This is a genomic window from Pseudomonas sp. 02C 26 (genome assembly GCF_002843585.1).
Lineage (GTDB): Bacteria > Pseudomonadota > Gammaproteobacteria > Pseudomonadales > Pseudomonadaceae > Aquipseudomonas > Aquipseudomonas shirazensis.
Window position 1 is genome coordinate 3,997,501 of the sequence record NZ_CP025262.1, and the last position, 115,343, is coordinate 4,112,843.

100 protein-coding genes (2 of these 100 only partly in view) are annotated in these 115,343 nt (G+C 62.0%); 60 read left to right on the forward strand and 40 right to left on the reverse strand.

Annotated elements, in window-relative coordinates; genetic code table 11:
- Window positions 1–600: the 3' portion of a formate/nitrite transporter family protein gene (locus CXQ80_RS18235; RefSeq protein WP_101321787.1), read on the forward strand. The gene continues 294 nt to the left of window position 1, outside the view; 600 of the gene's 894 nt are visible here — the last part of the coding sequence; the start codon falls outside the window, past its left edge; its stop codon occupies window positions 598–600.
- Between the two features lie 3 nt (window positions 601–603).
- On the opposite strand, the gene CXQ80_RS18240 is transcribed toward CXQ80_RS18235, so the two are convergent.
- Entirely contained in the window at window positions 604–1,698 is a 1,095-nt protein-coding gene (locus tag CXQ80_RS18240; RefSeq protein ID WP_101321788.1) for an MBL fold metallo-hydrolase, read from the reverse strand.
- Between the two features lie 125 nt (window positions 1,699–1,823).
- On the opposite strand from CXQ80_RS18240, the gene CXQ80_RS18245 reads away from it, so the two are divergent.
- A complete protein-coding gene (locus CXQ80_RS18245) occupies window positions 1,824–2,900 on the forward strand; it encodes a diguanylate cyclase (protein WP_101321789.1) in 1,077 nt (358 codons plus the stop codon).
- Window positions 2,901–2,912: 12 nt separating this feature from the next.
- Here CXQ80_RS18245 and CXQ80_RS18250 read toward each other — a convergent pair whose 3' ends face one another.
- Entirely contained in the window at window positions 2,913–3,233 is a 321-nt protein-coding gene (locus CXQ80_RS18250) for a DUF2025 family protein (RefSeq protein ID WP_101321790.1), read from the reverse strand.
- Window positions 3,234–3,418: 185 nt separating this feature from the next.
- Between CXQ80_RS18250 and CXQ80_RS18255 the strand changes: the two genes are divergently transcribed.
- A complete protein-coding gene (locus CXQ80_RS18255) occupies window positions 3,419–4,636 on the forward strand; it encodes an ATP-binding protein (protein ID WP_101321791.1) in 1,218 nt (405 codons plus the stop codon).
- An 89-nt stretch (window positions 4,637–4,725) separates the two neighbouring features.
- Here CXQ80_RS18255 and ccoM read toward each other — a convergent pair whose 3' ends face one another.
- The 4 genes from ccoM to CXQ80_RS18265 form a co-directional block, all read right to left on the reverse strand.
- A complete protein-coding gene (ccoM, locus tag CXQ80_RS25145) occupies window positions 4,726–4,842 on the reverse strand; it encodes a cytochrome c oxidase subunit CcoM (RefSeq protein WP_275967712.1) in 117 nt (38 codons plus the stop codon).
- 136 nt (window positions 4,843–4,978) lie between these two features.
- Complete coding sequence (locus CXQ80_RS24870) at window positions 4,979–5,140, reverse strand: hypothetical protein (protein WP_178080789.1); 162 nt, start codon at window positions 5,138–5,140, stop codon at window positions 4,979–4,981.
- Window positions 5,141–5,200: 60 nt separating this feature from the next.
- Entirely contained in the window at window positions 5,201–5,527 is a 327-nt protein-coding gene (locus CXQ80_RS18260; protein WP_101321792.1) for an aspartate-semialdehyde dehydrogenase, read from the reverse strand.
- An 89-nt stretch (window positions 5,528–5,616) separates the two neighbouring features.
- A complete protein-coding gene (locus tag CXQ80_RS18265) occupies window positions 5,617–6,312 on the reverse strand; it encodes a M949_RS01915 family surface polysaccharide biosynthesis protein (protein ID WP_101321793.1) in 696 nt (231 codons plus the stop codon).
- 122 nt (window positions 6,313–6,434) lie between these two features.
- On the opposite strand from CXQ80_RS18265, the gene rapA reads away from it, so the two are divergent.
- Together rapA and CXQ80_RS18275 are read left to right on the forward strand one after the other, a co-directional pair.
- Window positions 6,435–9,281 (forward strand): RNA polymerase-associated protein RapA, encoded by a 2,847-nt coding sequence (gene rapA / locus CXQ80_RS18270; RefSeq protein WP_101321794.1) that lies wholly within the window; start codon window positions 6,435–6,437, stop codon window positions 9,279–9,281.
- A gap of 198 nt (window positions 9,282–9,479) precedes the next feature.
- Window positions 9,480–11,744 carry a bifunctional diguanylate cyclase/phosphodiesterase gene (locus tag CXQ80_RS18275; protein ID WP_101321795.1) on the forward strand — a complete coding sequence of 755 codons (2,265 nt, stop codon included), beginning with the start codon at window positions 9,480–9,482 and terminating at the stop codon, window positions 11,742–11,744.
- On the opposite strand, the gene CXQ80_RS18280 is transcribed toward CXQ80_RS18275, so the two are convergent.
- The gene (locus CXQ80_RS18280) at window positions 11,644–12,531 is read right to left on the reverse strand and encodes an NAD(P)-dependent oxidoreductase (RefSeq protein ID WP_101321796.1); all 888 of its coding nucleotides are present in this window, start codon (window positions 12,529–12,531) and stop codon (window positions 11,644–11,646) included. The genes CXQ80_RS18275 and CXQ80_RS18280 overlap by 101 nt on opposite strands.
- Before the next feature lie 222 nt (window positions 12,532–12,753).
- Complete coding sequence (locus CXQ80_RS18285) at window positions 12,754–13,065, reverse strand: DUF2288 domain-containing protein (RefSeq protein WP_101321797.1); 312 nt, start codon at window positions 13,063–13,065, stop codon at window positions 12,754–12,756.
- Between the two features lie 356 nt (window positions 13,066–13,421).
- Between CXQ80_RS18285 and CXQ80_RS18295 the strand changes: the two genes are divergently transcribed.
- From CXQ80_RS18295 to CXQ80_RS18325, 7 genes are all read left to right on the forward strand, one after another.
- Window positions 13,422–14,537 carry a branched-chain amino acid ABC transporter substrate-binding protein gene (locus CXQ80_RS18295; RefSeq protein ID WP_101321799.1) on the forward strand — a complete coding sequence of 372 codons (1,116 nt, stop codon included), beginning with the start codon at window positions 13,422–13,424 and terminating at the stop codon, window positions 14,535–14,537.
- 224 nt (window positions 14,538–14,761) lie between these two features.
- Window positions 14,762–15,685: a high-affinity branched-chain amino acid ABC transporter permease LivH gene (gene livH, locus CXQ80_RS18300; RefSeq protein WP_101321800.1), complete on the forward strand. Its 924-nt coding sequence runs from the start codon at window positions 14,762–14,764 to the stop codon at window positions 15,683–15,685.
- Window positions 15,682–16,938: a high-affinity branched-chain amino acid ABC transporter permease LivM gene (locus tag CXQ80_RS18305; RefSeq protein ID WP_101321801.1), complete on the forward strand. Its 1,257-nt coding sequence runs from the start codon at window positions 15,682–15,684 to the stop codon at window positions 16,936–16,938. Before livH ends, CXQ80_RS18305 begins: the two co-directional genes overlap by 4 nt.
- Entirely contained in the window at window positions 16,935–17,702 is a 768-nt protein-coding gene (livG, locus tag CXQ80_RS18310) for a high-affinity branched-chain amino acid ABC transporter ATP-binding protein LivG (protein ID WP_101321802.1), read from the forward strand. The genes CXQ80_RS18305 and livG overlap by 4 nt, the downstream gene beginning before the upstream one ends.
- Window positions 17,702–18,403, forward strand: a complete 702-nt coding sequence (locus CXQ80_RS18315; RefSeq protein ID WP_101321803.1) for an ABC transporter ATP-binding protein — start codon at window positions 17,702–17,704, stop codon at window positions 18,401–18,403. The genes livG and CXQ80_RS18315 overlap by 1 nt, the downstream gene beginning before the upstream one ends.
- A 120-nt stretch (window positions 18,404–18,523) precedes the next feature.
- Window positions 18,524–19,198: a COG3650 family protein gene (locus CXQ80_RS18320; protein ID WP_101321804.1), complete on the forward strand. Its 675-nt coding sequence runs from the start codon at window positions 18,524–18,526 to the stop codon at window positions 19,196–19,198.
- Between the two features lie 104 nt (window positions 19,199–19,302).
- Complete coding sequence (locus CXQ80_RS18325; RefSeq protein ID WP_101321805.1) at window positions 19,303–20,913, forward strand: NAD(P)/FAD-dependent oxidoreductase; 1,611 nt, start codon at window positions 19,303–19,305, stop codon at window positions 20,911–20,913.
- A gap of 69 nt (window positions 20,914–20,982) precedes the next feature.
- Here CXQ80_RS18325 and CXQ80_RS18330 read toward each other — a convergent pair whose 3' ends face one another.
- The 6 genes from CXQ80_RS18330 to dinG all read right to left on the reverse strand — a co-directional run bounded on the left by CXQ80_RS18330 (window position 20,983) and on the right by dinG (window position 29,869).
- Window positions 20,983–21,444, reverse strand: coding sequence for a glycine zipper 2TM domain-containing protein (locus tag CXQ80_RS18330; protein ID WP_101321806.1), 462 nt, complete (start codon window positions 21,442–21,444; stop codon window positions 20,983–20,985).
- A gap of 927 nt (window positions 21,445–22,371) precedes the next feature.
- Window positions 22,372–23,019: a pyridoxamine 5'-phosphate oxidase gene (gene pdxH / locus CXQ80_RS18345; protein WP_101321807.1), complete on the reverse strand. Its 648-nt coding sequence runs from the start codon at window positions 23,017–23,019 to the stop codon at window positions 22,372–22,374.
- 19 nt (window positions 23,020–23,038) lie between these two features.
- A complete protein-coding gene (locus CXQ80_RS18350; protein ID WP_101321808.1) occupies window positions 23,039–24,028 on the reverse strand; it encodes an OmpA family protein in 990 nt (329 codons plus the stop codon).
- A 98-nt stretch (window positions 24,029–24,126) separates the two neighbouring features.
- Window positions 24,127–25,272, reverse strand: a complete 1,146-nt coding sequence (locus CXQ80_RS18355; RefSeq protein ID WP_101321809.1) for a serine hydrolase domain-containing protein — start codon at window positions 25,270–25,272, stop codon at window positions 24,127–24,129.
- Between the two features lie 133 nt (window positions 25,273–25,405).
- On the reverse strand, window positions 25,406–27,643 hold the full coding sequence (locus tag CXQ80_RS18360; protein ID WP_101321810.1) for a beta-agarase: 2,238 nt from the start codon (window positions 27,641–27,643) through the stop codon (window positions 25,406–25,408).
- Window positions 27,644–27,724: 81 nt separating this feature from the next.
- Complete coding sequence (gene dinG, locus CXQ80_RS18365) at window positions 27,725–29,869, reverse strand: ATP-dependent DNA helicase DinG (RefSeq protein WP_101321811.1); 2,145 nt, start codon at window positions 29,867–29,869, stop codon at window positions 27,725–27,727.
- 97 nt (window positions 29,870–29,966) lie between these two features.
- Between dinG and CXQ80_RS18370 the strand changes: the two genes are divergently transcribed.
- Window positions 29,967–30,431 (forward strand): CopD family protein, encoded by a 465-nt coding sequence (locus CXQ80_RS18370; RefSeq protein WP_101321812.1) that lies wholly within the window; start codon window positions 29,967–29,969, stop codon window positions 30,429–30,431.
- Window positions 30,432–30,472: 41 nt separating this feature from the next.
- On the opposite strand, the gene CXQ80_RS18375 is transcribed toward CXQ80_RS18370, so the two are convergent.
- From CXQ80_RS18375 to CXQ80_RS18385, 3 genes are all read right to left on the reverse strand, one after another.
- Complete coding sequence (locus CXQ80_RS18375; protein ID WP_101321813.1) at window positions 30,473–31,231, reverse strand: hypothetical protein; 759 nt, start codon at window positions 31,229–31,231, stop codon at window positions 30,473–30,475.
- On the reverse strand, window positions 31,224–31,499 hold the full coding sequence (locus CXQ80_RS18380) for a DUF1145 domain-containing protein (RefSeq protein ID WP_101321814.1): 276 nt from the start codon (window positions 31,497–31,499) through the stop codon (window positions 31,224–31,226). Before CXQ80_RS18380 ends, CXQ80_RS18375 begins: the two co-directional genes overlap by 8 nt.
- Before the next feature lie 243 nt (window positions 31,500–31,742).
- Window positions 31,743–32,435, reverse strand: a complete 693-nt coding sequence (locus CXQ80_RS18385; RefSeq protein ID WP_101321815.1) for an OmpA family protein — start codon at window positions 32,433–32,435, stop codon at window positions 31,743–31,745.
- 158 nt (window positions 32,436–32,593) lie between these two features.
- Here CXQ80_RS18385 and CXQ80_RS18390 point away from each other — a divergent pair, with 158 nt between their 5' ends.
- The 10 genes from CXQ80_RS18390 (at window position 32,594) to pdeM (ending at window position 44,045) form a co-directional block, all read left to right on the forward strand.
- Entirely contained in the window at window positions 32,594–33,088 is a 495-nt protein-coding gene (locus CXQ80_RS18390; RefSeq protein ID WP_101321816.1) for a DUF6231 family protein, read from the forward strand.
- A gap of 4 nt (window positions 33,089–33,092) precedes the next feature.
- Window positions 33,093–33,569, forward strand: coding sequence for a YchJ family protein (locus CXQ80_RS18395; RefSeq protein ID WP_101321817.1), 477 nt, complete (start codon window positions 33,093–33,095; stop codon window positions 33,567–33,569).
- A gap of 2 nt (window positions 33,570–33,571) precedes the next feature.
- Window positions 33,572–34,045: an LEA type 2 family protein gene (locus CXQ80_RS18400; protein ID WP_101321818.1), complete on the forward strand. Its 474-nt coding sequence runs from the start codon at window positions 33,572–33,574 to the stop codon at window positions 34,043–34,045.
- 6 nt (window positions 34,046–34,051) lie between these two features.
- Window positions 34,052–34,255, forward strand: a complete 204-nt coding sequence (locus tag CXQ80_RS18405) for an SEC-C metal-binding domain-containing protein (RefSeq protein WP_101321819.1) — start codon at window positions 34,052–34,054, stop codon at window positions 34,253–34,255.
- Between the two features lie 118 nt (window positions 34,256–34,373).
- A complete protein-coding gene (locus CXQ80_RS18410) occupies window positions 34,374–36,812 on the forward strand; it encodes a penicillin acylase family protein (protein ID WP_101321820.1) in 2,439 nt (812 codons plus the stop codon).
- Between the two features lie 115 nt (window positions 36,813–36,927).
- Window positions 36,928–37,938: a ligase-associated DNA damage response exonuclease gene (locus CXQ80_RS18415; RefSeq protein ID WP_101321821.1), complete on the forward strand. Its 1,011-nt coding sequence runs from the start codon at window positions 36,928–36,930 to the stop codon at window positions 37,936–37,938.
- Window positions 37,935–39,593 (forward strand): ATP-dependent DNA ligase, encoded by a 1,659-nt coding sequence (locus tag CXQ80_RS18420; RefSeq protein ID WP_101321822.1) that lies wholly within the window; start codon window positions 37,935–37,937, stop codon window positions 39,591–39,593. The genes CXQ80_RS18415 and CXQ80_RS18420 overlap by 4 nt, the downstream gene beginning before the upstream one ends.
- Before the next feature lie 99 nt (window positions 39,594–39,692).
- Entirely contained in the window at window positions 39,693–40,808 is a 1,116-nt protein-coding gene (locus tag CXQ80_RS18425) for a succinylglutamate desuccinylase/aspartoacylase family protein (RefSeq protein ID WP_101321823.1), read from the forward strand.
- Window positions 40,809–40,869: 61 nt separating this feature from the next.
- Window positions 40,870–43,347 (forward strand): ligase-associated DNA damage response DEXH box helicase, encoded by a 2,478-nt coding sequence (locus CXQ80_RS18430; protein ID WP_101321824.1) that lies wholly within the window; start codon window positions 40,870–40,872, stop codon window positions 43,345–43,347.
- Between the two features lie 41 nt (window positions 43,348–43,388).
- Entirely contained in the window at window positions 43,389–44,045 is a 657-nt protein-coding gene (pdeM, locus tag CXQ80_RS18435; protein WP_150572235.1) for a ligase-associated DNA damage response endonuclease PdeM, read from the forward strand.
- On the opposite strand, the gene CXQ80_RS18440 is transcribed toward pdeM, so the two are convergent.
- A complete protein-coding gene (locus tag CXQ80_RS18440; RefSeq protein ID WP_101321826.1) occupies window positions 44,046–44,276 on the reverse strand; it encodes a hypothetical protein in 231 nt (76 codons plus the stop codon).
- A 97-nt stretch (window positions 44,277–44,373) separates the two neighbouring features.
- Window positions 44,374–44,940: a dCTP deaminase gene (gene dcd / locus CXQ80_RS18445; RefSeq protein WP_101321827.1), complete on the reverse strand. Its 567-nt coding sequence runs from the start codon at window positions 44,938–44,940 to the stop codon at window positions 44,374–44,376.
- Window positions 44,941–45,265: 325 nt separating this feature from the next.
- Between dcd and CXQ80_RS18450 the strand changes: the two genes are divergently transcribed.
- Window positions 45,266–45,475 carry a cold-shock protein gene (locus tag CXQ80_RS18450; RefSeq protein ID WP_101321828.1) on the forward strand — a complete coding sequence of 70 codons (210 nt, stop codon included), beginning with the start codon at window positions 45,266–45,268 and terminating at the stop codon, window positions 45,473–45,475.
- Window positions 45,476–45,583: 108 nt separating this feature from the next.
- Here the strand turns inward: CXQ80_RS18450 and apbC are convergent, their stop codons facing one another.
- On the reverse strand, window positions 45,584–46,678 hold the full coding sequence (gene apbC, locus CXQ80_RS18455; RefSeq protein ID WP_101321829.1) for an iron-sulfur cluster carrier protein ApbC: 1,095 nt from the start codon (window positions 46,676–46,678) through the stop codon (window positions 45,584–45,586).
- Window positions 46,679–46,836: 158 nt separating this feature from the next.
- Here apbC and metG point away from each other — a divergent pair, with 158 nt between their 5' ends.
- The 3 genes from metG to CXQ80_RS18470 all read left to right on the forward strand — a co-directional run bounded on the left by metG (window position 46,837) and on the right by CXQ80_RS18470 (window position 49,899).
- A complete protein-coding gene (metG, locus tag CXQ80_RS18460; RefSeq protein WP_101321830.1) occupies window positions 46,837–48,879 on the forward strand; it encodes a methionine--tRNA ligase in 2,043 nt (680 codons plus the stop codon).
- Between the two features lie 97 nt (window positions 48,880–48,976).
- Entirely contained in the window at window positions 48,977–49,615 is a 639-nt protein-coding gene (gene nth, locus CXQ80_RS18465) for an endonuclease III (protein ID WP_101321831.1), read from the forward strand.
- A gap of 104 nt (window positions 49,616–49,719) precedes the next feature.
- Window positions 49,720–49,899, forward strand: coding sequence for a PA3496 family putative envelope integrity protein (locus CXQ80_RS18470; RefSeq protein WP_101321832.1), 180 nt, complete (start codon window positions 49,720–49,722; stop codon window positions 49,897–49,899).
- 36 nt (window positions 49,900–49,935) lie between these two features.
- Here the strand turns inward: CXQ80_RS18470 and CXQ80_RS18475 are convergent, their stop codons facing one another.
- Entirely contained in the window at window positions 49,936–50,562 is a 627-nt protein-coding gene (locus CXQ80_RS18475) for a response regulator transcription factor (protein WP_101321833.1), read from the reverse strand.
- Window positions 50,563–50,933: 371 nt separating this feature from the next.
- Here CXQ80_RS18475 and CXQ80_RS18480 point away from each other — a divergent pair, with 371 nt between their 5' ends.
- On the forward strand, window positions 50,934–51,416 hold the full coding sequence (locus CXQ80_RS18480; RefSeq protein ID WP_101321834.1) for a hypothetical protein: 483 nt from the start codon (window positions 50,934–50,936) through the stop codon (window positions 51,414–51,416).
- 31 nt (window positions 51,417–51,447) lie between these two features.
- On the opposite strand, the gene CXQ80_RS18485 is transcribed toward CXQ80_RS18480, so the two are convergent.
- A complete protein-coding gene (locus CXQ80_RS18485; protein WP_101321835.1) occupies window positions 51,448–52,665 on the reverse strand; it encodes an argininosuccinate synthase in 1,218 nt (405 codons plus the stop codon).
- Window positions 52,666–52,802: 137 nt separating this feature from the next.
- Window positions 52,803–53,738: an OmpA family protein gene (locus CXQ80_RS18490; RefSeq protein ID WP_101321836.1), complete on the reverse strand. Its 936-nt coding sequence runs from the start codon at window positions 53,736–53,738 to the stop codon at window positions 52,803–52,805.
- 130 nt (window positions 53,739–53,868) lie between these two features.
- On the opposite strand from CXQ80_RS18490, the gene pyrC reads away from it, so the two are divergent.
- Both pyrC and rnt read left to right on the forward strand, forming a co-directional pair.
- Window positions 53,869–54,915, forward strand: coding sequence for a dihydroorotase (gene pyrC, locus CXQ80_RS18495; RefSeq protein WP_101321837.1), 1,047 nt, complete (start codon window positions 53,869–53,871; stop codon window positions 54,913–54,915).
- A gap of 56 nt (window positions 54,916–54,971) precedes the next feature.
- A complete protein-coding gene (gene rnt / locus CXQ80_RS18500; protein WP_189691781.1) occupies window positions 54,972–55,574 on the forward strand; it encodes a ribonuclease T in 603 nt (200 codons plus the stop codon).
- A gap of 86 nt (window positions 55,575–55,660) precedes the next feature.
- On the opposite strand, the gene CXQ80_RS18505 is transcribed toward rnt, so the two are convergent.
- Window positions 55,661–56,263, reverse strand: a complete 603-nt coding sequence (locus CXQ80_RS18505; RefSeq protein ID WP_101321839.1) for a peroxiredoxin — start codon at window positions 56,261–56,263, stop codon at window positions 55,661–55,663.
- 210 nt (window positions 56,264–56,473) lie between these two features.
- Here CXQ80_RS18505 and CXQ80_RS18510 point away from each other — a divergent pair, with 210 nt between their 5' ends.
- Both CXQ80_RS18510 and bfr read left to right on the forward strand, forming a co-directional pair.
- Complete coding sequence (locus tag CXQ80_RS18510; protein WP_101321840.1) at window positions 56,474–56,695, forward strand: bacterioferritin-associated ferredoxin; 222 nt, start codon at window positions 56,474–56,476, stop codon at window positions 56,693–56,695.
- 202 nt (window positions 56,696–56,897) lie between these two features.
- Entirely contained in the window at window positions 56,898–57,371 is a 474-nt protein-coding gene (gene bfr / locus CXQ80_RS18515) for a bacterioferritin (protein WP_101321841.1), read from the forward strand.
- Window positions 57,372–57,460: 89 nt separating this feature from the next.
- On the opposite strand, the gene grxD is transcribed toward bfr, so the two are convergent.
- Both grxD and CXQ80_RS18525 read right to left on the reverse strand, forming a co-directional pair.
- A complete protein-coding gene (grxD, locus tag CXQ80_RS18520; protein ID WP_101321842.1) occupies window positions 57,461–57,799 on the reverse strand; it encodes a Grx4 family monothiol glutaredoxin in 339 nt (112 codons plus the stop codon).
- Window positions 57,800–57,907: 108 nt separating this feature from the next.
- Entirely contained in the window at window positions 57,908–60,016 is a 2,109-nt protein-coding gene (locus CXQ80_RS18525; protein ID WP_101321843.1) for a molybdopterin-dependent oxidoreductase, read from the reverse strand.
- A gap of 361 nt (window positions 60,017–60,377) precedes the next feature.
- Here CXQ80_RS18525 and argF point away from each other — a divergent pair, with 361 nt between their 5' ends.
- Window positions 60,378–61,298, forward strand: a complete 921-nt coding sequence (gene argF, locus CXQ80_RS18530) for an ornithine carbamoyltransferase (RefSeq protein WP_101321844.1) — start codon at window positions 60,378–60,380, stop codon at window positions 61,296–61,298.
- Window positions 61,295–62,404 (forward strand): ABC transporter ATP-binding protein, encoded by a 1,110-nt coding sequence (locus tag CXQ80_RS18535; protein ID WP_101321845.1) that lies wholly within the window; start codon window positions 61,295–61,297, stop codon window positions 62,402–62,404. Before argF ends, CXQ80_RS18535 begins: the two co-directional genes overlap by 4 nt.
- A gap of 49 nt (window positions 62,405–62,453) precedes the next feature.
- On the opposite strand, the gene ybaK is transcribed toward CXQ80_RS18535, so the two are convergent.
- Window positions 62,454–62,924 carry a Cys-tRNA(Pro) deacylase gene (gene ybaK / locus CXQ80_RS18540; protein WP_101321846.1) on the reverse strand — a complete coding sequence of 157 codons (471 nt, stop codon included), beginning with the start codon at window positions 62,922–62,924 and terminating at the stop codon, window positions 62,454–62,456.
- 304 nt (window positions 62,925–63,228) lie between these two features.
- Between ybaK and CXQ80_RS18545 the strand changes: the two genes are divergently transcribed.
- The 4 genes from CXQ80_RS18545 to glpD all read left to right on the forward strand — a co-directional run bounded on the left by CXQ80_RS18545 (window position 63,229) and on the right by glpD (window position 68,265).
- Window positions 63,229–64,080, forward strand: a complete 852-nt coding sequence (locus tag CXQ80_RS18545; protein WP_101321847.1) for an MIP/aquaporin family protein — start codon at window positions 63,229–63,231, stop codon at window positions 64,078–64,080.
- A gap of 68 nt (window positions 64,081–64,148) precedes the next feature.
- The gene (gene glpK / locus CXQ80_RS18550) at window positions 64,149–65,648 is read left to right on the forward strand and encodes a glycerol kinase GlpK (RefSeq protein WP_101321848.1); all 1,500 of its coding nucleotides are present in this window, start codon (window positions 64,149–64,151) and stop codon (window positions 65,646–65,648) included.
- A 147-nt stretch (window positions 65,649–65,795) separates the two neighbouring features.
- Window positions 65,796–66,551 carry a DNA-binding transcriptional repressor GlpR gene (gene glpR / locus CXQ80_RS18555; RefSeq protein WP_101321849.1) on the forward strand — a complete coding sequence of 252 codons (756 nt, stop codon included), beginning with the start codon at window positions 65,796–65,798 and terminating at the stop codon, window positions 66,549–66,551.
- A 175-nt stretch (window positions 66,552–66,726) separates the two neighbouring features.
- A complete protein-coding gene (gene glpD / locus CXQ80_RS18560; protein ID WP_101321850.1) occupies window positions 66,727–68,265 on the forward strand; it encodes a glycerol-3-phosphate dehydrogenase in 1,539 nt (512 codons plus the stop codon).
- A gap of 27 nt (window positions 68,266–68,292) precedes the next feature.
- On the opposite strand, the gene CXQ80_RS18565 is transcribed toward glpD, so the two are convergent.
- Window positions 68,293–72,618 (reverse strand): NEL-type E3 ubiquitin ligase domain-containing protein, encoded by a 4,326-nt coding sequence (locus tag CXQ80_RS18565; protein WP_101321851.1) that lies wholly within the window; start codon window positions 72,616–72,618, stop codon window positions 68,293–68,295.
- A 325-nt stretch (window positions 72,619–72,943) separates the two neighbouring features.
- On the opposite strand from CXQ80_RS18565, the gene CXQ80_RS18570 reads away from it, so the two are divergent.
- The 7 genes from CXQ80_RS18570 to CXQ80_RS18600 all read left to right on the forward strand — a co-directional run bounded on the left by CXQ80_RS18570 (window position 72,944) and on the right by CXQ80_RS18600 (window position 79,779).
- Window positions 72,944–73,858: a glutamate/aspartate ABC transporter substrate-binding protein gene (locus CXQ80_RS18570; protein ID WP_101321852.1), complete on the forward strand. Its 915-nt coding sequence runs from the start codon at window positions 72,944–72,946 to the stop codon at window positions 73,856–73,858.
- 97 nt (window positions 73,859–73,955) lie between these two features.
- Window positions 73,956–74,702, forward strand: coding sequence for an amino acid ABC transporter permease (locus CXQ80_RS18575; RefSeq protein ID WP_101321853.1), 747 nt, complete (start codon window positions 73,956–73,958; stop codon window positions 74,700–74,702).
- Window positions 74,702–75,373, forward strand: a complete 672-nt coding sequence (locus CXQ80_RS18580; protein ID WP_101321854.1) for an amino acid ABC transporter permease — start codon at window positions 74,702–74,704, stop codon at window positions 75,371–75,373. The genes CXQ80_RS18575 and CXQ80_RS18580 overlap by 1 nt, the downstream gene beginning before the upstream one ends.
- Complete coding sequence (locus CXQ80_RS18585; RefSeq protein WP_101321855.1) at window positions 75,370–76,104, forward strand: amino acid ABC transporter ATP-binding protein; 735 nt, start codon at window positions 75,370–75,372, stop codon at window positions 76,102–76,104. The genes CXQ80_RS18580 and CXQ80_RS18585 overlap by 4 nt, the downstream gene beginning before the upstream one ends.
- Before the next feature lie 68 nt (window positions 76,105–76,172).
- A complete protein-coding gene (locus tag CXQ80_RS18590) occupies window positions 76,173–78,077 on the forward strand; it encodes an ATP-binding protein (RefSeq protein ID WP_101321856.1) in 1,905 nt (634 codons plus the stop codon).
- 13 nt (window positions 78,078–78,090) lie between these two features.
- On the forward strand, window positions 78,091–79,419 hold the full coding sequence (locus tag CXQ80_RS18595; RefSeq protein WP_101321857.1) for a sigma-54 dependent transcriptional regulator: 1,329 nt from the start codon (window positions 78,091–78,093) through the stop codon (window positions 79,417–79,419).
- Window positions 79,420–79,452: 33 nt separating this feature from the next.
- Window positions 79,453–79,779, forward strand: coding sequence for a GlpM family protein (locus CXQ80_RS18600; protein WP_178080841.1), 327 nt, complete (start codon window positions 79,453–79,455; stop codon window positions 79,777–79,779).
- A 13-nt stretch (window positions 79,780–79,792) separates the two neighbouring features.
- Here the strand turns inward: CXQ80_RS18600 and CXQ80_RS18605 are convergent, their stop codons facing one another.
- Window positions 79,793–80,791, reverse strand: coding sequence for an alpha/beta fold hydrolase (locus CXQ80_RS18605; RefSeq protein WP_101321859.1), 999 nt, complete (start codon window positions 80,789–80,791; stop codon window positions 79,793–79,795).
- A 207-nt stretch (window positions 80,792–80,998) separates the two neighbouring features.
- Between CXQ80_RS18605 and metR the strand changes: the two genes are divergently transcribed.
- Window positions 80,999–81,916: a transcriptional regulator MetR gene (metR, locus tag CXQ80_RS18610; RefSeq protein WP_101321860.1), complete on the forward strand. Its 918-nt coding sequence runs from the start codon at window positions 80,999–81,001 to the stop codon at window positions 81,914–81,916.
- Here metR and CXQ80_RS18615 read toward each other — a convergent pair.
- Entirely contained in the window at window positions 81,900–82,313 is a 414-nt protein-coding gene (locus tag CXQ80_RS18615) for an NUDIX domain-containing protein (RefSeq protein WP_101321861.1), read from the reverse strand. The two genes, metR and CXQ80_RS18615, sit on opposite strands and share 17 nt — an antisense overlap.
- Before the next feature lie 122 nt (window positions 82,314–82,435).
- Between CXQ80_RS18615 and CXQ80_RS18620 the strand changes: the two genes are divergently transcribed.
- From CXQ80_RS18620 to CXQ80_RS18640, 5 genes are all read left to right on the forward strand, one after another.
- Window positions 82,436–86,716 carry a DEAD/DEAH box helicase gene (locus tag CXQ80_RS18620; RefSeq protein ID WP_101321862.1) on the forward strand — a complete coding sequence of 1,427 codons (4,281 nt, stop codon included), beginning with the start codon at window positions 82,436–82,438 and terminating at the stop codon, window positions 86,714–86,716.
- An 87-nt stretch (window positions 86,717–86,803) separates the two neighbouring features.
- Window positions 86,804–88,423, forward strand: a complete 1,620-nt coding sequence (locus CXQ80_RS18625) for an FMN-binding glutamate synthase family protein (RefSeq protein ID WP_101321863.1) — start codon at window positions 86,804–86,806, stop codon at window positions 88,421–88,423.
- Window positions 88,424–88,553: 130 nt separating this feature from the next.
- Window positions 88,554–91,673 (forward strand): transglycosylase domain-containing protein, encoded by a 3,120-nt coding sequence (locus CXQ80_RS18630; protein WP_101321864.1) that lies wholly within the window; start codon window positions 88,554–88,556, stop codon window positions 91,671–91,673.
- Between the two features lie 136 nt (window positions 91,674–91,809).
- Window positions 91,810–92,340: a PadR family transcriptional regulator gene (locus CXQ80_RS18635; RefSeq protein ID WP_101321865.1), complete on the forward strand. Its 531-nt coding sequence runs from the start codon at window positions 91,810–91,812 to the stop codon at window positions 92,338–92,340.
- Window positions 92,340–93,101 carry a siderophore-interacting protein gene (locus CXQ80_RS18640; RefSeq protein ID WP_101321866.1) on the forward strand — a complete coding sequence of 254 codons (762 nt, stop codon included), beginning with the start codon at window positions 92,340–92,342 and terminating at the stop codon, window positions 93,099–93,101. The genes CXQ80_RS18635 and CXQ80_RS18640 overlap by 1 nt, the downstream gene beginning before the upstream one ends.
- A 175-nt stretch (window positions 93,102–93,276) precedes the next feature.
- On the opposite strand, the gene CXQ80_RS18645 is transcribed toward CXQ80_RS18640, so the two are convergent.
- Both CXQ80_RS18645 and CXQ80_RS18650 read right to left on the reverse strand, forming a co-directional pair.
- A complete protein-coding gene (locus CXQ80_RS18645; RefSeq protein WP_101321867.1) occupies window positions 93,277–93,921 on the reverse strand; it encodes a Pr6Pr family membrane protein in 645 nt (214 codons plus the stop codon).
- Complete coding sequence (locus tag CXQ80_RS18650) at window positions 93,922–94,143, reverse strand: VF530 family DNA-binding protein (protein ID WP_101321868.1); 222 nt, start codon at window positions 94,141–94,143, stop codon at window positions 93,922–93,924.
- A gap of 128 nt (window positions 94,144–94,271) precedes the next feature.
- On the opposite strand from CXQ80_RS18650, the gene CXQ80_RS18655 reads away from it, so the two are divergent.
- The 5 genes from CXQ80_RS18655 (at window position 94,272) to CXQ80_RS18675 (ending at window position 103,444) form a co-directional block, all read left to right on the forward strand.
- The gene (locus CXQ80_RS18655) at window positions 94,272–96,308 is read left to right on the forward strand and encodes a TonB-dependent receptor (protein ID WP_101321869.1); all 2,037 of its coding nucleotides are present in this window, start codon (window positions 94,272–94,274) and stop codon (window positions 96,306–96,308) included.
- A 254-nt stretch (window positions 96,309–96,562) separates the two neighbouring features.
- Window positions 96,563–97,909: a carbohydrate porin gene (locus CXQ80_RS18660; RefSeq protein ID WP_101321870.1), complete on the forward strand. Its 1,347-nt coding sequence runs from the start codon at window positions 96,563–96,565 to the stop codon at window positions 97,907–97,909.
- Window positions 97,910–97,934: 25 nt separating this feature from the next.
- Complete coding sequence (locus CXQ80_RS18665; RefSeq protein WP_101321871.1) at window positions 97,935–100,346, forward strand: glucose/quinate/shikimate family membrane-bound PQQ-dependent dehydrogenase; 2,412 nt, start codon at window positions 97,935–97,937, stop codon at window positions 100,344–100,346.
- A 163-nt stretch (window positions 100,347–100,509) separates the two neighbouring features.
- Window positions 100,510–102,930 (forward strand): endopeptidase La, encoded by a 2,421-nt coding sequence (lon, locus tag CXQ80_RS18670; RefSeq protein ID WP_101321872.1) that lies wholly within the window; start codon window positions 100,510–100,512, stop codon window positions 102,928–102,930.
- 121 nt (window positions 102,931–103,051) lie between these two features.
- Window positions 103,052–103,444, forward strand: a complete 393-nt coding sequence (locus CXQ80_RS18675; protein ID WP_101321873.1) for a protease inhibitor I42 family protein — start codon at window positions 103,052–103,054, stop codon at window positions 103,442–103,444.
- A gap of 6 nt (window positions 103,445–103,450) precedes the next feature.
- On the opposite strand, the gene CXQ80_RS18680 is transcribed toward CXQ80_RS18675, so the two are convergent.
- On the reverse strand, window positions 103,451–104,389 hold the full coding sequence (locus CXQ80_RS18680; RefSeq protein ID WP_101321874.1) for an alpha-xenorhabdolysin family binary toxin subunit B: 939 nt from the start codon (window positions 104,387–104,389) through the stop codon (window positions 103,451–103,453).
- Window positions 104,390–104,403: 14 nt separating this feature from the next.
- A complete protein-coding gene (locus CXQ80_RS18685; protein WP_101321875.1) occupies window positions 104,404–105,600 on the reverse strand; it encodes an alpha-xenorhabdolysin family binary toxin subunit A in 1,197 nt (398 codons plus the stop codon).
- A 258-nt stretch (window positions 105,601–105,858) separates the two neighbouring features.
- Between CXQ80_RS18685 and cmoA the strand changes: the two genes are divergently transcribed.
- From cmoA to CXQ80_RS18705, 4 genes are all read left to right on the forward strand, one after another.
- Entirely contained in the window at window positions 105,859–106,602 is a 744-nt protein-coding gene (gene cmoA, locus CXQ80_RS18690) for a carboxy-S-adenosyl-L-methionine synthase CmoA (protein WP_101321876.1), read from the forward strand.
- Window positions 106,599–107,555 (forward strand): tRNA 5-methoxyuridine(34)/uridine 5-oxyacetic acid(34) synthase CmoB, encoded by a 957-nt coding sequence (gene cmoB / locus CXQ80_RS18695; RefSeq protein WP_101321877.1) that lies wholly within the window; start codon window positions 106,599–106,601, stop codon window positions 107,553–107,555. Before cmoA ends, cmoB begins: the two co-directional genes overlap by 4 nt.
- A gap of 180 nt (window positions 107,556–107,735) precedes the next feature.
- The gene (locus CXQ80_RS18700; RefSeq protein WP_101321878.1) at window positions 107,736–108,410 is read left to right on the forward strand and encodes a heavy metal response regulator transcription factor; all 675 of its coding nucleotides are present in this window, start codon (window positions 107,736–107,738) and stop codon (window positions 108,408–108,410) included.
- Window positions 108,407–109,792, forward strand: a complete 1,386-nt coding sequence (locus tag CXQ80_RS18705) for a heavy metal sensor histidine kinase (protein ID WP_101321879.1) — start codon at window positions 108,407–108,409, stop codon at window positions 109,790–109,792. The genes CXQ80_RS18700 and CXQ80_RS18705 overlap by 4 nt, the downstream gene beginning before the upstream one ends.
- Window positions 109,793–109,798: 6 nt before the next feature.
- On the opposite strand, the gene pdxJ is transcribed toward CXQ80_RS18705, so the two are convergent.
- From pdxJ to lepA, 6 genes are all read right to left on the reverse strand, one after another.
- Complete coding sequence (gene pdxJ / locus CXQ80_RS18710; protein ID WP_219855757.1) at window positions 109,799–110,521, reverse strand: pyridoxine 5'-phosphate synthase; 723 nt, start codon at window positions 110,519–110,521, stop codon at window positions 109,799–109,801.
- A 61-nt stretch (window positions 110,522–110,582) separates the two neighbouring features.
- Entirely contained in the window at window positions 110,583–111,266 is a 684-nt protein-coding gene (recO, locus tag CXQ80_RS18715; RefSeq protein WP_101321881.1) for a DNA repair protein RecO, read from the reverse strand.
- Window positions 111,267–111,320: 54 nt separating this feature from the next.
- Window positions 111,321–112,223 carry a GTPase Era gene (gene era / locus CXQ80_RS18720; protein WP_101321882.1) on the reverse strand — a complete coding sequence of 301 codons (903 nt, stop codon included), beginning with the start codon at window positions 112,221–112,223 and terminating at the stop codon, window positions 111,321–111,323.
- Entirely contained in the window at window positions 112,216–112,905 is a 690-nt protein-coding gene (rnc, locus tag CXQ80_RS18725; protein ID WP_101321883.1) for a ribonuclease III, read from the reverse strand. Before rnc ends, era begins: the two co-directional genes overlap by 8 nt.
- Window positions 112,906–113,081: 176 nt before the next feature.
- The gene (lepB, locus tag CXQ80_RS18730) at window positions 113,082–113,936 is read right to left on the reverse strand and encodes a signal peptidase I (RefSeq protein ID WP_101321884.1); all 855 of its coding nucleotides are present in this window, start codon (window positions 113,934–113,936) and stop codon (window positions 113,082–113,084) included.
- 5 nt (window positions 113,937–113,941) lie between these two features.
- A protein-coding gene (gene lepA / locus CXQ80_RS18735) for a translation elongation factor 4 (protein ID WP_101321885.1) crosses the window boundary here: on the reverse strand, window positions 113,942–115,343 show its 3' portion. The gene runs 398 nt beyond the window's last position; the window shows 1,402 of its 1,800 coding nt (coding positions 399–1,800); its start codon lies beyond the right edge, outside the window; it ends in the stop codon at window positions 113,942–113,944.

Genomic DNA, 115,343 nt, shown 5'->3' on the forward strand with positions numbered 1-115,343 from the left:
GCGCGGCAGCAGTTGTTTACCGAAAACACGCTCACTGCCGTGCTGCCAGTGATGACTACCCCGACCCTGGGCAACCTCGGCCGCTTGTTGCGTTTATGGAGCGTGGTGCTGCTGGGCAATATGGCCGGCACGCTGCTGGTGTCCTGGGTCATGCTCGAGCTGCCGATTTTCGACAGCAAGGCAGACGTGGCATTCCTGGAGATAGGCCGCAAGGTCATGCAAAACGACATCAGCCAGATGTTTGCCAAAGGCATCATATCGGGCTGGATGATCGCAACCATGGTCTGGATGATCCCGGCAATGGAGAACGCCAAGATCTGGATCATCCTGCTGATCACCTACATGATGGCCCTCGGCGACTTCACCCATATCGTGGTGGGCTCGGTTGAGGTTTCCTATTTGGTCTGGGCTGGCGATGAAACCTGGCAGGCTTTTGTGTTCGAGTTTGCCCTGCCTACCTTGGCCGGCAACATCATCGGTGGCAGCTTCATCTTTGCCTTGATCAGCCACGCCCAGGTGCGCAGCGACAGCGGCAAGCCACCGTCCAAGCTATTAAAGGAAGCCAACCAAAATAACGATCGCCAAGAGCCGCGTCTTTAATAGCTAACGCGAGACAACTGAACTGGGTTGCGCCCTGCCCTGCTGACGCAGGGGGCGCGGTTGCCACCAGTTCTGCCCGGCGTGGGGTGAGTCGAGGCTGACACGCTCGCCCATCTGCGGCGTGCTCAGCTTGACGTGAGCAGCGCCGGCCAGCGCGAGAATACGTTCGAACGGCTCCTGCCAGGTATGGGTAGACAAATCAAAGGTGCCATTGTGGATAGGCAGCATCCAACGCCCACGCAGATCCAGGTGTGCTTGCAAGCTTTGCTCGGGCTGCATGTGCACGCTGGGCCAGGCCAGGTTGTAGGCGCCGGTTTCAATCAGCGTGAGGTCGAACGGACCGTAGCGCTCGCCTATCTGACGAAAACCATCGAAGTAACCGGTATCGCCACTGAAAAACAGCCGCAGCCCGTCATCGATAATCACCCAGGACGCCCACAACGTCTGATTGCTGTCGAACAGACCTCGCCCGGAGAAGTGCTGCGCAGGTGTGGCGGCAAAGCGCACGCCCGCCACCTCGGCCTCCTGCCACCAATCGAGTTGGCGCACCTTGCCAGCTGGCACTCCCCACCCGATCAGGCGGTCACCAACTCCTAGCGGCACCAGGAAAACATCCGTGCGCGGCGCCAACTGGCGAATGGCATGCTCGTCGAGGTGATCGAAGTGATCATGGGACAGGATCACGGCTGCCAACGGCGGAATCTCGTTGGTCGCCAACGGCGAAGGGTGAAAGCGCTGCGGCCCGGCCCACTGCACCGGCGAGGCGCGCTCGGCAAACACCGGGTCGGTGAGGAAAAAGCGCCCACGCAGCTTGAGCAGTATCGTCGAGTGCCCCAGCCGCCACAGACTGTGGTCTGGCGAATCAAGCAACTGCTGCCGGCTCATCGGCTGCAAGGTAATAGCCGTCGCTGGCCGCGTTTGCGGTGGTTTGCGCAAGAACAGGTATTTGAGACCAATGCGCAGTTTTTTCAGCATGCCGTCCTGTGGCAGGGCCGCCTGGTTGTGAAAGCGCCCATCCTGATAACGCGCCGGTTCACCGGCGGGGGAGTCCGTGGGCAGCATGAACAGGAGCACTCCGTAGAGAAACAAGGCCTTCATATTACCCCACAGCGTTGGATCAACCGTGAAATGGCTTGTAAGGTCATTTTTCGCTGAGGTGAGTCTGTTGAACAATATTCACCCGATTTATGCGATAAACGGCGCCCCACGGAAGAACTACGATCATGATCGACAACAGAAGCGGCAAGGGACTCTCATTCGTCAGGCGCATCTACCTGCCCAGGATTCTCGGCATGGGCATCGGCCTGTTCAGCGTGATGGCCGCCATGGCACCGCTGCATCCTCCCGGCTGGGTCTGGGCGTTGATGCTGGTTAATGGCTTGCTGTGGCCACACGTTGCTTATCTATGGGCCAAGCATTCCACTGCGCCCTACCGGGCCGAACAACGTAACCTGCTGCTGGACTCACTGATGGGCGGCTTCTGGGTGGCGGCCATGCACTTCAATCCTCTGCCCACCGTGACCATCCTGTCGATGATCACAATGAACAATGTTGCCGCCGGCGGCAAATCCCTGCTGGCGCGCGGGCTGCTCGGGCAATTGGCCGGGATGCTGCTCGCCAGCGCGATGCTGGGCAGCGGCCTGCAGTTACAGACCAGCGCCCTGCAGGTCTGGGCGTGCCTGCCAATGCTGGCCCTGTATCCCGTGGCACTTGGATGGGTGTGTTATCGCCTGGCGATCAACCTGGCCGACCATAAACGTCAGCTCAGCGCACTGAGCCGTACCGACAGCCTGACTGGTTTGCTCAATCACGGTTCATGGAAGGACCTGCTCCTGCTCAAGTTCCAGATCAGCCGCCAACAGCGCCTGCCGGCAATGATCGCCCTGATCGACATCGACCATTTCAAGGCCATCAATGACACTTATGGTCACGTCGTCGGCGACTGCGTGCTGCGCCACTTGAGCCAGGAACTGCAGCGCAGCCTTGGCCCGGATGATCAGGCCGGGCGCTACGGTGGCGACGAGTTCTGCGTGATATTCCCAGGGGCTGACCAAGCCCGGGCTGGGCTGGCGATGGAAGCGCTGCGTGAGCGGGTCAATGCCTACCGCAACCCGCAACTACCCATGTTACGGATCAGTTTGAGCATTGGTCTGGCAGCCTATGATGAGCTTTTGAAGTCGCCGGAGCACTGGCTGGAACACGCCGACAAAGCACTCTATGCCGCCAAACATCAGGGCCGCGACCAGGTCAGCTTCAATCATGGGCCTGCTGCCCCGCTCAGGCTGGCATACCCAGACTGAGCGGGGCCACATTCAACGCAGACGGCGCTCGGCAACGATCTCCGGCAGATCGCTGCGCTGCAGATAGATGCGCAACGGCTCGGCGATATTCAGGCGGTCGTCCACATGCTGGCCGAGCAGCAGGGCCAGGCGCTCACGGCACAACGCCATGCGCTGCCCGGACTCGGCCCGCCAGACGAATTCGCTACACGGTGTAATGCTGTCGTCCGCTACATCCATGCCAAACGCATCTTCGGAAAAGCGCACGATATGACTGCCGCGCTTGGCGTGATAACCGACAAAGCCATTGAGCTGGTCGGCGGCGCTGCAGATGTCTTGAGAAGTAATGGCCATGGCGTACCTCGCTAGTTAAGAGAGTGACGCACGCAAAGCCTGCGGCGGCCTCTGGCGGGCCACGCGCGGCTTTCAGCCTAGCGCAACTGGCCAGCGCTTCGCCAAGCTTTTTGATCTGCTCCTGGCAAGCCCGCTAGAATACCCGGCAAATAATTGATGTGGCCCAAGGGGCCGTGGAACCCTGCATGAACAACGCGGTAAGTTCCGACATCGCCACCATTGGTCGCATCAGTGCCGTGCCGGCGATTCTTCAGGTTATCTGCCAGAGCACCGGTATGCGCTTTGCTGCAGTGGCGCGGGTCACCGAGCACAGCTGGACCGCCTGTGCGGTGCTGGACGGCCTCGGGTTCGGCATGGATGTAGGCGGCGAGCTGGACATCGCCACTACCTTTTGCAATGTAATCCGCAGCTCACATCAGGCGATCGTGATCGACAAGGCCAGTGAAGACCAGCTCTACTGCCAGCACCCCACCCCCAAGCAATACAAGTTCGAGAGTTACATCTCTGTGCCGGTGTACCGGCAGGACGGCAGTTTCTTCGGCACCATCTGCGCGCTTGATCCCGAGCCGTTCGCGCTGAAAAACAGCGCAGTACAGCCAATGGTCGAGGGCTTTGCCCGCCTGCTGTCGGTGCAGATAGAACATGAAGAACAGGCGCAGCGTACCGAACACGCCCTGCAGCAGGAGCGAGCGATGGCAGAGGTGCGCGAGCAGTTCATTGCCGTGCTGGGCCACGACCTGCGCAACCCGCTGTTCGCCATCACCGCCGGCGCAGAGCTGCTGGTGCAGCGCCTGACCGAGCAAAAACACCAGGCACTGGCCAAGCACATCCTCACCTGCGGTCAACGGGCGAGCAATCTTGTGCGTGATGTGCTGGACTTCGCCCGCGGCCGCCTGGGCAGCGGTATCGCCCTTGCGCAGCAACCGTGCCATGACCTGGCCGAGGTACTGCGGCACGTTGCCTCGGAACTGCAACGCGTCCATCCACAGCGCCTATTGCAGCTGCAACTGGGCGAGATCGACGGTTTGTATTGTGACCCTGAGCGGATTGCCCAGTTGTTATCCAACCTGATCGCCAACGCCCTGGTGCATGGTGACCCGCAGGGTGTGGTGACGGTTGGTGCAAACATCCATGACGGCCACTTCCTGCTGAGCGTACATAACCTGGGCGAACCGATCCCCGCGCAGACCCTCGCTCAGCTGTTTCAGCCCTTTACCCGAACACGCGCCACAGCCCATCAACAAGGCCTGGGCCTCGGCCTGTATATTGCCAACCAGATCGCCCTTGCCCACGGCGGGCACATGCAAGTGGCATCAAGCCTTGCGGGCGGAACTGTGTTCAGCTTTCACCTGGCCGTTGATCGGCTTGAGACGGCTGTTCAAGCACTGTTGCCGGAACAGTAAGCCGCGCTGCGCCAGCAAGAAAATCCAGACAAAAAAATGGGCGACCGAAGTCGCCCTAAATGCCTTGCGTGCTCATGAATCGGGAAGGATCAGCGCTGTTTGCGCTTGTGCGAATCCTTCCAGATGAAAATGCCCAGACCGGCGAAGAAGACCAGCATCAATCCGACCGTCACAACACCTGCGATAACCACATTGTCGAAGAACATGTCGGCGCTCCCTGTTTATCTGCCGTCGTCCGATGGATGTAAGGTAGCGAATAGGAGCAGGGAGGAAATTGACCGGGGTCAATAGTGCCCGGGACCGGGCACTGGAGGCGGGCGCAGGGTTGACCTGCGTCAAGTTTCAGCGCTTTTTGGGTTTGTTCTTGGGCTTTTTCTTTTTGCCAGCGGTCAGCGGCATGGCTTGCTCGAAGGCCTGGCGCATTTCATCAAGGCGCTTGTCCTTGAGATCATGGATACGTTTGGCGCGCTCGGCACCGAAGTCGATCAGGTTGTCGTCACTCATGGGCGGGCCCGGCTGTCAGCAGATAAGTGCATGATGCCGCCAGGCGTCGATGTTGGCCAGTCAGACTTCGATATCGACCAGCAGACCCTGGCGCGGGCGTTCGCCCAGGGGCGCTACAGGCACGGTGTTGTCGGCATTGAGTTCCTCACCGGCGAGTGCCTCGTAACGCTCGTCATCCTCATCGTGGCGGCGCTGATGCTGGCGGCGCTGCTCTTCACGCAGGAGCAAGGCCTGCTCGTTGGGGTCGCGCTGCTGCTTGAGGTTGATCGAGCTGTCATCGGGAGCTGGCTGCGCAGGGACAACCGGGCGGATGTCCGGTGTCTGTTTGACCGGATCGTGCTGGGTGGTCACGGGCATGGCACTGAGTGGAATGATCGGCGGCAGCATTGAGGTTCTCCTGTCACTACTGTATCGGCCGGTGTGAACCGGCCTTGAGTGCCTCACTACGGGAAGCGAGCGCCGCCAGCCAGGCTTGCTTAATCGGGTAGGTCGTCATCTGCATCATCCGGCTCGGGGCTGACTTCGCTCCACGGCCGTTTGTAGACCTTCTGCCACACCGCATCCAGATGATCACGCAGGACCTGCGCGGCATTCTTCAGTGAAGCGCTATCAACCCGCTCACCGCCGATAGGTTGTTCTCCTGCCGGGCTGATCAAGGACTGACCGGTGATGCTGTAGACCGAAGCACCTTCACGCAGTTCGATTGCAATGTCGTGCGGGTCAATACCACCGCCGCAGAATGCGTGGCTAGCCACTGTCACTTCGGCGACACCGTCGCCATTCAGATCGCTGACGTCACTGACATCGGTATAGAAGTCGACATCCAGGTCCAGCCCCGGGCAGGTGGTCTCTTGCTCGATCTGCCAGCGCGGCTTGAACGCTTCGCTGCCGGCAGTGCGCCCGTACAGGGTGGCTTTGAGCACCACCTTGTCGACTTCCTGCTCGCTCTCGGGGTCACTGGCCTGGCCATCGGTACGGCTCAACACCAACAGCCCCTCGCCGTCGCGGTCGCGAAAATGCACGCTCTTGATCGGTGTACGCACACCAAGCACCTCGAGCTGCTCGGCGGCGATCGGCGCCAAGGACTGGAAATTGTTCTGCTCGCAACCGGCCATCAGCAGCAAGCTGCCCAGGCCCATGGAAGCGGTCAACCAACGGTACTTGGCAGGCATTGGGCTGGGTATCCTCGTCGCTGCGGGTGGGCGTCGATGAAACGGCTAGTCTGTTAACTCTTTGGTCTGCCCGGTCTATCCGTTAACATAGCCGGCTTTTCATCGGCGGGAGTTCAGGCAGTATGGCGCAGCAGTATCAACCGGGGCAACGCTGGATCAGCGACAGCGAAGCCGAGCTCGGCCTGGGTACCATCCTGGCACAGGATGGCCGCTTGCTGACCGTGCTGTACCCGGCCACTGGCGACACCCGTCAATATTCCCTGCGCAATGCGCCGCTGACCCGCGTGCGCTTCTCGCCGGGCGACCAGATCACTCATTTCGAAGGCTGGAAGCTGACCGTGCGCGAGGTCGATGACGTCGACGGCTTGATGGTCTACCACGGCCTCGACGCACAGAACCAGCCGCGCACCCTGCCGGAAACCCAGCTGTCCAACTTCATCCAGTTCCGCCTGGCCAGCGACCGCCTGTTCGCCGGGCAGATCGACCAGCTGGCGTGGTTCTCGCTGCGTTACAACACCCTGCAGCACAACAGCAAACAGATGCTGTCGAGCCTGTGGGGGTTGGGCGGCTGCCGCGCGCAACCGATCGCGCACCAGCTGCACATCGCCCGTGAGGTCGCTGACCGGATCGCCCCGCGCGTTCTGCTGGCCGATGAAGTAGGCCTGGGCAAGACCATCGAAGCAGGCCTGGTGATTCACCGCCAACTGCTCACCGGCCGCGCCAATCGGGTGCTGATCCTCGTTCCAGAAAATCTCCAGCACCAGTGGCTGGTAGAGATGCGCCGGCGCTTCAACCTGCAGGTAGCGCTGTTCGACGCCGAACGTTTCATTGAAAGCGATGCCAGCAACCCGTTCGAAGACGCCCAGCTGGCGTTGGTCGCGCTGGAGTGGCTGGTCGAAGACGAGAAGGCTCAGGACGCGCTGTTCGCCGCCGGCTGGGACCTGATGGTGGTCGATGAAGCGCATCACCTGGTCTGGCACGAAGAAAACGCCAGCGCGGAATATTCCCTGGTCGAGCAACTGGCCGAGGTCATCCCTGGCGTGCTGCTGCTGACCGCGACCCCCGAGCAACTTGGCCAGGACAGCCACTTCGCGCGCCTGCGTCTGCTCGACCCGCATCGTTTCCACGACCTGGCAGCCTTCCGCGCCGAGAGCGAGAACTACCGCCCGGTCGCCGAAGCAGTGCAGGAGCTGCTCGAACAAGGCCGCCTGTCGCCCAAGGCCCACGCCACTATCCACGGTTTCCTCGGTGCCGAAGGCGAAGCCTTGTTGACTGCCGTCAACGATGGCGACAGCGAAGCCAGCGCACGCTTGATCCGCGAGCTGCTCGATCGCCACGGTACCGGCCGCGTGCTGTTCCGTAACACCCGTGCTGCCGTGCAAGGCTTCCCCGAGCGTCATCTGCATCCCTACCCGCTGCCCAACCCTGAGCAGTACAGCGCACTGCCGGCCGGCGAGCGCGCCGAGCTGTATCCGGAAGTGGCCTTCCAGGCCCAGGGCCCAGGCGATGACGAGCAACGCTGGTGGCGCTTCGACCCACGGGTCGACTGGCTGATCGACACGCTGAAAATGCTCAAGCGCACCAAGGTCCTGGTGATCTGCGCCCACGCCGAGACCGCGATGGACCTGGAAGACGCCCTGCGCGTGCGCTCCGGCATCCCAACCACGGTATTCCATGAAGGGATGAGCATCCTCGAACGGGATCGCGCGGCAGCCTACTTCGCCGATGAAGAGTTCGGCGCTCAAGTACTGATCTGCTCGGAAATCGGCAGTGAGGGCCGCAACTTCCAGTTCGCTCATCACCTGGTGATGTTCGACCTGCCAGCCCACCCCGACCTGCTCGAGCAGCGCATTGGCCGTCTCGACCGGATCGGCCAGAAGCACACCATCGAGCTGCATATCCCGTACCTGCAGGACAGCCCGCAAGAGCGCCTGTTCCAGTGGTACCACCTGGCACTGAATGCGTTCCTCGCCACTTGCCCGACCGGCAACGCCCTGCAACATCGCCACGGTTCGCGCTTGCTTTCGCTGCTCGGCGATGGCGAAGCCAGCGCCTGGAACACCCTGGTGGACGAAGCCCGCGCTGACCGCGAGCGCCTCGAGTCCGAACTGCACAGCGGCCGCGACCGCTTGCTCGAGCTCAACTCCGGCGGTGCTGGCGAAGGTCAGGCACTGGTCGAGGCGATCTTGGAGCAGGACGACCAGTTCGCCCTGCCTATTTATATGGAAACCCTGTTCGATGCCTTTGGTATCGACAGCGAGGACCATTCGGAAAACGCCCTGATCCTCAAGCCGAGCGAAAAGATGCTCGACGCCAGCTTCCCGTTGGGTGACGACGAAGGCGTGACCATCACCTACGACCGGGCCCAGGCATTGTCGCGCGAAGACATGCAGTTCCTCACCTGGGAACACCCAATGGTACAGGGCGGCATGGACCTGGTGCTGTCCGGGTCGATGGGCAACACCGCCGTAGCGTTGATCAAGAACAAGGCGCTCAAGCCAGGCACCGTCCTGCTCGAACTGCTCTACGTAAGTGAAGTGGTCGCGCCTCGCAGCCTGCAACTTGGCCGTTACCTGCCGACCGCTGCCCTGCGCTGTTTGCTCGATGCCAACGGCAACGACCTGGCCGCACGGGTGGCCTTCGAGACGCTCAACGAGCAGCTCGAAAGCGTGCCGCGGGCCAGCGCCAACAAGTTCATCCAGGCGCAGCGCGATGTATTGGCCCAGCGTATCAGTGGTGCCGAAGCCAAGATCGAGCCGGTGCACGTCGAGCGCGTGGCCGAGGCGCAGCGTCGCCTGGCTGCCGAAGCGGATGAGGAGTTGGCACGCCTGACCGCACTCAAGGCCGTCAACCCGACGGTACGTGACAGCGAAATCGATGCGCTGCGTGCACAGCGTGAGCAGGGCTTGGCAATGCTCGACAAGGCGGCTTTGCGTCTGGAAGCGATTCGGGTGCTGGTCGCGGGCTGAGTAGTCCAAGTACGACTCTCAAGCAGTAAAAACCAGGGCGCCTTACGGCGCCCTTTTTATTTCCGCCCGCTATCAGCTTGATAACCAAATCGTAGCAACCAAATAGCCATTAATCAGGAAGGCTTAACTACCTTTTCCTATACTGCGTGTTCATGAGTCCCCGTTGGGGACGGATGCAGGGCACCACGGAGAGGCGCGATGGAGTGGCTGGGACTGCAATTGTTCGCCGAGCTACCGGCAACCGGACAGATCGTTATCGACTGCCGTCACGAGCCATTGCTGATCATTCTGGCCTATATCGTCGTCAGCGCTGCGGCGTTTGCCACGTTGGATATGGCTGAGCGCCAATGCCACAGCGAGAACGACAACGCTCGCCGGCAATGGCGGATCCTCGGCGCATGCTGCCTGGCAGGCGGTATCTGGGCCTTGCATTTCATCAGCATGCTGGCCTTTCACGCGCCGCTGGAAACCCACTATGACGCCGCGCTGACAGGGTTGTCGTTGCTGCTTGCCCTACTCGCCTCGTGGTTCGCCATGCACAGCCTTGAGCGCCATGTGATGAGCCCGCGTCATTACCTGCAAGCAGCCACATTCATCGGCCTCGGTGTGACCTTGATGCACTACGTCGGCATGGCGGCAATGAAGACCAGCGCCGTGCAGTACTACCAGACCAGCCTGCTGCTGGCCTCGTTGCTGATTGCCATTGTCGCCAGCCTGCTGGCGCTGGTCATGGCGCGTTACTTTCGCAACGGCAGCGGCACCCTGCATCTGGCCATGAAGTACGGCGCCAGCCTGCTGATGGCCGGCGGTATCGTGGCTACCCATTTTACCGGCATGGCGGCCATGACCCTGGTGATCCCGGCAGACGCTGCGCTGAGCCTGCCATCCACTGACAACAGCCTGCAGTTGGGCCTGACCGTTGCCTGCATCACCCTGCTGATCAGCGCCAGCAGCATCAGCGCGGCGCTGGCCGACAAAAAACTGCAAAGCAAGGAGCACGACCTGCGCCGGGTCAGTGTGCTGCTCAGCCAGCTTGACCAGGCCCGGGTGTCGCTGCAGCAGGCCGCGCACTACGATGCACTGACCAACCTGATCAACCGCCGCGGTTTCAACCAGGTATTTGCCGAACGTCTCGCCGAGCACGCCGCAAATGAAGGCATGCTGGCGGTGATGTTCCTCGACATCGACCACTTCAAGCGGATCAACGACAGCCTCGGCCACGCCGCCGGCGATGATCTGCTCAAGGTCATCGCCGACCACATCAAGGCCGCAACCCGCAGCCAGGATCTGGTGGCGCGGTTTGGCGGCGACGAATTCTGCATCGTCACCAGCCTGCACAGCCGCGACGAGGCCCGTCACCTGGCGCAGCGGATCATGCAGCGGATGAAAGAGCCGATCGACCTGGGCGGACGGCGTATGGTCATGACCACCAGCATCGGCATCAGCATCTATCCGGACGACGGCCGCAATGCCGAAGAATTGCTGAAAAACGCCGACCTGGCGCTTTATCAGTCCAAAGGCTGCGGACGCAACAACCTCAACTTCTTCAATAGCAGTCTGCGTGTTCGCGCGACCCTGGAACTGCAGTTGGAGGAAGAACTGCGGGTTGCCTTGCTCGAAGAACGCGGCCTGTGCGTGCACTACCAACCGATTTTCGACGTACGCAGCGGTCAAGTGGCCAAGCTGGAAGCGCTGGTGCGCTGGCAACACCCGCAGCACGGTCTGCTCGGGCCTGACCGCTTCATCGGCATCGCCGAAGCCAACGGGCTGATCGCCGAGCTGGATCTGTGGGTGCTGCGCCGCGCCTGCGCCGACCTTGCCCGGCTCAATCAGCATGGTTACGCCAGCCTCAAGGTCACGGTCAATTGCTCGGCGCTGACCCTGGCCCGCGAAGAGCTCCCAGATGACGTCCAACAGGCCTTGTTCCAGGCTGGCCTGGCGCCGCGACAACTGGAACTGGAGGTCACCGAAAACGCCCTGATGGGCGACATTCAGCAGGTCATCAACCTGCTCAAGCGGATTCGCGGGCAAGGCGTGGCGCTGTCGATCGATGACTTCGGCACTGGCTATTCGTCGCTGGCTTACCTCAAACGCCTGCCGCTGGACGTACTGAAGATCGATCGTTCATTTATCCAGGAAGTCCCGGTCAGCCAGAAAGACCGTGAGATCGTCCAGGCAATCATCATGATGGCCCACACCCTGCACCTGCAGGTAGTCACCGAAGGCGTCGAAACCGTGGAGCAGCAGCAGTTTCTGGTCAGCCATAGCTGTGATTACCTGCAAGGCTACCTGCTCAGCCGACCGGTGCCGTTGACCGAGCTGTACCCGGTACTGCAGCGCCTCGACCGCCAGCAACCGGCGCTCACGGCAGATGCCGATACAGCTCAACCAGAGTTGCCGGATCTTTTTCCAGGCAGCCCTGGCTACCGTGCAAGCGCATCAGTTGCGCGGCGAGGCCACTGATCGGTGCGGCCGAGCCCTGCTCGTGGGACAGTTTGACGGCGCCATCGAGGTCCTTGAGCAGCGTGCGTACATGCCACTTGACCGGTTCGAACTCGCTCGCTGCCATCTGCGGCGCAAGTATCTGCAGCGGCTTGGAATCGGCAAAGCCACCGGCCAGCGCTTCGGCGATCAAACTGGCATCGACGCCGGAGCGCTCGGCGAGGGCGACCACTTCGGCAATCACCAAGGCATTGCAGGCAACGATCATCTGGTTGCAGGCTTTGGTGACCTGGCCCGCGCCTACCGCGCCCATGTGAGTCACGCGCTGACCGAGCTGCATCAGCACCGGCCGTGCCCGGGCCAGATCCTGCGCTGCGCCGCCAACCATGATCGCCAGGCTACCGGCGGTAGCCCCGGCTGTGCCGCCCGACACTGGCGCATCCAGCCAGGCCATGCCACAACGCGCTGCCAGCTCGGCTGCCATTGCCCGCGTCGCACTGGGCTCAAGGCTGGACAGGTCGACCAACAATTGCCCGTGCCGACCGCCTGCGGCCACCCCCTGTTCACCAAACACCACCTCGCGGACCACGCGGGTGTCCGCCAGGCACAACAGCACCATATCGCTGTACTGGCTCAGCTCTGCAGGGCTCGCCGCCAGCCGGGCGCCGGCAGCGACCAACTCGTCGCACTTGTGCGGGCTGCGGTTCCATACCGTCAATGGATAACCGGCAGCCAACAGGCGACGGCACATCGGCAGGCCCATCAAGCCAATCCCAGCGAAACCCAACGCAGGCAATGCAGTACTCATAGCAACTCCATCAACGGTGTGTGCAACAGCAACCAGCAAGTGACAGTGCCACCCTGGCCTCGACTTGAGCGCAGTGGCGAGCGCCCTGCACCTTTATTACGCATTCCGTAAACTGTTACCGCTGTGCCGAACGAGGCTCGCGGTGTTACTTACTTCTACCTAACGTGCACGTCAACGCGCACCATAAGCAACCGCCTGCCTGTTTCTACGCACCAAAAAAGCTCACTGATTTGTAGCGGGCTTTGTCTGCATGAGCACGAATGGCGAAACCACCACAGCCCAGATTTGCGGATCACGGGCCTGCATGTCTAGCGCCTGCTCTGCCGATACTGGGCCGACAGTGCCATCCGCCCGCCATTTGGCGAACATTTCACCTTGGTTTTCGGCCATCGCTGCAGCAACGGTAATCAGGTCCAGATCGGGGTCGACCCAAATCAGGTCACCCTTTGCCCAGAAACGCTCCAGCGCCTTCCACTCAATGATTGCAGTCTCACCAAGCAATTTGGCATAGAGGGTGCTTGTTTGATCAGTCATGGGTTCCTACCAGCAAGAATCGGCCAACTTAAAGGCCGCTATTTTTGCAGAAAAACCCGGTTGCAAATATGTAATTTGCTCGACGGCTCCCGAGTATGGGGGATGCATCGCTGAATAGAGGCTATTTGATGGCGCTATTCTGTATGTTTATGTCGATCACGCGACACCCCGCGAAACAGACGCTTTTTGATGGCTTTTCAAGCGTCGAGCCAGCGCTCTACACTGTACCGGTACAGTTCCGGGACATGTTCCGGGGGAAGGTGGGCGTGCATATGGCGTGGCCATTGCACATCCCGCCCGGTCTGTAGCCCTGACCGCCAGGACTATAAGAATTACAACAGAATGAGTGGAGCACTATGATCAAGATTTCCAAGCTGTTCGCTGCAATGGTACTGGCCGGCGTAGCCAGCCATTCGTTTGCTGCCGATACCATCAAGATCGGTATCGCCGGCCCGAAAACCGGTCCCGTCACCCAGTACGGCGACATGCAGTTCATCGGCGCCAAGCAAGCTATCAAGGACATCAACGCCAAGGGCGGCGTCGATGGCAAGATGCTTGAGGCCAAGGAATATGACGACGCTTGCGACCCTAAACAAGCAGTGGCCGTAGCCAACAAAGTGGTCAACGATGGCGTCAAGTACGTAATCGGTCACCTGTGCTCCAGCTCCACCCAGCCTGCATCCGACATCTACGAAGACGAAGGCGTGATCATGATCACCCCGGCTGCCACCAGCCCGGAAATCACCGCCCGTGGCTACAAGATGATCTTCCGCACCATCGGCCTGGACAGCGCGCAAGGCCCGGCTGCTGGCAACTACATCGCCGACCACGTCAAGCCTAAGGTCGTTGCAGTACTGCACGACAAGCAGCAATACGGTGAAGGCATCGCTACCGCGGTCAAACAGACCCTGGAAAGCAAAGGCACCAAAGTTGCCGTGTTCGAAGGCCTGAACGCGGGTGACAAGGACTTCTCCTCGATCATCCAGAAGCTCAAGCAGAACAACGTCGACTTCGTTTACTACGGCGGCTACCACCCAGAACTGGGCCTGATCCTGCGCCAGGCGCAAGAAAAAGGCCTGAAAGCCAAGTTCATGGGCCCGGAAGGTGTCGGCAACGACTCCATCTCGCAGATCGCCCAAGGCGCTTCGGAAGGCCTGCTGGTGACCCTGCCGAAGTCGTTCGACGCTGACCCTGCGAACAAGGCCATTGCCGATGCCATCAAGGCTGACGGCAAGGACCCAAGCGGCCCATTCGTGTTCCCGGCCTACTCCGCTGTGCAGTTGATCGCTGACGGTATCGTTGCGGCCAAGTCCGAAGACGCCGAGAAAGTGGCTGCAGCGATCCACGCTGGCACCTTCAAGACCCCGACCGGCGACCTGTCGTATGACGCCAAGGGCGACCTGAAAGACTTCAAGTTCGTGGTTTACGAATGGCACTTCGGCAAGCCGAAGACCGAAGTCTCCCCGCAGTAACTGCGTGATCAATAGCTGACCGAAAAGCCCACTGTGCGAGCAGTGGGCTTTGTTTTACGAGGTTCATGAGAACGATTGCCGTGATCCGGCAGCCGCCTCACCTGAAAATCTTAAAACCGTCACCCGCGGTTCACTGGCCGAGCCCTGCCATCGTCGCACAGACCACGAGGCGCGCCGGGTTACCCCCCGCCAGCGAATGCAATCAGGTTTTTAGGAGCGCTGTAATGCCTGAGATCTACCATTTCTTCCAACAACTGGTTAATGGATTGACCATCGGCAGCACCTATGCCTTGATCGCCATCGGTTACACGATGGTGTACGGCATCATTGGCATGATCAACTTCGCCCACGGCGAGGTGTACATGATCGGGTCCTACGTGGCATTCATTGCACTCGCCGGGCTGGCCATGATGGGCATCCATTCCCTGCCGATACTGATGACCGTGGCCTTTATCGCCACGATCTGCGTAACCAGTGCCTATGGCTACAGCATCGAGCGCGTTGCCTACCGCCCGTTGCGCAACAGTAACCGTCTGATCCCGCTGATCTCTGCCATCGGCATGTCGATCTTCCTGCAGAACACTGTGCTGCTGTCACAGGATTCCAAGGACAAGTCGATCCCCAACCTGATCCCTGGGAGCTTCTCCTTCGGCCCGGGCGGCGCAGAGGAAGTGCTGATTTCCTACATGCAGGTACTGGTGTTCGTCGTCACCCTGGTGGCCATGACCCTGTTGACCCTGTTCATCTCCCGTTCCCGCCTGGGCCGCGCCTGCCGCGCCTGTGCCGAGGACATCAAGATGGCCAACCTGCTCGGTATCAACACCAACAACATCATTGCCCTGACCTTCGTCATTGGCGCCGCACTGGCGGCAGTGGCAGCCGTGTTGCTGAGCATGCAATACGGGGTGATCAACCCCAACGCCGGCTTCCTGGTGGGCTTGAAAGCCTTCACCGCGGCAGTCCTGGGCGGCATCGGCAGTATTCCGGGCGCCATGCTCGGTGGCCTGGTGCTGGGTGTGGCCGAAGCCTTTGGCGCCGATATCTTCGGTGACCAGTACAAGGACGTCGTGGCGTTCGGGCTGTTGGTTCTGGTGCTGTTGTTCCGGCCGACCGGCATTCTGGGCCGTCCGGAGGTTGAGAAAGTATGAACAAGAATATCAAACAAGCGTTTTTCAGCGCCCTGCTGGTCTGGGCCGTGGCCTTCCCGGTACTTGGCCTGAAGCTGAGCATCGACGGCATCAACCTGATCGTGCATAGCCAGGGGCCGTTCACCATCACCGTGATTGCGGTGTGTTCGGTGTTGATGTTCCTGCGGGTGTTGTTCGACAAGCAGTGGAGCGCAGTGACTGCCCGTGGCTCGGACCGCAAGTTGATCTCGCCAGCGGTGAGCAACTTCCTGACCTTGCCCAAGACCCAGCGCTGGATCATCCTCGGCCTGATCGTGGTGGCATTGGTCTGGCCGTTCTTCGGCTCGCGCGGCGCGGTCGACATTGCTACGTTGATCCTGATCTACGTGATGCTCGGTCTGGGGCTGAACATCGTCGTCGGCCTGGCCGGCCTGCTCGACCTGGGTTATGTCGGCTTTTACGCAGTGGGTGCCTACAGTTACGCCATGCTGTCGCACTACTACGGGCTGAGCTTCTGGATCTGCCTGCCGATTGCCGGCTTGATGGCAGCCACCTTCGGCTTCTTGCTGGGCTTCCCGGTATTGCGCTTGCGCGGTGACTATCTGGCGATCGTGACCCTCGGTTTCGGTGAGATCATTCGGCTGTTCCTGCGTAACCTGACCGACCTCACCGGCGGCCCCAACGGCATCAGCAACATCCCCAAGCCAACCTTCTTCGGGCTGTCGTTCGAGCGTCGCGCGGCTGAAGGCATGCAAACCTTCCACGAGTACTTCGGCATCGAGTACAACTCGATCAACAAGGTCATCTTCCTCTACCTGGTAGCGTTGTTGCTGGCCTTGCTGGCCTTGTTCGTGATCAACCGGCTGCTGCGCATGCCAATCGGGCGGGCGTGGGAGGCACTGCGTGAAGACGAGATCGCCTGCCGTGCGTTGGGCCTCAACCCCACCGTGATCAAGCTCTCGGCATTTACCCTGGGCGCCTGCTTCGCCGGTTTTGCCGGCAGCTTCTTCGCCGCACGGCAAGGGCTGGTGACACCGGAGTCGTTCACCTTCATCGAGTCGGCAATCATCCTCGCCATCGTTGTGCTGGGCGGTATGGGTTCGCAGTTGGGCGTGATTCTCGCGGCCATCGTGATGATCCTGCTGCCGGAGCTGATGCGTGAATTCAGCGAGTACCGCATGTTGATGTTCGGTGCGCTGATGGTGTTGATGATGATCTGGCGTCCGCAGGGCTTGCTGCCTATGCAACGACCACATATGGAGCTGCGTCGATGAGCCGCGAAATTCTGCAAGTCAGCGGCCTGAGCATGCGCTTCGGCGGCTTGTTGGCGGTCAACGGCGTGGCCCTGACCGTCAAGGAAAAACAAGTGGTGGCGCTGATCGGCCCGAACGGCGCCGGCAAGACCACGGTGTTCAACTGCCTGACCGGCTTCTACAAGCCAAGTGGCGGCACCATTCTGCTCGACGGCCAGCCGATTCAGGGCCTGGCCGGCCATCAGATCGCCCGCAAGGGTGTGGTGCGGACCTTCCAGAACGTGCGTCTGTTCAAAGAGATGACCGCGCTGGAAAACCTCCTGATCGCCCAGCACCGGCACTTGAACACCAACTTCTTTGCCGGCCTGTTCAAGACCCCGAGCTTTCGCCGCAGCGAACACGAAGCCATGGAGCGCGCGCAGTACTGGCTGGACAAGGTCAACCTGACCGAGTTCGCCAACCGCACTGCCGGCACCCTCGCTTACGGCCAGCAGCGCCGCCTGGAGATCGCCCGCTGCATGATGACCCAACCGCGGATCATCATGCTCGACGAACCTGCCGCCGGCTTGAACCCCAAGGAAACCGAAGACCTCAAGGCATTGATCGGCTACCTGCGCGAATCCCACAACGTGACTGTGCTGCTGATCGAGCACGACATGAAACTGGTGATGAGCATCTCCGACCATATCGTCGTGATCAACCAGGGCACGCCCCTGGCCGATGGTACCCCGGAGCAGATCCGTGACAATCCTGATGTGATCAAGGCCTATCTGGGGGAAGCGTAATGCTCAAGTTCGAAAACGTTTCCACTTTCTACGGCAAGATCCAGGCGCTGCATGGCGTCAATGTCGAGATCAACCAGGGCGAGATCGTCACCCTGATCGGCGCCAACGGTGCCGGCAAGTCGACCTTGCTGATGACCCTGTGCGGCTCGCCGCAGGCGCACAGCGGCAGCATCAAGTACCTGGGGGAAGAGCTGGTCGGCCAGCCGTCTTCGCACATCATGCGCAAGAGCATCGCCGTGGTCCCCGAAGGCCGCCGCGTGTTTGCCCGTCTGACTGTCGAAGAGAACCTGGCCATGGGCGGTTTCTTCACCGACAAGGGCGATTACCAGGAACAACTGGACAAGGTCCTGCAGCTGTTTCCGCGCTTGAAAGAGCGCTACTCACAGCGTGGCGGCACCATGTCCGGTGGCGAACAGCAGATGCTGGCGATTGGTCGTGCGCTGATGAGCAAGCCCAAGTTGCTGCTGCTCGACGAACCGTCGCTGGGGCTGGCGCCGATCATCATCCAGCAGATCTTCGATATCATCGAACAACTGCGCCGTGATGGTGTGACGGTATTCCTGGTCGAGCAAAACGCCAACCAGGCACTCAAGATCGCTGACCGTGCCTATGTATTGGAGAACGGTCACGTGGTCATGCAGGGCACTGGCGAAGCATTGTTGAGTGACCCGAAGGTGCGAGACGCTTACCTCGGCGGTTGATCCTTCGTGTAATCCATTGGGGCCGCCTTGCGGCCCCAATCGTTTCACCCCCCCCTTGTGATCCCGGGTACTGCTCGGTAACGTGCGCACTTCACCCGCCGCGTCCCCGGAGCCTCACCCATGCGTTGCACCCCTCCTCTGCTGCTCGCCACCCTGCTGCCACTGTTCGCCGGCTGCCAGATGCTGGCCGACAAACCGGTCGACCCTGACCTTGGCACCACGCGCATGCAGGGCGAACTGAGCGCCAGCGGCGGACATCTGCTGTTCAAACCTTGCAGCGAAAGCCGCTCGTTCGTGGTCAATGATGCCGGCGCCACGGGCATCCTGCAGGAAGCCTCGAGCCTGGCCCACGGCGCTGGCGACAAGCTGTTTGCCGATGTCCGCGGGCGCCTTGCCGGCAGCAAGCAGGCCAACAGCGACGGCCAGCTGGATGTGCGCCGGCTGTATCGCCTGGAGCCTTCGGCCAGTGCCTGCGACGACCCCAACTTCAAGCAACTGACCCTGCGCGCCGGCGGCCATGCGCCGGAATGGGACATCAAAGCCAGCGGCAAGGGCATGGTCCTAAACCGCGCCGGCCAGCCGCCGCTGCCACTGCCGTTCCTTGAAGAGCAGATGCCCGGCGGTGGCCTCAACCTGTCCAGCGAAGCCAATGGCCAGCGCATCGAACTGTGGCTCGCTCCGCAGCGCTGCGTCGACAGCGTCACCGGCGCCGTGCGCCACCTGCGTGCCGAGCTGCGCGTCGATGGCCAGACCGTGCACGGCTGCGCTTACTACGGCGGCGCCCGCGACAACTGATCGCCTAGTGGTTTTTATCCTGCCTTTGAGCCCGGCGAACAGCTTATACTTGGCGGTTTGTGTAAAGCCGCCGGCCGCCAGAGGCCGGGATACTGGACCCTGCCATGCTACGAATCACTGAACTGAAGCTGCCCCTGGACCATCCTGACGAAGCCCTGCGCGAGGCCATCCTCCAGCGCCTGGGGATTGCCGATGACCAGTTGCTGAGCTTCACCCTGTTCAAGCGCAGCTACGATGCTCGCAAGAAGAACAGCGAACTGCTGTTCATCTACACCATCGACCTGCACGCCAGCAACGAAGCCGAACTGCTGCACAAATTCGCCGACGATCACAACATCAGCGTTGCCCCCGACGTCAGCTACAAGTACGTCGGCCAGGCTCCTGCCGAGCTGCAGGAGCGGCCTCTGGTAGTCGGCTTCGGCCCGTGCGGGATCTTTGCCGGGCTGTTGCTGGCGCAGATGGGCTTCAAGCCGATCGTGCTCGAGCGCGGCAAGGAAGTCCGCCAGCGAACCAAGGACACCTGGGGCCTGTGGCGCAAAAGCGTGCTCAACCCCGAGTCCAACGTTCAGTTTGGCGAAGGCGGCGCCGGGACCTTCTCCGACGGCAAGCTGTACAGCCAGATCAAGGACCCGCTGCACCACGGCCGCAAAGTGCTGGAAGAGTTCGTCAAGGCCGGTGCGCCAGACGAGATCCTGTTCATCAACAAGCCGCACATCGGTACCTTCCGCCTGACCGGCATGGTCGAGAACATGCGCGAGCAGATCATCGCCCTCGGTGGCGAAGTGCGCTTCGAGCAAAAAGTCAGCGACTTGCTCCTCGACGGCGAACAGCTCACTGGCGTTGTCCTCGACAGCGGCGAGCAGTTGCACGCGCGGCACGTGGTGCTGGCTCTGGGCCACAGCGCGCGTGACACCTTCCGCATGCTGCACGCCAAGGGTGTGTTCATGGAAGCCAAGCCGTTCTCGGTCGGTTTCCGCATCGAGCACCCACAGACCTTGATCGACAAGGCGCGCCTGGGCAAATACGCCGGCCACCCGAAACTCGGCGCCGCTGACTACAAGCTGGTCTATCACGCCAAGAACGGCCGCTCGGTGTACAGCTTCTGCATGTGCCCGGGCGGCACTGTGGTTGCGGCAACCAGCGAGCCTGGCCGAGTTGTGACCAACGGCATGAGCCAGTACTCGCGTAACGAGCGCAATGCCAACTCGGGCATCGTCGTCGGCATCGACCCAGAACGGGATTACCCGGGCGGACCGCTTGCCGGCATCGAGTTGCAGGAGCGGCTTGAGACACTCGCCTATGAGCTGGGCGGCAGCAATTACCAGGCGCCGGCGCAACTGGTTGGCGACTTTGTCGCCGGTCGGCCTTCGACCGCGCTGGGCAGTGTCGAGCCTTCGTACAAGCCGGGCGTGACCTTGGGTGACCTGGCGCTGAGCCTGCCCGATTTCGCAATCGAGGCCATCCGCGAGGCGCTGCCGGCGTTCGATCGGCAGATCAAGGGCTACAACCTGCACGACGCAGTACTGACCGGGCTCGAGACGCGGACTTCCTCGCCGCTGCGCATCACCCGTGATGCCAGCTTCCAGAGCATCAACGTCAAGGGCCTGTTCCCGGCCGGTGAAGGTGCAGGTTACGCGGGTGGTATTCTGTCGGCAGGTGTCGACGGCATTCGCATCGCTGAGGCCGTAGCGCGGGATATCCTCGGGCTGCAGTGAGCTGAAACCCAGGCGTAAAAAAACCCCGGTCGGCACTGCCGATCGGGGTTTTTACATTCAGCGCGGCTGTCAGTGGGTGACGCGGCTGGTGCCATCTACAGTCATGATGCGGACACGCTCGCCCACGCGGAAGATTTCATTCTCCTGCACGGCCTGTACGTAGGCACGGGTGCTGCCGTCATCTTCACGCACAGTGATTTCGACGCCCTGGGTGCGGGTGATGCCTTCTTCAGCAGCCGAACCTGCCAGGCCACCGGCTACAGCACCGATCACAGCGGCAACGATGCTGCCGCGACCGCCGCCAATGGCGCTACCGGCCACGCCGCCGACTACAGCACCGGCGCCGCCGCCGATTGGGGTCTTGGTGCCTTCGATTTTCACCGGACGCAGGGCTTCAATGGTACCCATGCGTACGGTCTGCACGCGGCGGGCTTCATCACGGGAGTAGCTGTCACCGGTCAGGCTCGAGGCACAACCGCCGAGCAGCAGCGACATGGTGGTGAACGCCACCACCAGAACAGATTTACGCATGGGTTGTATCTCCATAAGACAGGTGACCATTAGACGCTGCAGGTTGACGGCTGTCACGGTGCATACGTAACAAAAATGCATTCATTCAGCGTCGGTACAGGGTGTGTGCTGACGCTTGATTGTCAGACCTTGGATCGGCTTGGATTACTGCATTGGGTTTGGATTGGTTGGGGCGATTTTGTGCGGATTGGGGGCTTATCCATTTTGTGTGGTGGCTGTGATGGCCCCTTTCGCCCTTACGGCGAGTCACTTTTTTGGCAAACGCCCCAAAAAAGTAACCAAAAAAGGGCTCGCTCCTACATACGGCCCCTTCGCTGCGCTACGGGGTTCCCTCGCTCCGGCCTTGCTCCCGGTAGGACCGCGCTATACGGGCCATCCTGGCCCGCAGCGCTTGACGGCCATCCATGGCCGTCACCTCCCTCCGCAAGACCTGCGCTCGGCCTCCTGAAGTCGCAGGTAGATCAAGAGCACGCCTCGCTGCGCCGGCGCAAAGCGGGATCGGGGTGACTGCTGGATTTGGGTACGGAATGAGATTGCTGCGGCACGGCACGACACAAACTTTTGACTTTGCCTCTAGCTCTTGATCTGCGCCTGCGCAGCGAGGCGTGCCTTTGATCTTGATCTGCTTTTGATCTTGATCCACCGGCGACTCAGGAGGCCGAGCGCAGGTCTTGCGAAGGGAGGTGACGGCCATGGATGGCCGTCAAGCGCTGCGGGCCAGGAGGCCCGTACAGCGCGGTCCGCCCGGGAGCAAGGCCGGAGCGAGGGAACCCCGCAGCGCAGCGCAGGGGCCGGATGTGGAGCCAAGCCCTTTTTTGGTTACTTTTTTGGGGCGTTTGCCAAAAAAGTGACTCGCCGTAAGGGCGAAAGGGGCCCGATCAGCCACCACAAAAAACGGATAAGCTCACAAAACAGCGAAAACCAACCTCAGGGAGCTAACCGCTCCCGAGCCCAATGCCCCGCCACCAGACGATAATTCAGTCGATCATGCAACCGGCTAGCCCTACCCTGCCAAAACTCAACCCGCTCCGGCAGCAAACGATACCCCCCCCAATGCTCAGGACAATGCGGCTGAGTCTGCGAAAACCGCTCTTCAGTAGCCTTGACCAAAGCCTCCAGCTCTTCACGCCCAGCTATCACCCGACTCTGCGGCGAAGCCCAAGCCCCAAGACGACTCCCCAGCGGGCGCACCTGGTAATAGTCATCGGACTCCCGCGCAGTAACCTTCTCAACCCGCCCCTCAATCCGCACCTGACGCTCCAGCGCCGGCCAGAAGAAGGTCATCGCCGCAAACGGGTTAGCCTGCAAATGCTGCCCCTTCGCGCTGTCATAGTTGCTGAAAAAAGTGAATCCCTGAGCATCCAGGCCCTTCAACAGCAACACCCGGCAATGCGGTCGTCCATCGGCATCGACCGTAGCCAGCGTCATGGCATTGGCCTCGACCGGCGCCTGTTCGGTTTTTACAGCATCGGCAAACCACTGGTGGAACAGCGCAAACGGCTCATCCGGCGCCTGGCTTTCGGCCAGGCCATCACGGGTGTAGTCGCGGCGCATATCGGCCAGAGATTGAGTCATGACAGCACTTCCTTGACGATCAGTTGGTCTTCGCAGGGCTGTTGGCAGCGACTTTCTTGTCGGCCGTGGTTTTTTTCGCGGCCGGCTTGGTGGCCGGCTTCTTGGCAGCAGTCTTGGCTGCGGCCTTCTTGACCGGGGCTTTGGCCACGGCTTTCTTCGCCGCTGGCTTGGCAGCGGCCTTGGCTGCAGGCTTGCTGGCTGCAGGCTTGGCCACAGGAGCCTTGCTGTCTTGAGTGGCGACCACAGCGGCCGGGGCCGGCGCCAGGTTCGGCTGCTGGTATTTGGCCAACAGGGCCAGCATGGTGTTCTGCGGCGTCATCAGCAATTCGACGCGGCGGTTCAAGGCGCGGCCTTCGAGGCTGTCGTTGGCGGCGCGTGGCATCACCGAGCCCATACCTTTGAGGCTCAAACGGTCGCGTTGCAGACCACTCAGGCGGAAGATAGCCGAGACCGAGGCAGCGCGCTCAAGGCTGAGCTTCTGGTTAACGGCAGCGGCACCGCTGCTGTCGGCGTGACCGAGAATCAGCACGGCAGTTTTCGGGTCGACTTCAATGGCCTTGGCCAGACGGGTGATCGGCCCCAAACTCGCCGGCAACAGCATGTTCGGGCGGTCCGGGTTGTACGAGCTATCGACCGGAATGGTCACGGCCAACAGGTCTTCGCGGCGCTCCACTTCAAACTTGCTGTCCTTGACCGCTTCACGCAGCTTTGGCTCGTACTGGTCAAGCCAGGCCTGGGTGGCCTTGTGATCAATCTTGGGAACGACCGGCCCCTTGGCCTGGGTCTCTTCAGAGCCGAACGGCCACCACCAGCGGCTGCTGCTTTCGGACTTGGCGTCGGCTTTGGCAACTTTCTCGGTCACCGCCTGCTTCACTTCCTGATCGGCAACCTTGTCCGAGCCAAACGGCCACCAGCTGTGTCCGCTAGTCGAGGAGGCATCCTGCGATTGGCTGGCACAACCGGTCATGGCCAGGCACAGGGCGAGTGCTAAGGTTTTTTGTGAAGACATCAGCGATACACCATGAAATTGAAGGAAATTTTGCCTGCAGTAGCAGGCATTGGCATTGAGCATAGTCAAACCGCACGGGCATTACCCGCACTAGCCGATCAAAGGCAACTGGCGAGCACCCGCACCAGCTTCTGCGCTCTTGGGTCCATCAGCACGTAAGGGCCGAGGGTATTGGTGACGAAGCCAAAGGCAACATCGTGCTCGGGGTCGGCGAAACCGACCGAACCACCGGCGCCCGGGTGACCGAATGCGCCAGCACCGAGGCCGAAGGTGGCGTTGGCTACGGTTGGCTGGTCCAGCATGCAACCCAGGCCGAAGCGGGTCTGGGTCAGCAAGGTACGGTCTTCACCGAGACTGTGCTCGCGGGTCAGTTCATCCAGCAACTCCGATTCGAGCAAGCTGCCGTCGAGCAGGCCGGCATAAAAACCGGCGAGGCTGCGCGCGTTGCCGTGGCCGTTGGCCGCAGGCTGCTGCATGCGTCGCCATTCGGGCTTGTTGGTACTGGTCAGGATTGCTGGTGGGTTGGTGAACGCTCGGGTTGAAAGCGCCTCTGGCTCGCGCATGGTGACCTGCAGCAGGCGCTGCGCAGCCGCATCGCCTGAATTGCCCTTGCCGCGGGCTATATGCGCCACACGGTGGAATTCTTCATCTGCCAGGCCAATGTGAAAATCCAGCCCCAACGGCTTGGCCGTGCGGGCGACGATCGACTCACCCGGACCGCGGCCGTCAGCTCGGCGAATAAGCTCGCCGATCAGCCAGCCATAGGTGATTGCCGCGTAGCCATGCTCGGTGCCTGGGGTCCACCACGGCGTTTCTGCGGCCAGCGCGGCAGTCATCGCTTCCCAGTCGTACAACGCCTCGGCGGGGAGCAGCTCACGGATTGCCGGCAGGCCAGCGCGGTGGCTCAGTAACTGACGCAGGGTCACGGCTTCTTTGCCGGCTTGAGCGAACTCCGGCCAATAGCGTGCTACCGGGGCATCCAGCGCCAGCTTGCCCTCGCCCACCAGTTGCAGGGCAGTCACGGCGGTGAACGTCTTGGTGCAGGAGAACAGATTGGCGATGGTGTCGCTATGCCAAGCCTGCTGCCCATCCTTGTCGGCACTGCCGGCCCACAGGTCGATCACGGTGTCGCCACCGACCTGGATGCACAACGCCGCACCGCGCTCCTGGGAATCCTCGAACAAGGCGGCGAATGCTTCACGCACCGCCTCGAACTTCAGCTCATAGTGACCCTGAATCTGCACCGCCAGCTCTCCGTACGACTCGAGTTTGCAAAGGCGTGCATTGTTTCAGTAGTTGACCATTTTGCCTACTGAATGTGGCCGGATGGTTGTCAGGAAACGTCGCCAAACAGCTCTGCAACCAGCCCCAGGCGCCTCATGGCACCGGCTTGCTGACCACCGTGCGCAGCTCGTCGATTACCTGCTGATTACTCCGCCGCACCGCCTCGACAAAGCCCGGATAGGCCACATCGGTGATCGCCACCAACCCAAGATGGCCGTTTTCGCCATCGAGCAGGCGGCCACTGGCGGGCTGATCCAGATACTGGAACCAATGCGCACCGACGATCATCGGCTGGGCCATGGCGGCCTTGAGGAAGTTGGCATAGGCCGGGCCACGGTCCTCCTCGCGCGCCAGTTCCACCGGCCCCGGCCAGAACGGCCCACGATCGCGCGAACCGAACTGGAATTCGGACACCAGCACCGGCTTATCCAGCTCGGCCAGGCGAGCAAAGTCGTAGCCGTCGTCAGGCTTGAGGGTATAGAAGTTGAAACTGAGCACATCGCAGAACTCGGCGCAGGCCTTGACCGCCTGTGGGCTGCTCAGGGCAAAGCGGCCTCCAAGCAACAGGTGGTTGGGCGCATGCCAGTTGAGCGAATCGGCGATGGTCTTGAAATAGGTGTCGGCGAACACCTGTTGGAAGTACTGGTAATCGCGTTCGATTTCCGGGTGTTCGGGGTTGGGCAGCGGTGCTTCGAAGCCTGGGTCTTCCATTAGCTCCCACGCCTGCAGCTCGATGCCCCAGGCCTTGGACAGCCCTTCCTGATTGCGGTACTTGTCGCGCAGCTGCTTGAGGAACGCGCGCTTGGCCGGCACGTCGGTGGTCAGGCGCAGGGTGCCGAAAGCGAGGCCATAGCGGGCCCGCGGATCATCACCGGGTGCGGCCCAGGCCAGCTCGTTGTCGGCAAAGTAACCGATCAGCCACGGGTCATCGCGGTGATCACGAGCAGCAATCGCTACAGCACGTTCGGTGGCCATGGCAAAGCGTGGGTCGAACGGATCGGGCATGCGCCCCCACCAGTCCATGCCCGTGCTGATACTGGCGTAGTCGCCAACGATCGACAACGGCAGGGTGTAAGGCACCCGTTTGGCCAGGCCCAGTTCAGGATCGCTCCAGTTGCCGAGGGTATTGAAGCCCCACGCCTGCAAGCGATCCAGAGCATGCGCCTGCCAGCGGCCGGCATCGATCGCCATCGGCGGGCACGCCTGGCTGGTCGGTTCGGCGGCGGCCGGGGCACAGCTGTGGCCATGGCTGCGTTGCAGGTTGGCTGCGTAGAAGTCGAACCAGCGGCCCTGCTTGAATGCGCGCCCCTGCGAAGACGCATTGCCATCATCATTGTTGCCTTCCCCGTAGAACGCGGCGAAGGGCTCGTTGACGCCGGGCAACGCGGTGAACATGCCCTCGCGACCAGCAACATAGGTACGCCCGCCATCAGCGGCCACAGCGTTTACGCCCAACGAGAAGAACGGATGGCCGTCAGGCGTCACCAGGAACCAGCGGCCATCGCGTTTCTCTGTACGGAAGAAGCCCTGAGCCTCGAACGCAGGCCCGGCCAGCAGCCCACCGTACGGGTCAAGCGCTTGCTTGCCGCGCTCTGCCAGCCAGGCCTTGAGCTGCGCCTGCTCGCGGCTATCGGCAGCTTTGAGCTGGTCATCGCTGACGATTCGCTCCGGCCAGCGGCCCCGCGTCGACTGGCCATAAGCGTCGATCAGGCCGGCATAGGCTGCCTTGAAGGCGAGATCGTCATCTTGTAGGCCGACCCTCTCGATCAGCAGGCTTTGCGCCACGTTGGGCTTGGGGATGCTCAGAGTCACCGAGCTGATCTGCTTCAGGTCCACCTCACCGACGCTGCTGGTCAGCAGCAAGCGCTGGCCGTCGTAGGTCCATGGCATCGGTGGGCCGGCACGCATGCCTTGGCTCAGCGGCGAGCTGGCGGTAAGCGGCACCATTACCGTTTGCGCAGGCCCGGCCGGCAGGTCGATGCGGCTGGTGAGGGTGCGGCCATCGCTGCTCTGCACTGTGACGTCGACCGTCAGCGCCCAATCCATCGCACTTTGCAGGCGCAAGGTGAGGGCCTTGCCGGCCGACCAGTCCCACGCCCCACCTTGCGGGCTCAGGCCCAGGCTTGGGCGTTCGACCGGATTGAACACGACGCGGCGCAGTACCTCGCCCTCTGCGGTCTGTTCGGCGTTGTATTGCGGCATGCCGGCGTCGGCGGTGATGACATTGACCACCGAGGCCGGCCGCACGAAGCTGAACAGCGTCTGCTGCCCAGCCAGCAAGGGTGAGCAGAACAGCAGCGTGAAGACTGCGGGCAAGGTGCGTCGAATCATAGAACTGGAGCTCTCCTTCAGGGCCGCGGGGAGCCCGTGACTGAGTAATGGACAACAGGCCGGAGCTGCACGCTCCAGCCGTCAGGAAATTTCCCGCCGGAACGGCGGTAGCGCGTTGAGGATAGCCTTGCCGTAGCGCTGAGTGACCAGGCGCCGATCGAGCAAGGTGATCACGCCGCGGTCCTGTTCGGTGCGCAGCAGGCGACCACAAGCCTGGATCAGCTTAAGCGAGGCGTCGGGTACGGCGATTTCCATGAATGGATTACCTCCGCGCGCTTCGATCCACTCGGCCAGAGCGGCTTCGACCGGGTCATCCGGCACCGAGAACGGGATCTTGGCGATCACCACGTGCTCGCAGTATGCGCCAGGCAGGTCGACCCCTTCGGAGAAACTGGCCAGACCGAACAGCACGCTGTGCTGGCCGTCGTCGACCCGCGCCTTGTGCTTGTTCAGGGTTTCTTGCTTGGACAGGTTGCCCTGAATCAGCACCAGCTTGCGCCAGTCACGATCAAGGCCATCGAATACGTCCTGCATCTGCTTGCGCGACGAGAACAGTACCAGCGCCCCCCGCGCCTCTTCGAGCATCGCCGGCAGTTCGCGGATGATCGCGGCGGTGTGCCCGGCAGCATCGCGCGGATCGGCGCCCAGATCAGGCACCCGCAGCAACCCGGCATCGCCGTGCACGAACGGGCTCGGCACCACACAGGTTACTGCGTCCCTTGGCAGGCCGGAGCGCATGCGGAAGCGGTCGAACTTGCCCAGCGCGGTCAGCGTTGCCGACGTCACCAAGGCGCCGTGGGCAACGCTCCACAGGCTGCGCCGGAGCATCTCTGCTGCGAGGATCGGGCTGGCGTTTACCTCGATGTCGAAAAGCGCACCGGTCTCGGCCAGGGTCAGCCAACGCGCCATCGGCGGGCTGTCTTCCGGGTCCTCGGCGGTGAACGCCGTCCACAGCTCCCAGTTGCCCTGAGCCCGAGTCACCAGGCTGCCGAACAGCGGGTACCACTCTTCGGCCTGGTGGCTGGCGATACCGATGTTCTTCTCGCCATCCATGCCTTCCTTGAGCAGGTCTGCAAGGCGCGTGAACAGGTCGTTGAGCTGGGAAAAACCCTTTTTCAGCTCGATGCCGACTTCGCGGATATGCTCCGGCACCACCCCGCCCTCAAAGCGGTAGCGTGGCCGCTCGCGGCCTTCGGTGTCTTCACCGGGCTTGAAGTCTGCAATCTGCTCGCAAAGGGTAAACATGAACTGCTGCTGGGTGCGGATTTCACGCGCCAGCTCCGGCACCTGTTCGATGTACTTGCCCAGATCGCCCGGCAGCGGGTGCTGGGCGAGCAGCTTGGTCAGGTTCTTGGCCGTCTGCTCAAGCCAGTCGGCGGTCGAGCGCAGTCGCGAATAATGGGCAAAATGACCAATCGCCTTGTCCGGCAGGTGATGGCCTTCGTCGAACACATAAATGGTGTCGCGTGGGTCAGGCAGCACCGCGCCGCCGCCCAGGGCCAGGTCAGCCAGGACCATGTCGTGGTTGGTGACGATCACATCGACCTTGCCCATGCCTTCTCGGGCTTTGTAGAACACGCACTGCTGGAAGTTCGGGCAGTGACGGCCGGTACATTGGCTGTGGTCGGTGGTCAGGCGCGCCCAGTCCGGGTCTTCGATGGTTTCCGACCAGCTGTCACGGTCGCCATCCCAGCGGTTGCCGGCGAGCTTCTCGATCATGCTGTTGAACAGCTTCTGGCTGCGCTCGTCGACTTCGATATGGAAGCCTTCTTCCTCGAACAGCTGCGCAGTGGCCGACTGGGCGTGGCCTTCCTGCAACAGTACGTCGAGCTTGGACAGGCACAGATAGCGGCCACGGCCCTTGGCCAGGGCAAAGCTGAAGTTCAGACCGCTGTTGCGCATCAGGTCAGGCAGATCCTTGAAGACGATCTGCTCCTGCAGCGCCACGGTGGCGGTGGCAATCACCAGGCGCTTGCCGGCGACCTTGGCGGCGGGGATGGCCGCCAGGGCGTAGGCGACCGTCTTGCCGGTACCAGTGCCCGCCTCGACGGCAACCACGGCGGGGTCACCCGAGCGTCGACCTTCGTCGTCGCAGGCAATATCGCCAAGCACTTTCGCTACTTCGGCAATCATCAGGCGCTGGCCGTAACGTGGCTTGAGGCTCTTGGCTTCGAGAAAACGCGAATAGGCGCCCTGGATGGTGGCTTTGAGTTCGTTGCTGATCATGGTCTGCAGGCGCCCGAAGGGCTGGATATATTTTCAGTGTTTTGCATGGGCGGCTATCATACCCCGCTCGCGCCCTTTATGCCGCATGGAGATCCCGATGCTGAGCTTCACCCTACCCTACACCCTGCATGTGCTAGCCGCCCTGGTCTGGGTCGGCGGGATGTTTTTCGCCTGGCTGATCCTGCGCCCGGCAACGGTTGCAGCCCTGGAGGGGCCGGCTCGGTTGCGCTTGTGGCTGGAAGTTTTCCGACGCTTCTTTGTCTGGGTCTGGGTCGCTGTGGCGATTTTGGCGATCAGTGGTATCGGCATGTTACACATGCGCTTCAGCGGTTTCGAAACTGCGCCCAAGTACGTGCAACTGATGATGGGCGGGGCGATCGTGATGTTTGCCTTGTTCCTGCGCGTGCAGGCCTTGCTGCTGCCTGACTTGCGTGCCGCGGTGCAGGCCGAGGATTGGCCGGCAGGTGCTGCTGCGCTGGGGCGGATTCGCCGGCTGGTGGGTATCAACCTGCTGCTGGGGCTCGCCGTGGTAGCGGTTGCCAGCCTGCGTCTGCCGCTCTGAACGGTGCGCCGCGCAGGCACACTGCGCGGCGGCAAGCCCGGTTACAGGCGTCGCAGAATCAACTCACCCTCTGCGCCCGCCAGGCCGGCCTGGCCCTCAACGCCCGGCCGGCCCTTGGCCCCAGCGTCGGTGCTATACACCAGGCAACCCTTGCTGGCGCCGCCTGCGCCAGGTTTGCCCGCTGCGCCAGGTTTGCCCGGCAGGCCCCCATCCAGGCGTACGACAATGCGCTGCTCGGGATAGTCAGCCGGCACCGCCAAACGAATCCGCCCACCCGCTGCACCGTCATGGCCGTTGCCACCATTGTCGCCATCCGCGCCGCGGCTGGCCTGGCCCCAGGTGCAGCCACCGGCCTTGCCATTGGCGCCATCCAGGCCGACATAGCCCGGCGCACCGGCACCACCACGGGCGTCGATCGACAACTGCTCGGCGTCCAGTGCATGCAACTGCAGGTCAAGGCTGCGGCCGCTGCGCGCGGCGCGTTCATAGGTGCCCGGCGCGCCGTTGGCGCTGATCTCGCTGCCGCTGGCGAAGCGCGCCGAGGCTGCTTCGATGGTCAATTCCGTGTCGGCCGGAGCGACGGCAATGCGCGCATCTTGGCCAAGTTCCAGTTGCTCGACCTTGAGCGAGGTGAGTGACGCCGGCAACAGCAAGGTTGCCGAATCCGCCACCCGCAGGTGTTGCAGATGAACACTGCCGGCCTTGTTGGCCAGGCGCATCACCGAGTTGGCAGCAACATCCAGGCTGTCTGCCTGGGCCCATGGGCTGGCCAAGGCCACCAACAACATCAATTTACGCACGGCGGGGCGCCTCCTGAGGCTTGGGAATCGACATCACGTGAAAAATTCCTGTCAGCAAAATCTGCAGACGATCGAACCAGCGGTGGCTACGGTTGCGCAGGCTGGCGTTGAAAAACAGTACTTCGAGCATATGCAGGCCAAGCAAAAGGATGCCCGCTGCATTGATCAGGAGATTGAACGGCAGCGGCTGCGGCATTAGCAGATTGACCAGCACCACCCACCAAAACACGACCGTCAGGGCCTTGCCCAGCCCCAGGATAAATTTCATACCCCGCCCTCCTTTGCCAGTCAGTTAAGCCTGTTGGGGCCGCTGTGCGGCCCTTCGCGGGTGAACCCGCTCCCACAGGTACAGCGCTGGAGTCAGACCTTGCGCAATCCTGTGGGAGCGGGTTCACCCGCGAAGACCGCACAGCGGTCCACTGGCAAGCCGACCTCTTCGTCCACAGTAACTTCATTGATGGGCGCCCGCCAAGCATTGCCTCAGGCCCGGCACCCAGTTGCACACCGACGGTCAACGCTCGATCTTGATCTCGGTCCGGCGGTTCATGGCACGCCCCTCAGCAGTAGCGTTGTCGGCCACTGGCTGGGTTTCGCCGGCACCGACTACCGACACCACGCTGTTGCGCGGCACGCCGCTTTCGACCAGATAGTCAGTAACCGAATGCGCGCGGCGCTCGGACAACTTCTGGTTGTACGTGTCGGAGCCAACGCTGTCGGTGTGCCCGGTGACACTCAGTCGGGTGCTCGCCGCTTCCTGCTTGAGGCGGGTGGCGATGGTATTGAGGCGTTCCTTGTCGGCCGCAGTCAGCCGCGCAGAGTCGAACTCGAAGTGCACGTCACGGATGACTATGACTTCTTCCTTGACCACGACCACCTCTTCTACCACTGCTACCGGTTCAGGTGGGCAGCCATTGGCATCGACCTGTACCCCACGCGGGGTGCCCGGGCACTTGTCGCGGCTGTCCGGCACGCCATCGCCGTCTTCGTCACCGTCGCCATTGGCCCAGCAGTAGCCGGCGGCCAGGCCACCGCCAAGCAGCGCGCCCCAGCCGGCCCAGCTCGAGCTTTCGATAGCGCCAAGGGCGGCGCCGCCCACACCCCCGACGGCAGCACATGTCGGCCAGTCGGTTTTCTGCAAACCTGCACAACCAGTCAACACACTGGTCAGCAGCACCAAGGGTATCGCCGTGCGAACTATGCTCATCTGTTGCATCTCCTAGGGGGAATCGGCATAAGGCCGATCTGTGCCAGTAAAGACCGCGCATTCCCGATCTGCCAGCAATGAGCCATGCTGGTGCGCCACAGCCCTTTGCCGGCAAGCTCTAGCCAGCTAGGCTTGGCGACCCTGAACGGAGATAGGCAATGACCGACGGTTTTTCCCAACGCACGCCGCAACAAGCCCTCGCCGCCTTGCTCGAGCGCGTGCAACCGCAGCGCCTGCTGCTGGTGGGCACGCGCTTCCCGGCGCTGGATGCCTTTGCCCAGGCGCACCCACAGGTGGTTATCGAAGTGGCAGCGCCAGGCGTGCTGCCGGGGCCGCTTGCCGCCCAGCGTTTCGACTTGGCGGTGCTGGTCGACTGCCTTGAGCACTTGCCCAAGCGCACCGGCCTGGAACTGCTGGCAGGCATCCGCAATCTGAATGCCAGTCGCCTGGCGGTGCTGGCCGACTTGAGCGCCTGCGGCTGGCAGGACACCGAGTTTTTCTCGCTGGCGATGTCGGCCAGCGAGAAATTCGGCCGTGAGCAGCAGGTGTTGAGCCTGTTCACCTATGATCTACATGACTACAAGCAGGTCCCTGACTGGCTCAACGCCAGGTTCTGGGCCAACCCTGAAAACTTTGGCAAGTACTGGTGGTGATGTGATGAGTGTTTCGGTTTGCCCTTGCGGCAGTGGCAACCTGCTCGACGCCTGCTGCGGGCATTATCATGCCGGCACCCCGGCGCCAGACGCCCAGGCATTGATGCGCTCGCGCTACAGCGCTTACGTGCTGGGCCTGATCGATTACCTGGTCGCAACCACCCTGCCGGCTCAGCAAGATGGCCTGGACCGCGCTGCAATTGCTGCCTGGAGCGCGCAAAGCACCTGGCTGGGGCTTGAGGTGGAAAGCGCCGAGGTGCTTGGCGGTCAGCCTGAGCATGCGTTTGTCACCTTCATCGCGCGCTGGCATGACGCTCAAGGCGAACACGCCCACCGTGAGCGTTCGGCATTCGTCCAGCGCGATGGCCGTTGGTACTTCATTGACCCAACGGTCGGCCTCAAGGCCACGCGCAACGATCCCTGCCCCTGTGCCAGCGGGCAGAAGTTCAAGAAGTGCTGTTCCAGTTACGTCGGTACTTGACCGTGAACGCCCTCGCCCGCCTGCTCCTGACCAGCTGCGTCCTGCTGCTGACCGGCTGCGCAGGCTGGAGCGGCGAGCAATGGCGCGAACCACAGGTGCATCTGGTCAGGGTCGAAACAGTCAAGGCGCGCCTGCTGCAACAGGAGTTCGTCATTCACCTGCGGGTCGACAACCCCAATGACAGCCGCCTGTTCATCCGCAACCTGAATTACTCGGTGCGGCTCAACCAGTTGCTGCTGGTCGACGATGAGGCGAGCATCTGGCGCAGCGTCGCCGCCCATGAGGGGCGGACCTTCAAGATCACCGCCCGCACCAACCTGTGGAAGCAGCTCAAACCGCTGGCCAAGCTGCTCAAGAGCAGGCAGCCGCTGCGCTATTCACTGCAGGCCGAGCTGAATACCGGGCTGATCATCTGGCGGGGCCTGCACTTGTCGCGCAGTGATGAGATAATGCCCGGCGATTTCTTACCGGAGTAACCTGCAATGACTCAGCAACCGCATGTTCATGGCCCTGACTGCAACCACGATCACGATCATCAGCATGATCATGACCACGGCCATGTGCACGGTCCACACTGCAACCACGGCCACCAGGAGCCGGTGCGCAACGCTTTGAAAGACGTTGGCCGCAACGACCCGTGCCCGTGCGGCAGCGACAAGAAGTTCAAGAAGTGCCACGGCGCCTGATCTTCGCTCGCTGACCCCTGCCGCAAGCAACTGCAGCCTTTGGCCGTGATTGCTTGCGGTTGATGCTTTCCGATCCAGCCAAATCCCTTTTTTGTCACACCTTGCAGGAGCCTCTTCAATGGCCGCCCCCGCTTTTCCTCCTTTGCGTCCCCGCTTCGCCAGCCTGGCGCTGCTAGGTCTGCTTGGTCTTGGCGGCTGCCAGATGAGCGCCGTGCAAGACAGCGTGCCGCCGACCACCGGCGTGCAACCGCTCAAAGGCCTCGCGCAGAACGTTTCGCTGCGGCGCAATGCCATGGGCGCACCGCTGATCGAAAGCAGCAGCTTTCACGATGCGCTGTTCACGCTGGGTTACGTGCACGCCGGCGACCGCATCGAGCAGATGCTCGGCATGCGCCTGCTGGCTCAGGGCCGCTTGGCGGAACTGGCCGGGCCAGAAGCGCTGGATATCGACCGTTTGATGCGTGCAGCCAATCTCAAGCAGAGTGCCAATGCCCTGTACGCCGACGCTTCGCCGCGGCTCAAGCGCTTCTTTGAAGTGTACGCGCGTGGGGTCAACGCCTACCTGTACCGCTACCGCGACAAGTTGCCGGGTGAGCTCGCCCGTAGCGGTTATCGCCCTGAATACTGGAAGGCCGAAGACAGCGCGCTGATCTTCAGCCTGTATGCCTTCAGCCAGTCAGTCAATCTGCAGGAAGAACTCAGCGCCCTGACCCTCGCGCAAAAAGTCGGCAGCGACAAGCTCGCCTGGCTGCTGCCGGGTGCGCCTGACGAGCCGCTGGCCGAAGGCGAAGTCGACAAACTCAAGGGCATCAACCTGGCCAGCCAACTGCCTGCCCTGCCTGCCCTGGCCAGTGCCAGCCAGAAGCTCGCCGACCTGGGCCTGCTTGGCAGCCCGGGCTCGGTCAACCTGGCCCTCGGCCCACAGCGCAGCCGCAGCGGCAAAAGCCTGCTGGCCAGTGACAGCCGCGCCGCCTGGGCCTTGAGCCCGGTACAGATCCACACCGGCAAGTATCAGGTTGCCGGGCTGTCGTTGCCTGGCCTGCCAATCGTGCTGGCCGGCTACAACGGCAAACTGGCCTGGAGCAGCAGCGCGGTCATGGCCGACAACCAGGATTTGTACCTTGAGCAACTGCGCCGCCAAGGCAGCCAGCTGACTTACCTTGCCGATGGCAAATGGCTGCCAACGCGTGCCCGCAGCGAGACCTTCTTCGCCCGCGGCCAGCAGCCACTGCGCGAAGTGCTTTACGACACTCGCCATGGCACCCTGCTCGGCCAGCCTGCTGGCAACGGCCTCGGCCTGGCCCTGAGCCTGCCGCAGCTAAAGGGTGATCGCAGCCTCGACGCCTTGTTCGATCTGACACGCGCCACCTCGGTGGAGCGCGCCTTCGACAGCACCCGCGAGGTCGGCGCAGCGGCGCTCAACTTCGTCTTTGCTGAGCCGCAGCACATCGGTTGGCAGGTCAGTGGGCGCTACCCGAACCGCCGCGAAGGCCAGGGCTTGCTGCCCTCGCCAGGCTGGGATGGGCGCTATGACTGGGACGGCTATGCCGACGCCATGCTCCACCCGTACGACCAGGACCCACCGTCCGGCTGGCTCGGCCATGCCAACGAGCGCAGCCTGGCCAAGGGTTACGGCATGCAGTTGTCCAACACCTGGTACTACCCCGAGCGCGCCGAACGTCTCGGTCAGCTGGCTGCCAATGGCCGCCACGACAGCCGCAGCGTGATGGCCCTGCAAAACGATCAGGTCAGCTTGTTTGCCGACAAGCTCAAGCAGATGTTCAGCGCACCCGGCATGGCCCAGCCGCTCAAGCAGGCGATCGCGGCACTGCCACCGGCGCAGCGCGACAAGGCCAATGCCGCGCTGGCTCGGCTGCAAGCTTTCGATGGTCGCCTGAGCCCAGTGTCGGCAGATGCCGCGCTGTATCAGCTGTTCCTCCAGGAAGTGGCCCGACAGACCTTCCTCGACGATCTTGGGCCTGAATCCGGCCCTGCCTGGCAAGCCTTTGTCAGCAACGCGCAGTTGTCCTACTCGGCGCAGGCTGATCACCTGCTGGGCCGCGATGACAGCCCGTTCTGGGATGACCGCACCACCGCGCAAAAGGAAGACAAACCGGCGATCCTGGCCCGCAGCCTGGCCGCCGCGATCGACACTGGCACGGCGCTGCTCGGCGCCGACCGCAAGGCCTGGCAGTGGGGCAAGCTGCACCAGTACCGCTGGCCAGCACCGGCCTATCACGGCCTGGGTGACGCTATCAGCCGCGCGCCAATGGCGGCTGGCGGCGACTTCAGCACCCTGGCCCTGACGCCATATGCCTGGGGCAGCAACTTCGACACGCAACTGCCAGCCTCGGCGCGGATGATCGTCGACTTTGGCCAGGCCGAACCGCTGCAACTGCTGACCAGCAGTGGTCAGTCCGGCAACCCGGCCAGCCGTCATCACAGCGATGGCCTGGACGCCTGGTTCAAAGGCCGCTTCATGAGCCTGCCGCTGCAACCGCAGAACTTCGCCCGTGCCTACGGTAGCCAGCGCCTGACCCTGGTACCGGGCAAGTAAGCCCACGCCCGACTGCCCGCACAGCCATGGCTGTGCGGGTAACCTCAGCCAGACAATCCGAACTTCATCGCGCCAGCAACGCTCCTAGCTATAACTCCCTAGCCAACGGCCTGCCATGGACCTTGTGATTGCTCGCCCCGAAGGCCTGTACTGCCCACCCGGTGATTTCTACATCGACCCGTGGCGCCCGGTTGATCGCGCGGTGATCACCCACGGTCACGGTGATCACTCACGCTCGGGCAACAATCACTACCTGACCGCGGCGCCCGGTGCCGGTATCCTGCGCAGCCGGCTCGGCCAGCACATCAATCTGCAGACCCTGCCCTACGGTGAACGCCTGGAACACCACGGCGTGAGCTTGAGCTTCCACCCGGCCGGGCATGTGCTCGGCTCGGCGCAGGTGCGCCTTGAGTACCAGGGCGAGGTATGGGTCGCCTCTGGTGACTACAAAGTGGAGCCCGACGGCACCTGCGCGCCGTTCGAGCCGGTGCGTTGCCACACCTTCATCACCGAATCGACATTCGGCCTGCCGATCTACCGCTGGCCGCCGCAAGCGGTGATTTTCGCCGAGATCAACCAGTGGTGGCGGGCCAATCGCGAACAAGGCAAGGCCAGCGTGTTGTTCTGCTATGCCTTCGGCAAGGCCCAGCGCATCCTCCATGGCCTCGACGCCAGCATCGGGCCGATCCTGGTGCATGGCGCGGTCGAGCCGTTGAATCGGGTCTATCGCGAAGCTGGCGTGGCCCTGCCGGAGACCCATTACGCCGGCGACTTTGCCCGCAACGACCCGCTACTGCGCGAGGCATTGATCATGGCGCCGCCGTCGGCTGGCGGCAGCAGCTGGATGAAGCGCTTCGGCGAGTACAGCGATGCCTTCGCCAGCGGCTGGATGCGCCTGCGCGGTACCCGCCGGCGGCGCGGGGTCGATCGCGGTTTTGTGCTGTCTGATCACGCTGATTGGCCGGGGCTGTTGTGGGCCATCGCCCAGACCGGTGCCGAGCGGGTCATGGTCACCCATGGTTCGGTCAATGTGCTGGTGCGCTATTTATCCGAGCAAGGCCTGGACGCGCGGGCCTTCGTTACCGAATACGGCGAAGAAGACGACACCCGCGAGGTTCAGCCATGAAGGCTTTTGCCGAGCTGTACCTGCGCCTGGACGGCACTACCTCGAGCAACGCCAAGTTGCTGGCCTTGCGCGAATACTTCAGCCAGGCGCCAGCGCAGGACGCTGCCTGGGCGGTGTACTTTCTTGCCGGCGGCCGGCCGCGGCAACTGGTGCCAACCCGCTTGTTGCGCGAGCTGGCCATTGAATTGTCAGGCCTGCCCGACTGGCTGTTCGAAGAGAGCTATCAGTCAGTGGGCGACCTGGCCGAAACCATTTCGTTACTGCTCCCCGACAGCGCCCATGCCAGTGATCAGGGTCTGGCTGAGTGGATCGAGCAGCATCTGCTGCCATTGCGCGGCCAGCCCCAGGAAGAGGTACGCGCGCGCCTGCCAGTGTTGTGGGCGCAGCTTGACCGGCAGAGCCTGATGCTCTGCCTGAAACTGATCACCGGCAGTTTCCGCGTGGGCGTGTCGAAACTGCTGGTCACCCGCGCACTGGCGCAGTTGGCCGACCTCGACGCCAAGCGCGTGGCCCAGCGCATGGTCGGCTATACCGACCTCAGCCATAAACCGAGCCCCGCCAGCTACCTCAAGCTGATCGCCGCCGAGTCGGCCGACGAGCACAGCCAGCGCGGCGGCCAGCCGTATCCGTTCTTTCTGGCCCATGCGCTGCAAGCGCCGACCGAACAATTCGACGCCCTGCTCGGCCCGGTCAGCGACTGGCAGGCGGAGTGGAAGTGGGATGGCATCCGCGCGCAGGTGGTCAAACGCGAGGGCCAGTTGTGGATCTGGTCACGAGGCGAAGAGCTGGTGACCGATCGCTTCCCCGAGCTGCACAGCTTGGCCAGCAGCCTGCCGGACGGCACCGTGCTGGATGGCGAGATTCTGGTGTGGAAACCGGGCTCCAGCGGCGACGATGTCGCCGTGCAGCCCTTCGCCCTGCTGCAACAACGGCTCGGCCGCAAGACCTTGGGCAAGAAGCTGCTCGGCGATGCTCCGGTGGTGCTGCAGGCCTACGACCTGCTCGAATGGCAGGACCATGACTGGCGCAGCCGCCCGCAGCACGAACGGCGCGCCCAGCTGGAACGGGTAGTCGCCGAGTACCCGCAGGTGCCGCTGCTGCTGTCACCACTACTGACCGCCGACAGTTGGGCCGACCTGGCCGAGCAGCGCGAACAGTCGCGCAACCTCGGTGTAGAGGGGCTGATGCTCAAGCAGCGCGATGCGCTCTACGGGGTTGGCCGGACCAAGGACATGGGCCTGTGGTGGAAGTGGAAGATTGACCCGTTCAGCGTCGATGCCGTGCTGATCTATGCCCAGCGTGGCCATGGCCGGCGCGCGAGCCTGTACAGCGATTACACCTTTGCCGTGTGGGACGCACCGGCAGGCACGCCTGGACGTGCGCTGGTGCCATTCGCCAAGGCCTACTCAGGCCTCAGCGATGCAGAAATGCGCAAGGTCGATGCAATCGTGCGCAAAACCACCGTGGAAACCTTCGGCCCGGTGCGCAGCGTCACCCCGACGCTGGTGTTCGAACTGGGCTTTGAAGGCATCGCGCTGTCCAAGCGGCACAAGAGCGGCATCGCCGTGCGCTTCCCACGGATGCTGCGCTGGCGCCTGGACAAGCCGGTCGAGGAAGCCGACGACCTGGCCACCTTGCAGGCCCTGCTGAGCTGAAAACCGTGATCGGGATCTGCCTGCGCGCATGCGCAACGCCGAAGTTTGTGCTTCTATCTTCAGTCGCAGCCCGATCATCAACCAGCACCCAGGACCCCCATGCACCACTCGACCCACAGCTTGCTCAGCCCCGCGCCCGGCATCAGCCGGCACCTGCACAGCTTCCAGTTCGGCCCAGCCGGCGCCGGCAAAGTCTACATACAGGCCTCGCTGCACGCCGACGAACTGCCGGGCATGCTGGTCGCCTGGCACCTCAAGCAGCGCCTGCTCGAACTGGAACAGCAAGGCCTGTTGCGTCAGCAGGTCCTGCTGGTGCCAGTGGCCAACCCATTGGGCATCGAGCAAGTGCTGCTGGATGCACCCATGGGCCGCTTCGAGCTGCACAGCGGGGAGAACTTCAACCGCAACTTCGTCGACCTTTCGGACACCATCGGCGACCAGCTCGAAGGCCAATTGACGCAGGACCCGCACCACAACCTTGAGCTGATCCGCGAGCACCTGCGCCGGGGCCTGGACGCGCACCCGGTACGTACCGCGCTGCAGTCCCAGCGCTTGTGCCTGCAAAGACTGGCGTGCGATGCCGACATGGTCCTCGACCTGCACTGCGACTTCGAAGCGGTCGAACACCTGTACACCACGCCGCAGGCCTGGCCGCGGGTCGAGCCGCTGGCGCGCTACCTCGGGGCGCAAGCCAGCCTGCTCGCGACCGACTCGGGCGGGCAGTCGTTCGATGAGTGCTTCAGTCTGGTCTGGTGGCAATTGCAGCAGCGCTTCGGCAAGCGCTACCCGATCCCCGACGGTGGCATTTCGGTCACGCTGGAGCTGCGCGGGCAAGCCGACGTCTGTCACGCGCTGGCGGCCAAGGACTGCCAGGCGATCATCGACTTTCTGACCCACGCGGGCGTTATCGAAGGGCAACCGACCGAATTACCGGCGCTGCTCCATCCGGCCACGCCACTGGCCGCAGTGGAACCCGTCAGCACCCCCCAGGGCGGGCTGCTGGTATTCCACGCAAAACCCGGCCAATACCTGCAAGCCGGGCAACTGATTGCCGAGGTGATCGACCCACTCACCGATCAGGTCAGTTCGCTGCGCAATCAACAGGCCGGGCTGCTGTATGCCCGTAGCGTTCGGCGCATGGCAACCAGCGGCATGGTCGTCGCCCATGTCGCGGGCGAGCAGATTTGCCGCAGTGGTTACCTGTTGGGCAACTAACAGGTAAACCAATCGGCACGCACGGCGGTCTGTAGAAACACAGCCTTTGACGGATCCACGCATGCCCGCCACAACCGACCTTGCCAACGCCTGGTTTGCCACGCGTGGATTCAAACCCTTCGCCTTTCAGCGCCAGGTCTGGGCCGCCGTCGAGCGTGGCGAGTCGGGACTGGTGCATGCCAGCACCGGCTCTGGCAAAACCTACGCGGTATGGCTGGCCGCCCTGCGCGCCTATGCGCGCACGGCCAACCCGAGCGGTAAGCCGGCGCCGCTGCAGGTGCTGTGGATCACGCCGATGCGTGCGCTGGCAGCGGATACAGCACGTGCCCTGCAGGCACCGCTGGATGACCTGGAACTGAACTGGAACGTCGGCGTGCGCAGTGGAGATACCAGCTCTGCCGAGCGCGCCCGCCAAGCCCGGCGACTGCCCAGCACGCTGGTGACCACTCCAGAAAGCCTGACCCTGTTGCTGACCCGCGCCCAGGCCAATGAAGACTTTGCGCAGCTGCGCATGGTGGTGGTCGACGAATGGCACGAGTTGCTTGGCAACAAGCGTGGCGTGCAGCTCCAGTTGGCGTTGGCGCGCTTGCGCCGCTGGCATCCCGGGCTGGTGGTATGGGGGCTGTCGGCAACCTTGGGCAATCTTGAGCACGCCCGCGATGTGCTGTTGCCCGCCGGTGGCTCACTGGTCAAAGGGCGTCAGGACAAACGTTTTGTCGTCGACACGTTATTGCCGGAGGCAATCGAGCGCTTCCCTTGGGCCGGCCACATGGGCCTGAAAATGCTCAAGCAGGTCAGTGCCGAAATCGACGCCAGTGAAAGCTGCCTGGTCTTCACCAATACCCGCGCGCAAGCCGAGCTGTGGTATCAGGCACTTCTCGAGCACCGCCCTGACTGGGCCGGGTTGATCGCCCTGCACCATGCCTCGTTGGCTCGGCAGACCCGCGACTGGGTAGAGCGCAGTCTCAAGCAAGGCTCGCTCAAGGCGGTGATATGCACGTCAAGCCTGGACCTCGGGGTGGATTTTCTGCCAGTAGAGCGGGTACTGCAGATTGGCTCGGCCAAGGGTATCGCGCGTTTGATGCAGCGTGCGGGTCGATCCGGGCATGCGCCCGGGCGCGCCTCGCGGATTACCCTGGTGCCGACCCACAGCCTCGAGCTGGTCGAGGCCGCCGCTGCTCGCCATGCCCTGGCCGCCGGCCAGATCGAGGCACGCCAGTCGCCGCGGCTGAGCATGGATGTGCTGGTGCAGCACCTGGTCAGCATGGCGCTGGGCAGCGGCTTTCGCCCGGCAGAACTGCTCGAGGAAGTGCGCAGCACCTGGGCCTTTCGCGAACTGCGCGACAGCCAATGGCAATGGGCACTGGATTTTGTCTGCCATGGCGGCAGCTCGCTGACGGCCTACCCTGACTACCAGCGCGTCGAAGCCCACGCCGACGGCATCTGGCGTGTGGCCAACGAGCGCCTGGCGCGGCGCCATCGGATGGGGATCGGCACCATCGTCAGCGATGCCAGTATTCAGCTCAAATACTGGAGCAAGGGCGGCGGCGGCAAACAGCTGGGCAGCGTCGAGGAATCATTTATCGCGCGTCTCAAACCCGGCGATACGCTGGTGTTTGCCGGCCGCGTGCTGGAGCTGGTGCGGGTCGAGAACATGACCGCCTATGTACGCCGCAGTACCGCTCGCAAGGCGGCGATTGCCCGCTGGAATGGCGGCCGTATGCCGCTGTCGAGCGAACTGGCGGACGCCTTGGTGGAGCGCCTGGATGCCGCAGCCCATGACCACTTCGACGGCCCGGAAATGCGCGCCGTGCGACCTCTGCTGGAGTTGCAGGCGACTTGGTCGGCGCTGCCCACCCAGCACACCCTGCTGGCCGAGACATTCACTTCAAGACAAGGCTCGCATCTGTTTCTGTACCCATTCGCCGGACGCATGGCCAACCTGGGCCTGGCCAATCTGATAGCGTGGCGCGTGAGCCGGGTGCAGCCATTGTCGGTGTCCATTGCGGTCAATGATTACGGCTTCGAGCTGGTCAGCCCCAGCACGGTCGACTGGGCCACGTATCTGCCGCGGGCGTTGAGCACGGATGATCTGCTCGAAGATGCACTGGCCAGCTTGAATGCGGGCGAAATGGCGCTGCGGCGCTTTCGCGAAATCGCGCAGATTTCCGGGCTGGTGTTCGGCGGCTACCCAGCCGCGCAGAAGAGCACTCGACAGATTCAGGCCTCCAGCGGATTGTTCTACGAGGTATTTCGCAAGCACGACGCCGACAATCTGTTGCTCGGCCAAGCGCGGGATGAGGTGCTGCGCGAAGAACTGGAAATCGAGCGGCTGCATCGGCAGTTGCTCAAATTGAGTACGCTGCGTCTGGATCTGCACGACCTGCGTCGCCCCGGACCATTGGCTTTCGCGCTGTTGGTAGAAGGCATGCGCGAGACCCTGAGCACAGAAAAACTGGCCGACCGCATTGCACGGATGGTGGCTGATCTGGAAAAAGTCGCCGACGCACCCAAGGGGCGAACCCGGCGCGGGAGCTGAGCCTCGCCCTGAATACAAGGACTTCTATGCAGCACCTGGAAATGCAGCACCTGGAAATCGAACACTGCGGCGAAACGCTCTGGCTGCTGCCGGACAAGGCCATGTACTGGCCAGCGCGGCGGGCCTTGTTGGTCGCTGATGTGCACATCGGCAAGGCGGCAAGCTATCGCGCGTTGAATCAGCCAGTGCCGCGCGGCACCACCGATGCCACCCTCGCCCGCCTTGATGCGTTGCTTACCGAGCACGCTTGCGAGCAATTGATTGTACTCGGCGATTTCTTGCACGCCCGCCACGCTCAGGCGCCGGCGATCATCGCCAAGCTCAAGGCCTGGCGCGAGCGGCATGCTCAGGTGCAGATGATTCTGGTGCGCGGCAACCATGACCGCCATGCCGGCGACCCACCGACGGAACTGAACATCGAGATCAAGGAAGAACCGTGGCTATACGGCCCGTTTGCCCTGCAGCACGAGCCAACGGCAAACCCTCCGCACACGGTGCTGGCAGGGCACGTACATCCGGTTTACGTACTCCGTGGCAGAGCCCGGCAGCGGTTGCGCTTGCCGTGCTTTCTGATCAACAAGGAGGTCTGCCTGTTGCCCGCATTCGGCGAATTCACCGGGGGCTGGACGGTCGAACCCGACGCAGCCACCCGCGTGTTTCTGGCAGGGGCTGAGCGGGTCTGGGCAGTGCAGCGTTAATTACGCAACAGGAGTAGGCGGTATGTCGTCCGGCAAGGTCGGTACACCCGGCTCGGTCGGTTGATGCTCACCCGGCTGAGGCGGCTGCGGGCTGTCCGGGTCCGGCTGGCCGGGCACTCCTCCTGCCTGCACAGGCAGTGGTGGCTGCGCCAACAGCGACCAGGCCAGCAGGCCGATCTGGTTAGGCTGGAGATGAGCCAGCTGGGCACTGACAGTGGTATGGAGTTTCATAGGCAGCTCCTCACGGGGGCCGGCGTACGTCATGCACGCCGCAACTGTTACCCCGTTGGAGTGCCTTGCGGGCAACTAATTCCCCGCGCTCGTCGGCTCAGGTCCGCGGCAGGGTGACCCCACGCTGGCCCTGATACTTGCCGCCACGGTCTTTATAGGAGACTTCGCACTCTTCATCGGACTCGAGGAACAGCATCTGCGCCACGCCTTCGTTGGCGTAAATCTTTGCCGGCAAGGTGGTGGTGTTGGAGAACTCCAGGGTCACATGGCCTTCCCACTCCGGCTCGAGCGGCGTGACGTTGACGATGATGCCGCAGCGCGCGTAGGTGCTTTTGCCCAGGCAGATGGTCAGGACGTTGCGCGGTATGCGGAAGTACTCGACGGTGCGCGCCAGGGCGAACGAGTTCGGCGGGATGATGCAGACGTCGCTTTTGACGTCGACAAAGCTGCCGGCGTCGAAGTTTTTCGGGTCGACCGTGGCCGAATTGATGTTGGTGAAGACCTTGAATTCGTCTGCGCAGCGCACGTCGTAGCCGTAGCTGGAAACGCCGAAGGAAATCACCCGGCTGGCTTCGTCACCGCGCACCTGGCGCTCGACGAAGGGTTCGATCATGCCGTGTTCCTGCGCCATGCGGCGAATCCACTTGTCTGATTTGATGCTCATGGCGGGTGTCCTGAAGGCTGCAAGGTAAAAAACGAGAAGCGCATCTTACCGGTCCCGGCCTCCGGGTTAAAGTTCCCCGGCCGTATCCCACGCCGGACGGGGCTTGCAGCCGCCGCCGATCCGATTTTGAGCAAAGCCGCGTTTGACCATTGGCAGGCTGAAGAAAGTGGGGTATGGTGACGTCACTGTGCTGCACGTGACACCGAGAACTCTAGTTAGATGCACGATCCCAATCTGCCCATCGCTGAATTTTCCGACTCTTTGCACTCAGTCCGGCCAGGGCATTTCCTGCGCCGATAATTACTTTGTCCAAGGAGACAGACACATGTCCAACCGTCAAAACGGTACCGTCAAGTGGTTCAACGATGAAAAAGGCTACGGCTTCATCACCCCTCAATCGGGTGACGACCTGTTCGTGCACTTCAAAGCCATCCAAGCTGACGGCTTCAAGACTCTGAAAGAAGGCCAAGCCGTAACTTTCGTCGCTACCCGCGGCCAGAAAGGTATGCAGGCTGAAGAAGTTCAACTGGGTTAATTCCAGCTGGCTTCAAAAAAACCCGCTTCGGCGGGTTTTTTTATGCCTGCAATTTAGCTATCAGACCAGCGCGAACGGCATCCCCACTTACGCAGGGATGCCGAGATATCAGTCTTCGCTGATGGTGATGCTCGGCATGGCCGGAGCGGCTGCTTCCTGCAACACGATACGTGCACCGACCTGCCGCGCCAGTTCTTGGTAGACCATGGCAATCTGACTTTCCGGCTCGGCAATCGCAGTCGGCTTGCCGCTGTCAGCCTGCTCGCGAATCAGCATCGACAGTGGCAGCGACGCCAGCAAGTCGACACCGTATTGCGAGGCCAGCTTGGCACCGCCGCCCTCGCCGAACAGGTGCTCGGCATGGCCACAGTTGGAGCAGATATGCACGGCCATGTTCTCCACCACGCCAAGTACCGGGATGTTGACCTTGCGGAACATCTCCACACCCTTGCGCGCGTCAAGCAGGGCCAGGTCCTGCGGCGTGGTCACGATCACCGAACCGGCCACCGGGACTTTCTGCGCCAGGGTCAGCTGGATATCGCCAGTGCCGGGCGGCATGTCGATCACCAGGTAGTCCAGATCATCCCAGGCCGTCTGGGTCACCAGTTGCAGCAGGGCGCCGGAGACCATCGGCCCGCGCCAGACCATCGGCGTGTTGTCGTCAGTCAGAAATGCCATCGACATCACTTCGACGCCGTGCGCCTTGATCGGCACAAACCACTTCTGCTCACGAATCTGCGGTCGAGTACCTTCGGCGATACCGAACATCACGCCCTGGCTTGGGCCATAGATATCGGCATCGAGAATACCCACCCGCGCCCCTTCGCGCGCCAACGCCAAGGCCAGGTTGGCCGAAGTGGTCGACTTGCCTACGCCACCTTTGCCCGAGGCAACAGCGATGATGTTCTTCACGTTGGCCATGCCGGGCACTTGCGCCTGGGCCTTGTGTGCGCTGATCACACAATCGATCGAGACGTTGGCGGCAGTTACGCCCTCTATGTTCTCGACAGCGGTCTGCAATACCTGCGCCCAGCCATTCTTGAACAGCCCGGCAGCATAGCCCAACTGCAGCTGCACGCTGACCTGGCTACCCTGGATGTCGATCGCGCGTACGCAACCGGCGCTGACCGGGTCCTGGTTCAGGTAGGGATCGGTGTACTGGCGAAGCGCGGCTTCGACATCGGCACGTGTGACGGCACTCATGGAGGCTCCCATAGGCAAGATCTGAAGGTGAGACAGGCGCCTATGCTAACCCGTCAATCGTCAGCAGGTACGTCGATGGGGTGAAATATATTCGCTGTCGCTTTATAGTGGCCGATCAACTTTGTATCCCGTCTAGCCAGAGTAATAGCCGAGCCACCATGTCCGAGCCACGTCAGATTCTCGTCACCAGCGCCCTGCCCTATGCCAACGGTTCCATTCACCTTGGCCATATGCTCGAGTACATCCAGACGGACATGTGGGTTCGCTTCCAGAAGCTGCGCGGCAACCAGTGCACCTATGTCTGCGCCGACGACGCCCACGGCTCGGCGATCATGCTGCGTGCCGAAAAAGAAGGCATCACCCCCGAGCAGTTGATCGCCGACGTGCAGGCCGAGCACAGCAGTGACTTTGCCGAATTCCTGGTCGACTTCGACAACTTCCACTCGACCCACAGCGATGAAAACCGCGAACTGTCGAGCATGATCTACACCCGCCTGCGCGACGCCGGGCACATCGCCAACCGCTCGGTCACGCAGTACTTCGACCCGGAAAAAGGCATGTTCCTGGCCGACCGCTTCATCAAGGGCACCTGCCCCAAGTGCGCGGCTGAAGATCAGTACGGCGACAACTGCGAGAAGTGCGGCGCAACCTACGCCCCGACCGAACTGAAGAACCCCAAGTCAGCGATCTCTGGCGCCACGCCAGTACTCAAGGACTCCAAGCACTTCTTCTTCAAGCTGCCTGACTTCCAGGCCATGCTGCAACAGTGGACCCGCAGTGGCACCCTGCAGGACGCCGTTGCCAACAAACTCGCCGAGTGGCTCGACTCCGGTTTGCAGGAGTGGGACATCTCCCGCGACGCACCGTATTTCGGCTTCGAAATCCCGGATGAGCCAGGCAAGTACTTCTATGTCTGGCTGGACGCGCCCATCGGCTACATGGCCAGCTTCAAGAACCTCTGCGCACGCCGCCCGGAGCTGGACTTCGATGCGTACTGGAAGGCCGACTCGACCACCGAGCTGTATCACTTCATCGGCAAGGACATCGTCAACTTCCACGCCCTGTTCTGGCCGGCCATGCTCGAAGGCGCAGGCCTGCGCAAGCCGACCGCAATCAACGTGCACGGCTACCTGACGGTCAACGGCGCGAAGATGTCGAAGTCGCGTGGCACTTTCATCAAGGCGCGTACTTACCTCGACCACCTGGCGCCGGAATACCTGCGTTATTACTACGCCGCCAAACTTGGCCGCGGCGTCGATGACCTCGACCTGAACCTGGAAGACTTCATCCAGAAGGTCAACTCCGACCTGGTCGGCAAAGTGGTGAACATTGCCAGCCGTTGCGCAGGCTTCATCCACAAAGGCAATGCCGGTGTGATGGTCGGCGGTGATGCCGCGCCTGAGCTGACCGAGGCCTTTGTCGCCGCCGCGCCATCGATCGCCGAAGCCTACGAGGCACGCGACTTTGCCCGCGCCATGCGCGAAATCATGGCCCTGGCCGACCGCGCCAATGCCTGGATTGCCGACAAGGCGCCGTGGTCGCTGGCCAAACAGGAAGGCAAGCAGGACGAGGTTCAGGCCATCTGCGCCCAAGGCATCAACCTGTTCCGCCAGCTGGTGATCTTCCTCAAACCGGTATTGCCAGTGCTGGCAGCAGACGCCGAGGCCTTCCTCAACGTCGCCCCGCTGCGCTGGGACGATCACCAGTCACGCCTGGAAAACCATCAGCTGAATGCGTTCAAGCCACTGATGAGCCGCATCGAACCGGCCAAGGTCGAAGCCATGATCGCAGCCAGCAAGGAGGACCTGCTCGCCTCCCAGGCCCCCAGCGCCCCTGCTGGCAATGGCGAGCTGAGCAAGGATCCGCTGGCTGCGGAAATCGAATTCGACACCTTCGCCGCCGTCGACCTGCGCGTAGCCCTGATCGTCAAAGCCGAAGCAGTACCGGGTGCTGACAAGCTGCTGCAACTGACCCTGGACATCGGCGACGAGCGTCGCAACGTGTTCTCCGGGATCAAGTCGGCCTACCCTGACCCGTCGTTGCTGGAAGGCCGCCTGACCATGATGGTGGCCAACCTCAAGCCCCGCAAGATGCGCTTCGGCATCTCCGAGGGCATGGTCATGGCAGCCGGCCCTGGCGGCGAAGAGATCTACCTGCTCAGCCCTGACAGCGGCGCCAAGCCAGGCCAGCGCATCAAGTAACCGAGCAACAACGCCCCGGCCAAGTGCCGGGGCGTTGTTTTGGCCAACGTGGCCAGCGACCATCGCCTCCCCGCCTCAAACGAGAGCCTAGCCTTTCATGAATGCCGCCAAACGCCTGGAGATCTTTCGTCGGCTGCACGAAGAGAACCCAGAGCCCAAGACCGAACTCGCCTACACCACACCGTTTGAATTGCTGATTGCGGTGATCCTGTCAGCCCAGGCCACCGATGTCGGCGTCAACAAGGCCACGGCGCGCCTGTATCCGGTTGCCAATACGCCCGAGGCGATCTACGCCCTGGGCGTCGACGGGCTAAGCGCCTACATCCGCACCATCGGCTTGTTCAACAGCAAGGCGAAAAACGTCATCGAAACCTGCAGGCTGCTGATTGAGCTGCATGGCAGCGTAGTCCCCGACAACCGCGAAGCACTCGAGGCGCTGCCAGGCGTGGGCCGCAAGACCGCCAACGTGGTGCTCAATACGGCGTTCAGGCAACCCGCCATGGCCGTCGACACGCATATTTTCCGCGTCAGCAACCGCACCGGGATCGCCCCTGGCAAGACCGTGCTGGAAGTGGAAAAAAAGCTGATGCGCTTCGTTCCCAAGGATTACCTGCTCGATGCTCATCACTGGCTGATTCTCCACGGCCGCTACGTATGCCAGGCGCGCAAGCCGCGCTGCGGCAGCTGCCGCATCGAGGATTTGTGCGAATACCGACTAAAAACCTCGGACGATTGAGCCGATAGCCAGAACACCCCCTCCCTGATTGAAAAAATCTTTTTTACCAGACCAGAGATTCTCGTTATAAGGTCGGCCAATGGCCCCTTGGCTTGGAGTAACTCATGAGCACTGACAAAGAAGACCTGGTGATCGATGACGATCTGGTACTGAGCACCGATGACGAGCCGGAGCCGCGGGTAGAAGTTGCCAAGACCAACCTGGACAAGCGTCGCACCATTGACAACTTGCTGGAGGAGCGACGCCTGCAGCGGCAACTCGCCGATTACGACTACGACCTGTAAAACCACGATCTGTAAACAGGCCGGCACCAAGCCTGCTCAGGCCAGCCCATGACGCTGGGCAAGCTCGATCAGATCGACCAGTGAGCGAGCATTGAGCTTGAGCAGCAGCCGGGTTTTATAGGTGCTGACGGTCTTGTTGCTGAGGAACATACTTTCGGCGATATCCTTGTTGCTCTTGCCCCTGGCCAATTGCTGCAGCACCATCATCTCACGCGCAGAAAGGCGCTCGACCATTTCGGTCTCGGTCCCACGACTGATGGCGCTGCGAGCCTTGTGCAGGGCTTGATTGGGGAAATAGCTGTAGCCCGAGAGCACCGCCTTGATTGCACTGAGCAATTCGGTCAGTTCCTGCTGCTTGCAGACATAGCCGGCCGCGCCGGCCTGCATGCAGCGCATGGAGAAATGCCCTGGCGCCTGCGACGTCAACACCAGTACCTTGCTGCTGGGGCTGGCGAGGCCGATGCGGCCAATCACCTCAAGCCCATCGAGCTTGGGTATACCGATGTCCAGGACCACGATATCTGGCAGGTAGTCCCGGGTCAGTTGCAGCGCATCTACGCCGTTGTCGGTTTCTGCCACAACGTCATAACCATGCCGCTCCATCAGCATGCGCACAGCAAGGCGAATGACCGGGTGATCATCCACGATAAGCACTTTATTCATGCGACATCCATTGATTTATTTTTTTATCCAGCCGCCACCATAACCGAGCGCAACGGCAAATAGCGCGGGGGGTGGGGCCCGTAGGACACGCAGAGATGAAACCTACGTTAATCAAGGAAATTTCCTACAAACAGGCATCTTAGGAAATCATGCCCCTTGCCCTCTATTCACCAGACGGCAGCCTGGCGACACAAGCGCTATTCAAGCCAGCATCATCGCTGACGCATGCAGGATCAATCAGCCCACAACGCAGGACTCGACATCAACGCTCTGATGACGCGGCGGCACTCTAACCAAGCGAGGAACTCGGCTACCTTTTCGGCGCACGCTGCGCCGGGTAAACAGGAGCTATATCGACGGGGGCTGCCAACATGAAAAATGAAAAAAGTCTGAGTCCTTTGACGCTCATAGCGATTTTTGCAGGCATCGTCGAGGCATCGGCGTTGGCATCGCTGCCGTTCCTGAGCGAGGCCAGCCAGATGATCTACACATGGTTTCTGGTCGGCTTTCCATTCTTTCTCACGGTACTGTTCTTTCTGACCCTGAACTTCAATCACCAGACCCTTTATCAGCCCGCTGCACATGAAGCGGCGCAGCAGCAGCCAGCAATCGAAGCGGAGCGAATGCATGGGCAGGCGTCGGCGACCATTGCGTTTTCCGGTCCGGACGCAGGTGTTCTGATAGAACAGCATATCCACCGCACGCTGGCCGACCCAGAGCCGAGCGCGCGCAGCTGGACGCTGTACAACCTGGACGCGCACAAGCAGATCTATTTGGCTGTCGAGGCGCTCGCCGACACCCCTCAGTCAGTGCTGTTCGAGGTCACTGGCGGGCAAAAAAAACCCCGGCGCTAGGCCGGGGTTGATCACGCCAACTGGCAGTCGATCACAGCAGCGAACGACCTTTGTTTGCGGCGATCCTCATACGCAGTGCGTTGAGCTTGATGAAGCCAGCCGCGTCAGCCTGATTGTACGCACCACCATCTTCCTCGAAGGTAGCGATGTTGGCATCGAACAACGAATCGTCGGATTTGCGCCCGACTACGGTGACGTTGCCTTTGTACAGCTTCAAGCGCACTACGCCGTTCACGTTGACCTGCGACGCGTCGATCATCTGCTGCAGCATGATCCGCTCCGGGCTCCACCAGTAGCCGGTGTAGATCAGGCTGGCGTACTTGGGCATCAGCTCGTCTTTCAGGTGAGCCACTTCACGGTCGAGGGTGATCGACTCGATGGCGCGGTGAGCGCGCAGCATGATGGTGCCGCCAGGGGTCTCGTAGCAGCCACGCGACTTCATGCCGACGTAACGGTTCTCGACGATGTCCAGACGGCCGATGCCGTTGGCGCCGCCGATGCGGTTGAGGTCGGCCAGCACGGTAGCTGGCGACTTGTCGACGCCGTCGATGGCAACGATGTCGCCATTGCGGAAGGTCAGCTCGAGGTAGGTCGCCTGGTCAGGGGCGTTCTCCGGGGAGACGCTCCACTTCCACATGTCTTCTTCGTGCTCGGTCCAGGTGTCTTCCAGCACCCCGCCTTCATAGGAGATGTGCAGCAGGTTGGCGTCCATCGAGTAAGGCGACTTCTTCTTGCCGTGGCGCTCGATCGGGATGCCGTGCTTCTCGGCGTAATCCATCAGCTTCTCGCGGGACAGCAGGTCCCACTCGCGCCATGGTGCAATGACCTTGACGCCCGGCTTGAGCGCGTAGGCGCCGAGCTCGAAACGAACCTGGTCGTTGCCCTTGCCGGTCGCACCGTGGGAAATGGCGTCAGCGCCAGTTTCGTTGGCGATCTCGATCAGACGTTTGGCGATCAGCGGACGCGCGATGGAAGTACCCAGCAGGTACTCGCCTTCGTAGACGGTGTTGGCGCGGAACATCGGGAACACGAAGTCACGCACGAATTCTTCGCGCAGGTCATCGATGTAGATTTCTTTCACGCCCATCGCCTGAGCCTTGGCGCGGGCCGGTTCGACCTCTTCGCCCTGGCCGAGGTCAGCGGTGAAGGTCACCACTTCGCAGTTGTAGGTGTCCTGCAGCCACTTGAGAATCACCGAAGTATCAAGGCCGCCGGAATACGCCAGTACGACCTTATTTACGTCCGCCATGCCATCACTCCACGGGGTTTACGGAAAGCCGTCGATTCTACCGACCTCGCGGGCAAATTTACAGTGGGGCGACAGCTTCTGACGACAAAGCGACAAGAACTTTCGATACAGCGACCAACGGTCGCGGATCTGGCTGTTTACAGTTGCTTGGCCGCAGGCGCAGGGGCCACAGGAGCGCCAGCCGGGGAAGGCTCGACCGCTCTTTCCGCCGGTTTGGCCACTGGCGTGACGCGATCCAGTTCGATGTTGACGCGACGGTTACGCGCCCGATTGGCCGCGCTGTTGTTCTTCGCCAGCGGGTAGCGCTCGCCATGGAAGCGCACGATGATCTGCGTTTCAGGCACACCATGTGCTACCAGGTACTCGGCAACCGCCAGCGCCCGGCGCCGCGAGTCCTCGCGATTGGCCAGACGATTGCCGCCGTTGTCGGAATGACCGTTGAGTTCGATGTGATTGACCGTCGGATCGGCCTTCAGGTAATCGAGAATCACGTCCAGCCGAGCCCGGCCATTGCTGTCCAGTTCAACCCCACGCGGGAAGGCGACCTGCGTCTGGCGAATCTGGTCGTAGTTCATCGGCAACAGCTTGCTCGCGCACAGCTGATAGTCGTTGAACGCCTTGGCAAAGCTGACGGGCAACACTCGCACTTCCATGGCTCGACCACCCTCGCCGGCATGGTTGCGCACGACCGTGCTGCGCCCATCCATCAGGCCGTTGATCAAGCGACTGGCCTGGCCTTGCGAGGACGTGAACAACACCCCACTGCGGGCCAGGCGTACGGCACCGAGACTGACATCACTGCGCCCCGGCTGCCATGGCGCAGCGGCGGCGAGCAAGGTGGCAGAGCCGGCGCCGAGCAGGTTGGTGTCCGAGCGCAGGCGGAAGGTTGGTTGCTCGCCTGCGCGACGCACGAACTCGCCACTGCCAAAGCCGTCTATCGGCTGGACCAGGCGGCATTCGAACTGATCGCCTTCGACCGTCCAGGCGATGTTCTCCATCCGGGTCTGGAAGGTCAATGCGCCTGCCGGCAGGCTGGCAAACAAGGTGAACAGGGCTAGGTAACGCTGGCGCACGGGCGGCTCCACAAATTCTGACGGCTTACCTGCAGGCTATCGGTCGCGCGCCGGAAAACTTGATAGCCGTGCTCGACCAAGGGTTTTCCGGTAGCATTCGCACTTGAGTTCGACCCGCCTGGAATCCCCAATGTCCGACCGCCTGACCCTCCTGCGTCCCGATGACTGGCATATCCATCTGCGCGATGGTGCTGTCCTGCCCCACACCGTTGGCGACGTAGCGCGTACCTTCGCCCGCGCCATTGTCATGCCCAACACGGTTCCGCCGGTGCGCGATGCCGCCGAAGCGGGTGCCTACCGCGAGCGGATCCTTGCCGCGCGCCCAGTTGGTAGCCGCTTCGAGCCGCTGATGGTGCTGTACCTTACCGACCGTACCAGTGCCGATGACATCCGCGCGGCCAAGGCCAGTGGTTTTGTCTACGCCGCCAAGCTGTACCCGGCTGGCGCCACGACCAACTCCGATTCCGGCGTGACCAGCATCGACAAGATCTTCCCGGCCATCGAAGCCCTTGCCGAAACCGGCATGCCGCTGCTGGTGCACGGTGAAGTGACGCATGCCGATGTTGATGTGTTCGACCGCGAAAAACGCTTTATCGACGAGCACATGCGCCGTCTGGTCGACCGCTTCCCGACGCTCAAGGTGGTGTTCGAACACATCACCACGGCCGATGCCGCGCAGTTTGTCAGTGAAGCACCGGCCAATGTCGGTGCGACCATCACCGCTCAGCACTTGCTGTACAACCGCAATCACATGCTGGTCGGCGGTATTCGCCCGCACTTCTATTGCCTGCCGATCCTCAAGCGCAACACCCACCAGGTGGCGCTGCTGGACGCGGCTACCAGCGGCAATCGCAAGTTCTTCCTTGGCACCGACTCGGCGCCCCACGCCCAGCACGCCAAGGAAGCCGCCTGCGGCTGCGCCGGTTGCTACACCGCGTATGCGGCGATCGAGATGTACGCCGAAGCGTTCGAACAGCGCAACGCGCTGGACAAGCTGGAAGGTTTTGCCAGCCTGCATGGCCCAGCGTTCTATGGCCTGCCGGCAAACACCGACCGGATTACTCTGGTCCGTGAAGAATGGACTGCGCCAAGCAGCCTGCCGTTTGGCGACAACCTTGTGATTCCGCTGCGCGCCGGTGAAAAACTGCGCTGGCGCCTGCTGGAGGAAAACGCGTGAGTGAAGATCTGTACGAAGACGACCAGGAAGCTTCCAGCGGTGGCCCACGTCACCCGATGGCCGAGCGCTTCCGCGGTTACCTGCCGGTTGTTATCGATGTCGAGACCGGTGGCTTCAACAGCGCTACCGATGCCCTGCTGGAGATCGCTGCGGTCACCATCGGCATGGACGAGAAGGGTTTCCTGTTCCCTGAGCACACGCACTTCTTCCGCGTCGAGCCGTTTGAAGGCGCCAACATCGAGGCGGCGGCACTGGAGTTCACCGGGATCAAGCTTGACCACCCACTGCGCATGGCAGTGAGTGAAGAGAGCGCGCTGACCGAAATCTTCCGCAGCGTTCGCAAGTCGCTCAAGTCCAACGGCTGCAAGCGGGCGATCCTGGTCGGCCACAACAGCAGCTTTGACCTGGGCTTCCTCAATGCTGCGGTTGCGCGCAATGACCTCAAGCGCAATCCGTTCCACCCGTTCTCCAGCTTCGACACTGCTACCCTGGCCGGGCTAGCCTACGGGCAGACCGTACTGGCGCGAGCATGCCAGAGCGCCGACATCGATTTCGACGGCCGTGAGGCGCATTCGGCGCGTTATGACACCGAGAAGACTGCCGAGCTGTTCTGCGGCATCGTCAACCGCTGGAAGGATCTGGGCGGCTGGCGCGATTGATGATCAGCTTACCGCTGCTGCGTCTCGAGACGCGCAGCGGATATAAAAAAACCGGCCACCAGGGCCGGTTTTTTCATGCGTGGCGATTACAGCTTGCCGGCATTCTCGCTCAGGTAGGCAGCAACGCCTTCTGGCGAAGCGTTCATGCCCTTGTCGCCTTTTTTCCAGTTGGCAGGGCAGACTTCGCCGTGCTCTTCGTGGAATTGCAGAGCGTCAACCAGACGCAGCAGCTCATCCATGTTACGGCCCAGCGGCAGGTCGTTGATGATCTGCGAGCGGACAACGCCGTTCAGGTCGATCAGGAAGGCGCCACGGAAGGCTACGCCGCCTTCGGACTCAACGTCGTAGGCCTTGCAGATTTCGTGGGTGATGTCAGCCGCCAGGGTGTACTTGACCTGGCCGATGCCGCCGTTGTTGACCGGGGTGTTACGCCAGGCGTTGTGAGTGAAGTGCGAGTCGATCGACACGCCGATCACTTCGACGTTGCGCGCAGCGAAGTCCGGAATGCGGTTGTCCAACGCGATCAGCTCGGACGGGCAGACGAAGGTGAAGTCCAGCGGGTAGAAGAATACCAGGCCGTACTTGCCCTTGATCGCCGAAGCGAGGTTGAAGCTGTCGACGATTTCGCCGTTGCCCAGCACAGCTGGAACGGTGAAGTCGGGGGCTTGTTTACCAACGAGTACGCTCATCGTTATCTCCTGATGAAGGTGAAAAAACGTTGCCCGGCGGCAAACCCGCCAAGCATCCAGCAAAGGCTGACCATCATACACAGGTTAAGGTGACAGGCCGAATCCAACCGCCGGTCGCCCTTGCGCATTTAGTTTCAGAAACCGCTTTGACAAGCATTCTCATTACTATTACTCTCCAACGCATCGACTCAACGACGATGGTCAGCCTCTATGTATGTGTGTCTTTGTGTCGGCGTCACCGACGGACAGATTCGCGATGCGATCTACGAGGGATGCTGTAGCTACAAGGAAGTCCGGGCGGCCACCAACGTGGCGAGCCAATGTGGCAAGTGCGCGTGCCTTGCCAAGCAGGTGGTGCGTGAGACGTTGACCGACCTCCAGGTCAGCCAGCAGCCCGCCCTGCCCTACCCCGTCGAATTTAATGCAGTCTGATTTCCCCCGTATTTTGAAGAACCGGACCTTGTGTCCGGTTTTTTTATGCCTTTAATTCAATAAGTTAGCGTGCCAACGCGGTTCACAAACATTCTTATTCCGATTAAATTTCATTTATTATTCAACAACTTAGGTTTGACACTGGAAGTTGTCCGGCTCAGACTTCGGGTATTGACACACTCAACACGGCAGGAATACGGACATGAAAGGCGACGTCAGCGTCATCCAGCATCTCAACAAGATCCTCGGGAACGAGCTGGTCGCTATCAACCAGTACTTCCTGCACGCGCGTATGTATGAAGACTGGGGCCTCAACGCCCTGGGCAAGCGCGAGTACAAAGAGTCCATCGAGGCGATGAAGGACGCAGACAAGCTGATCAAGCGCATCCTGTTCCTCGAAGGCCTGCCTAACGTGCAGGACCTGGGTAAGCTGCTGATCGGCGAGCACTCCAAAGAGATGCTGGAATGCGACCTGAAGATCGAGCAAAGCGGTCTGATCGATCTCAAGGCAGCTATTGCGCACTGCGAAACTTCTAGCGACTTCGGCTCGCGGGAAATGCTGGAAGACATCCTTGAATCCAAGGAAGAGCATATCGACTGGCTGGAAACCCAGCTGAGCCTGATCGACAAGATCAGCATCGAGAACTACCTGCAGTCGCAGATGGGCGAAGAGTAACGCTCAAGCCCATACGAAAAAGCCCCGCCAAGTGCGGGGCTTTTTCATGCCTGGGCAAACAACTTTGGCTGCTTGCCCAGCAAGGTCAATCAGGCTTCGGAAGCCTTGGCAGCATTGGCAGCCGCTTCCTTGACCAGCTTTTGCAGCTCACCGTTCTCGAACATCTCGATCATGATGTCGCTGCCGCCGACCAGTTCACCGGCAACCCACAGCTGTGGGAAGGTCGGCCAGTTGGCGTACTTGGGCAGGTTGGCGCGAATTTCCGGGTTCTGCAGGATGTCGACATAGGCGAATTTCTCGCCACAGCCCATGACAGCCTGGGCCGCCTTGGACGAGAAGCCGCACTGAGGCGCGTTCGGCGAGCCTTTCATGTAAAGCAGAATGGTGTTGTTGGCAATCTGCTCTTTGATTGTTTCGATGATATCCATGAAGCACCTCGTCTGAACTTTCCGACTCGATGGTCGGCACGGTCAGCCATTGTATCGGAAAGCCCGGCCGTGGGTCGACCTGCACGCGGTCGGATCAGCAGTGCGCGTTCAAACGGCCGCGACCCGCACCGGCACACCATTCAACGCTGCATTACCCGACACGGCGTCACGCTGCAGCTCGTCGGTAAGATCATTGGCACTGACCCCTGGCTGCTCAGCGGCGATCTGCAATTGCGCGCCCTGGCGGCGATGGCCGAAGCCATGGGGCAGGCTGACCACGCCGGGCATGATCTCGCTGCTGGCCTGCACGTCCACCTCGACCACACCCGTGCGCGATTGAATGCTTACGCGCTGGCCATCACTCAACTGACGCTGCTGCATATCATCGGGATGCATCAGCAACTGATGGCGCGGCTTGCCTTTTACCAGCCGATGAAAGTTATGCATCCACGAATTGTTGCTGCGCACGTGCCGGCGGCCGATCATCAGCAGCTCGTCCGGCGCTGCCGGGGCCTGTCTGGCAAGGCGCTGCAAGTCTTCAAGCAGTTGCGTCGGCGCTGCCTCGACCACTTTGCCGGGGGTAGCCAGGCGTGCTGCCAGGTTGGCGCGCAAGGGCCCCAGGTCCAGGCCGTGTGGATGCTGATCCAGGGCGTCCAGTGACAACGCCCACGGCGACGCCTGGCCATAGCGGCCGTGGCGCAACGCCAGGTCGATCATCTGCGCCGGGGGCATAGTCGGCTTCAGTTCCTTCTGCGCACGCCTGGCGAACGCCTTGGCCAGACCAACGAATATCTCCCAGTCGTGCAGCGCACCGGCAGGCTTGGCCAGCACTGCCCGATTGAAACGGGTGACATTGCGCACCGCCAGCAGGTTGAAGGTGGTGTCGTAGTGGTCGTTTTCCAGTGCCGTGGTCGACGGCAAGATCAGGTCAGCGTGGCGCGTGGTTTCGTTGAGGTACAGGTCGATGCTGAGCATGAACTCAAGGCCGCCCAAGGCCTGGTCCAGTTGACGGCCATTGGGCGTCGACAGTACCGGATTGCCCGCCACGGTGATCAGCGCCCGTACCTGGTCAGCACCGGGCACGAGCATCTCCTCGGCCAAAGCGGCCACGGGTAGCTCGCCGGCGTATTCCGGCAACCCGGAGACGCGGCTCTGCCAGGCATTGAAATGGCCGCCTGAGGTTGTAGCGACCAGATCCACCGCAGGCTCGGTGCACAACGCCCCACCGACCCGATCAAGATTGCCGGTCACCAGATTGATCAGCTGGATCAGCCAATGGCAAAGGCTGCCGAAGGCCTGGGTCGAGACGCCCATGCGGCCATAACAGACCGCCCGTTCGGCTGCAGCGAAATCCCGCGCCAGTTGCCGAATCTGCTCGGCAGGCACCCCGCATACTGCGCTCATGCGCTCAACATCGAACGGCGCAATCGCTGCGCGGACCTGCTCCAGGCCATTGACCGGCAGGTGCGAGCTCTTGGCCAGATCCTCTGCAAACAGGGTATTGAGCAAGCCACACAACAATGCAGCGTCAGTGCCCGGGCGAATGAACAGGTGCTGATCGGCAATCGCGGCCGTTTCGCTGCGGCGCGGATCGATCACCACCAGTTGCCCGCCGCGGGCGTGCAGTGCTTTGAGGCGCTTGTGCACGTCCGGTACGGTCATGATGCTGCCATTGGAGGCCAGCGGATTGCCGCCCAGAATCAGCATGAAGTCGGTGTGATCGATGTCCGGGATCGGCAGCAACAGGCCGTGGCCATACATCAGATGGCTGGTCAGGTGCTGCGGAAGTTGGTCCACCGAGGTTGCCGAAAAGCGGTTGCGGGTCTTTAGCAGGCCAAGGAAGTAGTTGCTGTGGGTCATCAGCCCGTAGTTGTGCACGCTGGGGTTGCCCTGATACACCGCCACCGCGTTGCGCCCGTGCGCCTGCTGAATGCTCCAGAGTTTCTCTGCAGCCAGTTCGAATGCAGTCTCCCAGGCGATCGGCTGCCAGCGCTCGCCAACCCGTTGCAGCGGTTGTCGGAGGCGATCCGGATCGTCCTGTATATCCTCCAACGCGACAGCCTTGGGGCAAATATGGCCGCGGCTGAACGTATCGAGCGGATCGCCTTTGATCGAGACGATGCGCGCAGCCGCGCCGACAGGCTGGTCGATCTCGATATTCAGGCCACAGATGGCCTCGCACAGGTGGCACGCGCGATGATGCACAGTGGTGGCCATGGTCGACTCGCTCCGCTCAAGGGAAGCAGCCACTATGGGCCGGGCTGAGAGCGCTCGCCAGCGCACTTCGCCGGCTGAATCTTGCGCCATCAGGCAGGCGATTGACGACAGCAGGTTTGCCAAGCCCCTCACCCGCCGTGTAAAACCTCTGTAATGAATAAAAAACGGCGCCGGGCCATAGGCTTAGGACATCCGTTGATACAGGCGCACGGTGAACCCCCTTTGTTTCACGCGACATTTAATTATAGTATTGCGCCTTTCCCTATTTCGTCCGCTCCGTGCGGCTTACGCCGCAGGTCCCTCCCGTTGTCAATTAAAGCCAACGCAGGCCTGCGAACCGTTGCAATTAAGGTAGTCAATCATGAGCGCTAGGCACTTTCTCTCCCTGATGGATTTCACTGCTGACGAATTGCTCGGCGTGATCCGTCGCGGCATCGAGCTGAAGGACCTGCGTAACCGCGGCGTGCTGTTCGAGCCACTGAAGAACCGGGTGCTGGGGATGATCTTCGAGAAAGCCTCGACCCGGACCCGCCTGTCGTTCGAAGCCGGCATGATCCAGCTTGGTGGCCAGGCGATCTTCCTGTCGCCGCGCGACACTCAGCTGGGCCGTGGTGAACCGATCGCCGACAGCGCCATCGTCATGTCGCGCATGCTCGATGCGGTGATGATCCGTACCCACCACCACAGCATCCTCACCGAATTTGCGGCCAACTCGCGGGTGCCGGTGATCAACGCCCTGTCCGATGAGTCGCACCCGTGCCAGCTGCTGGCCGACATGCAGACCTTCCTCGAACACCGTGGCTCGATCCAGGGCAAGACCGTGGCCTGGATCGGCGACGGCTACAACATGTGCAACTCCTACATCGAAGCCGCCCAGCAGTTCGACTTCCAGCTGCGCATCGCCTGCCCGGAAGGCTACGAGCCTGATCCACGCTTCCTCGCCCTTGCCGGTGAGCGGGTGCAGATCGTGCGCGACCCCAAGCAAGCGATTGCCGGCGCGCACCTGGTTACCACCGATGTCTGGACTTCCATGGGCCAGGAAGAGGAAACTGCACGGCGCCTGGCGCATTTCGCACCGTATCAGGTCACCCGCGAACTGCTCGACCTGGCTGCACCCGACGCCTTGTTCATGCACTGCCTGCCCGCCCACCGTGGCGAGGAAATCAGCCTGGACCTGCTCGACGACCCACGTTCGGTCGCCTGGGACCAAGCTGAAAACCGCCTGCATGCACAAAAGGCCCTTCTCGAATTTCTTGTCGAACCGGCTTACCACCACGCATGAGTCATCCGTTATTGCTCAACCTGCGCAACCTCGCCTGCGGCTATGGCGAGCAGCGCATCGTCCAGAACCTCAATCTGCACCTCAACGCAGGCGACATCGGTTGTCTGCTCGGGTCATCGGGTTGCGGCAAGACCACCACGCTGCGGGCGATTGCCGGCTTCGAGCCGGTGCACGACGGTGAAATCCAGCTCGCTGGCGAAGTCATCTCGCGGGCGGGTTTTACCCTGTCACCAGAGAAGCGCCGGATCGGCATGGTGTTCCAGGACTACGCGCTGTTTCCGCACCTGACCGTCGCGCAAAACATTGCCTTCGGCATCAGCAAGCACCCGCGCCAGGCAGCTGTGGTTGAAGAGATGCTCGAGCTGGTCAAGCTCGTCGGGCTCGGTGGGCGTTACCCGCACGAGCTGTCCGGCGGCCAGCAACAGCGCGTTGCCCTGGCCCGAGCACTGGCGCCGGAGCCGCAACTGCTGTTGCTCGACGAGCCGTTCTCCAACCTTGACGTGGAACTGCGCAGGCGCCTCAGCCATGAGGTGCGCGACATCCTCAAAAGCCGTGGCACCAGTGCCATTCTGGTCACGCATGATCAGGAAGAGGCGTTTGCCGTCAGCGATCATGTCGGCGTGTTCAAGGAAGGTCGGCTCGAGCAGTGGGATACCCCCTACAACCTGTATCACGAACCGCAGACGCCGTTTGTGGCCAGCTTCATCGGCCAGGGCTATTTCATTCGTGGGCAGATGAGCAGCCATGAAGCGGTGACCACCGAGCTCGGCGAGCTGCGTGGCAATCGCGCCTACACCATGGCCGTTGGCAGTTCGGTTGACGTGTTGCTGCGCCCGGACGACATCGTCCATGCGCCAGACAGCCCCCTGCGCGCCAGCGTGGTTGGCAAGAGCTTCCTCGGCGCCTCAACCTTGTATCGCCTGCAGTTGGCGACCGGCAGCCAGCTGGAAGCGATCTTCGCCAGCCACATCGATCATCAGGTCGGCCAGGACGTCGGCATTGCAGTGAAGGCCGATCACCTCGTGCTGTTCCCGGTGCCGGGCAGCGTCGCCACCCAGCACGCTCGTCAGGAAAACGGCGTTCGCCGTTACAGCTCGGCGAACTGAGACACCGCTTCGGGCACGATAACGGGTGACGGCAGCATCACCCGGCTTCTCAGCCCCGGCCGATCTCGGCAAATTTCCCTTGGGTATGCTCGGCCAATACCGCAGCAGCCAATTCGACCTCAAGTCCGCGCCGGCCAGCACTTACGTGAATGGTTGCGAACTGCTGCGCTGATTGATCGATAAAGGTGCGCAGGCGCTTCTTCTGCCCCAGTGGGCTGATCCCGCCGACCAGATACCCCGTGGCCCGCTGCGCCGCCGCGGGGTCAGCCATTTCACACTTCTTGACCCCCGCCGCGTGGGCCAGAGCCTTCAGGTCGAGCGTGCCCACCACCGGCACTACGGCCACCAACAACTCGCCCTTTTCACTGCTGGCGAGCAGCGTCTTGAACACCTGCACAGGATCGATGCCGAGCTTTTCAGCGGCTTCCAGGCCATACGAGGCCGACTTCGGATCATGTTCGTAACTGTGCACGCGGTGTTCAGCGCGGGCTTTTTTCAGCAGGTCGAGAGCGGGGGTCATGCGGGGCTCCGAGCAGAGAAGTTCGGCGGCTACTTTAGGTGAAAAGCCGCGAGCCAGCCAGCTGGTCGGCAAATCGCCAGATGCTGTCGGAATAGTCAGAGACCTCGCTGCGGGTCAAATTGTGGCTGATCGTTCACTTTCGACCTTTGACATGAGCGTTTCTTGCCTATATTTTTTCGTTTCTGAATAAATGGTGCACTCTTAAAGTGCGCTTTCGCTTATCCGCCCAGGGTCAATGGGGATCGACTCTGGGCCTTGCTGTCGAGCGCTCAGCGCCTCACAACAACAAGAACCGAGGTCATACATGACGACTGCACTACGCGAACCCACCCTTCGGGGCCAATGCATGGCCGAGTTTTTCGGCACTGCGCTACTGATATTTTTCGGCACCGGTTGCGTCGCCGCGCTCAAGGTCGCGGGCGCCAGCTTCGGTCTGTGGGAAATCAGCATTATCTGGGGGGTCGGCGTGAGCATGGCGATCTACCTCACTGCCGGTGTATCCGGCGCCCATCTGAACCCGGCAGTGAGCATCGCCCTGAGCCTGTTCGCCGGTTTCGAAAAGCGCAAACTGCCGTTCTACATCCTCGCCCAGGTAGCTGGCGCCTTCTGTGCCGCCGCGCTGGTGTACAGCCTGTACAGCACGCTGTTCTTCGATTACGAACAATCCCACGCCATGGTCCGCGGCAGCCAGGCCAGCCTGGAGCTGGCGTCGGTGTTTTCCACCTATGCGCACCCGGCGCTGTCGATCGGCCAGGCGTTTCTGGTTGAAATGATCATCACCGCGATCCTGATGGCAGTGATCATGGCCTTGACCGACGACAACAATGGCCTGCCGCGCGGAGCCATGGCACCGCTGCTGATCGGCTTGCTGATCGCGGTGATTGGCAGCGCCATGGGCCCGCTGACCGGCTTTGCGATGAACCCTGCCCGAGATTTTGGTCCAAAGCTGATGACGTTCCTGGCAGGCTGGGGTGATATCGCCTTCACTGGCGGACGTGACATTCCGTATTTCCTGATTCCGATATTCGCGCCCATTGTGGGTGCATGCCTGGGCGCCGCCGCCTACCGTGGCCTGATCGCCCGCAACTTGCCCACCGCGCAGGTTGCAGTCGGGCAAACAGACGATAATTCCCAGAGCGATGCGCGGGCCTCCTGACCGGAGAGCCGCTGCCGACAGCCAGGCACAGCGCCTGGCCTCCCCCTATTTTGTGCAAGGCCACTGACATGACAGACACCCAGGACAAGAACTACATCATCGCCCTGGACCAGGGCACCACCAGTTCGCGAGCGATCATCTTCGACCGTGACGCAAACGTGGTGGGCACCTCCCAGCGTGAGTTCGTCCAGCATTATCCGCAGGCTGGCTGGGTCGAGCACGACCCGATGGAAATCTTCGCCACCCAGAGCGCGACCATGGTCGAGGCCCTGGCTCAGGCCAGCATCAGCCACGCCCAGGTCGCCGCCATCGGCATCACCAACCAACGTGAAACCACGGTGGTGTGGGACAAGGAAAGCGGCCGCCCGGTGTACAACGCCATCGTCTGGCAGTGCCGGCGCAGTACCGAGATCTGTGCCCAGCTCAAGCGCGATGGCCATGAAGACTACATCCGCGAAACCACCGGCCTGGTCACCGACCCGTACTTCTCCGGGACCAAGCTGAAGTGGATCCTGGACAACGTCGAAGGTGTCCGCGAGCGCGCCGAGCGCGGCGAACTGCTGTTCGGCACCATCGATACCTGGCTGATCTGGAAATTCACCGGCGGCAAGGTACATGTCACCGACTACACCAACGCCTCGCGTACCTTGATGTTCAACATCCACACGTTGCAGTGGGATGAAAAGATGCTCGAGCTGCTCGGTGTGCCACGCCAGATGCTGCCAGAGGTGCGCGGCTCCTCCGAGGTGTATGGCCAGACCAAGAGCGGCATCGACATCGCCGGTATCGCCGGCGACCAGCAATCGGCGCTGTTCGGCCAGATGTGCGTCGAGCCAGGCCAGGCCAAGAACACCTATGGCACCGGCTGCTTCCTGCTGATGAACACCGGCGACAAGGCGGTCAGCTCCTCCCACGGCCTGCTCACCACCATCGCTTGCGGCCCCCGTGGCGAAGTCGCCTACGCGCTTGAAGGCGCAGTGTTCAACGGCGGCTCGACCGTGCAGTGGCTGCGCGATGAACTGAAGATCGTCAACGATGCGCTCGACACCGAGTACTTCGCCAGCAAGGTCAAGGACAGCAACGGTGTCTATCTGGTGCCGGCCTTCACCGGGCTGGGCGCGCCCTACTGGGACCCGTACGCACGCGGCGCACTGTTCGGCCTGACCCGCGGGGTCAAGGTCGATCACATCATCCGCGCCGCACTGGAGTCGATCGCCTACCAGACCCGCGACGTCCTCGATGCCATGCAGCAGGACTGCGGCCAGCGCCTGAGCGAACTGCGCGTGGATGGCGGCGCGGTGGCCAACAACTTCCTCATGCAGTTCCAGGCCGACATCCTCGGCAGCTGTGTCGAGCGGCCAAAGATGCGCGAAACCACCGCCCTCGGCGCTGCCTACCTGGCCGGACTGGCCAGCGGCTTCTGGAGCAGCCTGGATGAGCTGCGCGACAAGGCTATCATCGAGCGCGAGTTCAGCCCGCAGCTGGATGAAGCGCAGAAAGAGAAGCTCTATGCCGGCTGGCAGAAAGCGGTCGAGCGTACCCGTGACTGGGAAGATCACGACGCCTGATTGAAACTGTAGCGTTTCAGGCCCTGCCCGCATCGGTCGCCATGTTCAGCACATGGCGACCGACTTGTTTGTACTGTGCGCACTGGCTGTCATCCCTTTCCTACGGCATCATTGCAGCATTTGTCCGGCAGCCCCCAAGGACCGCCCATGAATCTGCCCCCGCGCCAACAACAAATCCTCGAACTGGTGCGCGAACGCGGCTACGTCAGTATCGAAGAAATGGCCCAGCTGTTCGTCGTTACCCCGCAAACCATTCGCCGCGATATCAACCAGCTTGCCGAGAGCAACCTGCTGCGGCGCTACCATGGCGGCGCGGCATATGACTCGAGCATCGAAAACACCGCCTACGCCATGCGCGCCGACCAGATGCGCGACGAGAAACAGCGCATCGCCGAAGCCGTGGCCCGGCAGATCCCGGACCATGCCTCGGTATTCATCAACATCGGCACCACCACCGAGTCGATTGCCCGCGCCCTGCTCAATCACAATCACCTCAAGGTCATTACCAACAACCTGCACGTCGCGTCGATCCTCAGTGCCAAGGATGACTTCGAAGTGCTGGTCGCTGGCGGCACGGTGCGCCGTGACGGCGGCGTGGTCGGCCAGGCGAGTGTCGACTTCATCAGCCAGTTCAAGGTCGATTTCGCCCTGGTCGGCATCAGCGGCATCGATGAAGACGGCAGCCTGCTGGATTTCGATTATCAGGAAGTGCGTGTTTCCCAGGCGATCATTGCCAATGCGCGGCAGGTCATCCTCGCTGCCGACTCGAGCAAGTACGGGCGCAACGCGATGGTTCGGCTCGGCTCGATCAATCTGGTCGATTGCCTGGTGACCGATCAGCCGCCCTCGCCCGCCTTGAACCAACTGCTCAACGACAACAAGGTCCGCCTGGAAGTGGTGTGACCTGCGCGCGGCGTCGCACTGAGCGCCGCGCCATGTTCGCTATTGTTCATTTCGCCGCGCCTATTGAAGTTTTCTATGAAGACTCGCTGGCGAATGCTTGCTTGTTGCGCTAGTATTTTCGCAAACGAACATCGATGTTCATTTTCGATGGTATCAGCCTCAGGAGGCCTTGCCCGTGTCCCAGCCCGTTTCCTCCCAGCCCGTCCCTGCCGATTGCTACGATGTTGCCGTGATTGGCGGCGGTATCAATGGTGTGGGCATTGCCGCTGACGCTGCCGGGCGCGGCCTCAAGGTGTTCCTTTGCGAAAAGGACGACCTGGCGCAACACACCTCGTCCGCCAGCAGCAAGCTGATCCATGGTGGCCTGCGCTATCTGGAACATTACGAATTCCGTCTGGTTCGTGAGGCCTTGGCTGAACGAGAGGTGCTCCTGGCCAAGGCTCCGCACATCGTCAAGCCAATGCGCTTCGTACTGCCACACAGGCCGCACCTGCGCCCTGCGTGGATGATCCGGGCTGGGCTGTTCCTCTATGATCATTTGGGCAAACGCAAGCGCCTCGGCGCATCGCGCAGCCTGCGTTTTGCCGCTGGCAATCCGCTCAAACCATCGATCAGCCGGGGTTTCGAGTACGCCGACTGTGCTGTCGACGATGCCCGCCTGGTGGTACTGAATGCCATGGCTGCCCGCGAACACGGCGCACATATCCATACTCGTACGCGCTGCCTCAGTGCCGTACGCGTTGACGGCATGTGGCAGGTCGAGTTGCAGGAGCCCAACGGCACACTGCGCACCATTCGTGCCCGTGCGCTGGTCAACGCCGCAGGCCCGTGGGTAGCCAGCTTCATCAAGGACGACCTCAAGCTACAGGCCCCTTACGGCATCCGTCTGATCCAGGGCAGCCACCTGATCGTGCCGCGCCTCTACGAGGGCGAACATGCCTATATCCTGCAGAATGAAGACCAGCGCATCGTATTCTGCATCCCGTATCTTGAGCGTTTTACCCTGATTGGCACTACGGACCGCGAGTACACCGGCGACCCGGCCCAGGTTGCGATTACCGAACAGGAAACCAGCTACCTGCTGAAGGTCGTCAACGAGCATTTCAACCATCAGCTGAGTGAGGCCGACATCCTGCATACCTATTCGGGTGTGCGGCCGCTGTGCAACGATGAGTCGGACAACCCCTCGGCAGTGACACGCGACTACACCCTTGCCCTCTCCGCGCAAGCCGGCCAGGCGCCGCTGTTGTCGGTATTCGGCGGCAAGCTTACGACCTACCGCAAGTTGGCCGAATCGGCCATGGCTGAACTCAAGCCATTCTTCACCCAGATGCGCGGCAGCTGGACGGCCACTGCACCACTGCCGGGCGGCGAGAATATGACAACGGTACCGGCGTTGGTCGATGCCGTTACGGCACGTTTCAGCTGGTTGCCCGTGGACATGGCCAAGCGCTGGGTACTGGCCTATGGCAGCCGCGTATGGCGGCTGCTTGATGGCGCCAACGGCCCCGAGGACCTGGGCCAGGCGATTGGCGCCGGGCTGTTCACCCGCGAGGTGGATTATCTGCTGGAGGCGGAATGGGCCCAGACAGCCGATGACATCCTCTGGCGTCGTGGCAAGCTGGGCCTGTCGCTGACCGCACAAGAACACACCGACCTGGAGCAATACCTGAAGCAGGCTCGTAAGATTCGCGCCGACCGCCGCGCAGCCTGATAATGCCGGCCCAGCCCTCTTGATTCTTCAAGGGGGCGCGCCCGCCCAGCGTTCATAGGCTTCCCGAGCAAGGCGCAGCAGCAGTGCACGCTCGCTGCGGTCGTAATCAGTCCTCAATGCTGCACAGCGTTGCAGAAATTCGCTTTCGTCGATCACTTGCTCATCAACCTGAGCCTGCACCGCCTCCATGCGCTGGTACAGCGGCTGCACCAGCTCTTCAAATTGCTGCGCATAAAACTCCCGCGCGTACTGTTCCCAAAACGGTCGCTGAGCCAACGATTGAATCAGGGTTTCGACCGATTCGTTGCCCAGCACGATGTCCTGCGCCCGCAGCAGATCACTGGTGGTGATGTTCGCGAAACCCGGGTAGTGCATTTCGTCGATCTGGATCGGCAGGCCCAGGGGATGCGTAAGCCGCTGCCGGTAGAACAGCCTGACCTCGATTTCATCGACATGTGGAGCGTGCTCGGCCTGCATGCGTTGCACGTGCAGCGTAGCCAGGCGGTCGACCTCGTCGAGCCTGGACAGGCCACGGCCCAAGCCCAGCAAGCGGGCTTCGATCCGGTAACCATGGGCATCTTCAACAGCACGCTGCACCAGCACCCCGAGCTCCATCTGCTCCAGCAGCAGGAGCAGCCGGTCTTCACAGCTGCGTGGGCCGGATGCCTCGAAAAAGATCTGCTGTCGCAACTGCTCATGCTGTTCGCAGGTTTCCAGAATGCGCCAGATACGGCTGCGGTAATGCCCGGAGTGCTGCTCGAAGTCCTCGGTGTGGGCGAAGTCTGCCAGGAAGCGAAATAGCCCTTGCGACTGCGGTTCTTCAAGCAGTGCTGTCCAGGTCGCCTGCTGGCGGTCACGCTCGGCGGAATCTGCGGCACTGCCGGCCCACCTGTTGAACAGATTGCTGTCAACCGCACGATGCCGTGCGGACGCTGCCCCCCATTGCCCCGGGTTAAGCCCGCGGGCTTCATCGAGCAGCGCTTCGTCAGCTGCGTTCAGCGGGTTGTCGTGCAAGGACAACTGTTCTACCTGCAGGCGCAACTGTTGCACCTCTAGACGTAGTGCGCGAATGTTGTTGTTGCGCAAGTCCACAAAAGCACGAAACGAAACCCGCTCAGGTAACGCCTCCAGGCCGGCAGAGCGCAGGTTGACCTCCCGCAAATGGACCAGACGGGTCAATACCGGTGCCCTCCCCAACGGGTTGTGGCTGAGGTCGATACGTCGCAGTGCGCTTGTCCCAGCAAGCCGCAGTTCCCCGCCCTCGTCCATCACCACTCTGTTGCGCCGCAGATTCAGATACCGCAGGTGGGGCATCTGCTCAATGCCGTGGGGGATCGCAGCCAGGCGATTACCGGATAGGTCGAGCTCCACCAGGTTTGGAAAACGCCTGAGAAAATCCCCTTCGATTTCAGTCAGGCCCATGTCGGTCAGGATCAGACGCCGGACATGGTCAAAGCTCACCCCCTGCGGTAAATCGGGCAGGCTACCGATTCGCTCGCCGTCGATAATCAACGCGTAGTCGCCGCGCTCATCGGTAATCTTTCGCCGCCAGCTGCGCCGTATCGCCGCAGCGACCCGGCGCCGGCGCAGCGCATGCAGCGGATTACTGGCATCCCTGCGCCACTGGCGCAACCCTCGACGCAGGCTCGACAACTGGGCCATCAGCTGGCCGTAATGCTCCCACAGCCCTACCCGCCGCTCCGTGAGGTCGAGCAGGTAGGCTTGTAGTTGTTCGTCCGTCAATGTCGGAAAAACCTGGTGAATACCACGCCTCATCGCCCGCTGGCTGCTCTCGCCTCGGCCACTCAATGGGTAACCGATACGCCCGTCACCCAACCGGGTCGGCGGCCGCAGGCCGGCGCCCAGGCGCGACATGCCACAGAGCTCGGCCGCCTGGTGGCGATCAGTGGCGGCTGCTTCGATCAGTAGCGTGCCCAAGGCGTCGGGGCTGACACCGGCATCGCCAAGCTCAACTGTTTGCGTCTCGTCAAGCGCAGCCAGCACTGCCGCCAGATAGGAGCCAGAGGTGGAATGCCCCGCATAGCGGTAGCCGTCGCTGCGGCGCACGATACACCGCACGTCCGGCGCACCCTCTGTGCCAATACTGGCCAGGTGCCGGCCGCTCTGGCTGCCTTCACGCACTTCGATCCGCAGAGTGTCCGGCCAGGCTACCTGACGCCTCAACAAGCCAAGGGCCAAGCGCTCAGTGTCGGGATTGACGCACCGCGGCAGGCGCAAACCGGCGCACGCCCGATCCAGGCGGCTTTCGCGCAGTGACCATCGGGCGCGCTCGGCCACCGCCAGGGGAATACGCTGTGCGTCGCTGAGCGTATCGAGTTGGGCCCCGCTGCATTGCTGCAGGACCTCGCGCGTGCAGCGAATCGACAGGCTCGGGAATGTTCGCTGCAGTAGTCGCTCAATGCCCTTGGGCCGCACCTGCCGCGCGGCAACATGCTGGGCCAGGCGTGGCGCGCCGAAGTCTGGATGTTGTTCATGCGCCTGATGAAGCTCTAGGGCATCAAGCAAGCGTGCAGGTGGGCCCATGTGTTCCACATGCAAACGACGAATCTGTGCTTCAGTGAGCCCGGTCACCTGTAGGAGATAGTCGCAGGTTGCCTCCGGCAGCTCTGCCAGTGGAGCACTCAGGCGACGGACCAGATTGGCCCTTCCTGCCCAGTGCTGGGGAGCTTCCAATTCGTGGCGCCAGCCCCCGCCGCCGTTCTCTTCGATAACCGGCCGGTAGGCACTCCTGCGACCTGGGTGCATGATCCTCGAGCGGCCGTCCTGAGGATCGTCCACAACCCGGTAACGCCCCTCTTCGACATGCCAAAGCCATTCCTGTGCGCCTACACGACGTACAGGCTGGACATCGTAACCCGGCAGGTCTGTGGCCATGAGTTTGACCTTGCCAGTGGAGGTGTACACCGGAGCCAGGTCATCCACGAAAGCCAAGCGTTCAACGGCGTGTACGGCAAGTTTGCTGCCGCCAGCGATCAGCACGCCGACTACGACGTTCCCGGCAACGTTGAACAAGTGGTTCAAGGCCCCTTCGCGGTCACCCATGCGCCAGTCTTCGTACCCTTCGTACACTTCGCCTACAATCTGTACCGCGTTCGCCACCATCAGCACTGCGCCAAGCACCGGCACGAAGAAGCCGGCCAAATTGAGCACATTCAGACCCAGCTCCATGTAGCCCTGCATGCGCGCCTCCCGGTCCTCGTCGTCTTCGACATCGGTGGGCACGGCGAGTACCTGGGCGTCGTCCATGATCTTGGCGAGATATTGCCTGCGCAGGTGTTCAAACGGCGAGTCGGTGATCGGGGCCGAACGGGCATCGAGCTCCACTGAGGCTGCGCGCGCCTCTGAAACCCGCTCGTTCAGTACCCGATAGAAATTGATGCGCTCACGTTCGCTTACAAAGCGTGCAAAAAAACGTCGGTACGCCGGTTCACGGAAACGCTCGCCAAGATGCCGGTTCAGCGCTGCCCAACTGGCATGACGGGAAACAGGCACCTGAGGGTCATCAGGTATCCAGAGAACCACCGACTCCACTGCCTCGTCGAACGAAGGGCGCACTTCCAGCGCCAGCACCCCTTGCACCGGGCGACCCAGCAGGTACAACTGACGAGGCACAACCGTGCCCACCACCGCCGGAACCACCGGCTTTTCGCTCACTTGCGGCAACAGCAAGAAATACGTGCGCTCGTCAATATCGCCTTTGAACGCAGCGATCCGCATAGCCACTTCGAAATTGGCCCTGAAATTGGCTTCGAACAGCCCGTGCAAACGGGAGGTCGCCTGGCCCGGCTCATCCTCCGGGCCGTCTTCAGGCTGTAGATGACGCGCCAGCAACGCCTGGTACTTGCCACCTACGTCAATCTCGCGACACGCGGAGGCGAACGCCGGAAAGCTCATCGGCAAGTGAGCGCCCTTGCAGTCGACCAGTTCTCCCTTGAACTGCAGACTAGGGCGCGTTTCCGCCCGGTGATAGTTATGCAGCGCCGCTTCCAGCAATGACCGCTTGGAACGACGAATGTAGGTGGACTGCGGCAGCGCCGGGGATACGGTAGGCACCACCAGCCGCTGCGAGACGCGCACCTTGCTGCCAGTCACGTCCGGGTTGCTGATACCGCTCGCGCGCAGCTTCAGCTTGAGCAAGTCTTTCGCAAAGGTATGCAAGGAGGGGATGGCTTTCAGAACCGGATCAAGCCGGGAATGGCACAAGGCCTGGCGGCGCAAGGCATGGCGAAGGGCATCGAGCCTTTCCGGTTGCGTGTGGCCCACCAGCCATCCAGGCAGGCATTGGGCGATGAGGGTATCAATGGAGTCGCTCGGGGGCTGATCAGTGGGCATGGGCGGGCCTCGGCTGGCAAAGCGCACAGCACATCAAGCCAGCGCCCCTGTCGTGCATTGCATAGTTATCGCATCGGCTGCATGCCAGCGCCTGGCGTCCGGATAACCGAACACAAAAACCGCGCATCGTTCGGCAGGTCGAACATCTGCGGGATCTTCAAACCGTCAAACTCAAGCAATGACGAGTCGTTAAGGTCGACAGCATGGCTTGGCACGAGTCATGCTCTACACTTGGTAGCCGAATGCACTGCTTTTAGCAGTATTCGTGGAACGAAGAGTCCGCCAACGGCTCCATAAAAAAAACAAACATGTCGAGGAAAATTTGATGCGTATCGTTCGTCAATTGCTGGGCGCCGCTATCGCGGCCGCTGTTATCGCTTCGCCGGCCATGGCTGCAGAGCTGACCGGCACCCTGAAGAAGATCAATGACTCGGGCACCATCACCCTGGGCCACCGCGACGGTTCCATTCCGTTTTCCTACATTGCCGATGCCTCGGGCAAACCGGTCGGCTACTCTCACGACATTCAACTGGCCATCGTCGAGCACCTGAAAAAAGAGCTCAACAAGCCGGACCTGAAAGCCAGGTACAACCTGGTTACTTCCCAGACCCGCATCCCGCTGGTGCAGAACGGCACCGTCGATGTCGAGTGTGGCTCGACCACCAACAACGTCGAGCGCCAGCAGCAGGTCGACTTCTCGGTAGGCATCTTCGAGGTGGGCACCCGTCTGCTGTCGAAGAAAGATTCCTCCTATAAGGATTTCGCTGACCTGAAAGGCAAGAACGTGGTGACCACCGCGGGTACCACTTCCGAACGCATCCTCAAGGCAATGAACGCCGACAAGCAGATGGGCATGAACGTGATTTCCGCGAAGGATCACGGCGAAGCCTTCCAGATGCTCGAATCCGGCCGTGCAGTCGCCTTCATGATGGATGACGCGCTGCTCGCCGGTGAAATGGCCAAGGCCAAGAATCCAAACCTCTGGGCCGTGACCGGCACCCCGCAATCCTACGAAATCTATGGCTGCATGGTGCGCAAGGGTGATGCACCGTTCAAGAAAGCCGTCGATGACGCGATCGTTGCGCTGTACAAGTCGGGCGAGATCAACAAGATCTACGACAAATGGTTCACCCAGCCAGTCCCACCAAAAGGCCTGAACCTGAACTTCCCGATGAGCGATGAGCTGAAAGAGCTGATTGCCAATCCTACCGATAAAGCGGCAGACGAAAAGAAGTCCTGACCCGCAGCTAGTTAGTGTCTAACCTTTCATCCGAGGGCGCTCGCGCCCTTGGATGTTCGAAGGTGCCCGTGAAACAACGATCCGAGGGGAAATCCCGATGAATTACAACTGGGACTGGGGCGTGTTCTTCAAGTCCACTGGCGTCGGCAGCGAAACTTACCTGGACTGGTACATCACCGGCCTGGGCTGGACCATCGCCATTGCCATCTGCGCCTGGATCATTGCCTTGCTGCTGGGCTCGCTGCTCGGCGTCATGCGCACCGTACCGAACAGGCTGGTATCAGGGATCGCTACCGCCTACGTCGAATTGTTCCGCAACGTGCCGCTGCTGGTGCAGCTGTTCATCTGGTACTTCCTGATCCCTGACCTGTTGCCCGAAGGCTTGCAGGAATGGTTCAAGCAAGACCTCAACCCGACTACCTCGGCATTGATCAGTGTGATCATCTGCCTTGGCCTGTTCACCGCAGCGCGAGTCTGCGAACAGGTGCGTACCGGTATCCAGGCACTGCCACGCGGGCAGGAATCTGCCGCTCGGGCAATGGGCTTCAGCCTGGCCCAGATCTATCGCAACGTACTGCTGCCGCAAGCGTACCGGATCATCATTCCGCCGCTTACCTCTGAATTTCTCAACGTCTTCAAGAACTCCTCGGTCGCCTCGTTGATCGGCCTGATGGAGCTGTTGGCGCAAACCAAACAGACCGCTGAATTCTCGGCCAACCTGTTTGAGGCCTTCACCCTGGCCACCTTGATCTACTTCACCCTGAACATGGGCCTGATGCTGCTGATGCGCATGGTCGAGAAGAAAGTGGCCGTACCTGGCCTGATTTCCGTAGGAGGCAAGTGATGGAACTGGACTTCTCGGACATCATCCCCGCGCTGCCGGGCCTGTGGAACGGCATGCTGATGACCCTGCAACTGATGGTCATGGGTGTGGTCGGCGGTATTGCCCTGGGCACCGTGCTGGCGCTGATGCGGTTGTCATCGAGCAAGCTGATGGCAAATATTGCGGGCGCTTACGTCAACTACTTCCGCTCGATCCCGCTGCTGCTGGTGATCACCTGGTTCTACCTGGCAGTGCCGTTCGTGCTGCGCTGGATCACCGGCGAAGACACACCAATCGGTGCGTTCACCTCGTGCGTCGTGGCCTTCATGATGTTCGAAGCGGCATACTTCTGCGAAATCGTCCGCGCCGGTGTGCAGTCGATTGCCAAAGGCCAGATGGGCGCTGCCCAGGCGCTGGGCATGACCTATGGCCAGACCATGCGCCTGATCATCCTGCCGCAGGCGTTTCGCAAGATGACCCCACTGCTGCTGCAGCAGAGCATCATCCTGTTCCAGGACACTTCGCTGGTTTACACCGTGGGCCTGGTCGACTTCCTCAACTCGGCCCGTGCCAGTGGCGACATTGTCGGCCGCGCGAATGAATTCCTGCTCTTCGCCGGTCTCGTCTACTTCATTATCAGCTTCTCCGCTTCATGGCTGGTCAAGCGCCTGCAAAAAAGGATCACCGTATGATTTCCATCAAGAACGTCAACAAGTGGTACGGCGACTTCCAGGTGCTCACCGACTGCACCACCGATGTCAAAAAGGGTGAAGTGGTCGTGGTCTGCGGGCCTTCCGGTTCGGGCAAGTCGACCCTGATCAAGTGCGTCAATGCGCTGGAGCCGTTCCAGAAGGGTGACATCGTCGTCGATGGCACCTCGATCTCCGACCCGAAGACCAACCTGCCCAAGCTGCGCTCGCGAGTCGGCATGGTGTTCCAGCACTTCGAGCTGTTCCCGCACCTGACCATTACCGAGAACCTGACCATCGCGCAGATCAAGGTGCTTGGCCGCAGCAAGGAAGAAGCCACCAAGAAAGGCCTGGCCCTGCTTGAGCGCGTTGGCCTGTCAGCCCACGCCCACAAGCACCCTGGCCAGCTCTCCGGCGGTCAGCAGCAACGTGTGGCGATTGCCCGCGCCCTGTCGATGGACCCGATCGTCATGCTGTTCGACGAACCAACCTCGGCACTTGACCCGGAAATGGTCAGCGAAGTGCTCGACGTAATGGTCCAGCTTGCCCACGAAGGCATGACCATGATGTGCGTGACCCACGAGATGGGCTTTGCTCGCAAAGTGGCCGATCGGGTGATCTTCATGGACAAGGGCAACATCGTCGAAGACTGCACCAAAGACGAATTCTTCGGTGATCAGACCGCCCGCGACCAGCGCACTCAGCACTTCCTCAGTAAAATTCTGCAACACTAAGCCGGCCGCAGCGCCCCTGGTTCGGTCCGATCCGGGCTGGGGGTGCTGGTCGTGACAAGGCCACTGTGATGAAATGCGACCCCTCGCTCCTGCGCCCTGCCCTGCCTGCCGTGAAATCCCGTCTGATCCGCCAACTGCTGTTACCACCTCTGATCATCCTGCTGATGGTCGGCCTGGGCCTGATCGGCTACGTACTCAGTGACAACAGCGGTATTCGTATCCTCAGCGAAAACGGCGAACGGCAACTCGAGCTGCACGCGCGCACAGTCGAGAGTGAAATCAGCAAGTACACCTATCTGCCGAGCCTGCTTGAGCTGGAAGACAGCGTATCGCAACTGCTCAGCGAGCCTGAGGGCGGTGCGCGGCAGAGCGTCAACGAATACCTTGAAGGGCTCAACCGTCGTAGCCGCAGCCGGGCCATCTTCGTCCTCGATACCAGTGGCCGAGTCCAGGCGACCAGCAACTGGCGCGACGCTGATTCATTTCTGGGTGAAGACCTGTCTTTCCGTGCCTATTTCCAGGACGCGGTGCGGGGCGAGCCTGGGCGTTTCTACGGCATCGGCAGCACCACCGGCGAAGCCGGCTACTACCTGGCTCACGGCCTGGAAGAGCACGGCAAGATCATCGGCGTGGCCGTGATCAAGGTCCGCCTGGACACCCTCGAAGAGCGCTGGCAGCGTGCCCGCCTCGAGGCTTTTGTCAGTGATGAAAACGGCATCATCATCCTTTCCAGCGACCCAGCGAGGCGGCTCAAGGCAGTCCGTGCACTGAGTCCGCAGACTAAAGAACGCCTGGCGCGCAGCCTGCAATACTACTGGTGGCCACTCAACGAGCTGGAGCCGCTGGCCCGCGAAACCCTCGCCGATGGCGTCGAGAAACTGACCTTCCCGGCCAATAGCGAAACCGCCCAGGGCAAACTGCACGAGGTCACCTACCTGGCGCAGACCCGTCGCCTGGCTGATACGCCGTGGCACTTCACCCTGCTCACGCCACTGCAGGACCTGCGCCGCGAGTCGATGATCCAGGGCGTGCTGGTCGCGGTGGCCTTCGCCTTGCTGACCATCCTTGGCATTGCCTGGAACGAACGGCGCAAGGTCATCGCCACACGCCTGGCCGCACGTGAGGCGCTGGAAGAAGCCAACAGCCACCTTGAACGCAAGATTGCCGAGCGCACGGCGGACCTGCGCGCCAGCAACGAACGCCTCAAGGGCCAGATTCGCGAGCGCCGGCATGCCGAACAGACCCTGCGCCAGGCGCAGGACGAGCTGGTCCAGGCCGGCAAGCTGGCGGCCATCGGGCAGATGTCGACCAGCATCGCCCACGAACTCAACCAACCGCTGGCAGCGCTGCGCACCCTGTCGGGCAATACCGTGCGTTTCCTTGAACGCGGCGCACTGGAAACTGCCAGTGCCAACCTGCAGACCATCAACGGCCTGATCGACCGCATGGGGCGGATCACCGCCAGCCTGCGCTCGTTCGCCCGCCGCGCCGATGACGGTGGCCAGGCTTCGCTGGCACAGGCCGTGGAGGCCAGCCTGCAGGTCCTGGCCAACCGGATTGCCGGCAGCCATGTGCAGTTGCACAATCTGTACGAGGATCAGTTGCTGGCCATCGATCAGACCCGCCTCGAGCAGATTCTGGTCAACCTAATCGGCAACGCGCTGGACGCCATGGCCAGCCAGCCGCAGCCGCAGCTGTGGCTGGAAGGTGAACTCCAGGCCGACAAATACCGGTTGCTGGTGCGCGACAATGGTCACGGTATCGATGACGATACGCGCAAGCACCTGTTCGAGCCGTTTTTCACGACCAAACCGGGCGAACACGGCCTGGGCCTGGGTCTGACCTTGTCGGCAAGCCTCGCAGCTGCCGCCAAAGGTTCACTCAGCGTCGAGCACCCCGCCAGCGGCGGTACCGCGTTCGTCCTCGCCCTGCCGCTGGTCAACGCCCCCACACAACCGCCACAGCAGCCATGAGCGAAGGGTCCCCATGAACCAAGCACCCTTGACCGTCCTGATCGTCGAAGATGACCCGCATGTACTGCTCGGCTGCCAGCAGGCGCTGGCTCTGGAAGACATCGCCTGCGAAGGCGTGGGCAGCGCCGAGCTTGCCCTGGAGCGCATCGGCGACGACTTCGCCGGCATCGTGGTCAGCGACATTCGCCTGCCCGGCATCGATGGCCTGGAGCTGCTGAGCCGGCTCAAGGCCCGTGACCGCGGCCTGCCGGTGGTGCTGATCACCGGCCACGGCGACATCGACATGGCTGTCGGCGCAATGCGCAACGGCGCCTACGACTTCATGGAGAAACCGTTTTCGCCCGAGCGTCTGGTCGAAGTGGTACGCAGGGCCCTGGAACAACGCGGCCTGGCCCGCGAGGTGGTGTCATTGCGCCGCCAGTTGGCAAGCCAGAGTACGCTGGAGGGCCGCATCATCGGCCGCTCGCCGGCCATGCAGGAGCTGCGCGAACTCATCGCCAATGTCGCCGACACCTCGGCCAATGTGTTGATCGAAGGTGAGACCGGCACCGGCAAGGAACTGGTCGCCCGCTGCCTGCACGACTTCAGCCGGCGCCAGGCGCAACCGTTCGTCGCGCTCAACTGCGGCGGGTTGCCGGAGAACCTCTTCGAAAGTGAAATTTTCGGCCACGAGGCCAATGCCTTCACCGGTGCTGGCAAGCGCCGCATTGGCAAGATCGAGCATGCCAACGGCGGTACGTTATTCCTCGACGAAGTCGAGAGCATGCCGATCAACCTGCAGATCAAGCTGCTGCGCGTGCTGCAGGAGCGGACCCTGGAGCGGCTGGGCTCGAACCAGAGCATTGCAGTGGATTGCCGCCTGATTGCCGCGACCAAGTCTGATCTGAATGCGTTAGGCCAGAGCGGCCAGTTCCGCAGCGACCTGTATTACCGGCTCAATGTGGTTACCCTTGAGCTGCCGCCGCTGCGCGAACGACGTGAGGATATCCTGCAGTTGTTCGAGCACTTTCTACAGCAATCGGCGCTGCGCTTTGACCGCGAAACACCTGAGCTGGACAGCCACACCCTGTCGCGGTTGATGTCCCACGACTGGCCAGGCAACGTTCGCGAGCTGCGCAACGTCGCCGAACGCTATGCGCTTGGCTTGCCGGCATTCAAGAAAACCGCCAGCGGCGGCGCCAGCCAGGGCCTGGGTTTTGCCGAAGCGGTGGAGGCATTCGAGCGCAACCTGCTCAGTGATGCGCTGCAACGCAGCGGCGGCAACTTGAGCCAGGCCAGCCTGGAGCTGGGCATGGCCAAGACCACGCTGTTCGACAAGGTGAAAAAATACGGCCTCGGCTGACCTCAATCGCTACGGGAAAATTCTGTGGACCTGATATTGAAAGCGGCACTCGGCGCAGGTGTGGTGATTCTTCTGGCAATCCTGTCAAAGACCCGCAATTACTACATTGCCGGGCTGGTGCCGCTGTTTCCGACCTTCGCCCTGATCGCTCACTACATTGTCGGCAAGGGCCGCTCGATCGAGGACCTGAAAACCACCATCGTGTTCGGCATGTGGTCGATCATCCCCTACTTCGTCTATCTGCTGACGCTGTATGTGCTGGTCGAGCGCATGCGCCTGGAGGCATCGCTGGCGCTGGCCACGCTGGCCTGGCTGATCGCCGCGACCTTGCTGGTGACCGTATGGGTGCGCCTGCACTGAGCACTCCCCGCTATTACAGTGTGGCGAGGTGAGAGGGTTTCTCACGCTGGGCTTTCAGGTATGGCAAGACCGCGCCCAGCAGAGGCGCCTTGAACGGCGCTTGAAAACGATGCGCAAGCCCCGGAATCAAGCGCAACTGGCTGCCCTGGATATGCGCCGCCAGGTGCACTCCGTGCATCACCGGTAGCAGCGGGTCTGCGGTACCGTGCACCACCAACGTCGGCACGCGCAGTTGATTGAGCAGCTCGACTCGGCTCGGCTCAGCCAGAATTGCCAGAATCTGGCGCTTGGCGCCTTGCGGATTGAATGCCCGATCATAGGCCTGCGCCGCCTGTTGAATCAGCTCCTGGCGCTCATCCTGCACCTGCGGGCTGCCCAATGCGGCGAGCATGTCAGCCTGCTGCTCAATGGCCACAGCACGGCTCGGAGCACTGCGCCGCGCCAGCAACTGCAGCAACGCTGCGCTGGGTTGCGGTAGGCCAGCGGCGCCGGAGCTGGACATCACCAGGGTCAGGCTGCGCACCCGCCGCGGCTGCATGGCGGCCATATGCTGGGCAATCATGCCGCCCATGCTCACCCCCAGTACATGAAACTGCTCGATGTGCAGTGCGTCCATCAGTTGCACGCCATCCTCGGCCATATCGGTCAAGCTGTAAGGCGCCGATACGCTCAGACCAAGTTTGTAGCGCAGCGCCTCGAACGTCAGGTTGGCCGAGGCCGGCGCTGTATTCCAGCGGGTCAGACCAACGTCGCGATTATCGTAGCGGATCACCCGAAAGCCCTGTCGGCACAGGGCTTCCACGACATCGTCGGGCCAGTGGATCAGTTGACCGCCCAGCCCCATGACGAGCAACAGCGCAGGATCTGACGGCGCGCCGACGCTTTGATAGACCATGCTCAGCGCCCCCAGGTCAGCGCGCTGCAGTGCCACACTGGCATCGCAGCGCGCCATGGCAATGGCGCTCGGCGCAGCGCCCCACAGCATCAACACAAACAATAAAAAACGCATCAAGCAACACCAGCACGCAAAGCCCCATTAGTCCGCCAGTCTGATCAACTTGATTGAAAAGCGCTGCCACACTTGCGTGACAATTTGATGAACCCTGCCAGGCGGCCACTCAGGCAACATTAAGACCGCCTGAGCCACACCCGCAGATCGACAAACCGCGCCAACATGAGCCAAACTCACGCACTATCGCGTTTAGCTCCGGAGTTGTTCGTGCTTGAAATTCGTCACCTGAAAACCCTTCATGCACTGCGCGAATCAGACAGCCTGGTCGAGGCCGCTGAGCGCTTGCACCTGACCCAGTCGGCACTTTCGCATCAGTTCAAGGAACTTGAAGAGCGCCTGGGCATGCCGCTGTTCGCGCGCAAGACCAAGCCGATTCGCTTTACCAGCGCTGGCCTGCGCCTGCTGCAACTGGCGGACGCCACCCTGCCCTTGCTGCGCGGTGCCGAACGCGACATCGCGCGGCTGGCCGGTGGTACTGCAGGGCGCCTGCACATGGCGATCGAATGTCACAGCTGCTTCCAATGGTTGATGCCGACCATCGACCAGTTCCGCGATGCCTGGCCGGAAGTCGAACTGGACCTGGCCTCTGGCTTTGCCTTTGCCCCGCTGCCGGCGTTGGCCCGTGGCGATCTCGACCTGGTGGTGACCTCCGACCCGCTCGACCTGGCCGGGATTACTTACGTGCCGCTGTTCACCTACGAGGCAATGCTGGCGGTAGCCAACCAGCATGCGCTGGCGAGCAAGCCGTACATCGTGCCGCAGGATCTGGTCGACCAGACCCTGATCACCTACCCGGTGGAACGTGACCGTCTCGACATCTTTACCCGCTTTCTCGAACCCGCCGACATCGAGCCCGCCGCCATCCGCACCTCGGAGCTGACGGTGATGATGATGCAGCTGGTGGCCAGCGGTCGTGGCGTCTGCGGCATGCCGCACTGGGCCCTGCACGAATACAGCTCGCGCGGCTATGTGAAGGGCAAGCGCTTGGGCGAAAAGGGACTGTTTGCCACGCTCTACGCCGGGGTGCGCACCGACATGCTCGATGCGCCGTATATGCGTGACTTCCTGCTAACCGCCAAGGACACCTCGTTCGCCACCCTTGATGGGGTCAGCGCGGTGCGTTGAGCAACCGGCGGTACAGCGGCAGAATCAGGTCGCGGGTCAGCGGCGCCAGCAGTGGTGCCGACGGTTGCTCGGCGGTCATCCACAGCACTTCTTCGATCTCCGCTGCGGGCGCTACGGTGGTGGCACAGTCGACGCGAAACAGCTCGCACTGAACCTCGAAGCCCGGTTCGTTCGCCGCCGGCGCGCTGAACTGGCCCAGGTACTCGGCCGCAGCGGCATCGATGCGCAGGCCGAGCTCTTCTTCCAGCTCACGGCCCAATGCTGCCAACGGCGTCTCCCCTGCATCGATCTTGCCGCCTGGCTGCATGAACGCCTGAGTGCCGCGCTTGCGCACCAGCAGCGTGCGCCCTTGCGGGTCGATGAGCAGAGCGGCGGCGATGCGGATGATGTTCGGCATGGATAACTCGGGGCAGGATTAAGCCGGCGAGGATAGCCGATCCAACCTCCCCGCGTATCAAGCACACGCCGCTAGACGAACGGCCCCTTGCCAAGTGCGCGTTCGAGCGCCATAACCAGAACATGAACCTGCCTACCTCGCAGCACCCTGCCCTCGCGCTGTTTCATCCCGCCGTCAGCAGCTGGTTCCGCCAGCGCTTCGCCACGGTTACCGACGCCCAGGCCCGCGCCTGGCCGCTGATTCATGCCGGCCAATCGGTATTGCTGACAGCGCCGACCGGCTCGGGCAAGACCCTCAGCGCCTTTTTGGCGGTACTCGACGAGCTGTTCCGCGAAGGTCTGGCCAATGACGGTCAATTGGCTGAGCAGACTCAGGTCATCTACGTGTCGCCACTCAAGGCACTGTCCAACGACATCCGCCTGAATCTGCAGGCGCCGCTCGAAGGCATCAGCCAGGTGATTCAGGCGCAGGGGCTACAGGCGCCGCAGATCACCACCGCGGTACGCACCGGTGACACCCCGCAAAAAGAGCGCGCAGCGATGCGCCGGCGCGCGCCGCATATTCTGGTGACCACGCCTGAATCGCTTTATGTGCTGCTCGGCTCGGCGTCCGGGCGCGCAGGTCTGGGCAGCGTGCATACGGTCATCGTCGACGAGATCCACGCCGTGGCCGGCAACAAGCGCGGCTGCCATCTGGCGCTGACGCTGGAGCGCCTGCAAGCCCTGACCGGCAAGCCATTACGCCGCATCGGCTTATCAGCTACACAGCGCCCGGTCGAACGCGTGGCGCAGTTTCTGGTCGGCCAGCAGCGGCCCTGCGCCATCGTCGATGTCGGCCACGCGCGCCAGCGCGACCTGGCCATAGAGGTGCCGCCGGTGCCGCTCGGCGCGGTGATGTCCAGTGATGCCTGGAACCTGGTCTACGACCGCCTGGCCGAGCTGGCCGGCGCCCACCGCACGACTCTGGTGTTCGTCAATACGCGCCGACTGGCCGAGCGCCTGACTCGCCACCTTGGCGAGCGGCTTGGCCAGCAGGTGGTTGCCGCGCACCACGGCAGCCTGGCCAAGGAGCACCGCCTGCTGGCCGAGCAGCGCCTGAAGGCTGGCGAGCTGCAGGTGTTGGTCGCCACCGCATCGCTGGAACTGGGCATCGATATCGGCGAGGTCGAGCTGGTCTGCCAGATCGCGTCGCCGGGTTCGATCGCGGCGTTCATCCAGCGCGTTGGCCGCTCTGGCCACCAGGTCGACGGCACGCCCAAGGGGCGCCTGTTCGCCACCTCGCGCGACGACTTGATCGAATGCGTGGCGCTGCTGGAATGCGTGCGCCGCGGCGAACTGGATGAGCTGCACATACCCAAGGCGCCGCTGGATGTGCTGGCCCAGCAGATCGTTGCCGAAGTCAGCAACCAGCCCTGGTCGGAGCAGGACTTGTTCGATTGTCTGCGCCAGGCCGCACCATTTGCCGCGCTGGAATATGAGCACTATCAGGCGCTGCTGCGCTTGCTTGCCGAAGGCTACAACGGCCACCTCGGCGTGCGCGGTGCGTATGTTCATCGTGATGCGGTCAGCGGCATGTTGCGCGGCCGCCGCGGCAGCCAGCTGACGGCCTTGACCAGTGGCGGCACCATCCCCGAGAACGCCGACTACAGCGTGCTGCTCGAGCCCCAGGCGCTGAACATCGGCAGCGTCAACGAAGACTTCGCAGTCGAGAGCATCACCGGCGATATCTTCCAGCTCGGCAATGCCTCCTACCGCATCCTGCGGGTCGAGGCCGGCAAGGTGCGAGTAGAGGATGCGCGCGGGCTCCCGCCGACCATCCCGTTCTGGCTCGGTGAGGCGCCCGGGCGCAGCGATGAACTATCGGCGGCAGTCGCACGCCTGCAATGCCAACTCGATCAGCAGTTGCAAGCCAGCCAGGGTGCGTTTGAAGCGGTCAGTCAGTGGCTGGCAACTACGTACCAGCTAGATGACGCCTGCGTCAGCCAACTGATCGATTATCTGGGGCGCACCTGGCAGGTGCTGGGCGCTTTACCGTCCCAGCAGACGCTGATCATGGAGCGCTTTTTCGATGAGTCCGGCGGGACTCAGCTGATCATCCACTCGCCCTACGGCAGCCGCATCAATCGCGCCTGGGGGCTGGCCCTGCGCAAACGCTTTTGCCGCACTTTCAACTTCGAGCTGCAGGCGGCGGCCAGTGAAGACGCGATCGTGCTGTCGCTGTCTGCTGGCCACAGCTTCGAGCTGGATGAAGTGTGGCGCTATCTCTCGAGCAACAGCGCCGAGGCGACCCTGATCCAGGCGGTGCTCGACGCGCCCCTGTTTGGCGTGCGCTGGCGCTGGATTGCCTCGGTCGCGCTGGCCTTGCCGCGCTTTGTCGGCGGGCGCAAGGTGGCCCCGCAAATCCAGCGGATGAAGAGCGAAGACCTGGTCGCAGCAGTATTCCCCGACCAACTGGCCTGCCTGGAAAACATCGCCGGCGAGCGGCAGATTCCTGAGCATCCGCTGGTTGCCCAGACCTTGCACGACTGCCTGCACGAAGCCTTGGACAGCGACGCCTGGCTGGCCCTGCTCAAACGCATGGAAGGCGGCCAGTTACGCCTGATCAGCCGCGACCTGCCGGCACCTTCGCCGTTGGCAGCGGCCATTCTCAATGCCCGGCCCTATGCGTTTCTGGACGATGCACCGCTGGAAGAGCGGCGCACTCAGGCGGTGCTCAACCGGCGCTGGAGCGAGGTCGACAGCGCCGATGATCTCGGCGCGCTGGATGCCGACGCCATCACCGCGGTGGCCCAGGAAGCATGGCCGCAACCGAGCAACAGCGACGAGATGCACGAGGCGCTGATGAGCCTGGGTTGCATCAGCCAGGCCGAGGCAGCGGCCAATCCGGGCTGGCTGGCGCTGCTGCAACGGCTGGCCAAGAGCGGTCGCAGCAGCCGTCTGAACGGCCCCGAGCAGCCGCTGTGGGTGGCCCGTGAGCGCTTGAACCTGCTCAACGCGCTGTACCCGCAGGCACTGTTCGAGCCGGCCGTGACCTTGTTACCGGGCTTCGATACACCGGTCGATGCCGACAGCGCCCTAGGCGAGCTGCTGCGCTCTCGCCTGAGCGGATGCGGCCCGCAAAGCCGTGAGCAGATAGCCGCATCACTGGGCCTGCCGCCGGCGCAGATCGAGCAGGCCCTGGCCGCCCTTGAACAACAAGGCGTGCTGTTGCGCGGCTATTTCAGCCCAGGCGCGCAGGCGCTGCAGTGGTGTGAGCGGCATCTACTGGCGCGCATCCATCGCTACACGGTCAAGCGGCTGCGCCGGGAGATCGAACCGGTCAGCCTGCAGGACTACATGCGCTTCCTGTTCGACTGGCAACACCTGGCGCAGGATCAGCGTATGCGCGGCCGCGAGGCGCTCGGCGAAATACTCGGCCAACTGCAAGGGTTCCCCGGCGGCGCCGGTGCCTGGGAGGCCGACCTGCTGCCGGCGCGCATCAGCGATTACAGCCCGCAATGGCTGGATGACGCCTGCCGCAGCGGCCAATGGGCCTGGAGCAGGCTGGCGTCGAGTGCGGCCAGCAGCACCTTGGCGAGTACGCCACTGGCACTGTTGCCACGCGAGCATCTGAGTCTATGGCGCAGCCTGACCAGCACACCTGAGGTCGCCAGCCTCGGGCCGCGGGCGCAGCGTGTGCATGCCGCACTGCAGGCGCAAGGGGCGTTGTTTTTCGAGGAGCTCTCACAGGAGGCGCATCTGCTGCCCAGCGAGCTGGAAACCGCATTGCAGGAATTGGTCGGGGCCGGCCTGGTCGGCGCCGACAGTTTCATCGGCTTGCGCTGCCTGATCACCCCCGCCGCCAAGCGCAAACCGCGTATCAGCCGGCGTGGTCGGCCAGCGTTGTTCAGCGACATGGCCCATGCCGGGCGCTGGGCACTGCTCCGGCGCACCAGCGACGAACCCGATCACGACCTGCGCCTCGAATACATCGCGCGGGCGCTGCTGCGCCGCTACGGGGTGATCTGCTGGCGTCTGCTGGCGCGTGAATCGGACGCGCTGCCAAGCTGGCGTGAGTTACTGCGCTGCTACCAGCGCCTGGAGGCCCGCGGCGAAATCCGCGGCGGGCGGTTTATTGCCGGGCTGGCCGGCGAACAATTCGCCCTGCCGGACGCAGTCGGGCTGCTGCGCCAGGTCAGGCGCAGGCCGCTGGATGGCGAGCTGGTGTTGATCAGCGGCAGCGATCCACTGAACCTGCTTGGCACCCTGCTGCCAGGCGGCAAACTGCCGGCAGTGGCCGGTAATCGGCTGCTGTATAAGGACGGTGTGCCCGTGGCAACGCGGGTCGGCGGGCGCTATGTGGTTCTGCTCGAGGCAGCTGCCGAGGAGCAGGATGGCTGGCGGCAAAAGCTGCTGCGCGGCTGACTGCGCTGGCCATGTGCCGGGCGTTAGCGCTATGGTCGTGGTTTGCCCCAGGCCCTGAGCCTGACCGAGCCATCGCAAGGATTTCGTATGAGCCTGTCACTTCTCAGCCGCTATGCATTTTTCGCCGCATGCGTCCTCTTCACCCTCGCCAGCCTGCCGTTCATCCATCATGAATGGCTCTGGCCGCTCACCCTGACCAGCGCCGTACTGAGCCTGATCGGCGTGTTCGACCTGCTGCAAAAGCGCCACGCGGTGCGCCGCAACTACCCGATCCTGGGCAATATTCGCTACCTGGTCGAGGCCATTCGCCCAGAAATCCGCCAGTACCTGCTGGAATCCGACAGCGACGCCCTGCCATTCTCCCGCGCGCAGCGCTCGCTGGTTTATGCGCGGGCCAAGAACGAGGCTTCGGACAAACCCTTCGGCACCCTGATCGACGTTTACCAGTCGGGCTTCGAGTTCATCGGCCATTCGATGCGCCCGGCGCCGCTGGCGGACCCTGCGAGCTTTCGGATCATCATCGGCGGCCCGCAGTGCACCCAGCCGTACTCGGCATCGATCTTCAACATCTCGGCGATGAGCTTTGGCTCGCTTAGCGCCAACGCCATTCGCGCGCTCAACCAGGGCGCCAAGCTGGGCAACTTTGCCCATGACACCGGCGAGGGCAGCATCAGCCCGTATCACCGCGAACACGGCGGCGACCTGACCTGGGAGCTGGGCAGTGGCTACTTCGGTTGCCGCACCGCCGATGGCCGTTTCGACCCCGAGCGCTTTGCCGAGCAGGCGCGCAATCCGCAGGTGCGGATGATCGAGATCAAGATGAGCCAAGGCGCCAAGCCTGGCCATGGCGGGATCCTGCCCAAGCACAAGGTCACCGCCGAAATTGCCGAAACCCGCGGCATTCTGATGGGTGAAGACTGCATTTCACCGTCCCGTCACAGCGCCTTCTCGACGCCTATCGAGTTGATGCAGTTCATTGCCCAACTGCGCCAGTTGTCCGGCGGCAAGCCGGTTGGTTTCAAGTTCTGCCTGGGGCACCCGTGGGAATTCATGGGCATCGCCAAGGCCATGCTCGAGACCGGCATCCTGCCCGACTTCATCGTCGTCGACGGCAAGGAAGGCGGCACCGGCGCCGCGCCGGTGGAATTCACCGACCATATCGGCGTGCCCCTGCGTGAGGGGCTGCTGTTCGTGCACAACACCCTGGTCGGGCTGAACCTGCGAGACAAGATCAAGCTCGGCGCCAGCGGCAAGATCGTCAGCGCCTTCGACATCGCCAGCGTGCTGGCCATCGGTGCCGACTGGGCCAACTCGGCGCGTGGCTTCATGTTTGCCATCGGCTGCATTCAGTCGCAAAGCTGCCACACCAACAAGTGCCCGACCGGGGTCGCTACCCAGGACCCACTGCGCCAGCGGGCGCTGGTGGTGCCGGACAAAGCCAACCGCGTCCTCAACTTCCACCACAATACCCTGCGCGCGCTGGCCGAAATGCTCGCGGCGGCAGGCCTGGAGCACCCGGCGCAGTTGGAGGCCAAGCACTTGGTACGGCGGATTTCGGCAACCGAAATCAAGCTGTTCTCGCAGATGCACGTGTTTCTCAAACCGGGCGAGCTGCTCACCGGCGAGGTCGATGGGCAGTTCTATTCGCGGATGTGGCAACTGGCTCGGGCCGACAGCTTCGAGCCCCACAGCGAGCAGGCCGCCTAAGCGTTTGCAGCAGGTGTCGGCAGTGTCAGCGCGGCATGCCGCCGATGCCGCTCACAAAATTTTCACCTGCTGCGGTCAGCGTCTAAGCTTCAGACACGCAAGACGAAATTACTTGGCCGGATAGATGACTATGGGCGCACAGTGGCAATCGGAACCCTCCAGCACCCAAGCACCTGAAGCAGGTCTGGATAATGCTCCGCCGCCAAAACCACCTCGTCAGCGCAGGTTGTGGTGGCGGTTGATCATTCTCGTCGTGCTGCTGGCGATGATTGCCATCGGCTTTGCGGCCTATGACGAAATGCAGACGTCGAACCTGCAATCGCGCGAGTTCAGCCGCCTGGCCGCGACCTTGACCTACAGCTTGGAGCCAGGCCCCAGCGATGCCATCGTCTACCCCGGTGAAGGGCCTTTCGACAAGCGCCTGGGCTACAGCGCGCTGGGTGAGTTTCTGCCGCGTCTGCTCAAGCGCGATTACCTGATCAGCGAGCAGGTCCGGTTTTCTCCGGCATTGATGGACTATGTCGACCACGGCCTGTTCGTGCCTTTTGTCGAGAAAATCCAGGCGGGTTTGACCATCACCGATTGTCGCGGCGACATGCTCTATCAGTACAACTACCCGCAGCACCTGTACCCGGACTTTGCCGCGATACCACCGGTGATGGTCAAGAGCCTGCTGTTTATCGAGAACCGCGACCTGCTCGACCCGGCCGACCCGCGCAACAACCCGGCAGTGGACTGGCCACGCTTCGCCAAGGCCGCCTACAGCCAGATTGCCAAGTACTTCGCCCTGCCCGGCCAGTCGGCCGGCGGCAGCACGCTGGCCACCCAGCTGGAGAAATACCGCCATTCACCGGACGGCCTGACCGTTTCGGGGAGCGAAAAACTGCGCCAGATGCTCTCGGCCAGCGTGCGCGCGTACAAGGGCGGTCCTGATACCACCGAGTCGCGCCAGCGCATCGTGCGTGATTACCTCAACAGCGTGCCGCTGTCGGCAGTACCTGGACACGGCGAAGTGCACGGCATGGCCGAAGGTTTGCGCGTCTGGTATGGCGCGGACTTCGATCAGGTCAACCGCGCCCTCGCCTCGACTGCCACCGATGCCGACAGCCTTGCCGAGCGGGGCTTGGCCTTGCGCCAGGTGCTGTCGTTGATGATCGCCCAGCGCCGCCCTTCGCATTACCTGTCCAAAGGCCGCATCGAGCTGGCCGAACTGACCGACTCGCATATTCGCGTGCTGACTGCGGCGAATATCATCGAGCGGCCACTGGCGGATGCCGCGTTGGCCAGCAAAGCGCGCTATCGCGATTGGGTAGCGCAGCCGACCATCGTCCCGATCATCACCAACAAGGGCATCAGCCTGGCCCGTAACCGCCTGGCCGGGATGCTCAACCGGCCTCTGTATGACCTCGACCGCCTCGACCTGTCGGCCACCAGCACCCTGCAGGGTGATCTGCAGAACCAGGTCAGCGACTATCTGAAAAAACTCTCCGACCCAGCTTTTGCCGGGGAGATGGGCCTGATCGGCGAGCGCCTGCTGACCAGCAAGACTACCGATCAGGTGCGCTACAGCTTCACTCTGTTCGAACGTACCGCCGATGGCTCGCGGGTTCGTGTGCAAACCGACAGTACCGACCAGGCCTTCGATATCAACGAGGGCAGCAAGCTCGAGCTGGGCTCCACCGCCAAGCTGCGGGTGCTCACCACCTACCTGCAGATCATCGCCGAGCTGCACGACAAGTATGCCGGCAAGCCAGTCAGCGAGCTGAAGAAGGTGGATGTCGCCGAGCTGGACCGGTTGACCCAATGGTCGCTGGAATGGCTGACCCTCAACAGCAAGAATCAAAACCTCGATGCGATGCTCGACGCAGCGCTCGAGCGCAAATACTCGGCCAGTACCGGTGAGGCATTCTTTACCGGCGGTGGCATGCATGTGTTCAACAACTTCCGCAAGGAAGACAACGGTCGCAACCCGACCCTCAAGGACGCACTGCGCGAGTCGATCAACCTGCCGTTCATTCGCCTGATGCGCGACATCGTCCGCTATGTCACCTACCAGCAACCGTTCAACCGGGCGATGCTGCTCAAAGACGATGGCGACCCGCGCCGGCAGGAATACCTGGCACGCTTTGCTGATCGCGAAGGCAGCAACTACCTCATGCGCTTCTGGAAAAAGTACCAGCGCAAGACCTCGCAACAGCGCCTGGATACCTTCCTCGACAGCATGCGGGTTACCCCGCAGCGGCTGGCAGCGGTGCACCGCTATCTGTTCCCGGAAGCCTCCCAGGAAACCTTCAACGCCTTCGTCCGCGCGCACAGCAAGGGCGACAAAAAAGCATTGGCCAAGCTCGACGATGGTCGCCTGTCGCAGATGTACGACAGTTACGGCCCCGGCAAATACGACCTGCCCGACCAGGGCTTTATCGCCAAGGTGCACCCGCTTGACCTGTGGCTGCTCGGTTACCTGCTGAAAAACCCCGGCGCGAGCCTGAGCGAGATGCTCAATGCTGGTCGGTTCGAGCGCCAGGAAGTCTATGGCTGGTTGTTCAAGAGCCGCCACCAGGGTGCCCGTGACAGTCGTATCCGGACCATGGTCGAGATCGAGGCGTTTCTCGATATACATCAACGCTGGAAGCAGGTCGGCTACCCGTTCGATCATCTGGTGCCATCCCTGGCCACCGCCATCGGCAGCTCGGGCGATCGTCCGGCAGCGCTGTCCGAGCTGGTCGGGATCATCCAGAACGACGGTGTGCGCTTGCCGACACTGCGCCTCGACACCCTGCACTTTGCCGCCAATACGCCGTATGAGACCAAGCTGATCAGCGATCCGGACCGCGGCAAGCGGATTCTGCCGGTTGAAGTCGCACGCGCGCTTAAGGGCGCCATGTCGCAAGTGGTAGACGCCGGTACGGCAAGGCGTATCTCCGGCAGCTTCAAGCTGCACGATGGCACGCCACTGGTGATGGGCGGCAAGACCGGTACCGGCGACAACCGCATCGAGAGCTTTGGCGCTGGCGGTCGGCTGATCGGTTCGCGCTCGCTGAACCGCACCGCAACCTTCGTGTTCTTCCTGGGCGACAACCACTTCGGCACCCTCACCGCCTTTGTGCCTGGGCGCACGGCAGAGGCCTTCACCTTCACTTCGGCATTGCCAGTGCAGGCGCTGAAAGGCATGGCACCGATCCTGATGCCGTATCTCGAACCAGGCAGTAGCACCGAGTGCAAACCACCTCAGTTAGCGGCCAATGACTGACAGCACAGTCACCGCCCGGACAGCCCGGGTGGTGACTGATCGAATAACCAAATGAGAATCATCACTATCTTTGGCTTGTCTTAAGATATATCTTGAGTAATATCTAACGATATATCGCAGACGGAGCCTTTAGACCATGCGTGATCACGATCCCTTCGACCGCCGCCCCGCCCGCGGCGAACGCGGCCCTCGGGTATTTGCCCCCGGCGACCTGAAATTGCTGCTGCTGGCCATGCTTGCCGAACAGGCCGGCCATGGCTACGACCTGATTCGCCAGATCGAGACGTTGTTCGAGGGCAGCTACAGCCCGAGCCCCGGCGTGATCTATCCAACCCTGAATTTCCTTGAAGAAGCCGAACTGATCAGCGGCCAGGTCCAGGGCAGCAAACGCCTTTACGCCATTACCGATGCCGGGCGCACTGCCCTGACCGAGCAAGCCGTCGCCGTCGATGGTGTGCGCATGCGCATCGAAGTCAGCAAGCGGGCACTGCGTGGCCATGATCGCCCACCGGAAATTCATGAGGCCGTGGGAAACCTGCGCCATGCCCTGCATATGCACAGCGGCCGCTGGAACAGCGCCGAGATCGAGCGGGTCAGCAATCTGCTCAACGACACCGCCAAGGCCATTGCCGCCGGCCCGGCCGATTCCGTCACGGAGAACACTTGATGAACAACAGCATTCACCGCGTCAATCACGAAATCAAACAGCGTCGGCTGCAGGTACTGCGGGTGACCGATCTGACTCCGCGCATGCGCCGCATCACTCTTGGCGGGCCGGAGCTGGCAGGCTTTGTCAGCCTCGGCAGCGACGACCATATCAAGCTGTTGTTCGGCGTGACTGCTGCCGAACAGGCGGCCATCGATGCGCGCCAGTCGGGCCGCGACGGTGGCGCTCGGCCGACCATGCGCGAGTACACCCCGCGCCGCTATGACCAGGCCAGCGGCGAGCTGGATATCGACTTCGTCCTGCATGGCGACGGCCCTGCTTCGACCTGGGCTGCTCAGGCTCAACCGGGCCAGGTGTTGAACATCGCCGGGCCAAGGGCTTCGCTGGTGGTGCCGGACATTTTTGACAGCTACCTGCTGATTGGCGACGAGACGGCGATCCCGGCCATCGCCCGGCGCTTGCACGAGTTGCCGGCAGGTCGCCGGGTGCTCGCGCTGATTCAGATTGCCGACGATCAGGAACGCCAGCCGTTGCCGAGCCAGGCTGAGGTCGAGGTGATCTGGGTGCAACGTGACAAGCAGGACCTGCTGGCAGTGATCAGCGAGTTGCCTTTGCCGGAGGGCGAGCTGTACAGCTGGGTCGCGCTGGAGAAGTCTTTGACTCGACAGGCCAAGACCTTGCTGCTGGAAAAAGGCGTTCACGAGGATGCCTTGAAAGCCGCCGCCTACTGGCGTGCCGATGGGAGTACTGACGACGAGTAGTCTCAGTCGAGATACGGGGCTGCGGCAATGTAGGAGCGGCCTTGTGTCGCGATAGGCCAGCGAAGCTGGCCCGGCGACATCAGCGGCGAAGCTGAAAATGTGGGGCCGCTTCGCAGCCCTTTCGCGACACAAGGCGGCTCCTACAGGAACCGCGCATGACCCAGGAATGACGTGGTCAGGGTAGCGGCTGCGTCCTTCGCCGCCCCTGCCAGCGATCCAGCGCCAGCAATACCAGCCCTATCGCCCAGAACGCGACCAACACCACCAGCGCATTGATCATCACCTGCCCATAACCAAGGCTGGCGACATCAATGAACGGATAGGGATAAACCCCGATCTGCTGCCCACGCCACAACGTATAGGCGAAATACACCGCCGGATACAGGCTCCACCAGCCCAGGTCAGACAGGCGCAGCTGCCCCTTGGGCACCACTCGCCACCAATACACTACAAACAGCAGCGGCATCACGTCGTGCAGCAACTCGTCCGCAAGCCATTGCCAGCCCTGGGGATGCCACAAGTGGCGCAGCAGCAAGCTGTAGGCAATCGACACCAGCACAATGCTGGCAGCAATGCCTGAGCTGACCCGCGCAGACAAGAACCAACGCCGTGCCGCCGCGGCGTGGCCAAACGCCGCGTAGCTCAGCACGGTCGCCACCAGCGTATTGCTCAAGACGGTGAAAAAGCCGAACAGATTGATCAACCCGCCAATCAGGCTGGCCTGCTCCTGCCAGCGCGCCAGCAACACCAGGTACAGCTGCACACTCAAGCCGAACCAGCCCAGCAGCGCTGCCAGGCTCAGCCATGGATGACGAGCCATTCAGCCTTTGCGCTGCAGCTTGATGTACAGGTACTCGACCTTCTCTCGTGCCCACGGCGTCTTGCGCAAAAAGGCCAGGCTCGACTTGATCGACGGGTCGCTCTTGAAGCAACGCACGTCGATGCGTTCGGCCAGGCCTTGCCACTGGTAGTGAGCGACCAGCTCGGTGAGGATCTGCTCGAGCGTCTTGCCGTGCAATGCGTTGTGGTTGGCCGTGCTCATGCGGAGCTCCTGCGGTGAAAAGAGGCGCAGATTACACGAGTGTAGAAGCAAAAACCTCTGGCCAGCACTCAACCAAGCAATGTTATAGTGTAACAATACTAATACCTTGCCAAGGAACGCTTGATCTCATGTTGCCGCTACCGCTGCGCCTTTCCCCGCTTGCCGCTGCCCTTTGGCTGGCCTCCCCCGCCAGCCACGCCGTTGAACTGCAGCCACAGGTTGTTACTGCCAATCCGCTGGGCAACGCTCAACTTGCCGCGCCCAGTACAGTGCTCGAAGGCGACGCGTTGCTGCACCAGCAGCACGCCAGCCTCGGTGAAACCCTCAACAAGCAGCCCGGGGTTGCCTCAACCTGGTTTGGCCCGGGCGCCAGCCGCCCGGTGATCCGCGGCCTGGACGGTGATCGCATTCGTATCCTGCGCAATGGCGTCGGCGCGCTGGATGCTTCGTCGCTGTCGTATGACCATGCGGTGCCACTGGACCCGGTCACCGTCGAGCGGGTTGAAATCGTCCGCGGCCCAGCGGCGCTGCTGTATGGCGGCAATGCCATCGGCGGCGTGGTCAACACTTTCGACAACCGCATCCCCGATGCCCCTATCGACGGCATTCACGGTGCGGGTGAGCTGCGCTACGGCGGCGCCGACACCACCCGCAGCAGCGCCGGCAAGCTCGAAGCCGGTGACGGCAACTTCGCCTTGCACCTGGATGCCAACAGCCGCCAGTTCAATGACCTGCGCATTCCTGGCTATGCGCGCAGCGGCAAGGTCCGCGACAGTGCCGAGCCGGGCAGCAAACACCGCCTGGAGAACAGCGACGGTCGCCAGGACGGCGGCGCTATTGGCGGCGCCTATCACTGGGAGCACGGTTACAGCGGGTTCTCCTACAGCCGTTACGACAGCAACTACGGCTCGGTTGCCGAGCCCGGCGTGCGCCTGGACATGCAGCAGGACCACTACGGTTTCGCCTCTGAACTGCGCGATCTGGACGGCCCGTTCAGCTCGGTCAAGGTCGACGCTGGCTACACCGATTACCAGCACCGCGAGATCGAAAGCGGCGAAGTGCACACCACCTTCAAGAACAAAGGCTACGAGGCGCGCATCGAGGCCAGGCATCAACCGCTGGGGCCAGTGGAAGGGGTGATCGGCGCGCAGGTCAGCCGCAATCAGTTCTCCGCGTTGGGTGAAGAAGCCTTCGTGCCCTACACCGACACCGACAGCCTGGCGCTGTTTCTGTTTGAGCAGTGGCAGGCCAGCGAGCGCCTGAACCTGAGCTTCGGTGCACGTCTGGAACACACCCGGGTCGACCCGGATGCCAAGGGCAACGAGGACTTCGCCGCCGCTGACAGCACCAGTACCTTCAATGCCGTGAGCCTGTCTTCAGGCGCGGTGTATCAGCTTGACCCGATCTGGTCGCTGGCGGCCAACCTCGGCTACACCGAGCGCGCGCCGACCTTCTATGAGCTGTATGCCAATGGTGCGCACGTGGCGACCGGCGCCTATGAAGTGGGTGATGCCAGCCTGAACAAGGAAAAGGCGATCGCCGCCGACCTGGCCCTGCGGTTTGACAATGGCACGCACAAGGGCAGTGTCGGTGTGTTCTATAGCCACTTTCGCAATTACATTGGCCTGATCAGCAGCGGCAATCTGCGTGAAGGGCATCATCATGGTGGCGATGATGATCACGATCATGACCACGGTGATATTCCCGAATACCTGTACCAAGGTGTGCGTGCGCGCTTCTATGGCATCGAGGCGCAGGATCGCTGGCAGTTGCTGGAAAACCGCTACGGCAGCTTTGCCCTGGAACTGTCAGGCGACTACACCCGCGCCAATAACCTCGACACGGGTGAGCCGCTGCCACGGATTGCGCCGCTACGCCTCAACAGCGGCCTGCTCTGGTCGCTGGAGCGCTGGCAGGCGCGCGTCGATGTACAACATGCAGCCTCGCAGCAACGCAAGCCGTCCAACGAAACCAGCACTGACGGCTACACCACCTTGGGCGCAAGCGTCGGCTACCGCTTCGATGTCGGCCAGAGCCAATGGCTGGCGTTTGTCCGCGGCGAGAACCTGACCAATCAGACGGTGCGCTACGCCAGTTCGATCTTGCGCGACATTGCCCCAGCGCCTGGGCGTAGTGTCGAGGTTGGCCTGCGTACAAGCTTCTGAGGAACTGCACTGGGGCCATTATGGCTGGCTCGATTGAGCTGGCCATGGTGACCACAGCCATAGCGCTAGGCCCATTGTTGCTGCAGCAGTAACAATCAAGTGCGACATTTTGTCTTTTTTTATTACCCCTTCCGCTATATCCTGCCGCCGCACTGAATCGCTTCAGCCCATATTCCCACAGCCATACGCCATCGAAGAGCGTGCTTTTCGATGCGCTTGGGTATTTTTCGTCAATCCAAAGATAGCGCTATCTCATGTTCCAGCTACCCCGTAGTCGTTATGCCGCCTTAGGCCTGTCCACACTCCTCTGTGGCGTTACGCCCGCCACGCTTGCCGGTGAAATGTTCGCCAGTGACTCGCCGTGGATGCTTGGCGACTGGAACGGCAGCCGCAGTGACCTGCGCGAGCGCGGCTACGACTTCACCCTCGGCTACACGGGTGAAATGGGCAGCAACCTGCATGGCGGCTACGACCATGACCGCAGCGCGCGCTACAGCGACCAGTTCACCTTTGGCAGCCACCTTGACCTGCAGAAGATCCTCGGCTGGAACGCCACCGAGGTGCAGTTGACCGTGACCGAGCGCCACGGCCAGAACATCAGCAATGACCGTATCAACGACCCGCGCGTAGGGGGTTTTACCTCCGCCCAGGAAGTCTGGGGTCGCGGCCAGACCTGGCGCCTGACTCAGCTGTGGATCAAGCAAAAGTACTTCGATGGCGTCCTCGACGTGAAATTCGGCCGCTTCGGCGAAGGCGAAGACTTCAACAGCTTCCCCTGCGACTTCCAGAACCTGGCGTTCTGCGGCTCGCAGGTCGGCAACTGGGTTGGCGGCATCTGGTACAACTGGCCGGTCAGCCAATGGGCCCTGCGCGTGCGTTACAACCTGAGCGATACGCTGTACGCCCAGGTCGGCGTGTTCGAGCAGAACCCTTCCAACCTCGAGTCGGGCAATGGCTTCAAGCTCAGCGGCAGCGGTACCCAGGGCGCGGTGATGCCGATCGAACTGGTCTGGAGCCCACAGGTCAATGGACTTGCAGGGGAATATCGCGCCGGCTACTACTACAGTAATGCCAAGGCTCAGGACGTACTGCGCGACAGCAGTGGCCAACCCGCCGCCATCAGCGGCGCTGCCTACCGCAGCCGCTCGAGCAAACACGGTTTCTGGCTCGGCGCGCAGCAGCAGGTGACCTCGCAGGCGTCCGACCAGTCACGCGGCCTGAGCTTGTTTGCCAATGCCACATTGCACGACAAGAAGACCAATGCTATCGACAACTACGTTCAGGCAGGTGTGCTGTACAAGGGGCCATTCGATGCCCGGACCAAGGACGACATCGGTTTCGCCCTCGCCCGCGTGCACGTCAACCCCGGCTACCGCAAGAACGCCCGCCTGGCCAATCAGGCGGCCGGCATCAGTGATTACGACAACCCAGGCTACCTGCCTGTGCAAGACACCGAATACAGCGCCGAGCTCTACTACGGCGTGCACCTGGCCGACTGGCTCACCGTGCGTCCCAACCTGCAGTACATCCGCCATCCAGGCGGGGTATCGGCAGTCGACGACGCACTGATCGCCGGCCTGAAGATTCAAAGCAGTTTCTGACCTCAACTTTCACGGAGTACCTTTGATGAGCACTGACGGTGCCAAAACCGGAACCCGCTGGCTACCGCGCCTGCTAGGCGTGCTGCTGTTGCTGATGGGCCTGGCCCTGCTGGCCGGCGGTATCAAGCTCAGCCAGCTGGGCGGATCGCTTTACTACCTGCTGGCCGGCATCGGCTTTACCGTCAGCGGCATCCTGCTGTTGGCCAAACGGCAGATCGCCCTTGGTGTCTACGGCGTGGTGCTGCTGGCCAGCACCGCCTGGGCGCTGTGGGAAGTTGGCCTGGACTGGTGGCAACTGGTGCCGCGCCTGGCGATCTGGTTCGCCCTTGGCGTAGTCCTGCTGCTGCCGTGGGCACGCCGCCCGCTGCTTGGCCCGGCCTCCCGAGCCAACACCGCGCTGCTCAGCGTTGCAGTAGTTGCCGCCGGCGCCACCGCACTGGCCAGCCAGTTCACTCACCCGGGCGAGATCCGCGGCGAGTTCAACCGCGACAGCAGCGAAATGGCCAGCACCGCCCCGGCCATGCCTGACGGCGACTGGCAGGCGTATGGCCGTACCGAGCACGGCGACCGCTACTCGCCGCTGCGCCAGATCACCGCGCAGAATGCCTACCGCCTGGAAGAAGCCTGGCGCATCCGCACCGGCGACCTGCCCACTGAAAACGACCCGGTCGAACTGACCAACCAGAACACGCCGCTGAAGGTCAACGGCATGCTCTACGCCTGTACTGCGCACAGCAAGCTGCTGGCGCTGGACCCGGACACCGGTGCCGAAATCTGGCGCTTCGACCCGCAAGTAAAGAGCCCGGTGGGCACCTTCAAGGGCTTCGCCCATATGACCTGCCGGGGTGCGTCCTACTATGACGAGAACCGCTACGTCAGCCGTGACGGCAGCCCGGCGCCGAAAATTTCCGATGCTGGCCAGGTCGTTGCCCAGGCATGCCCGCGCCGCCTGTACCTGCCGACCGCCGATGCGCGCCTGATCGCCATCAACGCCGACACCGGTAAGGTCTGCGAAGGCTTCGCCAACCAGGGCGTCATCGATCTGACTACCGGCATTGGCCCGTTCACCGCAGGTGGTTACTACTCGACGTCGCCTGCAGCGATTACCCGCGATCTGGTGATCATCGGCGGCCATGTCACCGATAACGAGTCGACCAACGAACCGTCCGGGGTGATTCGCGCCTATGACGTGCACGATGGTCATCTGGTATGGAACTGGGACAGCAACAACCCGGATGACACCAAGCCACTGGCACCTGGCAAGACCTACAGCCGCAACTCGGCCAACATGTGGTCGATCGCCAGCGTCGATGAAGACCTGGGCATGATCTACCTGCCACTGGGCAACCAGACCCCTGACCAGTGGGGCGCGGATCGCACCCCGGGCGCCGAGAAGTACAGCGCCGGTATCGTTGCCCTGGACCTGGCCACCGGCAAGGCCCGCTGGAACTACCAGTTCACTCACCACGACCTGTGGGACATGGACGTCGGCAGCCAGCCGACCCTGATGCACCTGAAGACCGATGACGGCATCAAGCCAGCGGTGATCGTGCCAACCAAGCAGGGCAGCCTGTATGTACTTGATCGTCGCGACGGCACGCCGATTGTGCCGATCCGCGAGATCCCGGTGCCGCAGGGCGCGGTCAAGGGTGACCACACCGCCCCGACCCAGGCCCGCTCCGACCTCAACCTGCTGGGCCCGGACCTGACCGAACAGGCCATGTGGGGCGCCACCCCGTTTGACCAGATGCTCTGCCGTATCCAGTTCCGTGAACTACGCTACGAAGGCCAATACACCCCGCCGTCGGAACAGGGCAGCCTGATCTACCCCGGCAACGTCGGTGTGTTCAACTGGGGCAGCGTGTCGATCGACCCGGTGCGCCAATTGATGTTCACCTCGCCCAACTACATGGCCTTCGTGTCGAAGATGGTGCCGCGCGAGCAAGTCGCTGCCGACAGCAAGCGCGAAAGTGAAACCAGCGGCGTGCAGCCCAACAGCGGTGCTCCGTACGCCGTTATCATGCATCCCTTCATGTCGCCACTGGGCGTGCCATGCCAGGCACCGGCCTGGGGTTATGTAGCCGCCATCGACCTGTTCACCAACAAGGTGGTGTGGAAGCACAAGAACGGCACCACCCGTGACAGCACGCCGATCCCGATCGGTATGCCGGTCGGTGTGCCGAGCATGGGCGGCTCGATGGTCACTGCGGGCGGTGTCGGCTTCCTCAGCGGCACCCTCGACCAGTACCTGCGTGCCTATGACGTGCACAACGGCGCCGAACTGTGGAAGGCGCGCCTGCCAGCAGGTGGCCAGGCCACGCCGATGACCTACACCGGCAAGGACGGCAAGCAGTATGTGCTGGTCACCGCCGGCGGCCACGGCTCGCTGGGCACCAAGATGGGTGATTACATCATCGCTTACAAACTGGCCGACTAATCCTCGCGCCAGTGCATCACCTGCATAAAAGAAGCGGAACCTGTACGGTTCCGCTTTTTTTTGGCCCCTTATAAATAGCGCGCTAACCTCTTCATCTACGCTGGCTTGAAACCCATTGGCCTTTACCCCATCTAAGCACCATAGTCATTAACTCAGGTGCCTCATGAGCGACCAGCAGGATCATTCGGAACAGCCCGACGAACATAGCGAAATCGAACACCTCGAAGGCGCCGCAATCCCTGGCCATGCCCTGGCCCTGCCCGGCCAACAGCTGCCAGACAAGGTCTACGTCATCCCGATTCACAACCGCCCATTCTTCCCGGCCCAGGTGCTGCCGGTGATCGTCAACGAAGAGCCATGGGCAGAAACCCTCGACCTGGTGGCCAAGACCGATCACCACTCGCTGGCGCTGTTCTTCATGGATACGCCCCCCGAAGATCACCGTCACTTCGACACTTCGGCATTGCCCGAGTACGGCACCCTGGTCAAGGTCCACCACGCCAGCCGCGAGAACGGCAAGCTGCAGTTCGTTGCCCAGGGCCTGACCCGGGTGCGCATCCGTACCTGGCTCAAACACCATCGCCCACCTTATCTGGTCGAAGTCGAGTACCCGCGCCAGTCGACCGAGCCGACCGATGAGGTCAAGGCGTACGGCATGGCCTTGATCAACGCGATCAAGGAGTTGCTGCCGCTCAACCCGTTGTACAGCGAAGAGCTGAAGAACTATCTCAACCGCTTCAGCCCCAACGACCCGTCGCCGCTGACCGACTTCGCTGCGGCACTGACCTCGGCCACCGGCAAGCAGCTGCAGGAAGTGCTCGACTGCGTGCCCATGCTCAAACGCATGGAAAAAGTCTTGCCGATGCTGCGCAAGGAAGTGGAAGTCGCCCACCTGCAGAACGAGATCTCGGCAGAGGTCAACCGGCAGATCGGCGAGCACCAGCGCGAGTTCTTCCTCAAGGAACAGCTCAAGGTCATCCAGCAGGAACTTGGCCTGACCAAGGACGACCGCAGCGCCGACCTTGAGCAGTTCAAGCAGCGCCTGGAGGGCAAGACCCTGCCTGCCACCGCGAAAAAACGCCTTGATGAAGAGCTGGGCAAGCTGGCGATCCTGGAAACCGGCTCGCCGGAATACGCCGTTACCCGCAACTATCTGGAATGGGCCAGCGCCCTGCCCTGGGGCGTTTACGGCAAGGACAAGCTCGACCTCAAGCATGCACGCAAGGTGCTTGATCAGCATCACGCCGGGCTGGATGACATCAAGGAGCGGATTCTCGAGTTCCTCGCCGTCGGCGCCTGGAAAGGCGAGATCAGTGGCTCGATCGTGTTGCTGGTTGGCCCGCCCGGGGTGGGCAAGACCAGCATCGGCAAGTCCATCGCCGAATCGCTCGGCCGGCCGTTCTACCGCTTCAGTGTCGGCGGCATGCGCGACGAGGCCGAGATCAAGGGCCACCGCCGCACCTACATTGGCGCCCAGCCGGGCAAGCTGGTGCAGGCGCTGAAAGATGTTGAGGTGATGAACCCGGTGATCATGCTCGACGAGATCGACAAGATGGGCCAGAGCTATCAGGGCGACCCGGCCTCGGCGCTGCTGGAAACCCTCGACCCGGAGCAAAACGTCGATTTCCTTGATCACTATCTGGACTTGCGCCTGGACCTGTCCAAGGTGTTGTTCGTGTGTACCGCCAACACCCTCGACTCGATTCCGGGGCCTCTGCTCGACCGCATGGAAGTGATCCGCCTGTCTGGTTACATCACCGAAGAGAAGCTGGCCATCGCCAAGCGTCACCTGTGGCCCAAGCAGCTGGAGAAAGCCGGTGTCGCCAAGACCAGCCTGACCATCAGCGACAGTGCGCTGCGACTGGTGATCGACGGCTATGCGCGGGAAGCTGGCGTGCGACAACTGGAGAAGCAACTGGGCAAGCTGGTGCGCAAGGCCGTGATGAAATTGCTCGAAGAGCCAACGGCCAAGCTCAAGATCGCCCCCAAGGACCTCGAAGCCGCACTGGGCATGCCGGTATTTCGCAGCGAACAAGTGCTGGCAGGCAAAGGCGTGATCACTGGCCTGGCCTGGACCAGCATGGGCGGTGCCACGCTGCCGATCGAAGCCACGCGCATTCATACGCTCAACCGCGGCTTCAAGCTGACCGGCAAACTGGGTGATGTCATGAAGGAATCTGCTGAAATTGCCTACAGCTACGTCAGCGCCAATCTTAAGCAGTTTGGCGGCGACCCCGGTTTCTTCAACGAGGCTTTCATTCACCTGCATGTGCCTGAGGGTGCCACGCCCAAGGACGGTCCGAGTGCCGGCGTAACCATGGCCAGCGCACTGTTGTCGCTGGCTCGCGATCAGGCGCCGAAAAAAGGCGTGGCCATGACTGGCGAGCTGACCCTGACCGGCCAGGTCCTGCCGATCGGCGGTGTGCGCGAGAAGATCATCGCCGCCAAGCGGCAAAAACTCTTCGAACTGATCCTCCCCGAAGCCAACCGCGGCGACTTCGAGGAACTGCCGGAGTACCTGCGCGAAGGGCTTACGGTGCATTTCGCCAAGCGCTTTACCGACGTGGCCAAGGTATTATTCTGATCTGAGGGCGTTCGACCCCGTGCTGCCAGTCACGGGGTCGAACAGCCGAAAACACCAGCAGGCTGGACAGACCTGCAAGTGCTTCGGTTATGCTCGGTCATCGCCCGTTTCCGGAGCCAACATGACAGCCACCCGCCTCCTTGTCGCCTCAAGCCTGACCCTGATCACCGCCTGCGCCCAGCAGCCCCCGCAGAACGTCGACCTGGACGCGAAACATGAATGTCCGGTCCGCCTGCAACTGGGTCAGAGCCTGACGTTGAGCCTCCCGAGCAACCCGACCACCGGCTACCGCTGGCGGGTCGACGACGCTGCACCTGAAGTCCTCCGAGCGCTGAGCCCGGAGGTGTACAGCCAGCCGGAAGCGGCCGGCCTGGTCGGCAGCGCTGGCGTCTCGACCTGGCGCTTCCAGGCCAAGGCTGTCGGAGCAGCCCAGCTGACTCTGGTCTACCAGCAGCCCTGGGCACCAGAAGTACGGCCAGTGCAAACCTTCGATTGCGCCATCTCGGTCAGGTGATGCTGATCACCCACCCTCGAATTGCCGGCGCACCTGCAACAGGTAGTCGTGGATGTTGCGCAACGCCGTCAGCAGCTCACTTCGCTCGACGGTATTGATTGCCAGTTGTTCCAAAGGCTGCCAACCGCTGGTGAATTTGGCCGCCTCCTGCAACCATTGACCGTGCAGCGTGCCCAGTTCATCCAGCCCGTCGTACTGCGCAAGTTCCTCCTGACTCCTGGCCAGACGCGCCTGAGTCTGCGCGAGACTCTCGTGCTGTTCCTTCAGACGTTTGTCCAGGACACCCACCGCCTTGACCAGATCGGCAAACTTGCGTGCGGCAGCCAGTTCGTCCATCCCTTCGTTGAGTCTGCGAATGCCGGCCTTGATCACGGCTGGATCGAGGCTTGGGTCCTTGAGCAGAGCCAGGGCGGCATCAACATCCTGCTCTTTGGGAATAAGGCCTTTGAACGCTTTGCTCACCGAGGGCTTTTCCAAGGCATCAATGAGCTGGTGAATGTCGTCCAGGCGCTGCTGCTGTTTCGCCAGCATTTCTTCAAGACCACTGATCGCTGATTGTTGCGCGCTGATCGACGACCTGAGTTCCCCCCGTAGCACTGCAGCGTCAGGTAACGGGTGACTGCTGACGTCGGCGATGGCGCCGCTTGCCTGGGCCATCGCCTGCTGCACAGTACCTCGCGCCCGCAGCAACTCCTGCCCGTTCTCTTCACTTTCATCCTCCTGGGCGTCCTCCAGTGGCCCCTTTAATGCAACCCACGCCGCGAGGATTTTTTTCCGAAGTACCTTGTTACCGTGTTCGATACGTTTCGACAGATCGCCAATCTGCTCGCGCAGGGCGGGCAGCATCAATGTGGCTTCACCGTGAGCGATATCGTTGACTCGCGTCTCGACCTTCAGCATGTTCGCAATATCAGGCAACAGCGACGCCGTGTTTTTCATGTCCATAACCCAACCTTCCCTTAAGAGACTATCGTTTCATTGAACAACTTTGAAATTGTCTTGGAGATTCCCAGGATGTCTTTCCAAGGACTGATCACTCGCTGAAACTGCCGCACAAATTTTTTCAGCATTACCTGGGTGTCAACTTTTTCGAGCTGCGCCAACGATTGCTCAACGTAGACTTCCAGCAACACCCAGACATCTTCGAGATTCTTGACGGCGGTCCTGACCTCGACCAGACGGAACTGCAAGTCCATGATCAGTCTCTTGGTCGATTCAAAGCTTTCAGACTGCTCGAGCAAGTTGCTCTTACGAACAGCCGACGCTTCCCGTCTGGCGATCAGCGTATTCTTCTCGACCCGCACTTCCTCGGCCTGAGCACCGTAGATGCCACCGGTAATCAAGAGCCCTACCGGCCCGAAAACAAGGCCATAAAAGGAAGCGCCGACCAGACCGTTATACTCGTCAAGCTTGCGCTCGATCGCGTTATCCAGCTCCGTCAACTCCAGGTCGATTTTCTGCACTTCAAGGGAAACGTCTTTCTTGTTCATCGCCTTGAGCAAACCGTCCGCAGTCGGCTTAAGGTGACTGCCAATGACATCTGCAAACCTATCAGTGAGCGCTTTGACATGCCGGATCGACTTCAATCGCTCCTTGATCTGCGATTCAATCTCTTTCAGGTAACTGTCCACGCCCTCCTTAAAGGTCGCCGTGTCCTTGCTGGACAGCGGAACAGGCGGTGTTTTTTCCAGATCAATATCATTGAGTGACGTGTTTTCCAACGATGCCCACGCGTCAGTCAATTTCAACTCGGCAATAAAAGCTACCCCTTCAGTGAACAAGGTCTCGGCGAATACCTGCAGTTCGCTGCCCATCTTCTTGCACGCATCTTCGATGTCATCCCATCCGTTGACATGCGTGCGCAAGTCGTCGTAGAAACGGTGCACGTCGTCAATCTCTAACCCCACGGCGGCAAAATCCAGCGTACCGGCAAGTTCCTCGCGAGAGGAGGGCAATCGGCGCACGGCCGCTTCGTAACGCTTTATCATCAGCAGGTTGTCCTTGCTGAAAATGAAAGCCGGTTCGTCTTTCTTCAAATCGAAGATCTGTTGGGGAATCCGCTCAGCCCGCTCACTCGGCGTCAGTTCTTCAAACGTCGGGGGGCGAACCGCGTCTGCTGCGCCCGACTTCACCGGGGTTTCAGTGTTCTCACTCATCGCTGCTCTCCACGCAATGTCAATTGGCAACACGGGATCATGGCCTTGACTGCGACTAAGAGCCTAAGCCTGTGACCACCCGACCGAAGTCGGCACAACGTTGAAGCACTGACAGAAATGTCAACGCTCGACGCCAGAACGCTGAGAAATGGAATCGTTGCCACCGGTCCCCGATTTGCGCTGTCTGGCCCTGCTACATAGGCAGCGACGACCGCGTTAGCTAGAATACTGCCCCAACTTTTTTCCCAAGAGCCCGCAGTGAGCCAGACACCCGACCGCCTGTTTGCAAGGCCCCTGGACCAGGTGCCCGACTTCGTCTTCAACGAGGACGTGGTGCGGGTGTTCCCGGACATGATCAAGCGCTCGGTGCCCGGTTACCCGACCATCGTCGAAAACCTTGGCGTGCTGGCCGCGCGTTTTGCCCAGCCACACTCCGCGCTGTATGACCTCGGCGCCTCGCTGGGTGCGGTTACCCAGTCGTTGCGCCGCCACGTGCGCAGCGACGGCTGCCGGGTGATCGCCGTGGACAACTCGGCAGCCATGGTCGAACGCTGTCGCCAGTACCTCACCGCGCAAGACTCGATGTTCCAGGAACTGCTCCCGGTCCAGGTGCTCGAGGCGGATATTCTGGCCCTGCCATTCGAGCCAGCCTCGGTGGTGGCGATGAATTTCACCCTGCAGTTCATCGCCCCCACCCAGCGCCTCGAACTGCTCAGCCGCATCCGCCAGACACTGCTGCCGGGCGGGGCGTTAATCCTCTCGGAAAAACTCTGCTTCGCCGATGACCAGGAACAGGCACTCCTGAACGAACTGCACCTGGACTTCAAACGCGCCAACGGCTACAGCGAACTGGAAATTGCCCAGAAGCGCAGCGCCATCGAACACGTGATGAAACCCGACACCCTCGAAACCCACAAGGCGCGCCTGCATGCGGCCGGTTTCAGCAAGGTCGTGCCGTGGTTCCAATGCCTAAACTTCGCCTCACTGATAGCCCTGCCATGATCGATTTGTCCCCCCTGGTCCGCCGTCTGGCGGGCACCCCCCTGGCCACCTGGTCACAAGGCCTGCAAGCCCAACTGGCCAGCAAGATGGAAAAAGGCCACGGTGACCTTGAGCGCTGGCATGGCGCCCTCGAGGCGCTGCCTGAGCTGGTGCCGAGTGAAGTTGACCTGGTCAATGGCCTAAGCCTGCACAGCCCCTGCGATGAGGCAACGCGCGCTCAGCTGCAGCAGGCCTTGATGGGCCTGTCGCCTTGGCGCAAGGGCCCATTCGAGTTGTTTGGCGTCCATGTCGACACCGAATGGCATTCGGACTGGAAGTGGGCGCGGGTCAGCCCGCACCTGGACCTGACAGGCAAGCGTGTGCTGGATGTCGGCTGCGGCAACGGCTACTACCAATGGCGCATGCTCGGCGCCGGCGCTGACATGGTGGTCGGAGTCGACCCCAACTGGCTGTTCTTCTGCCAGTTCCAGGCGGTGCACAAGTACCTGCCCGAGCTGCCGGCGTGGCACCTGCCATTCGCCCTCGAGGAACTGCCGGCCAACCTCGAAGGCTTCGACACGGTGTTTTCGATGGGTGTGTTCTATCATCGTCGTTCGCCCATCGAGCACTTGCTGGCGCTCAAGGACTGCCTGGTAAAAGGCGGTGAGCTGGTGCTGGAAACTCTGGTCATCGAAGGCGACGAGAATCAAGTGCTGGTTCCCGAAGACCGCTATGCGCAGATGCGCAATGTCTGGTTCTTGCCTTCGGTACCGGCACTGGAGCGCCTGCTGCGGCGCGCCGGCTTCAGTGACGTGCGCTGCGTCGACGTCAGTGTCACCAGTGTCGAGGAGCAGCGCAGCACCGAGTGGATGCGCTATCAGTCTCTGAGCGACTTTCTCGACCCGCAGGACCACAGCCGCACCATCGAAGGCCTGCCCGCCCCGCGGCGGGCGACGATCCTGGCGCGCAAGTAAACCCGGCCGCAACCATCCTGTCTACTCAGCGCGTCGTCTGGCTAACCGCCAGATGACGCGCTGATTACAAATCCGTTATCCACGCCGATCCACCCCAGGCTTGGCGTACTATCGCGCGCTTGACCTTGATCCAGCTTCAGGGTCGACAATCCCTCTCCCGAATTCTGCCTGAGCCCAAGCATGCGCCTACTGATCATCGAGGACGAACTGCGGACTGCCGATTACCTTCAGCAGGGGCTGCGCGAAAACGGCTATGTCGTGGATTGCGCACACACTGGCATCGACGGCCTGCACATGGCCCGCCAGCAGGCCTATGACCTGGTCATTCTGGACGTCAACCTGCCGGAACTGGACGGCTGGGCCGTACTGCAACGGCTACGCGCCGAGTCGGCCACGCGAATCATGATGCTCACCGCTCACGGTCGCCTGTCTGACCGGGTCAAGGGCCTGGATCTGGGCGCGGATGACTACCTGCTCAAGCCATTCGAATTTCCCGAATTGCTGGCGCGGATCCGCAGTCTGTTGCGGCGCAACGATCAGCAGGTGCAGCCAAGCACATTGCGCGTCGCCGACCTGGAGCTGGACCCTGGCCGCCACCGGGCCTGGCGTGGCAGCACACGTATCGACCTCACTGCCAAGGAGTTCTCGCTGCTGCACCTGCTGATGCGCCAGAGCGGCGAGGTGCTGTCACGCACGCAGATCATCTCGTTGGTGTGGGACATGAACTTCGATTGCGACACCAACGTTGTCGAGGTGTCGATCCGGCGTTTGCGGGCCAAGATCGACGATCCCTTCGAAGACAAACTGATCCACACCCTGCGCGGTGTTGGCTACGTGCTTGAGGCGCGCCGTTGAAACCCGCCAGCCTGTCTCTGCGGCTTGGTCTGAGCGTGACCCTGATGGGCGCCGCGCTGGTGCTGCTGTTGGCCTGCCTGGCGGTGTTTGCCCTCGACCATGAGCTGGACAGCCGCGCGCGCAAGGACCTCGCGCGCAAGATGCTGCAGGTAGAACACAACCTGCGGGTCGACCTGCGTAGCGCTGACCTGGCCAGCCGTGCCCACCCACTGCTCGACCTGGTCATGGGCCATGACAACCTAAGCCTCAGCGTGATTGCTCTTAATGGCCGCCATGCAGCCTTGCTCAGCCTGGGCCCGGCGCTGCAGTCACAGCGCCTGCGCGAGCTGCCGTGGAGCGACGGCCAGACCTTTCAGGAATGGAAGGACAGCAGCGGAGCGCAGTTTCTCAGCGTGACGCAGGCGATGCGGCTGCGCGATGACACCCCGGTGCGGGTAATGATGACCCTCAATCGCGCCGACGATCACTACCTGTTGCACGCCTACCTGCGCTCGACTCTGCTGGCCTTGCCGTTGTTACTGCTGCTGATTGGCGTCTGTGCCTGGAAGCTGGTGCAGCGCAGTTTGAAACCACTGAGGCGGTTTCGCCGGATCGCCGGCCAGGTGTCTGCGCAAGCGCTCGACCATCGACTGCCCTCCAGCGGCCTGCCGCAGGAACTGGCCGACCTCGCCCGCTCGATCAATGTGATGCTGGATCGGCTCGATCAGGGTGTGCGCCAGTTGTCGCAGTTTTCCGACGACCTCGCGCATGAGCTACGCACGCCCCTGAGCAACCTGATGGGCAAGGCCCAGGTTACCCTCGCCCGCCCACGCGACAGCGGCGATTATCGCGAGGTGCTGGAAGACAGCATCGAAGAACTGACTCGGCTCAACCGCATCATCAACGACATGTTGTTTCTCGCGCAGGTCAGCCAGCCGCAGGCCCAGGTCGAGTTCAAACCGTTGGCGCTGGCCGACGAAGTCGTGCGCGTCAGCGAGCTGTTTGCCATCAGCGCCGAAGTGAAGGATATCGAGATCAGGCATCAAGGCTGGGCCACCGCCCTGGGCGACCGGCTGATGTGCCAACGGGCCTTGTCCAACCTGCTCAGCAACGCACTAAGACATGGCCCCGAGGGCAGCGTCGTAACCATTGGCATTGGCCGCCATGCACAGCAGGCCTGGGTATGGGTTGAGAACCACGGGCCGGGGATCGCTGACGAGCACCTGCCACACCTGTTCGAAAGGTTCTACCGGGCCGACAGCGGTCGCTCGCGGCTCGATGGTGGCACTGGCCTGGGGCTGGCGATCGTGCAGTCGATCATGCAACTGCACGGCGGCCGGGTCGAGGTCAGCAGCCAGGCGCATGGGCCAACCCGGTTTACCTTGCTGTTTCGTGCCGAGTGACGCCGATCAGCGCGAGGCCTGCAGGATCAACGCCTTCATTTCAGCCACGGCGGCCTTGAAGCCGACAAACAGCGCATGCGCCACCAGCGCGTGACCGATGTTCAGCTCGTTGATGCCCTTGATCGCCGCGACCGCCTCGACGTTGTGGTAATGCAGGCCGTGGCCGGCGTTGACGATCAGGCCCTGGCCGACGCCAAACGCGACGCCGTCGGCGATGCGCTTGAGCTCATCGGCCACCTCGGTTGGGGTCAGCGCATCGGCATAGCGACCGGTGTGCAGCTCGATGGCCGGCGCGCCGACCCGTCGCGAAGCTTCGATCTGGCGCTCGTCGGCATCGATGAACAACGACACTTCAGCGCCGGTGCGGGCCAGGCGCTCGACGGCCGCCTTGATCCGCGCTTCCTGACCGGCCACATCGAGGCCGCCTTCGGTGGTCAGTTCCTGACGGGTTTCCGGGACCAGGCAGATGTGTGCCGGGCGAATCTGCTCAGCGAACAGCATCATCTCTTCGGTAACGCCCATCTCGAAGTTCATCCGCGTCTGCAGCACGTCCTTGAGCAACAGCACATCGCGCTCCTGAATATGCCGGCGGTCTTCACGCAGGTGTACGGTAATGCCGTCGGCGCCCGCTTCTTCGGCGTCCAGCGCGGCCTTGACCGGATCTGGATAGCGGGTGCCGCGGGCCTGGCGCAAGGTCGCCACGTGGTCGATGTTGACGCCGAGAAGCATGCGGTTGCTATGAGTCACGAAAGGCTCTCCTGAAGATGTAGCCGCACAGCATACGACGTGCTCAGCGCTTGCGAAACAACTCCCGACTCACCAACGGTTTTGGCCCCAGGTGGACGGCCAGGGCCTGGCGCATCAGTCGCTTGGCTGCCAGCAATGCGCCAGGCGCTTCCCACTCGGCGTGGGCCAGTGCGAGCAGTTCATCGCCCCTGAACAACCCGGGCTGGAACAGCTCCACCCGCTCAAGCCCGGCGTCGACCTGCAGGCGGTACAGACCAGTGGCGGCGATAGGCTCGGCGTTGACGTCGTGATCCAGGGCAAAGGCGTAACCGAGCTGCTCCAGCAGGCGCCATTCAAAGGCCCGCAGCAACGGCTCCAATGGCCGGCCCTGGCCCAACGCCTGCAGGGTCAGGGCATAGTGCTCGAACAGCGCTGGGTATGGCGCCTCGGCCGGCAGCAGGCGCATCAGCAGTTCATTCAGGTACAAGCCGCTGAACAGTGCATCACCATTGAGCCAGGCGGCAATTCCGGCGCTGTCGAGGCGGTTGACGTTCTTCAGCTCGCCGCGTCCACGCAGCTCGACTTCCAACGGCACGAACGAGCGCACCAGGCTGCCACCCTTGCCCCGCGCCCGGCGCAGCACCGCACGCACGCGACCTTGCGGCGTGAAAAAGTCCACCAGCGCGCTGGTCTCGCGGTACGCACGGCTGTGCAGCACGTACGCCGGCTGACCTTGAGGTTGTTCCATGGGGAAGGCCCGGATGCAGAACGGCCCGGAACAATCCGGGCCGTTGGGGGTGTGTTACAGGTCGCCGTAGCCCAGCGAGCGCAGGGCGCGCTCATCATCGGACCAACCGCCTTTGACCTTGACCCAAAGGTTGAGCATGACCTTGGCGTCGAACAGCGTTTCCATGTCCTTGCGCGCGTCGGAGCCGATGCGCTTGATACGCTCGCCTTTGTCGCCAATGATGATCTTCTTCTGGCCATCACGCTCGACGAGGATCAGGGCATGGATGTGCAGCACATGGCCTTGCTGCTTGAACTCTTCGATCTCGACAGTGATCTGGTACGGCAGCTCGGCACCCAGTTGGCGCATGATCTTCTCGCGGACCAGTTCGGCGGCGAGGAAGCGGCTGCTGCGGTCGGTGATCTGGTCTTCCGGGAAGAAGTGATCGTTCTCCGGCAGCTGCTTGGCGATCAGTGCTTCCAGCGCTTCGAGGTTGTGCCCCTGCTGGGCGGAGATCGGCACGACTTCGGCGTTCGGCAGTTGCTCCTGCAGCCATTTCAGGTGCGGGATCAATTCGGCCTTCTCGTCCATCCGGTCGGTCTTGTTGACCGCGATGATCAGCGGACCGGTAACGTACTGGACACGCTCGAGCACCAGTTGGTCCTCGTCGGTCCAGCGGGTACGGTCAACCACGAAGATCACCACGTCGACGTCCTTGAGGGCGGCCGAAGCGGTGCGGTTCATGTAGCGGTTGAGCGCCTTGTCGTTGGCCTTGTGCATGCCTGGGGTATCGACGTAGATCGCCTGCACGTCACCCTCGGTCTTGATCCCGAGCATGTTGTGGCGGGTGGTCTGCGGCTTGCGCGAGGTGATCGCCAGCTTTTGCCCGAGGATATGGTTGAGCAAGGTCGACTTGCCCACGTTGGGGCGGCCGACAATGGCTACGTAGCCGCAACGGGTTGGGTTGTTCTCAGTCATTACCATTCTCCACGCCCAGGGCGATCAGTGCAGCGGCGGCGGCGACTTGCTCGGCAATACGCCGGCTTACGCCCTGGCCACGGCTCTTGTTGTTCAGCAGGACCACTTCGCACTCGACGAAGAAGGTCCGGCAATGAGGTTCGCCCTGGATATCGACCACTTCATAACGCGGCAAATCGCAACCACGCGACTGCAGAAACTCCTGCAGGCGGGTTTTCGGGTCTTTGTTGGTGTCGACCAGCGTCAGGCTCTCGAACTCATCGGTCAGCCAAGCCAGAATGCGCTCGCGCGCGGTCTGCATGTCGGCATCCAGATAGATGGCGCCAATCAGCGCCTCGAGGGCATCGGCGAGGATCGATTCGCGGCGAAAACCACCGCTTTTCAGCTCACCCGAACCCAGTCGGAGGAATTCGCCCAGGTCGAATCCACGCGCCAGCCGCGCCAGAGTTTCACCCTTGACCAGGCGTGCGCGCAGGCGCGACAGCTGGCCTTCGCGGGCCTGCGGGAAGCGCTCGAACAGCGCCTCGCCGGCGACGAAATTGAGGATGGCGTCGCCAAGAAACTCCAGGCGTTCGTTATTGCGCCCGGCATAGCTGCGATGGGTCAGGGCCAGCAACATCTGGTCCTGATCCTTGAAGGTATAGCCGAGCTTGCGCTCCAGGCGTGCGAGGGAAGCAGTCATGCGGCCACCCGTTTGTTGTTCAACGCGTTGTTCAAATCAACATCCTGAAAAGACGGTATGGCTGTGAATCGCTGCCAGTTGGTAGCGCCCCCGTGTTTCAAGACGCTCTCGACCTTGAGTACACAGCCTATGTCAGAAAAGCATTCGGCGCTGTCTGCAGACAGCGCCGATGGGTATCAATGGATCAGGCCGACCCGCGACAGGTTGGGCAGGTGGCTGAGCTTGGGCTCTGGCCAACTCATCCAGACTGCAAACGCCTTGCCGACGATATTGCGGTCCGGAACCATGCCATGCAGTTCCTTGGGAATGTTTGGATCATCCCAGAAACGGCTGTCGTTGGAGTTGTCGCGGTTGTCGCCCATCATGAAGTAATGGCCGGCGGGTACCGTCCATTGCTGGTCAGGCGGCATGCGGTAGCGGCTCATTTCCTTGCGGATCATGTGCTCGGCCGCGCCCAATTGCTCCTTGTACAGCTCAGCGCTGCCCAAGGTGCCTGGTTCGCTACCGACCAACTGCTCGGCGACCTGCTTGCCATTGACGAACAGGCGCTTGTCGCTGGTGTAGCCGATCTGGTCGCCCGGCAGGCCAACCACACGCTTGATGTAGTTGACGTTGGGGTCGCTCGGATAGCGGAACACCATCACGTCGCCCCGCTGCGGCTGACCAATCTCGATGACCTTCTTGTCGATCACCGGCAGGCGAATGCCGTAGGAGAACTTGTTCACCAGGATGAAGTCGCCCACTTCCAGCGTCGGTTTCATCGACCCGGAAGGAATCTGGAACGGCTCTACCAGGAACGAGCGCAGCACCAGCACGATGAACAGCACCGGGAAGAACGACTTGCCGTACTCAACCAGCAACGGCTCCTTGTTCAGCTTCTCGACCACGGCCATTTCTGGCTGGCTGACGCTGCCCTGATAGGTGGCAATCGCCGCCCGCCGGCGCGGAGCCAGGAACAGCAGATCGATCAGAGCCAACAAGCCACAGACGGCAACGGCGATGACGAGCAACAGCGGGAAATTTAGCGACATAGGACCTAGCTATCCAACCTGAGCACGGCGAGGAAGGCTTCTTGTGGAATTTCCACGTTACCGACCTGTTTCATGCGTTTCTTACCGGCTTTCTGCTTTTCGAGCAGTTTGCGTTTACGGCTGACGTCGCCGCCATAACACTTGGCCAGTACGTTCTTTCTGAGCGCCTTGACAGTGGTCCGGGCGACGATCTGCCCGCCGATGGCGGCCTGGATCGCGACGTCGAACATCTGCCGAGGAATCAGTTCTTTCATTTTCTCGGTCAGCGCGCGCCCTTTGTAGTGGGCGTTGTCGCGGTGCACGATCAGCGCCAGCGCATCAACCTTGTCGCCGTTGATCAACACGTCCAGCTTGACCAGGTTGGCCGACTGGTAACGATCGAAATGGTAGTCCAGCGACGCGTAACCGCGGCTGGTCGACTTCAAACGGTCGAAGAAGTCCAGTACCACCTCGTTCATTGGCAGATCGTAGCTTACCTGCACCTGAGTACCGAGGAACTGCATGTCACGCTGAACACCGCGCTTCTCGATGCACAGGGTAATGACGTTACCCAGGTGTTCTTGCGGCACCAGGATATTGGCGCGCACGATTGGCTCACGGAAGTCTTCGACTGCTGATACATCCGGCAGTTTCGACGGGTTGTCGACGTGAATGGTTTCACCGGTCTTGAGCTTGATCTCGAAGATCACGCTCGGCGCCGTGGTGATCAGGTCCAGGTCATATTCGCGCTCGAGGCGCTCCTGGATGATCTCCATGTGCAGCATGCCGAGGAAGCCACAGCGGAAGCCAAAGCCCAGTGCATCCGAGCTTTCAGGCGCGTACTGCAGCGACGAGTCGTTCAGGGTCAGCTTTTGCAGCGCATCGCGGAAGTCTTCGAAATCATCGGAAGACACCGGAAACAGGCCAGCGTAGACCTGTGGCTGAATACGTTTGAAGCCTGGCAGCACTTCCACCTCGGGGGTGGAGCTCAAGGTCAGGGTGTCGCCGACCGGCGCGCCGAGAATTTCCTTGATGCTGGCAATGATGAAGCCCACTTCGCCTGCTTTGAGATCGGCGGTCTGGGTGTGCTTTGGCGTGAACACGCCGACGCTGTCGACCAGGTGAACCTTGCCGGTCGACTTGACCAGAATCTTGTCGCCCTTTTTCACGCGGCCGTGGCGCACGCGAACCAGGGACACGACGCCCAGGTAGTTGTCGAACCAGGAGTCGATGATCAGTGCTTGCAGCGGTGCATCGATGTCACCGGTTGGCGCCGGGATCTGCTGCACAAGGCGCTCGAGCACCTCGTCCACGCCCATGCCGCTCTTGGCGCTGCAGGCTACGGCGTCGGCCGCGTCGATACCGATGATCTTCTCGATTTCGTCCTTGACGCGGTCCGGATCGGCCTGGGGCAGGTCCATCTTGTTC

Bases quoted from the DNA above. Each gene is read 5' to 3' on its own strand.
- CXQ80_RS18240 (WP_101321788.1), bottom strand. From the start codon at position 1,698: ATGAAGGCCTTGTTTCTCTACGGAGTGCTCCTGTTCATGCTGCCCACG.
- CXQ80_RS18245 (WP_101321789.1), top strand. From the start codon at position 1,824: ATGATCGACAACAGAAGCGGCAAGGGACTCTCATTCGTCAGGCGCATC.
- CXQ80_RS18250 (WP_101321790.1), bottom strand. From the start codon at position 3,233: ATGGCCATTACTTCTCAAGACATCTGCAGCGCCGCCGACCAGCTCAAT.
- CXQ80_RS18255 (WP_101321791.1), top strand. From the start codon at position 3,419: ATGAACAACGCGGTAAGTTCCGACATCGCCACCATTGGTCGCATCAGT.
- ccoM (WP_275967712.1), bottom strand. From the start codon at position 4,842: ATGTTCTTCGACAATGTGGTTATCGCAGGTGTTGTGACGGTCGGATTG.
- CXQ80_RS24870 (WP_178080789.1), bottom strand. From the start codon at position 5,140: ATGAGTGACGACAACCTGATCGACTTCGGTGCCGAGCGCGCCAAACGT.
- CXQ80_RS18260 (WP_101321792.1), bottom strand. From the start codon at position 5,527: ATGCTGCCGCCGATCATTCCACTCAGTGCCATGCCCGTGACCACCCAG.
- CXQ80_RS18265 (WP_101321793.1), bottom strand. From the start codon at position 6,312: ATGCCTGCCAAGTACCGTTGGTTGACCGCTTCCATGGGCCTGGGCAGC.
- rapA (WP_101321794.1), top strand. From the start codon at position 6,435: ATGGCGCAGCAGTATCAACCGGGGCAACGCTGGATCAGCGACAGCGAA.
- CXQ80_RS18275 (WP_101321795.1), top strand. From the start codon at position 9,480: ATGGAGTGGCTGGGACTGCAATTGTTCGCCGAGCTACCGGCAACCGGA.
- CXQ80_RS18280 (WP_101321796.1), bottom strand. From the start codon at position 12,531: ATGAGTACTGCATTGCCTGCGTTGGGTTTCGCTGGGATTGGCTTGATG.
- CXQ80_RS18285 (WP_101321797.1), bottom strand. From the start codon at position 13,065: ATGACTGATCAAACAAGCACCCTCTATGCCAAATTGCTTGGTGAGACT.
- CXQ80_RS18295 (WP_101321799.1), top strand. From the start codon at position 13,422: ATGATCAAGATTTCCAAGCTGTTCGCTGCAATGGTACTGGCCGGCGTA.
- livH (WP_101321800.1), top strand. From the start codon at position 14,762: ATGCCTGAGATCTACCATTTCTTCCAACAACTGGTTAATGGATTGACC.
- CXQ80_RS18305 (WP_101321801.1), top strand. From the start codon at position 15,682: ATGAACAAGAATATCAAACAAGCGTTTTTCAGCGCCCTGCTGGTCTGG.
- livG (WP_101321802.1), top strand. From the start codon at position 16,935: ATGAGCCGCGAAATTCTGCAAGTCAGCGGCCTGAGCATGCGCTTCGGC.
- CXQ80_RS18315 (WP_101321803.1), top strand. From the start codon at position 17,702: ATGCTCAAGTTCGAAAACGTTTCCACTTTCTACGGCAAGATCCAGGCG.
- CXQ80_RS18320 (WP_101321804.1), top strand. From the start codon at position 18,524: ATGCGTTGCACCCCTCCTCTGCTGCTCGCCACCCTGCTGCCACTGTTC.
- CXQ80_RS18325 (WP_101321805.1), top strand. From the start codon at position 19,303: ATGCTACGAATCACTGAACTGAAGCTGCCCCTGGACCATCCTGACGAA.
- CXQ80_RS18330 (WP_101321806.1), bottom strand. From the start codon at position 21,444: ATGCGTAAATCTGTTCTGGTGGTGGCGTTCACCACCATGTCGCTGCTG.
- pdxH (WP_101321807.1), bottom strand. From the start codon at position 23,019: ATGACTCAATCTCTGGCCGATATGCGCCGCGACTACACCCGTGATGGC.
- CXQ80_RS18350 (WP_101321808.1), bottom strand. From the start codon at position 24,028: ATGTCTTCACAAAAAACCTTAGCACTCGCCCTGTGCCTGGCCATGACC.
- CXQ80_RS18360 (WP_101321810.1), bottom strand. From the start codon at position 27,643: ATGATTCGACGCACCTTGCCCGCAGTCTTCACGCTGCTGTTCTGCTCA.
- dinG (WP_101321811.1), bottom strand. From the start codon at position 29,869: ATGATCAGCAACGAACTCAAAGCCACCATCCAGGGCGCCTATTCGCGT.
- CXQ80_RS18370 (WP_101321812.1), top strand. From the start codon at position 29,967: ATGCTGAGCTTCACCCTACCCTACACCCTGCATGTGCTAGCCGCCCTG.
- CXQ80_RS18380 (WP_101321814.1), bottom strand. From the start codon at position 31,499: ATGAAATTTATCCTGGGGCTGGGCAAGGCCCTGACGGTCGTGTTTTGG.
- CXQ80_RS18385 (WP_101321815.1), bottom strand. From the start codon at position 32,435: ATGAGCATAGTTCGCACGGCGATACCCTTGGTGCTGCTGACCAGTGTG.
- CXQ80_RS18390 (WP_101321816.1), top strand. From the start codon at position 32,594: ATGACCGACGGTTTTTCCCAACGCACGCCGCAACAAGCCCTCGCCGCC.
- CXQ80_RS18395 (WP_101321817.1), top strand. From the start codon at position 33,093: ATGAGTGTTTCGGTTTGCCCTTGCGGCAGTGGCAACCTGCTCGACGCC.
- CXQ80_RS18405 (WP_101321819.1), top strand. From the start codon at position 34,052: ATGACTCAGCAACCGCATGTTCATGGCCCTGACTGCAACCACGATCAC.
- CXQ80_RS18410 (WP_101321820.1), top strand. From the start codon at position 34,374: ATGGCCGCCCCCGCTTTTCCTCCTTTGCGTCCCCGCTTCGCCAGCCTG.
- CXQ80_RS18415 (WP_101321821.1), top strand. From the start codon at position 36,928: ATGGACCTTGTGATTGCTCGCCCCGAAGGCCTGTACTGCCCACCCGGT.
- CXQ80_RS18420 (WP_101321822.1), top strand. From the start codon at position 37,935: ATGAAGGCTTTTGCCGAGCTGTACCTGCGCCTGGACGGCACTACCTCG.
- CXQ80_RS18425 (WP_101321823.1), top strand. From the start codon at position 39,693: ATGCACCACTCGACCCACAGCTTGCTCAGCCCCGCGCCCGGCATCAGC.
- CXQ80_RS18430 (WP_101321824.1), top strand. From the start codon at position 40,870: ATGCCCGCCACAACCGACCTTGCCAACGCCTGGTTTGCCACGCGTGGA.
- pdeM (WP_150572235.1), top strand. From the start codon at position 43,389: ATGCAGCACCTGGAAATCGAACACTGCGGCGAAACGCTCTGGCTGCTG.
- CXQ80_RS18440 (WP_101321826.1), bottom strand. From the start codon at position 44,276: ATGAAACTCCATACCACTGTCAGTGCCCAGCTGGCTCATCTCCAGCCT.
- dcd (WP_101321827.1), bottom strand. From the start codon at position 44,940: ATGAGCATCAAATCAGACAAGTGGATTCGCCGCATGGCGCAGGAACAC.
- CXQ80_RS18450 (WP_101321828.1), top strand. From the start codon at position 45,266: ATGTCCAACCGTCAAAACGGTACCGTCAAGTGGTTCAACGATGAAAAA.
- apbC (WP_101321829.1), bottom strand. From the start codon at position 46,678: ATGAGTGCCGTCACACGTGCCGATGTCGAAGCCGCGCTTCGCCAGTAC.
- metG (WP_101321830.1), top strand. From the start codon at position 46,837: ATGTCCGAGCCACGTCAGATTCTCGTCACCAGCGCCCTGCCCTATGCC.
- nth (WP_101321831.1), top strand. From the start codon at position 48,977: ATGAATGCCGCCAAACGCCTGGAGATCTTTCGTCGGCTGCACGAAGAG.
- CXQ80_RS18470 (WP_101321832.1), top strand. From the start codon at position 49,720: ATGAGCACTGACAAAGAAGACCTGGTGATCGATGACGATCTGGTACTG.
- CXQ80_RS18475 (WP_101321833.1), bottom strand. From the start codon at position 50,562: ATGAATAAAGTGCTTATCGTGGATGATCACCCGGTCATTCGCCTTGCT.
- CXQ80_RS18480 (WP_101321834.1), top strand. From the start codon at position 50,934: ATGAAAAATGAAAAAAGTCTGAGTCCTTTGACGCTCATAGCGATTTTT.
- CXQ80_RS18485 (WP_101321835.1), bottom strand. From the start codon at position 52,665: ATGGCGGACGTAAATAAGGTCGTACTGGCGTATTCCGGCGGCCTTGAT.
- pyrC (WP_101321837.1), top strand. From the start codon at position 53,869: ATGTCCGACCGCCTGACCCTCCTGCGTCCCGATGACTGGCATATCCAT.
- rnt (WP_189691781.1), top strand. From the start codon at position 54,972: ATGGCCGAGCGCTTCCGCGGTTACCTGCCGGTTGTTATCGATGTCGAG.
- CXQ80_RS18505 (WP_101321839.1), bottom strand. From the start codon at position 56,263: ATGAGCGTACTCGTTGGTAAACAAGCCCCCGACTTCACCGTTCCAGCT.
- CXQ80_RS18510 (WP_101321840.1), top strand. From the start codon at position 56,474: ATGTATGTGTGTCTTTGTGTCGGCGTCACCGACGGACAGATTCGCGAT.
- bfr (WP_101321841.1), top strand. From the start codon at position 56,898: ATGAAAGGCGACGTCAGCGTCATCCAGCATCTCAACAAGATCCTCGGG.
- grxD (WP_101321842.1), bottom strand. From the start codon at position 57,799: ATGGATATCATCGAAACAATCAAAGAGCAGATTGCCAACAACACCATT.
- CXQ80_RS18525 (WP_101321843.1), bottom strand. From the start codon at position 60,016: ATGGCCACCACTGTGCATCATCGCGCGTGCCACCTGTGCGAGGCCATC.
- argF (WP_101321844.1), top strand. From the start codon at position 60,378: ATGAGCGCTAGGCACTTTCTCTCCCTGATGGATTTCACTGCTGACGAA.
- CXQ80_RS18535 (WP_101321845.1), top strand. From the start codon at position 61,295: ATGAGTCATCCGTTATTGCTCAACCTGCGCAACCTCGCCTGCGGCTAT.
- ybaK (WP_101321846.1), bottom strand. From the start codon at position 62,924: ATGACCCCCGCTCTCGACCTGCTGAAAAAAGCCCGCGCTGAACACCGC.
- CXQ80_RS18545 (WP_101321847.1), top strand. From the start codon at position 63,229: ATGACGACTGCACTACGCGAACCCACCCTTCGGGGCCAATGCATGGCC.
- glpK (WP_101321848.1), top strand. From the start codon at position 64,149: ATGACAGACACCCAGGACAAGAACTACATCATCGCCCTGGACCAGGGC.
- glpR (WP_101321849.1), top strand. From the start codon at position 65,796: ATGAATCTGCCCCCGCGCCAACAACAAATCCTCGAACTGGTGCGCGAA.
- CXQ80_RS18565 (WP_101321851.1), bottom strand. From the start codon at position 72,618: ATGCCCACTGATCAGCCCCCGAGCGACTCCATTGATACCCTCATCGCC.
- CXQ80_RS18570 (WP_101321852.1), top strand. From the start codon at position 72,944: ATGCGTATCGTTCGTCAATTGCTGGGCGCCGCTATCGCGGCCGCTGTT.
- CXQ80_RS18575 (WP_101321853.1), top strand. From the start codon at position 73,956: ATGAATTACAACTGGGACTGGGGCGTGTTCTTCAAGTCCACTGGCGTC.
- CXQ80_RS18580 (WP_101321854.1), top strand. From the start codon at position 74,702: ATGGAACTGGACTTCTCGGACATCATCCCCGCGCTGCCGGGCCTGTGG.
- CXQ80_RS18585 (WP_101321855.1), top strand. From the start codon at position 75,370: ATGATTTCCATCAAGAACGTCAACAAGTGGTACGGCGACTTCCAGGTG.
- CXQ80_RS18590 (WP_101321856.1), top strand. From the start codon at position 76,173: ATGAAATGCGACCCCTCGCTCCTGCGCCCTGCCCTGCCTGCCGTGAAA.
- CXQ80_RS18595 (WP_101321857.1), top strand. From the start codon at position 78,091: ATGAACCAAGCACCCTTGACCGTCCTGATCGTCGAAGATGACCCGCAT.
- CXQ80_RS18615 (WP_101321861.1), bottom strand. From the start codon at position 82,313: ATGCCGAACATCATCCGCATCGCCGCCGCTCTGCTCATCGACCCGCAA.
- CXQ80_RS18620 (WP_101321862.1), top strand. From the start codon at position 82,436: ATGAACCTGCCTACCTCGCAGCACCCTGCCCTCGCGCTGTTTCATCCC.
- CXQ80_RS18625 (WP_101321863.1), top strand. From the start codon at position 86,804: ATGAGCCTGTCACTTCTCAGCCGCTATGCATTTTTCGCCGCATGCGTC.
- CXQ80_RS18630 (WP_101321864.1), top strand. From the start codon at position 88,554: ATGGGCGCACAGTGGCAATCGGAACCCTCCAGCACCCAAGCACCTGAA.
- CXQ80_RS18635 (WP_101321865.1), top strand. From the start codon at position 91,810: ATGCGTGATCACGATCCCTTCGACCGCCGCCCCGCCCGCGGCGAACGC.
- CXQ80_RS18640 (WP_101321866.1), top strand. From the start codon at position 92,340: ATGAACAACAGCATTCACCGCGTCAATCACGAAATCAAACAGCGTCGG.
- CXQ80_RS18645 (WP_101321867.1), bottom strand. From the start codon at position 93,921: ATGGCTCGTCATCCATGGCTGAGCCTGGCAGCGCTGCTGGGCTGGTTC.
- CXQ80_RS18650 (WP_101321868.1), bottom strand. From the start codon at position 94,143: ATGAGCACGGCCAACCACAACGCATTGCACGGCAAGACGCTCGAGCAG.
- CXQ80_RS18655 (WP_101321869.1), top strand. From the start codon at position 94,272: ATGTTGCCGCTACCGCTGCGCCTTTCCCCGCTTGCCGCTGCCCTTTGG.
- CXQ80_RS18660 (WP_101321870.1), top strand. From the start codon at position 96,563: ATGTTCCAGCTACCCCGTAGTCGTTATGCCGCCTTAGGCCTGTCCACA.
- CXQ80_RS18665 (WP_101321871.1), top strand. From the start codon at position 97,935: ATGAGCACTGACGGTGCCAAAACCGGAACCCGCTGGCTACCGCGCCTG.
- lon (WP_101321872.1), top strand. From the start codon at position 100,510: ATGAGCGACCAGCAGGATCATTCGGAACAGCCCGACGAACATAGCGAA.
- CXQ80_RS18675 (WP_101321873.1), top strand. From the start codon at position 103,052: ATGACAGCCACCCGCCTCCTTGTCGCCTCAAGCCTGACCCTGATCACC.
- CXQ80_RS18680 (WP_101321874.1), bottom strand. From the start codon at position 104,389: ATGGACATGAAAAACACGGCGTCGCTGTTGCCTGATATTGCGAACATG.
- CXQ80_RS18685 (WP_101321875.1), bottom strand. From the start codon at position 105,600: ATGAGTGAGAACACTGAAACCCCGGTGAAGTCGGGCGCAGCAGACGCG.
- cmoB (WP_101321877.1), top strand. From the start codon at position 106,599: ATGATCGATTTGTCCCCCCTGGTCCGCCGTCTGGCGGGCACCCCCCTG.
- CXQ80_RS18700 (WP_101321878.1), top strand. From the start codon at position 107,736: ATGCGCCTACTGATCATCGAGGACGAACTGCGGACTGCCGATTACCTT.
- pdxJ (WP_219855757.1), bottom strand. From the start codon at position 110,521: ATGCTTCTCGGCGTCAACATCGACCACGTGGCGACCTTGCGCCAGGCC.
- recO (WP_101321881.1), bottom strand. From the start codon at position 111,266: ATGGAACAACCTCAAGGTCAGCCGGCGTACGTGCTGCACAGCCGTGCG.
- era (WP_101321882.1), bottom strand. From the start codon at position 112,223: ATGACTGAGAACAACCCAACCCGTTGCGGCTACGTAGCCATTGTCGGC.
- rnc (WP_101321883.1), bottom strand. From the start codon at position 112,905: ATGACTGCTTCCCTCGCACGCCTGGAGCGCAAGCTCGGCTATACCTTC.
- lepB (WP_101321884.1), bottom strand. From the start codon at position 113,936: ATGTCGCTAAATTTCCCGCTGTTGCTCGTCATCGCCGTTGCCGTCTGT.